This window comes from Bradyrhizobium sp. JYMT SZCCT0180 (assembly GCF_018130165.1).
In the GTDB taxonomy this organism is placed as follows: domain Bacteria; phylum Pseudomonadota; class Alphaproteobacteria; order Rhizobiales; family Xanthobacteraceae; genus Bradyrhizobium.
This window is the reverse complement of sequence record NZ_JAFCLZ010000008.1, coordinates 57,063-170,878: the sequence shown is the minus strand read 5'-3', so window position 1 is coordinate 170,878 and position 113,816 is coordinate 57,063. Positions and strand designations below refer to the sequence as shown.

107 protein-coding genes (2 of these 107 cut by a window edge) are annotated in these 113,816 nt (G+C 62.2%); 48 read left to right on the top strand and 59 right to left on the bottom strand.

The genetic code is table 11. The annotated features are described in order from the left end of the window. Both JQ641_RS14120 and JQ641_RS14115 read left to right on the top strand, forming a co-directional pair. Positions 1 to 458, top strand: partial view of a GNAT family N-acetyltransferase gene (locus JQ641_RS14120; RefSeq protein WP_211996561.1) — the 3' portion only. It extends 421 nt beyond the left edge of the window; the window shows 458 of its 879 coding nt (coding positions 422-879); the start codon falls outside the window, past its left edge; the stop codon is at positions 456 to 458. A 177-nt stretch (positions 459 to 635) separates the two neighbouring features. Continuing rightward, a complete protein-coding gene (locus tag JQ641_RS14115; RefSeq protein ID WP_283815192.1) occupies positions 636 to 1,349 on the top strand; it encodes an MOSC domain-containing protein in 714 nt (237 codons plus the stop codon). Between the two features lie 812 nt (positions 1,350 to 2,161). On the opposite strand, the gene JQ641_RS14110 is transcribed toward JQ641_RS14115, so the two are convergent. The 4 genes from JQ641_RS14110 to JQ641_RS14095 form a co-directional block, all read right to left on the bottom strand. Next, positions 2,162 to 3,136 (bottom strand): NADPH:quinone oxidoreductase family protein, encoded by a 975-nt coding sequence (locus JQ641_RS14110; RefSeq protein WP_211996679.1) that lies wholly within the window; start codon positions 3,134 to 3,136, stop codon positions 2,162 to 2,164. A 242-nt stretch (positions 3,137 to 3,378) separates the two neighbouring features. Next, positions 3,379 to 4,923, bottom strand: coding sequence for an acyl-CoA synthetase (locus tag JQ641_RS14105; protein WP_211996560.1), 1,545 nt, complete (start codon positions 4,921 to 4,923; stop codon positions 3,379 to 3,381). Between the two features lie 74 nt (positions 4,924 to 4,997). Then, entirely contained in the window at positions 4,998 to 6,203 is a 1,206-nt protein-coding gene (locus tag JQ641_RS14100; protein WP_211996559.1) for an ABC transporter substrate-binding protein, read from the bottom strand. A gap of 378 nt (positions 6,204 to 6,581) precedes the next feature. Then, positions 6,582 to 7,799, bottom strand: coding sequence for an acyl-CoA dehydrogenase family protein (locus JQ641_RS14095; protein WP_211996558.1), 1,218 nt, complete (start codon positions 7,797 to 7,799; stop codon positions 6,582 to 6,584). Between the two features lie 141 nt (positions 7,800 to 7,940). Here JQ641_RS14095 and JQ641_RS14090 point away from each other — a divergent pair, with 141 nt between their 5' ends. Further along, on the top strand, positions 7,941 to 8,903 hold the full coding sequence (locus tag JQ641_RS14090) for a LysR family transcriptional regulator (protein WP_211996557.1): 963 nt from the start codon (positions 7,941 to 7,943) through the stop codon (positions 8,901 to 8,903). Positions 8,904 to 8,988: 85 nt separating this feature from the next. Here JQ641_RS14090 and JQ641_RS14085 read toward each other — a convergent pair whose 3' ends face one another. From JQ641_RS14085 to JQ641_RS14030, 12 genes are all read right to left on the bottom strand, one after another. Next, positions 8,989 to 9,768: an SDR family NAD(P)-dependent oxidoreductase gene (locus JQ641_RS14085; RefSeq protein WP_211996556.1), complete on the bottom strand. Its 780-nt coding sequence runs from the start codon at positions 9,766 to 9,768 to the stop codon at positions 8,989 to 8,991. A 144-nt stretch (positions 9,769 to 9,912) separates the two neighbouring features. Next, entirely contained in the window at positions 9,913 to 10,962 is a 1,050-nt protein-coding gene (locus JQ641_RS14080) for a phosphotransferase family protein (RefSeq protein ID WP_211996555.1), read from the bottom strand. Between the two features lie 124 nt (positions 10,963 to 11,086). Continuing rightward, on the bottom strand, positions 11,087 to 11,818 hold the full coding sequence (locus JQ641_RS14075; RefSeq protein WP_211996554.1) for an SDR family NAD(P)-dependent oxidoreductase: 732 nt from the start codon (positions 11,816 to 11,818) through the stop codon (positions 11,087 to 11,089). Between the two features lie 1,273 nt (positions 11,819 to 13,091). Further along, the gene (locus tag JQ641_RS14070) at positions 13,092 to 14,495 is read right to left on the bottom strand and encodes an amidase (RefSeq protein ID WP_211996553.1); all 1,404 of its coding nucleotides are present in this window, start codon (positions 14,493 to 14,495) and stop codon (positions 13,092 to 13,094) included. Positions 14,496 to 14,512: 17 nt separating this feature from the next. Beyond that, positions 14,513 to 15,274, bottom strand: coding sequence for an SDR family NAD(P)-dependent oxidoreductase (locus JQ641_RS14065; protein ID WP_211996552.1), 762 nt, complete (start codon positions 15,272 to 15,274; stop codon positions 14,513 to 14,515). Between the two features lie 76 nt (positions 15,275 to 15,350). Further along, a complete protein-coding gene (locus tag JQ641_RS14060; protein ID WP_211996551.1) occupies positions 15,351 to 16,061 on the bottom strand; it encodes an ABC transporter ATP-binding protein in 711 nt (236 codons plus the stop codon). After that, positions 16,051 to 16,770: an ABC transporter ATP-binding protein gene (locus JQ641_RS14055; RefSeq protein ID WP_211996550.1), complete on the bottom strand. Its 720-nt coding sequence runs from the start codon at positions 16,768 to 16,770 to the stop codon at positions 16,051 to 16,053. The genes JQ641_RS14060 and JQ641_RS14055 overlap by 11 nt, the downstream gene beginning before the upstream one ends. A 2-nt stretch (positions 16,771 to 16,772) precedes the next feature. Further along, complete coding sequence (locus JQ641_RS14050; protein ID WP_211996549.1) at positions 16,773 to 17,846, bottom strand: branched-chain amino acid ABC transporter permease; 1,074 nt, start codon at positions 17,844 to 17,846, stop codon at positions 16,773 to 16,775. A 12-nt stretch (positions 17,847 to 17,858) separates the two neighbouring features. After that, positions 17,859 to 18,725, bottom strand: coding sequence for an ABC transporter permease subunit (locus JQ641_RS14045; protein WP_192734659.1), 867 nt, complete (start codon positions 18,723 to 18,725; stop codon positions 17,859 to 17,861). A 110-nt stretch (positions 18,726 to 18,835) separates the two neighbouring features. Next, positions 18,836 to 20,074, bottom strand: a complete 1,239-nt coding sequence (locus JQ641_RS14040; RefSeq protein ID WP_211996548.1) for an urea ABC transporter substrate-binding protein — start codon at positions 20,072 to 20,074, stop codon at positions 18,836 to 18,838. 33 nt (positions 20,075 to 20,107) lie between these two features. After that, entirely contained in the window at positions 20,108 to 21,106 is a 999-nt protein-coding gene (locus JQ641_RS14035; protein ID WP_211996547.1) for an acetamidase/formamidase family protein, read from the bottom strand. A 17-nt stretch (positions 21,107 to 21,123) separates the two neighbouring features. Then, complete coding sequence (locus JQ641_RS14030; protein ID WP_211996546.1) at positions 21,124 to 22,524, bottom strand: amidase; 1,401 nt, start codon at positions 22,522 to 22,524, stop codon at positions 21,124 to 21,126. Positions 22,525 to 22,790: 266 nt separating this feature from the next. Between JQ641_RS14030 and JQ641_RS14025 the strand changes: the two genes are divergently transcribed. Continuing rightward, positions 22,791 to 24,119, top strand: coding sequence for a transporter substrate-binding domain-containing protein (locus JQ641_RS14025; RefSeq protein WP_349628559.1), 1,329 nt, complete (start codon positions 22,791 to 22,793; stop codon positions 24,117 to 24,119). Further along, positions 24,116 to 24,703: an ANTAR domain-containing response regulator gene (locus tag JQ641_RS14020; protein WP_211996545.1), complete on the top strand. Its 588-nt coding sequence runs from the start codon at positions 24,116 to 24,118 to the stop codon at positions 24,701 to 24,703. The genes JQ641_RS14025 and JQ641_RS14020 overlap by 4 nt, the downstream gene beginning before the upstream one ends. Positions 24,704 to 24,708: 5 nt before the next feature. Here the strand turns inward: JQ641_RS14020 and JQ641_RS14015 are convergent, their stop codons facing one another. Further along, the gene (locus JQ641_RS14015; protein ID WP_211996544.1) at positions 24,709 to 25,014 is read right to left on the bottom strand and encodes a putative quinol monooxygenase; all 306 of its coding nucleotides are present in this window, start codon (positions 25,012 to 25,014) and stop codon (positions 24,709 to 24,711) included. A 164-nt stretch (positions 25,015 to 25,178) separates the two neighbouring features. Beyond that, on the bottom strand, positions 25,179 to 25,814 hold the full coding sequence (locus JQ641_RS14010; RefSeq protein WP_211996543.1) for a TetR/AcrR family transcriptional regulator: 636 nt from the start codon (positions 25,812 to 25,814) through the stop codon (positions 25,179 to 25,181). Between the two features lie 244 nt (positions 25,815 to 26,058). On the opposite strand from JQ641_RS14010, the gene JQ641_RS14005 reads away from it, so the two are divergent. Genes JQ641_RS14005 through JQ641_RS13975 form a run of 7 tightly spaced genes read left to right on the top strand, consistent with a single transcriptional unit; the run spans position 26,059 to position 34,067 of the window. Then, positions 26,059 to 27,372 carry a phytoene desaturase family protein gene (locus JQ641_RS14005; RefSeq protein ID WP_211996542.1) on the top strand — a complete coding sequence of 438 codons (1,314 nt, stop codon included), beginning with the start codon at positions 26,059 to 26,061 and terminating at the stop codon, positions 27,370 to 27,372. 2 nt (positions 27,373 to 27,374) lie between these two features. Next, positions 27,375 to 28,229: an ABC transporter ATP-binding protein gene (locus JQ641_RS14000; RefSeq protein ID WP_211996541.1), complete on the top strand. Its 855-nt coding sequence runs from the start codon at positions 27,375 to 27,377 to the stop codon at positions 28,227 to 28,229. Beyond that, positions 28,226 to 29,020, top strand: coding sequence for an ABC transporter ATP-binding protein (locus tag JQ641_RS13995; protein WP_211996540.1), 795 nt, complete (start codon positions 28,226 to 28,228; stop codon positions 29,018 to 29,020). The genes JQ641_RS14000 and JQ641_RS13995 overlap by 4 nt, the downstream gene beginning before the upstream one ends. Beyond that, positions 29,020 to 30,954, top strand: a complete 1,935-nt coding sequence (locus JQ641_RS13990) for an AMP-dependent synthetase/ligase (RefSeq protein WP_211996539.1) — start codon at positions 29,020 to 29,022, stop codon at positions 30,952 to 30,954. The genes JQ641_RS13995 and JQ641_RS13990 overlap by 1 nt, the downstream gene beginning before the upstream one ends. Further along, complete coding sequence (locus tag JQ641_RS13985; RefSeq protein ID WP_211996538.1) at positions 30,954 to 31,826, top strand: branched-chain amino acid ABC transporter permease; 873 nt, start codon at positions 30,954 to 30,956, stop codon at positions 31,824 to 31,826. Before JQ641_RS13990 ends, JQ641_RS13985 begins: the two co-directional genes overlap by 1 nt. A gap of 1 nt (position 31,827) precedes the next feature. Further along, the gene (locus tag JQ641_RS13980) at positions 31,828 to 32,874 is read left to right on the top strand and encodes a branched-chain amino acid ABC transporter permease (protein WP_211996537.1); all 1,047 of its coding nucleotides are present in this window, start codon (positions 31,828 to 31,830) and stop codon (positions 32,872 to 32,874) included. Between the two features lie 32 nt (positions 32,875 to 32,906). Beyond that, positions 32,907 to 34,067 (top strand): ABC transporter substrate-binding protein, encoded by a 1,161-nt coding sequence (locus JQ641_RS13975; RefSeq protein ID WP_211996536.1) that lies wholly within the window; start codon positions 32,907 to 32,909, stop codon positions 34,065 to 34,067. Between the two features lie 155 nt (positions 34,068 to 34,222). Here the strand turns inward: JQ641_RS13975 and JQ641_RS13970 are convergent, their stop codons facing one another. From JQ641_RS13970 to JQ641_RS13945, 6 genes are read right to left on the bottom strand one after another with little or no spacing between them, the layout of a single operon-like run. Further along, entirely contained in the window at positions 34,223 to 35,416 is a 1,194-nt protein-coding gene (locus tag JQ641_RS13970) for an acyl-CoA dehydrogenase family protein (RefSeq protein WP_211996535.1), read from the bottom strand. After that, on the bottom strand, positions 35,413 to 36,351 hold the full coding sequence (locus JQ641_RS13965) for an alpha/beta hydrolase (RefSeq protein ID WP_211996534.1): 939 nt from the start codon (positions 36,349 to 36,351) through the stop codon (positions 35,413 to 35,415). Before JQ641_RS13965 ends, JQ641_RS13970 begins: the two co-directional genes overlap by 4 nt. A gap of 1 nt (position 36,352) precedes the next feature. Beyond that, complete coding sequence (locus tag JQ641_RS13960) at positions 36,353 to 37,111, bottom strand: SDR family NAD(P)-dependent oxidoreductase (RefSeq protein ID WP_211996533.1); 759 nt, start codon at positions 37,109 to 37,111, stop codon at positions 36,353 to 36,355. A gap of 3 nt (positions 37,112 to 37,114) precedes the next feature. Further along, positions 37,115 to 37,909, bottom strand: coding sequence for an enoyl-CoA hydratase/isomerase family protein (locus JQ641_RS13955; protein WP_211996532.1), 795 nt, complete (start codon positions 37,907 to 37,909; stop codon positions 37,115 to 37,117). A gap of 21 nt (positions 37,910 to 37,930) precedes the next feature. After that, positions 37,931 to 38,425, bottom strand: a complete 495-nt coding sequence (locus tag JQ641_RS13950) for an aromatic-ring-hydroxylating dioxygenase subunit beta (RefSeq protein WP_211996531.1) — start codon at positions 38,423 to 38,425, stop codon at positions 37,931 to 37,933. Further along, the gene (locus tag JQ641_RS13945) at positions 38,425 to 39,684 is read right to left on the bottom strand and encodes an aromatic ring-hydroxylating oxygenase subunit alpha (RefSeq protein WP_211996530.1); all 1,260 of its coding nucleotides are present in this window, start codon (positions 39,682 to 39,684) and stop codon (positions 38,425 to 38,427) included. The genes JQ641_RS13950 and JQ641_RS13945 overlap by 1 nt, the downstream gene beginning before the upstream one ends. 720 nt (positions 39,685 to 40,404) lie before the next feature. Here JQ641_RS13945 and JQ641_RS13940 point away from each other — a divergent pair. Further along, the gene (locus tag JQ641_RS13940; RefSeq protein ID WP_211996529.1) at positions 40,405 to 41,607 is read left to right on the top strand and encodes an enoyl-CoA hydratase-related protein; all 1,203 of its coding nucleotides are present in this window, start codon (positions 40,405 to 40,407) and stop codon (positions 41,605 to 41,607) included. Between the two features lie 290 nt (positions 41,608 to 41,897). Here JQ641_RS13940 and JQ641_RS13935 read toward each other — a convergent pair whose 3' ends face one another. Then, positions 41,898 to 42,971: an amidohydrolase family protein gene (locus JQ641_RS13935; RefSeq protein ID WP_211996528.1), complete on the bottom strand. Its 1,074-nt coding sequence runs from the start codon at positions 42,969 to 42,971 to the stop codon at positions 41,898 to 41,900. A gap of 39 nt (positions 42,972 to 43,010) precedes the next feature. Then, complete coding sequence (locus tag JQ641_RS13930; protein WP_249150423.1) at positions 43,011 to 43,715, bottom strand: GntR family transcriptional regulator; 705 nt, start codon at positions 43,713 to 43,715, stop codon at positions 43,011 to 43,013. 153 nt (positions 43,716 to 43,868) lie between these two features. On the opposite strand from JQ641_RS13930, the gene JQ641_RS13925 reads away from it, so the two are divergent. The 9 genes from JQ641_RS13925 to JQ641_RS13885 are packed head-to-tail and all read left to right on the top strand — an operon-like array spanning position 43,869 to position 52,880. Continuing rightward, the gene (locus JQ641_RS13925; protein ID WP_211996527.1) at positions 43,869 to 45,089 is read left to right on the top strand and encodes an ABC transporter substrate-binding protein; all 1,221 of its coding nucleotides are present in this window, start codon (positions 43,869 to 43,871) and stop codon (positions 45,087 to 45,089) included. Between the two features lie 24 nt (positions 45,090 to 45,113). After that, a complete protein-coding gene (locus tag JQ641_RS13920; protein WP_211996526.1) occupies positions 45,114 to 45,974 on the top strand; it encodes a branched-chain amino acid ABC transporter permease in 861 nt (286 codons plus the stop codon). Next, a complete protein-coding gene (locus tag JQ641_RS13915; protein WP_211996525.1) occupies positions 45,974 to 46,972 on the top strand; it encodes a branched-chain amino acid ABC transporter permease in 999 nt (332 codons plus the stop codon). Before JQ641_RS13920 ends, JQ641_RS13915 begins: the two co-directional genes overlap by 1 nt. Next, positions 46,969 to 47,712, top strand: a complete 744-nt coding sequence (locus JQ641_RS13910; RefSeq protein ID WP_192734632.1) for an ABC transporter ATP-binding protein — start codon at positions 46,969 to 46,971, stop codon at positions 47,710 to 47,712. Before JQ641_RS13915 ends, JQ641_RS13910 begins: the two co-directional genes overlap by 4 nt. After that, complete coding sequence (locus JQ641_RS13905) at positions 47,702 to 48,421, top strand: ABC transporter ATP-binding protein (RefSeq protein ID WP_249150422.1); 720 nt, start codon at positions 47,702 to 47,704, stop codon at positions 48,419 to 48,421. The genes JQ641_RS13910 and JQ641_RS13905 overlap by 11 nt, the downstream gene beginning before the upstream one ends. A gap of 10 nt (positions 48,422 to 48,431) precedes the next feature. Continuing rightward, entirely contained in the window at positions 48,432 to 49,211 is a 780-nt protein-coding gene (locus JQ641_RS13900; protein WP_211996523.1) for an alpha/beta fold hydrolase, read from the top strand. Next, entirely contained in the window at positions 49,136 to 50,086 is a 951-nt protein-coding gene (locus JQ641_RS13895; protein ID WP_211996522.1) for an FAD binding domain-containing protein, read from the top strand. Before JQ641_RS13900 ends, JQ641_RS13895 begins: the two co-directional genes overlap by 76 nt. Then, positions 50,083 to 50,562, top strand: a complete 480-nt coding sequence (locus JQ641_RS13890) for a (2Fe-2S)-binding protein (protein ID WP_211996521.1) — start codon at positions 50,083 to 50,085, stop codon at positions 50,560 to 50,562. Before JQ641_RS13895 ends, JQ641_RS13890 begins: the two co-directional genes overlap by 4 nt. Next, positions 50,559 to 52,880 carry a xanthine dehydrogenase family protein molybdopterin-binding subunit gene (locus JQ641_RS13885; RefSeq protein ID WP_211996520.1) on the top strand — a complete coding sequence of 774 codons (2,322 nt, stop codon included), beginning with the start codon at positions 50,559 to 50,561 and terminating at the stop codon, positions 52,878 to 52,880. Before JQ641_RS13890 ends, JQ641_RS13885 begins: the two co-directional genes overlap by 4 nt. A 127-nt stretch (positions 52,881 to 53,007) precedes the next feature. On the opposite strand, the gene JQ641_RS13880 is transcribed toward JQ641_RS13885, so the two are convergent. The 3 genes from JQ641_RS13880 to JQ641_RS13870 form a co-directional block, all read right to left on the bottom strand. Next, entirely contained in the window at positions 53,008 to 54,225 is a 1,218-nt protein-coding gene (locus tag JQ641_RS13880) for an ABC transporter substrate-binding protein (RefSeq protein WP_211996519.1), read from the bottom strand. Between the two features lie 148 nt (positions 54,226 to 54,373). Further along, a complete protein-coding gene (locus JQ641_RS13875) occupies positions 54,374 to 54,772 on the bottom strand; it encodes a hypothetical protein (protein ID WP_211996518.1) in 399 nt (132 codons plus the stop codon). Between the two features lie 104 nt (positions 54,773 to 54,876). Then, positions 54,877 to 55,896: an amidohydrolase family protein gene (locus JQ641_RS13870; protein ID WP_211996517.1), complete on the bottom strand. Its 1,020-nt coding sequence runs from the start codon at positions 55,894 to 55,896 to the stop codon at positions 54,877 to 54,879. Positions 55,897 to 56,103: 207 nt separating this feature from the next. Between JQ641_RS13870 and JQ641_RS13865 the strand changes: the two genes are divergently transcribed. Genes JQ641_RS13865 through JQ641_RS13825 form a run of 9 tightly spaced genes read left to right on the top strand, consistent with a single transcriptional unit; the run spans position 56,104 to position 63,426 of the window. Then, positions 56,104 to 57,291: an NAD(P)/FAD-dependent oxidoreductase gene (locus JQ641_RS13865; RefSeq protein ID WP_211996516.1), complete on the top strand. Its 1,188-nt coding sequence runs from the start codon at positions 56,104 to 56,106 to the stop codon at positions 57,289 to 57,291. Between the two features lie 31 nt (positions 57,292 to 57,322). Next, on the top strand, positions 57,323 to 58,594 hold the full coding sequence (locus JQ641_RS13860; protein ID WP_211996515.1) for an aromatic ring-hydroxylating oxygenase subunit alpha: 1,272 nt from the start codon (positions 57,323 to 57,325) through the stop codon (positions 58,592 to 58,594). Further along, the gene (locus JQ641_RS13855; protein WP_211996514.1) at positions 58,591 to 59,097 is read left to right on the top strand and encodes an aromatic-ring-hydroxylating dioxygenase subunit beta; all 507 of its coding nucleotides are present in this window, start codon (positions 58,591 to 58,593) and stop codon (positions 59,095 to 59,097) included. The genes JQ641_RS13860 and JQ641_RS13855 overlap by 4 nt, the downstream gene beginning before the upstream one ends. Positions 59,098 to 59,111: 14 nt before the next feature. Next, positions 59,112 to 59,873 carry an SDR family oxidoreductase gene (locus tag JQ641_RS13850; RefSeq protein WP_211996513.1) on the top strand — a complete coding sequence of 254 codons (762 nt, stop codon included), beginning with the start codon at positions 59,112 to 59,114 and terminating at the stop codon, positions 59,871 to 59,873. 8 nt (positions 59,874 to 59,881) lie between these two features. Continuing rightward, the gene (locus JQ641_RS13845; protein WP_211996512.1) at positions 59,882 to 60,196 is read left to right on the top strand and encodes a non-heme iron oxygenase ferredoxin subunit; all 315 of its coding nucleotides are present in this window, start codon (positions 59,882 to 59,884) and stop codon (positions 60,194 to 60,196) included. 2 nt (positions 60,197 to 60,198) lie between these two features. Further along, positions 60,199 to 60,882, top strand: coding sequence for a TetR/AcrR family transcriptional regulator (locus JQ641_RS13840; protein ID WP_211996511.1), 684 nt, complete (start codon positions 60,199 to 60,201; stop codon positions 60,880 to 60,882). After that, positions 60,879 to 61,775, top strand: a complete 897-nt coding sequence (locus JQ641_RS13835; RefSeq protein ID WP_211996510.1) for a VOC family protein — start codon at positions 60,879 to 60,881, stop codon at positions 61,773 to 61,775. The genes JQ641_RS13840 and JQ641_RS13835 overlap by 4 nt, the downstream gene beginning before the upstream one ends. Further along, entirely contained in the window at positions 61,772 to 62,632 is an 861-nt protein-coding gene (locus JQ641_RS13830; protein WP_211996509.1) for a VOC family protein, read from the top strand. Before JQ641_RS13835 ends, JQ641_RS13830 begins: the two co-directional genes overlap by 4 nt. A gap of 14 nt (positions 62,633 to 62,646) precedes the next feature. Continuing rightward, the gene (locus JQ641_RS13825) at positions 62,647 to 63,426 is read left to right on the top strand and encodes an SDR family oxidoreductase (RefSeq protein WP_211996508.1); all 780 of its coding nucleotides are present in this window, start codon (positions 62,647 to 62,649) and stop codon (positions 63,424 to 63,426) included. Positions 63,427 to 63,455: 29 nt separating this feature from the next. Here JQ641_RS13825 and JQ641_RS13820 read toward each other — a convergent pair whose 3' ends face one another. The 5 genes from JQ641_RS13820 to JQ641_RS13800 form a co-directional block, all read right to left on the bottom strand. Further along, positions 63,456 to 64,424 carry a Bug family tripartite tricarboxylate transporter substrate binding protein gene (locus tag JQ641_RS13820; protein ID WP_211996507.1) on the bottom strand — a complete coding sequence of 323 codons (969 nt, stop codon included), beginning with the start codon at positions 64,422 to 64,424 and terminating at the stop codon, positions 63,456 to 63,458. A gap of 62 nt (positions 64,425 to 64,486) precedes the next feature. Beyond that, a complete protein-coding gene (locus JQ641_RS13815) occupies positions 64,487 to 65,692 on the bottom strand; it encodes a CaiB/BaiF CoA transferase family protein (protein WP_211996506.1) in 1,206 nt (401 codons plus the stop codon). 12 nt (positions 65,693 to 65,704) lie between these two features. Continuing rightward, entirely contained in the window at positions 65,705 to 67,903 is a 2,199-nt protein-coding gene (locus JQ641_RS13810) for an acyl-CoA dehydrogenase family protein (protein ID WP_249150421.1), read from the bottom strand. Between the two features lie 45 nt (positions 67,904 to 67,948). Next, positions 67,949 to 68,758 carry an enoyl-CoA hydratase/isomerase family protein gene (locus JQ641_RS13805; protein WP_349628558.1) on the bottom strand — a complete coding sequence of 270 codons (810 nt, stop codon included), beginning with the start codon at positions 68,756 to 68,758 and terminating at the stop codon, positions 67,949 to 67,951. A gap of 59 nt (positions 68,759 to 68,817) precedes the next feature. Continuing rightward, the gene (locus JQ641_RS13800; RefSeq protein WP_211996504.1) at positions 68,818 to 69,684 is read right to left on the bottom strand and encodes a FadR/GntR family transcriptional regulator; all 867 of its coding nucleotides are present in this window, start codon (positions 69,682 to 69,684) and stop codon (positions 68,818 to 68,820) included. Between the two features lie 84 nt (positions 69,685 to 69,768). On the opposite strand from JQ641_RS13800, the gene JQ641_RS13795 reads away from it, so the two are divergent. Then, the gene (locus tag JQ641_RS13795) at positions 69,769 to 70,908 is read left to right on the top strand and encodes an acyl-CoA dehydrogenase family protein (protein ID WP_211996503.1); all 1,140 of its coding nucleotides are present in this window, start codon (positions 69,769 to 69,771) and stop codon (positions 70,906 to 70,908) included. On the opposite strand, the gene JQ641_RS13790 is transcribed toward JQ641_RS13795, so the two are convergent. Genes JQ641_RS13790 through JQ641_RS13760 form a run of 7 tightly spaced genes read right to left on the bottom strand, consistent with a single transcriptional unit; the run spans position 70,909 to position 78,301 of the window. Beyond that, complete coding sequence (locus JQ641_RS13790; RefSeq protein ID WP_211996675.1) at positions 70,909 to 72,063, bottom strand: CaiB/BaiF CoA transferase family protein; 1,155 nt, start codon at positions 72,061 to 72,063, stop codon at positions 70,909 to 70,911. Positions 72,064 to 72,078: 15 nt separating this feature from the next. After that, on the bottom strand, positions 72,079 to 72,765 hold the full coding sequence (locus JQ641_RS13785; protein ID WP_211996502.1) for a nitroreductase: 687 nt from the start codon (positions 72,763 to 72,765) through the stop codon (positions 72,079 to 72,081). Continuing rightward, a complete protein-coding gene (locus tag JQ641_RS13780; protein WP_211996501.1) occupies positions 72,762 to 73,802 on the bottom strand; it encodes a phosphotransferase family protein in 1,041 nt (346 codons plus the stop codon). Before JQ641_RS13780 ends, JQ641_RS13785 begins: the two co-directional genes overlap by 4 nt. Beyond that, positions 73,799 to 75,049 carry an acyl-CoA dehydrogenase family protein gene (locus JQ641_RS13775; protein WP_211996500.1) on the bottom strand — a complete coding sequence of 417 codons (1,251 nt, stop codon included), beginning with the start codon at positions 75,047 to 75,049 and terminating at the stop codon, positions 73,799 to 73,801. Before JQ641_RS13775 ends, JQ641_RS13780 begins: the two co-directional genes overlap by 4 nt. Before the next feature lie 38 nt (positions 75,050 to 75,087). Then, on the bottom strand, positions 75,088 to 75,873 hold the full coding sequence (locus JQ641_RS13770; RefSeq protein WP_211996499.1) for an SDR family NAD(P)-dependent oxidoreductase: 786 nt from the start codon (positions 75,871 to 75,873) through the stop codon (positions 75,088 to 75,090). Between the two features lie 11 nt (positions 75,874 to 75,884). Beyond that, a complete protein-coding gene (locus tag JQ641_RS13765; protein WP_211996498.1) occupies positions 75,885 to 76,646 on the bottom strand; it encodes an SDR family NAD(P)-dependent oxidoreductase in 762 nt (253 codons plus the stop codon). Then, the gene (locus tag JQ641_RS13760; protein ID WP_211996497.1) at positions 76,643 to 78,301 is read right to left on the bottom strand and encodes an AMP-binding protein; all 1,659 of its coding nucleotides are present in this window, start codon (positions 78,299 to 78,301) and stop codon (positions 76,643 to 76,645) included. Before JQ641_RS13760 ends, JQ641_RS13765 begins: the two co-directional genes overlap by 4 nt. 233 nt (positions 78,302 to 78,534) lie before the next feature. Here JQ641_RS13760 and JQ641_RS13755 point away from each other — a divergent pair, with 233 nt between their 5' ends. Then, on the top strand, positions 78,535 to 79,554 hold the full coding sequence (locus JQ641_RS13755) for a zinc-binding dehydrogenase (protein ID WP_211996496.1): 1,020 nt from the start codon (positions 78,535 to 78,537) through the stop codon (positions 79,552 to 79,554). Between the two features lie 83 nt (positions 79,555 to 79,637). Here the strand turns inward: JQ641_RS13755 and JQ641_RS13750 are convergent, their stop codons facing one another. From JQ641_RS13750 to JQ641_RS13715, 8 genes are all read right to left on the bottom strand, one after another. Next, positions 79,638 to 80,855: an ABC transporter substrate-binding protein gene (locus tag JQ641_RS13750; RefSeq protein WP_211996495.1), complete on the bottom strand. Its 1,218-nt coding sequence runs from the start codon at positions 80,853 to 80,855 to the stop codon at positions 79,638 to 79,640. 36 nt (positions 80,856 to 80,891) lie between these two features. Then, positions 80,892 to 81,587: an ABC transporter ATP-binding protein gene (locus tag JQ641_RS13745; protein ID WP_211996494.1), complete on the bottom strand. Its 696-nt coding sequence runs from the start codon at positions 81,585 to 81,587 to the stop codon at positions 80,892 to 80,894. Beyond that, positions 81,584 to 82,282, bottom strand: a complete 699-nt coding sequence (locus tag JQ641_RS13740; RefSeq protein WP_211996674.1) for an ABC transporter ATP-binding protein — start codon at positions 82,280 to 82,282, stop codon at positions 81,584 to 81,586. Before JQ641_RS13740 ends, JQ641_RS13745 begins: the two co-directional genes overlap by 4 nt. A gap of 1 nt (position 82,283) precedes the next feature. Beyond that, positions 82,284 to 83,327: a branched-chain amino acid ABC transporter permease gene (locus JQ641_RS13735; protein WP_211996493.1), complete on the bottom strand. Its 1,044-nt coding sequence runs from the start codon at positions 83,325 to 83,327 to the stop codon at positions 82,284 to 82,286. Further along, positions 83,324 to 84,181: a branched-chain amino acid ABC transporter permease gene (locus tag JQ641_RS13730; protein ID WP_211996492.1), complete on the bottom strand. Its 858-nt coding sequence runs from the start codon at positions 84,179 to 84,181 to the stop codon at positions 83,324 to 83,326. Before JQ641_RS13730 ends, JQ641_RS13735 begins: the two co-directional genes overlap by 4 nt. A gap of 356 nt (positions 84,182 to 84,537) precedes the next feature. Continuing rightward, on the bottom strand, positions 84,538 to 85,710 hold the full coding sequence (locus tag JQ641_RS13725) for a phosphotransferase family protein (RefSeq protein ID WP_211996491.1): 1,173 nt from the start codon (positions 85,708 to 85,710) through the stop codon (positions 84,538 to 84,540). A gap of 31 nt (positions 85,711 to 85,741) precedes the next feature. Beyond that, complete coding sequence (locus JQ641_RS13720) at positions 85,742 to 86,932, bottom strand: CaiB/BaiF CoA transferase family protein (protein ID WP_211996490.1); 1,191 nt, start codon at positions 86,930 to 86,932, stop codon at positions 85,742 to 85,744. 63 nt (positions 86,933 to 86,995) lie between these two features. After that, the gene (locus JQ641_RS13715; RefSeq protein WP_211996489.1) at positions 86,996 to 88,294 is read right to left on the bottom strand and encodes an enoyl-CoA hydratase-related protein; all 1,299 of its coding nucleotides are present in this window, start codon (positions 88,292 to 88,294) and stop codon (positions 86,996 to 86,998) included. A 247-nt stretch (positions 88,295 to 88,541) separates the two neighbouring features. On the opposite strand from JQ641_RS13715, the gene JQ641_RS13710 reads away from it, so the two are divergent. From JQ641_RS13710 to JQ641_RS13690, 5 genes are all read left to right on the top strand, one after another. Beyond that, positions 88,542 to 89,714, top strand: a complete 1,173-nt coding sequence (locus JQ641_RS13710; RefSeq protein ID WP_192734595.1) for an acyl-CoA dehydrogenase family protein — start codon at positions 88,542 to 88,544, stop codon at positions 89,712 to 89,714. A 91-nt stretch (positions 89,715 to 89,805) separates the two neighbouring features. After that, on the top strand, positions 89,806 to 90,564 hold the full coding sequence (locus tag JQ641_RS13705; protein ID WP_211996487.1) for a glucose 1-dehydrogenase: 759 nt from the start codon (positions 89,806 to 89,808) through the stop codon (positions 90,562 to 90,564). A 19-nt stretch (positions 90,565 to 90,583) separates the two neighbouring features. Beyond that, positions 90,584 to 91,375: an enoyl-CoA hydratase-related protein gene (locus JQ641_RS13700; protein WP_211996486.1), complete on the top strand. Its 792-nt coding sequence runs from the start codon at positions 90,584 to 90,586 to the stop codon at positions 91,373 to 91,375. Positions 91,376 to 91,465: 90 nt separating this feature from the next. After that, on the top strand, positions 91,466 to 92,395 hold the full coding sequence (gene kce, locus JQ641_RS13695) for a 3,5-dioxohexanoate:acetyl-CoA acetone transferase (RefSeq protein WP_211996485.1): 930 nt from the start codon (positions 91,466 to 91,468) through the stop codon (positions 92,393 to 92,395). A 60-nt stretch (positions 92,396 to 92,455) separates the two neighbouring features. Continuing rightward, entirely contained in the window at positions 92,456 to 93,601 is a 1,146-nt protein-coding gene (locus JQ641_RS13690; RefSeq protein WP_211996484.1) for an acyl-CoA dehydrogenase family protein, read from the top strand. A 144-nt stretch (positions 93,602 to 93,745) separates the two neighbouring features. Here the strand turns inward: JQ641_RS13690 and JQ641_RS13685 are convergent, their stop codons facing one another. The 4 genes from JQ641_RS13685 to JQ641_RS13670 form a co-directional block, all read right to left on the bottom strand. Next, complete coding sequence (locus tag JQ641_RS13685; protein WP_211996483.1) at positions 93,746 to 94,927, bottom strand: acyl-CoA dehydrogenase family protein; 1,182 nt, start codon at positions 94,925 to 94,927, stop codon at positions 93,746 to 93,748. Then, positions 94,924 to 95,799, bottom strand: coding sequence for an HpcH/HpaI aldolase/citrate lyase family protein (locus tag JQ641_RS13680; protein WP_211996482.1), 876 nt, complete (start codon positions 95,797 to 95,799; stop codon positions 94,924 to 94,926). The genes JQ641_RS13685 and JQ641_RS13680 overlap by 4 nt, the downstream gene beginning before the upstream one ends. Beyond that, positions 95,796 to 96,248, bottom strand: a complete 453-nt coding sequence (locus JQ641_RS13675; RefSeq protein WP_211996481.1) for a MaoC family dehydratase — start codon at positions 96,246 to 96,248, stop codon at positions 95,796 to 95,798. The genes JQ641_RS13680 and JQ641_RS13675 overlap by 4 nt, the downstream gene beginning before the upstream one ends. A gap of 68 nt (positions 96,249 to 96,316) precedes the next feature. Beyond that, positions 96,317 to 97,186: an SDR family oxidoreductase gene (locus tag JQ641_RS13670; RefSeq protein WP_211996480.1), complete on the bottom strand. Its 870-nt coding sequence runs from the start codon at positions 97,184 to 97,186 to the stop codon at positions 96,317 to 96,319. 214 nt (positions 97,187 to 97,400) lie between these two features. Between JQ641_RS13670 and JQ641_RS13665 the strand changes: the two genes are divergently transcribed. Further along, entirely contained in the window at positions 97,401 to 98,204 is an 804-nt protein-coding gene (locus JQ641_RS13665; protein WP_211996479.1) for an enoyl-CoA hydratase/isomerase family protein, read from the top strand. Between the two features lie 2 nt (positions 98,205 to 98,206). Here JQ641_RS13665 and JQ641_RS13660 read toward each other — a convergent pair whose 3' ends face one another. Both JQ641_RS13660 and JQ641_RS13655 read right to left on the bottom strand, forming a co-directional pair. Then, positions 98,207 to 99,007, bottom strand: a complete 801-nt coding sequence (locus JQ641_RS13660) for an enoyl-CoA hydratase/isomerase family protein (protein ID WP_211996478.1) — start codon at positions 99,005 to 99,007, stop codon at positions 98,207 to 98,209. An 83-nt stretch (positions 99,008 to 99,090) separates the two neighbouring features. Then, complete coding sequence (locus JQ641_RS13655; RefSeq protein WP_211996477.1) at positions 99,091 to 99,972, bottom strand: SDR family oxidoreductase; 882 nt, start codon at positions 99,970 to 99,972, stop codon at positions 99,091 to 99,093. Positions 99,973 to 100,276: 304 nt separating this feature from the next. Between JQ641_RS13655 and JQ641_RS13650 the strand changes: the two genes are divergently transcribed. Beyond that, complete coding sequence (locus JQ641_RS13650; protein WP_211996476.1) at positions 100,277 to 100,795, top strand: MarR family winged helix-turn-helix transcriptional regulator; 519 nt, start codon at positions 100,277 to 100,279, stop codon at positions 100,793 to 100,795. Between the two features lie 50 nt (positions 100,796 to 100,845). On the opposite strand, the gene JQ641_RS13645 is transcribed toward JQ641_RS13650, so the two are convergent. Both JQ641_RS13645 and JQ641_RS13640 read right to left on the bottom strand, forming a co-directional pair. Further along, a complete protein-coding gene (locus JQ641_RS13645) occupies positions 100,846 to 101,748 on the bottom strand; it encodes an SDR family oxidoreductase (protein ID WP_211996475.1) in 903 nt (300 codons plus the stop codon). 104 nt (positions 101,749 to 101,852) lie between these two features. Then, entirely contained in the window at positions 101,853 to 102,824 is a 972-nt protein-coding gene (locus JQ641_RS13640; RefSeq protein ID WP_211996474.1) for a Bug family tripartite tricarboxylate transporter substrate binding protein, read from the bottom strand. 181 nt (positions 102,825 to 103,005) lie between these two features. On the opposite strand from JQ641_RS13640, the gene JQ641_RS13635 reads away from it, so the two are divergent. Continuing rightward, positions 103,006 to 104,016, top strand: a complete 1,011-nt coding sequence (locus JQ641_RS13635) for an NADP-dependent oxidoreductase (RefSeq protein ID WP_211996473.1) — start codon at positions 103,006 to 103,008, stop codon at positions 104,014 to 104,016. Positions 104,017 to 104,169: 153 nt separating this feature from the next. Here the strand turns inward: JQ641_RS13635 and JQ641_RS13630 are convergent, their stop codons facing one another. Both JQ641_RS13630 and JQ641_RS38685 read right to left on the bottom strand, forming a co-directional pair. Then, complete coding sequence (locus JQ641_RS13630; RefSeq protein WP_211996472.1) at positions 104,170 to 104,559, bottom strand: carboxymuconolactone decarboxylase family protein; 390 nt, start codon at positions 104,557 to 104,559, stop codon at positions 104,170 to 104,172. A 50-nt stretch (positions 104,560 to 104,609) separates the two neighbouring features. Further along, entirely contained in the window at positions 104,610 to 105,953 is a 1,344-nt protein-coding gene (locus tag JQ641_RS38685; protein WP_211996471.1) for an MmgE/PrpD family protein, read from the bottom strand. Positions 105,954 to 106,100: 147 nt separating this feature from the next. On the opposite strand from JQ641_RS38685, the gene JQ641_RS13620 reads away from it, so the two are divergent. The 7 genes from JQ641_RS13620 to JQ641_RS13590 form a co-directional block, all read left to right on the top strand. Beyond that, the gene (locus tag JQ641_RS13620) at positions 106,101 to 107,030 is read left to right on the top strand and encodes an NAD(P)-dependent oxidoreductase (RefSeq protein WP_211996470.1); all 930 of its coding nucleotides are present in this window, start codon (positions 106,101 to 106,103) and stop codon (positions 107,028 to 107,030) included. A gap of 27 nt (positions 107,031 to 107,057) precedes the next feature. Further along, complete coding sequence (locus tag JQ641_RS13615) at positions 107,058 to 108,455, top strand: MmgE/PrpD family protein (protein ID WP_211996469.1); 1,398 nt, start codon at positions 107,058 to 107,060, stop codon at positions 108,453 to 108,455. A gap of 115 nt (positions 108,456 to 108,570) precedes the next feature. Beyond that, positions 108,571 to 109,521, top strand: a complete 951-nt coding sequence (locus JQ641_RS13610; RefSeq protein ID WP_312014854.1) for a branched-chain amino acid ABC transporter permease — start codon at positions 108,571 to 108,573, stop codon at positions 109,519 to 109,521. Continuing rightward, the gene (locus JQ641_RS13605) at positions 109,518 to 111,308 is read left to right on the top strand and encodes a branched-chain amino acid ABC transporter ATP-binding protein/permease (RefSeq protein WP_211996468.1); all 1,791 of its coding nucleotides are present in this window, start codon (positions 109,518 to 109,520) and stop codon (positions 111,306 to 111,308) included. The genes JQ641_RS13610 and JQ641_RS13605 overlap by 4 nt, the downstream gene beginning before the upstream one ends. After that, entirely contained in the window at positions 111,295 to 112,002 is a 708-nt protein-coding gene (locus JQ641_RS13600) for an ABC transporter ATP-binding protein (RefSeq protein WP_192734575.1), read from the top strand. The genes JQ641_RS13605 and JQ641_RS13600 overlap by 14 nt, the downstream gene beginning before the upstream one ends. A gap of 29 nt (positions 112,003 to 112,031) precedes the next feature. Continuing rightward, entirely contained in the window at positions 112,032 to 113,300 is a 1,269-nt protein-coding gene (locus JQ641_RS13595; protein ID WP_211996467.1) for an ABC transporter substrate-binding protein, read from the top strand. Positions 113,301 to 113,339: 39 nt separating this feature from the next. Beyond that, positions 113,340 to 113,816, top strand: partial view of an ABC transporter substrate-binding protein gene (locus tag JQ641_RS13590; protein ID WP_211996466.1) — the beginning only. 759 nt of this gene lie beyond the right edge of the window; only the first 477 of its 1,236 coding nucleotides appear in the window; the start codon lies at positions 113,340 to 113,342; its stop codon lies beyond the right edge, outside the window.

The window sequence follows — 113,816 nt, the reverse complement described above, 5'->3', positions numbered from 1 at the left end:
TCCCTGCGGTGCCAGTTCTGGACGGTGAACTGAGGTCGTTGTCAGCCGACAATCTTCGGGAGATCGCAGCGCTCGATGAGCGCGCGTTCGGAACAAGCCGCCAGAAGCTGCTTGCATTGCTTTCGGAAGGTGCGTCAATCTGCGTTCTGAGCCGCGGCAGCGAGATCGTCGGCTACTCCATGAAGCGCGAGTTCGGGCGTGGTCACGTGATCGGTCCCATCGTCGCCAGCAATGATTGTGACGCGATCCATCTCACGGCCGTGCATCTTAAAGAGCTCACGGGACGGTTCGCCCGCGTCGATACGCGCGAGCAGACGGGTCTCTTTGCTGACTATCTTCAGCAGAGCCGCCTCGGGATAAGCGAGACGGTCATAACCATGTCCAAGGGCCGGCGATTCCTGAACCGAAAGGAAAACGAGCCGTGGGTTTACGGATTGGCCGGTCACGCGTTGAGCTGAAGCTGTATGGACTAGTCCAAGACGTGCATCGGTCGGAGATCCAGTCACTCCATCGGTTCGTCAATTCGACGGTCATCGCTATGTCTTTCAGGAAAGCGCTCGTCGCCATGGCCTTGATGGCCGGGATGACGTCTTCCCAGTCCCAGGTCGTCTACAAGGTGTGAGGCTCAAGCGCCTATGAAGGGTAAGGTCGCAGAACTCTGGCGCTATCCGGTGAGCTCCATGGCAGGCGAACAGCTCGCCGTGGCGCGCGTCGAGGCAGGCGGCATCGCCGGCGACCGGATCTGGGGAGTGCTCGATGAAGCAACCGGCCGTATCGCCTCCCCTGGGCGGGAAAAGCACTTCATCGGCGTGCCGCGCGCGCATGCCAAGATCGCTGATGGCGGCGTCGCCGTTTCGGTCGATGGCAAGAGTTGGGCTGGACCGGAGGACGCCTCGATGCGGGAAGCCTTGTCGAGGACCTTCGGCTTCAAGCCGATGCTGAAGCCGTTCGACCCCATCGGATCGGGCGGTTTCCGTCCTCGCTACGAGCACGCTCCGATCCATCTCTTGACCACGGCTGCACTGCGCAGCCTTAGCCGAGAATTGCCCGACAGCGTCATCGACACGCGCCGCTTCCGTCCGAACATTCTTGTCGACTGGCAGGATGAGGACGAGGCGATGCCTGAAAAAGACTGGATCGGCCGGGAGATCAGGATCGGAGGGGTCATGTTGCGGGGCAAGAGGCCTTGCGGACGCTGCGGCTTTATCACGATCGAGCAGGATCGCTTGCCGGTAGACGTCGAAATCTTGCGCAAAGTGGTCAAGCGTCACGGTCGTGATTTCGGGATTTATTGCGACGTCGTGAATCCGGGGCACGTGACAGCCGGTGCGATGGTCGCCGTTGCGTAAGCTTTAGTCTAGCTAGTAGTAGCGCAATGCGTTCTCCTCGGGCGGCCAGAAGGGCCGACTCGGGTGATGAGCGCGGATTGCCAAACGAGATCGCACCGCTCCGGAAACATCGGCTCGCCGCCGACGCCGCAGCGCGTTCAGTTCAGCCTGTGTACATTGGTTGTCGCTGGATTTTCTTTGAGCTCCCGGTGCACACATCGTGCACACGGCGCCTTCTAACCAATTGAAAAAATTGAACTCTCGCTCCAATCCATCAACATCTCTTCTCATCCGCTTCCGTTATACTATTTCCGCGAAAATAGTATAGCCGCCGGGCGGATCGTGATCTCCAAGCCGTTCCTGGCCGCTGCAATAAGCGATATAGGGCACCGCCTTCTCCCCCAATCCACTTACTATGGGGGACCGGCAACCAGAAGTGCAGTGTCGATTGGTACTGAGTCGGATTTCGACACTCCTGCCCGATCGTCTCTCAATCTGACCTAGTCTCGCCGTCCTGCATTGGACCAACCCGCCGTTGAAGCTACGGCCGCAAGGTGGGATTTCCATTGCCGACGAACGTTGCCGCCAATGGCCCATTATCGACAAAAATGCAGTCAAGCGAATGGTGATGATCCTACCCCGTCTGTAGTCAAATTGGCAGCCGGTCACCGCGTTCGACGGCAAGCGCCGATCGGTCAGCTGGCGATAGTCGCAAGGCTGACGGCAAGGATCGTCGCTCAACGCCGCGATGGTTCGGACGATGTCGTCTTCGTTGGAAAGATGCCAACAACGTCGAGTACCTGGTATAGCGGCGATTCCCGAGAGCACCTGCGTCAGGGATGCAGGATCACCTTGCCCATCGCCTCACGGCCCGCGAGCACTTTCAGAGCGTCGGCGGTTTGCGTCAGCGGGAAGGCGCGGTCGACGTGCGAGGAGATCTTTTCGTCGGCGGCCCAATTTACGAGCTTTTCCAGATTGGCGCGATACTTCGGTGGATTGAGATGCGCCCAAGCCCCACAGAAAACGCCGCGGATATCGCAGCCCTTGAGCAGCGCCAGGTTAAGCGGCATCTTCGGAATGTCGCCGGCGGCAAAGCCGATTACCAGGAAGCGCCCCTCCCACGCGATCGCGCGCAGCGCGGCTTCGGCATAGGTGCCGCCGACGGGATCAAAAATAATGTCGACGCCCTTGCCGCCGGTCAGCCGCTTCAGGCCGTCCTTCAGGTCTTCCTTGGCGTAGTTCAGCGTTAGCTCCGCGCCGTGGCCTTTGGCAAAGGCGAGCTTTTCATCTGACGACGCGCAGGCGATTACCTTCAGGCCCAACAGCTTGCCGAGTTCGCAGGCGGCGAGACCCGTGCCGCCGGCGGCGCCCAGCACGGCGAGCGTCTCGCCCGGCTTCGGGCTCGCGCGATCTTCCAGCGCGTGCAGCGCGGTGCCGTAGATGACGGTTATCCCCGCGGCGCGGTCGAAATCCAGATGGTCGGGAATTTTCACGATCGAGTTGGCCGGCAGCGCGATCTTTTCGCGCGCGCCGTTGTAGCCGCACGATGCCACCACGCGATCGCCGACCGTGAGGTCGGTGACGCCGGAGCCGACGCTTTCGATCACGCCCGCAACTTCGGCGGCCGGCGAGAACGGGAACGGCGGCTTGATCTGATACTTGCCCTGGATCATCAGGATGTCGAAGAAATTCAACGCCGCGGATCTAATCGCAATCACGGCCTGGCCCGGTTCGGCGACGGGATCGGGCACGTCGGCCAGCACGAGATCGTCAGGTTGGCAAAATTGCGAGCAGAGAATGGCTTTCATGGACACACCTGGTTTCCGGAGGCACAGTTGGGGTTGGAATATTTGCGCCCGACTGGAGTATTTCACGCACGATTTGACTTCCGAGGGCAATCTGTTTCGGATACAGGGTTGCCCGCCTATCCTTTCATCGCCGCGGAGCGAAACAATCCAGAGCAACGCCTTTTCGATGCTCGCCTATGTTTGGCGGCGGACGCGCGAGGCAGAACGAAGGCCTGGATTGCATCGTCGCTGCGTCGGCTAGGTCAGATCGCGCGTCCCGTGTTTTCCCAGAACGGCTCGCGAAGTTTGCGTTTGAAGATCTTGCCTGAATCCTCGCGCGGCAGTTCGAACTTGAATTCCACACGCCGCGGCATCTTGTAGCCGGCGATTTTTCCGGCAAGGAATTGCAAGACGCCGGCTTCGGTCAATTCGGCCCCGGGTTGTGGTTGCACCACCGCGCAGATAGACTCACCGTATTCGGCGTTCGGAATGCCGAATACGGCACAATCGGCAAGCCCCGGCATGCCTTGCAACTGCGCCTCGATCTCTGCCGGATAGATATTAACGCCGCCCGAGATGATCATGTCGTTGGCGCGATCGCACAAGAACAGAAATCCCTCCTCATCGAGATAGCCAATATCGCCCGGCGTGATCAGTCCGCCAATCTCGGCGGAACGACGCTTTGAATCGTCGCCGTGATAGGTGAACTCGGCAACGCCCCAAAGCTTCGTCGAGACGATGCCGGCCGTCCCGCGCGGCACCTCATTGCCCGAAGCATCGACGATGCGAATTTCGGCACGCGGGATGACCCGGCCGACGGTGCCCGGATGGGCGAGCCATTCGGCGGACGTGCAGAAGGTCACGTTGCCGGTTTCAGTGGTGCCGTAGTATTCGTTGATGATCGGCCCCCACCAGTCGATCATGGCCCGCTTGACGTCCGGCGCGCACGGTGCCGCAGCATGAGCAACGAAGCGCAGCGACGAGAGATCATATCTGGTACGCACGTCGTTCGGCAGCTTGAGCAACCGGTTGAACATGATCGGCACCATGTTCAGATGGGTGATGCGGTGCTTTTCGATAAGGCGAAGCAACTCTTCGGGATCGAAGCGTGGGGTGACTACGATGTTCGCGCCGGACTTGAATGAAAAATTGGCGTGCGCGTTCGGCGCCGCGTGATAAATCGGACCGACGATGGCGGTGACGATTTCGGACGGGCGATCAAGAAGGTCGGTAAACCCGTAGGAGAGCGCCAGCATGGCGGCCTGGACGGCGGTCTGCTCGGGAGTTGGTATCGTCCGCTTCACACCCTTTGGACGTCCCGTCGTTCCCGACGTATAGATGATCGTGCTGGGACTCTCGGCCGGCGGCGACACGTCAACTGCGAAACTCTCCCGCCAGGTTTCCCAATTCAAAGTACCTTCCGGCATCTTCGTCATGTCGTCGTCGAGCCCATAGGCGCTTCGAATTTCATCCGGCACCGGGACAACGATCACCGTGACGCCATCCGGCACCCCCGCTCTCAACGGCTTCAGCAAATCCGCATGAATGACAAGGACCTTCGCCCCGGAGTCGATCATAAGGTATTGAAATTCATCCAGCGTGTAGTGCCAGTTGACGGCGACGCGAAAGGCGCCGATCTGGGCTGCGCCGATGCCGGCTTCGAAAAATGGAATGTCGTTGCGCAGGCATAGCGCGACGCAATCGCCCGGAACGACGCCGAGGCTTCGAAAACCCGTCGCCGCTTGAGCACTCCGCCGGCTGATTTCGGCGCCATCCATGTTTCGATCGCCGATCCAGACTACGCCCATCGATGTCTCCCCTTCAGATCCTGCTTGCAGGCGTCTTCATCCCTCGCTCGCCAACGGACGGCGAACACCGCGATCTATTGAGTGATGATGTCGCCGAACAGCTCCCAGTGCTTGCCATCGAAGCGATGAAGCTGCATCGACGTCACTGGCGCGGATTGGGTCGGAGTTGTCTTCACCCGGATCCCTGGCAGCAACATCGTTGGTTGGAAATCCAGATTCAGTGCCTGCTTCATGACGTTTTCGCGCGTGAGATTGTCGCCGGCCTGCTTCAGCACCTGCACGATCACTTCACTGGCGGTGTAGGCTCCGGAATTGAGGCCGTCCGACATGTCACCTTGGGGATAGTATTTTTTCATCCAGGCGGCCCAGGCAAGATAGCCGGGATCGTTATGCCATTTCGGGTCTGTGACATCCTTCGACGCCGTTGCGCTGATCACCCCAATGCAATTTTCAAGGCCTGCGGGCTTCAATACCGCGCCCACCGAACTGACACCTCCGGTCAGAATGTGCAGTGGCTTCCAGCCCAGTTCCGCAGCTTTACGAAGAGCTTGCGCGGCGAATTTCGGCGTCGACGCACTGAAGAAAACATTCGCACCCGTCGCCTTCAACGTGACCATTTGCGAGTCGATCGTCGGATCGGTGATTTGATAGGGGACTTCGCCGACAATCATCGTGCGCGCCTTCTCGCCGAGACCCTCCTTGAGCCCCGACAGATAGTCCTTGCCGAGATCGTCGCCCTGATACAGCACGGCGATTTTTGCGTCCGGATGTTCACTGAGAATGAATTTGGCGTAGATCTTCGCTTCGATGTTGAAGTTCGGCTGAAGGGCCATCGTCCAGGGAAAATTCGCAATGTCCGTGAACTTGCGGCCCCCTGCGGCGATGAAAAGCTGCGGCACCTTCGCGTTGTTCAGATATTTCTGCACCGCACTGTTCGGCGCCGTTCCAAGCGAATTGAACATGAGCAGCACGCCATCCTCCTCAACGAGACGGCGCGTCTGCTCGACGGTCTTCGGTGGACTAAACGCGTCGTCACGCGAAATGAATTCGATTTTTCGACCGTTGATACCGCCGTTTGCATTGACCATGTCGAAATAGGCTGCATCGGCCTTGCCGAGTGTACCGTAGGCAGACGCCGGCCCGCTATACGCCACCGTATTTCCGATCTTGATTACGGTGTCCGAGGCGCCGGGATCGTAGGCTTTCTGCGCAACTGCGGGCCCAGCAGCGACGCTGAAAGCCACGAGCGTGCACGCCAGCAACAAAGCATTCACCTTCATGACGCTTCCCCTTATCGTTTTGTTGATGCGCCCCGTCGATGCGTGGCGCTCTATTTCTCGAATGGAAGCCGTCGAACTCACAACGTGTGAGACACGGCCTCCCGCATGCGATCGAAGCGGCGATCGAAACACGACTCAGCATCCTGTCCGCAGACACCGCCCGATTGTCCGGCCAGACGGAGCCATCGGTCCAATCGAAAATTCATCGCGATTCCATCCAAATCGGTTATAGATCGCTTGCGCGTTTACACCGTACAGATTGCTACGCTTAAAGCTGGATCTGGACCGGCTGATTAATTTGGACAGGCGTATAGACATAAGGGTGGATGATCGGGCCCGATCATCGTTTTGATGCCGTCGCTAAAGGACCTGGGCTGCCTACGCCTCGTTGAATTCTTTGATCTTCAATTTTCCGAGTTGCGACATGTGCACCTCGTCCGGACCGTCGGCGAGGCGCAACATACGGTTCAGGGTGAAGAAGCCGGCGATTGGCGTATCGGCGCTGACGCCCATGCCGCCATGCGCCTGGATCGCGCGGTCGGTGACGGTCTGGGCCATTTGCGGCGCGATCACCTTGATGGCGGCGATCAGATCGCGCGCGACCTTGTTGCCATACTTGTCCATGGCGTCGGCGGCTTTCAGCGTGAGCAAGCGCGCCTGCTCGATCTCGCACCAGGAACGGGCGACGTCCTGACGAATGCTGCTTTGGTCCGAGAGTTTCTTGCCGAAGGCAACGCGGCTTTCGACCCGCTTCGCCATGATCTCCAGTGCGCGCTGCGCCTGGCCGATCGAGCGCATGCAGTGATGGATGCGGCCCGGACCAAGACGCCCCTGCGCGATTTCAAAACCGCGGCCCGGGCCGAGGATCATGTTGGATTTCGGGACGCGCACGTTCTCCAGACGCAGTTCCGCCTCGCCGCCGGGCGAATTCATGCTGCCGAATACGGTTTGGTTGCGGACGATGTGAATGCCGGGCGTTTCACGCGGAATGATGATCGTGGAGTGCTGAGTGTGGCGGCTGTTCTCCGGATTCGACTTGCCCATCAGCAACAGCACCTTGCAGCGCGGGTCCATGATGCCGGAAATCCACCACTTACGGCCATTGATGACGTAATCGTCGCCGTCGGCCTTGATCGACGTTTCGAGATTGGTGGCGTCGGAAGAGGCGACCTGCGGCTCGGTCATGAGGTAAGCCGAGCGGATGTCGCCGGCGAGCAGCGGCGCGAGCCATTGCTTCTTCTGCGCCTCCGAACCGAACTTTGCTAACACTTCGATGTTGCCGGTGTCAGGCGCGGCGCAGTTGAAGATTTCCGATGACCAGGAAACGCGACCCATGATCTCGGCGAGCGGGGCGTATTCGAGATTGGTGAGGCCCGGGCTGTAGTCGCCGTACTCATGCGGCAGAAACAGGTTCCAAAGGCCCTCAGCCCTTGCCTTCGCCTTGAGGTCGTCAACGCCCGGCCAGTATTTCCAGAGGTTCTCATGATCGGCGGTCCAGTCGTAGCGGGCCTGTTCGGCCGGATAGATGTGGGCGTCCATGAAGCGATTGAGGTGCGCGATCAGCTTCTTAACTTTTTCAGAATGATCGAAATCCAATTTTTTCTCTCCCTTTATCGACGCCTACGCCTGATCAGCTATAACAAAGGCGATCCAGCGCTATTTGCTCGACGATACCGGGCGCGGTCCAATAGATTAGTTTTGACAGATTGATCCAATCTTCCTATCAATAAGGAGCTCATGGATCTCGACGCCAAACCCTATCGCTGCTTTTTGGCGGTCGCCGAACACGGATCGTTCGGACGGGCGGCGGCCGTCATGAACATGTCGCAGCCCGCCTTGTCGGCGCTGATCAAGGAATTCGAGCGGCGGCTCGGCTTCGACTTATTCGCTCGCACAAGTCGGCGGGTCGAATTGACGGCGCAAGGTCAGCTATTTCTGGGCAATGCGCAGCGGATCGTCACCGAAACCAACTTCGCGCGCCGTATGGCGGGCGACATCAGCGCCAACCAGCTTCTGATCGGCGCAACTTATTACACCGCGATCATCGCCGAACGCATCGCGCTGACCGACGGGCATCTACGCGACAACCCGGATATCCCTACCCGCATTTCTGTGCGCACGCAGCGCGCGGTCTACGACGACCTGCAGCAAAAACGGCTAGAGCTCGCGATCGTGCTCGAACACGAGGCGACCCCTAGCCAGCAATCGATGTTCGTCAACGAGATACCGTCGGAAGGCATCGAGCGTCTCGTACTGCGCCGCCGGCCTGTGCGCCTGCTGACGCCGCAGGAGGACGCGCTTGCAGGGCTTACATCGATCCCGCTCGCAAGGCTCGCCGGCGAAAGAATCGCGATCATCAATCGTTCGCACGGCGTTTCGCTATCTGAAGCAGTGATACAAAAACTCACGCAGGCGCAGGCCGTTCTGGTCCGGCCGCCCGAAGGCAATGCTTTGGCAGTGGAGAGATATGGCGCGCTGATGCGCATGTCGGCTGTGACGCTCGGCTGGTTCGACGATCAGCCCGTACGCGCCAATGACCGCATGGTCGCGCGGGATATCGAGGGCATGGATATCGCGACCATGCTCGTGCTCGCACGCGGCGTGCAACCGCCAAGGCCGGCGGCCGAAGCGTTCTGGCGCGCAGCGAAAGCTGCGACTGTCGAATCCGCCACCATGCCGAGCACGGGTCGACATACCTGATGTGAGAGCTTGGTTGATGAGCCGCGCAGACGGTCACCTTTCCATAGTCGTGGACCGTGTGCCGCCCGCGGGACGCAGTGAACTATCAGCCGTTGCGGGCCATCAATCCGCCATCGACAGGAATGATTGCCCCCGTCAAAAACGAGGCCGCCGGCAAGCAAAGACAGAGGGTCATATGGGCAACCTCCTCCGGGTCGCCGTAGCGACCAAGTGCAGTTCTCCGTCTCGCGTAGGTCGCTTTGTGTTCGTCGCTGATCCGCTGCGTCATGCCGGTTGTGATTGGACCGGGGCAGATGCAGTTGACCGTAATTCCTTCGCGGCCAAGCTCGACCGCGAGGGAGCGCGTAAGGCCGACGACACCGCCTTTGGCGGCGGAATATGCGCTTTGAAGCGCGGTGGCGCCGAGCGCCTCGGTCGAAGCTATGTTTACGATTCGCGGAGATTTGGACTTGCGCAGATAGGGAAGCGACGCTCTCACGATCCGCTGATGCGCGGTGAGCAGGATTGCCAGATGCCTGTCCCACTGATCTTCGTAACCCGGCGCATCGATCGACATTGCGCCCGAAACGCCTGCATTGTTGATGACGATATCAATACCGCCAAAATAATTGGCCGCTTCATCTACTACGGTTCGAATTTCACCACCGTCCGCGACGTCGAGTTTCCACGCCTTGGCATTGTATCCCTTGCTTGCGAGTTCACCCGCGACTTCGTCCGCGCCGGCTGCCAAGTAATCGGTAACAGCGACATTTGCGCCTTCAACCGCGAACAGACGCGCAGTTGCCCGCCCCATGCCGCTTGCTGCCCCCGTCACCAGGACCGTCGAACCTATAATTGACCGGCTGAGTTCTCTGTAGTCACGCATGATTTTGTCCGTTTTCACATGTTCTGAAACAGATGGCTACGCGATCTAACAAAGGATGCGGCTCATCTGACGCTTGATTTCGGCTTCGTGGAGCTTATGAAATCGCATTTGGCCACGAAAATGGGCTAGCCGAGCTATCATGCTTCAACAACCGTCGATCATCCTGGTAGCGCGCTCCAGCAGTGCAACGCAGGAATTGTGCAAGCGCTCGCCCGTCTCGACCGGCGCCTTGCCGGCGCAGGCGCGCGCGAATGTGCCCTCTAGAATGAGGCCGAGCTTGTAGCACCCCAGGACGCCGTACCAGGCGATGTTCGAAACATCGCGTGTGGTGTGTATTCCATAGTACTCGATCAATTCTCCTATCACAGGAAATCCATCCCACGGCTTCACGCGGGTGTCGGAGGTTCCCCGGCCTTCCGGATCGGGCCATGTCGCCATGATCCAACCGAGATCGACCAGTGGGTCGCCGATCGTCGCCAACTCCCAATCGACGATCGCGGCGATTTGCGGCGCGTCGAAACGGTAGAGAACGTTCGACAGGTGATAGTCGCCATGCAAGACGCCCGGCTGAAATGATTTTGGTCGATTCTCGCTTAACCATTTGCCGATTTCGTCCACATGCTTCAGCGATTGTGGCCCAGGCCAGCCGTCATATTCGCGATAGCTTTCAAGCTGGGCACGCCAGCGCGGGGTTTGACGCTCCAGAAATCCGTCGAGCTTGCCGAAATCGCCGAGCCCGACAGCGATGTGGTCGACGCGGCCAAGCGAGAGCAGCGCGTCGATGATCGAAAAGCCCATCTGCCGCCGCAGGCCCGCAGACTCCGAGAAAGGCTGGGGCAAAGCCATGACGGCGTTGAATCCGTCGATCGACTCCATCAGGTAGAAGGCGCCGCCGAGCACGTCTGGCGTGTCGCAGGCCGCGATCAGCCGCGGATGCGGGACGTCCGTGTTGGCAAGCGCTCCGAGCACGCGCGCCTCGCGCCTGTTGGTGAAATTACCGTCCAGGCGCGGATGACTCGGCGGCCGCCGCAGCACGAACGTACGCCCACCGCGCTTGAACCGCAGCAGTATGTTCTGCGTCCCGCCAGCAAGCGGCACGGCGTCCACAATTGGACCGGATTCCAAGCCCAACCCGTCCATCCATGCGGCAAGTTTGTCGAAATCGACCAGTTCGCGCCAGTTCGGCTGAATCATCTATCCCTCCACGCTCGCCATCCGTTTTGAAATTCCCGATTGGTCCTGAAAACCAAGATCATCCTGGCATATTCATGTTCGGCGTTGCGTCGCCGCCATCCGCATCTCAAAACCGCTGTTAGCCTCAGAGAATGAGCCCACCATCGACGATGATTGTCTGGCCGAGCACGTAGGCGGACAGGTCCGAGGCGAGAAATAGCGCAACGCCAGCCATGTCCGCGGGCGTACCGAGGCGGCCCAGCGGAATCTTCTTCAAGCTGGCGGAGAGCCGTTTCGGATTATCCGTTGTCGCCTTCGTCAATTTGGTATCGACGAGCCCCGGCGCAATGCCATTGACCCTTATGCCGTCGCGCGCCCAGGCTTCGGCAAGCGTGCGCGTCAATCCATACGCGCCCGTCTTCGACGCGTTGTAGGCGGGGTTACCCATGGTAGAATGGAACGCCGCGATCGAACTAACGATGATCAACGCCCCCTTGGCCGCCGTCAGCGCATCGTGAAACTTGTCAGCGCAGGCCATCAAGCTCATCAGATTCACTTCAAGAACCTTGCGAAACCCAGGCATCTTGAATTCCGCGCGCTCGTAGAGAACAACGCCCTGGCACAGCACGAGGACGTCGAGTTCGGAGAAGCCGGCGGCGGCCTCGATCGAGCGCTCATCGGACACGTCGACCTGCTCATAGGCTAGCCCCGTCAGGTCGGATCCCTCGGACGTGGCATAGTCCTGGACGGATTTCCGTGTCCCCCAGACAGTGACACTGGCGCCGCGCGCCCGGAACGCCTGGGCGATCCCGTTGCCGATCCCGCTCGAGCCGCCCACGACCAGGACGTTTCGGCCGGTAAAGTTCAGCGTCTCCATGGCTAGCCTTCCATTCGCCACTGCCAAGCGGCTTGTTTAGGTCATCTGTTTAAATCGGTGGAGCGATTCATTCGCTAATGATCCCTCAAATGACTCCAAGTTCTTCCCGTCAAAGCGCTGGAGCTTATGAAATCACATTCGGCCACGAAAATGGGCTAACCACGCACCCCGGTCCAATCGAAAATTCATGCAGATTCAATTCGAATTGGTTATGGACTGCGGCTTGACGCGTTAGCCGAGATGCCCATGCTGACGCTGCGAAATTCTTTCAGCTCAGACAGTGGGAGCCGCTGCATCGCTTCAACCTCTCGGCCGTGGTCCGTAACCGCCAGCGCGAGGCAACCCGACGGTCTGCGCGTGCCTGGCCGACGCGCACCACAGCCAGGAAAGGTGTTACATTGTGAGCCCGACTTCACCGAACTCGTTGATGATCGCTACGAGAACGGCATGGGAATTGCGCTCAACTAAAGTGTGGTACTTCAACAACCCAATAGTTTCGCTCAGCCCTGGGTCGAATGCTTGTGGCGGTAGATGCCTGGTCCTGGCACTTAGCGACTGTTGCATCCGATCGAATGTCCACTTTGTGCCGCCAGAAGCAGCCATTCCATGCCGTTCATTCTGCGATTTGCCCCCTCGCCGGCTTCGCCATCGATGGCTTGCCGAGCGCCATCACATTTCCCCAATTATCGACCACCCGACGAGACCACAGCCCGTTCAGTTCAGCTTGCTCAGCTTGGTTGTTGCTAGATTATCTTTGATCTCTCGGTGCACACATCGTGCACACGCCGCCTTCTAAATACTTGAAAGGACTAGACTCTCGTTCCAGTCCATCATGGGGGCCACGGAGAAGCGGTAATCTTGATATTTCACCAGCTTATCTTACTCTCTTAATGGGACGAAGAGTGCACCTATGCACTCCAAACTAGACGAAATTGCACACGCTTGTACCTGTTTTTGCCCCCTCGGTGCACACATCGTGCACACGAAAGTCGGAGTGCACACGCGTAGCGACCTTCGTACAATTGGCATCCGGAAACTGGCGCGTCCAGGTCCGCCGGACGAGAACCAACATATAGTGGAAGCGTTCAGGCACGGGCTGAGCCCCGCGGAAACCTTTCATGACGGCGTCGGCGTGATGGAAATGCCGATGGGGCTCTATCGCTCCGCGGAGCTCGGCCAGACGGGTCCGCTGACGGCAGGCTTGTCTAGCGATGCTTAGAGCGGCACGTCATTCCATATTTTTCTCCGGTTCTATTGATGCGCAGCCAACACATCATCCGATGGGAGGCCGCCGCGTATGCCAGTCCGTCGTTGACTGGAAGGCGTGTGCGGCGCGTGCAAGCACCTCTTCGGAAAGATGAGGGCCGACCAGTTGCATGCTCAGCGGCATCTGATCCGAAGCCATTCCCGCCGGCAGCGTAATCGTGGGGCTGCCGCTGAAGTCGAACACGGCTGTGAACCGCAAGATGCTCAGCAACACGCCTGGATCGGCGCCATATTCACCCATCTTTGCAAGCGTCGGGATCGGCATCGGCATCGTGGGGACGAGCAACAGGTCGATTTCCTCGAACAGCGCCGCCAGGCTGCCGGAGAATTTCAGTCGCTCGTGATGAATGGCCGCGATCTCGACACCGCTTACCGATCTGCCTTGTTCGATCAACTGCGCCAGGTCCGGACCGTACTCCGACTTGCGCGACGGATACGTCTCCAAATGGGCTTCGGCTGTCTCCACCGAGCACATCGGTATCCATAGACTGACAAGTTTCTCGTAGGATGGAAACCGAACCTCACGGATTTCTGCGCCGAGATCCGTGAGCGTGCGCTCGGCTTCGAGCAGGGCCGCCACGACCTGCGGATCTATTCCTTCCTGGGTGTAGTTTCGGTCCACGCCAATCCTGAGACCGCGCACGCCATCCCCGATCCGAGCCAGATAATTCGGCACAGGAGCCGGCAGAGCCGTTGGGTCGTTTGCATCCGCGCCCGCAATGACGCCCAGCATTGCGGCGGCATCCGCAGCACTTCGGCACATCGGTCCGACATGATCGAGCGAGTCCGCCAATGGGAAAACGCCATGCCGACTCACCCGGCCCCATGTCGGCTTGATTCCGGTCAGCCCGCAGGTCGCCGACGGAAACCTGATCGAACCGCCGGTGTCGCTTCCGATCGAACCATAGCAAAGCCCGGCAGAGGTCGCGACACCAGATCCGCTCGATGACGAGCCGACCCAGTAATTGGCGTTCCAGGGATTGAGCGGGGCCTGCTCGTCCGGATGATGGCTGGTGTAGGCACCTTCCGTCATCTTGAGCTTTCCGAGTGTGACCGCGCCGGCGCGCTCGAGCCGATCAACGATCGTCGCATTGAACGGCGGTACGAACTTCGAATGGATCTTCGTTCCGCCTGCGGTCGGTGCAAATGTCGTGTAGCACAAGTCCTTCAGTCCGATCGGAACGCCATGAAGAGGGCCGCGCCAGATGCCCTTGGCGATCTCACTGTCGTGCTTCTTTGCCTGCGCCATTGCCCGCTCCGCCAGGACAACGGCATATCCGTGCAGACTTCCATCGAGTTTGCCGATACGGTTCAACGCCGCTTCGGTAACCTCTGACGGCAACAACTCTCCGCGACGAAATAGCGTGGAGAGTTCGGAAATGGATTTGTAGTGCAACTCATCCGCAGACATATCGACACCCAACGCGGCTAGAACTGGACGCCGCGCGTCAAGGCACCGTCCACGACAAGGTTCGTTCCCGTAATGAAACTCGCGGCACGGCTCGCAAGAAACACGACGCCGTTCGCCATCTCCTGCGGCGTGCCCATCCGGCCGGTCGGATTGAGCGCCAGCGCGGTCCTGTACAGTTCCGGGTTGTTGTCCTTGATCATGTTCCAGACCCCACCTTCGAAATAGGTGTTGCCCGGAGACACGGAATTGGCCCGTATGCCCTTGCTGGCCAGCTGGTTGGCCAGACCCTGCGTATAATGGATGATCGCGGCCTTGAAAGTGCCGTACGGGCCGCTCGCGAAATCCACCTCCCGGCCCGAGACGCTGGAGATCGTCACGATCGCCCCCGCGGCACTTTTCTCAAGAAACGGCATCGCGGCATTCACCAGGCGCACCGTTCCCATCATATCCGTCGAGAATTCCTTCTCCCAGCTCTCCTCGTCCTGCCCGATGGAAAGCGCGCTGACATTCGCGACGACGACATCGACGCCGCCGAGCTTCGATGCCATGTCGTTCACCCAGGCCTTGAGAGTGGCACCATCGGACACATCGAGTGCGCCGCCAAAGGCCGCAGCGCCCTTTGCCTTGAGCGCCGCAACGGCGCTATCCACGTCCGCCTGATTGCGCGAGCATATGCCTACACTGGCACCCTCTGCCACGAAGGTTTCGGCGATCGCCCTGCCGATCCCCCTGGTGCTGCCCGTGACGAGAACCTTGGCTCCCTTGAGTCCCAGATCCATGTTCGATTTCCTCCCTGTTTATCGGATTTCGAGCCGCTCTTGCTTTCGAGCAAGTTGCCGCCAAACGCCACTTGCATCACAACAACAGTTGCGCACGGACATTGTCGGCGGTCACGTCCTCCCCGGTCAGCGACCGCGTGATCTTGCCTTTTTCCATGATGTAGCATCGCTCGGCGATCGCCATGATGGTATCGAGATTCTGCTCGACAAAAACGATCGTCGTCCCAAGTTCGGTGCGGAACGATTTCAGCGCTTCACAGATGTGCTGCACGATCGACGGCTGCACGCCCTCCGACGGTTCGTCGAGAATCATCAGGCTCGGGTTTCCGATCAGCGCGCGCCCGATGGCGAGTTGCTGTTGCTCGCCCCCCGACATGGTGCCCGCGATCTGCCGCCGGCGCTCCTTCAACCGCGGAAAGTATTCGTAGACCAATTCCGGCAGCTTCTTGCCCTTCGGCCCGCCGATCAATTCGCCAACCTGCAGGTTCTCCTCGACGCTCATCTGCGAAAACACGTCCCGTCCCTGCGGGATATAGCCGAAGCCGGCGCGGGCCCGGGCGTCGGCCGGCAGCTGCGTGACATCCTGGTCCATGAACGTGATCGTGCCCCGCCACGTTTCAAGGAGCCCGATCAGGCACCGCATCAACGTCGACTTGCCCACGCCGTTGCGGCCGATCACGCCAACGATTTCGCCGCGCGAGATCGTCATGCTTACGCCCTGGAGGATCGGTGTCGCGCCGTAACCCGCCCACAGCTCCGACAGTTCGAGAATCCGATCAGTGGACATGTGTCTTACCCAGGTAGATTTCGGCCACCTTCTCGTCCTGAATGATCGCCTCCAGACTTCCGCGCGCAAAGATCTTGCCGAGGTGCAACACCGTTACGCGTTGGGCAATCTGGCGGACAAACGCCATATCGTGCTCGACGACCAGAACCGTCATGCCTTCGGCATTGAGCGATTTGATCAGTTCACCGGTCCTGAACGTTTCCTCCGGCGACATGCCGGCGGTCGGCTCGTCCAAAAGCAGAAGCTGCGGCTGCAACGCCAGCGCCATCCCGATCTCAAGCCATTGCTGCTGGCCGTGCGAAAGGGCTCCGGCGAGCTTGCTGCTGTCCGGCGCCAGATTGAGCAGCGCGAGCAGCCGGTCTTCCTCAACGACCCGCTTGGCGCCAGAAAATCGCTTCTGAAGCGCGATCTGGATATTCTGCCGGACCGGCAACTCCTTGAAGACGCTCGGCGCCTGCATCTTGATGCTCATGCCCCGTTGCACCCGCGCAAAGGGGCGCTCTTCGGTGATATCGATGGAGTCGAACAGGATCGTGCCCCTGGTTGGCGGATAAAGACCAACAATCAGCTTGAACAATGTGCTCTTCCCGGCCCCGTTGGGACCGATCAGACAGTGCACCTCGCCGACATTCACGGTCAGATCGACCTCGGAAACGGCGGTCAATCCACCGAAGCGCTTTGTCACCCCTTTCACATCGATCAGCGCCATGATCAGGTCTCTTCCGGTTGCAGGCGGCTGGTGTCCGCCAGGGCGCGTTTTGAGCCGTGCCGCCGGCGCGCGCTCCATCGATCCGCGACAAACTTGCCGATACCGAGCACAAAGCCCTGCGGCGCCAGCATCACGGTGGCGAGCAGAAGACCTCCCATCAGCACCAGCGCCGCCTGCTGGCTATAAACCGTGATGGTCTGGAAGCCGAACAGCAGCAGGAACGAGCCCACCAGCGTCGCGGTCAGATCGCTTCGTCCGGAAAATGCGACCCACACGATCGGCATGGCCGCCGCCGGCAATCCGATGCTCGATGGGGTAATGAACTGGCCCCAGGATGTATAGAGGGCACCGCTCAGGCCCGCGAGCCCGCTTCCAATAATGAATGTGAGCAATTGATATTTGCGGACATCGTAGCCGAGCATTTCGGCGCGCTGCGGGTTCTCGCGCGTGGCAACGATCACGTTGCCAATGCGCGAATTGACCAGCATACGCAGCGCGAGGTAAACGATGACGATCAGCGCCACCATGAGGTAGTAAAGCGAGGAACCCTCGATATAGAAATCGCCGATAGCAAGCGGGTCCATGCCCTTCATGCCGTTGTAGCCGTTCAGCCGCGCCGGGCCGATGTGCCATTCCGGCCCGGCCGTCTGTCCCAGAAAGAACGCCAGCACCAACGTCGCCGACAGCGTTACGATTCCGAAGAAGATGCCGTTGATGCCGCCCCAGATCATGAAATAGCCGAGGATGCCCGCCGCGATCATCGCTATGATGATCGACAGGATGAGTGCGGCGATCGTCGCCGACCCGCCTCCCATGTTGATGGCCAGCACGCCATAAGCATAACCGGAGATGCCGAAAAACAGCGTCTGGCCGAACGATAGCATGCCGCCATATCCCCACATCAGGCAGAGACCGAGCGCCATGAAAATCCAGATCAGGAAATAGGAGAAGTTGCCGACATCATAAGAGTCCGCAAAGACCGGATAGATCAGCGCGGCTGCCAGTACGACGAGGAAACAGGACCAAAACGTCGGTCCTCTCCCCAGGGTCTGCGAACCATCTAGCAACTTGAACATCAAATCTCCCGATTAGCGGCCACGACGGACCAACACACTGGAAATGCCTTCGGGCAGGACGCGAATGATCAGGATGACGGCAAACAGCATGCCGATCTGGCCGATAATCTGCCCATAGCTCGCATTCAAGGCCATTCGAATGATTGCCAGGAACACGGCAGCCGGCGCCGTTCCGAGCAGGACATTTGCCCCGCCGACGACGACGGTGACGAAGCTCTCCACCACAAACGTAGCACCCATCGTCGGGATCAGCGTCATGGTCGGTGCGTAAAGCGCGCCACAAAGACCCGCGAGCCCCGCGCCGATGCCGAAACTGATCGCATAGATGCGCCCCGTGCGAGCTCCCAGCGCCCTGGCCATCGCGGCATTCTGCATCGTCGCGCGCGCCATCACGCCGAATCGCGTCTTCATGAAGGTCACATAGAGACCGACCAGCACGGCGACCGCGCAGGCAAACAGCACCAGGCGATACGTCGAGAACGTATAGCCGCCGATCGCAAAGCTGCCCTCAGGCGTGCCGATGCCCGTGATCGACGATCCGACGATCAGCAGCATCGATTGCGTGACGATCAGGCTGAGTCCCCAGGTCGCGAGCAGCGAATCCAGCGGCCTCTTGTAGAAGCGCCGGACCACGAGGTATTCGACGGCAACGCCGATCAGTCCCGCCGTCAACGCAGCAAGCGCTTGCGCGATCGGGAGCGGCACGCCGAGCTTCACCAGTCCGACCGTCACATAGGCGCCGCACATGATGAATTCACCGTGCGCCATATTGATGACGCCCATCATGCCGAACACGATGGCAAGACCGGCCGCAGACAGGATCAGAAACGCGAAGACGTCGGCGAACTGATAGAATACCGAGAATAGTTCAGCCGACATCCTGTCCTCCTGCCCCTTCATGGCGCCGCATCGTTGCGGCGCCCATGTCGTTCCACTTCATGACGCGAATGGGCACTCTTGCGGGAGCAAGATTTGTGCCCATCAACGTGTCACGACTTCTTGGGAAGATGACTGGGCGTGTACTGATCCTTGTCGTTCTTCTTGGTGAGGTCGCAGCCGATCTCACCGAGCCAATACGGCTTGATCGTTCCGTAGTCCTTCTCGACCTTGACCTCATGCTGGGGCCCAACAGAGATCAAACGCATGCGGTGGGACGTGTGTTGGCTCTTCGGGTCGATGCAAACCTGGCCTTCGGGCGCTTCGATGCAGGCTTCGCCCGTCGCGATCACCTTGCGCATATCCTCCAGCTTGATCGACTTCCCCTTCTCGACCAGCATCTTGTACATATAGAGGGTGTTGTACGCGTTGTAGCCCATGTCGTTGATGTAGAGCTCATCGGCGAACTTCGCGCGCCAGCGCTTTTTGAAATCGTTGGCTTCAGGCGTATCGATCTCCTCGAACCAGTTCGCGGTCGCGTGCATGTTGTTGAGCGCCGGCGGCTTGAACCGCTTGTGCTCGAACCCGAGCATGACCTTGATCGACGACCCCATCGGCAGGTTGAGCTTGGCTGCGGCGGCCTGCTCGAAGAACGAGTCCTGGGCTGCGCCGACATTGATCGTCAAGATCCAGTCCGGCTTTGCCTTCTGGATGTTCTGGATCGTCTGCGCGAACTGAGAGACGCCGAGCGGAATGAACTCTTCTCCGACAACCTCGCCGCCGAGATCCTTCATGATCTTCCGGTTCCACTCCGCCGAGATCTGACCGAAATTATAGTCGGCGGCGATGACGTAAACCTTCTTGCCGAACTTCTCGACCATCCAGGGTATCAGCGTCGAGAACTGCTGCTCGGGCACTGCCCCCATGCTGATCATGCTGGCATCGCAGACACCGCCTTCATACTGGTTGGTATAGAAATACGGCGTGGTCGTTCGGTCGATGATCGGCCGGATGGCCTCGCGCGAAGCAGACGTGATGCCTCCAATCAGAACGTCGACCTTGTCGCGGCTGAGAAGACGCCGCGCAAATTCCTGATAGCGGGCGTTGTCGCCTTGCGGATCGAGATGGATGAGCTCGATCTGCCGTCCGAGAATGCCGCCCTTCTTGTTGATTTCCTCGACGGCAAGCTGTGAACCGCGGAGTTTCGGCATGCCCATGAACGCAAGATCGCCGGAGACGTCTTCGAGCAGGCCGATCTTCAAGGGAGGTTCGGCCGCCTGGGCGGCACCGCATGCCGCCACCCCGAGTACGGCACCGAGAAGCGCAGATCTGAGCAGATGTCCTGACTTCATAAAAGTATCCCCTTCGTTGAAAGCTGGTGGAGTTCACGCCTTGAGATAATTTTTCAGGATCGACGCACCCATCGTGTATTTCGGGTCGACCATGTTGCCGAGCCGCATTCGCCCTGCCTGGCTGAGCAGCATGTACGCGTCGATCTCGTCGAAGCCGTAGTCCGCGCTCATCCATCGCGTGAGTTCGCGATAGGCGATGCGCGCCGCATCCTCGAGCGGGCGGGCGCTGCCAATCGTCATGATGAAGTCGCGGGTCTCCAGACGCGGCCAGGCGAAAGTCCAATTCTTGATCAGATCGACCTGGAGCGTAACCGTCGCACGCTGCTCAAGCGCCACACCGGACAGTTCGCCGTCACCCTGCGTCGCATGGCAGTCACCGACATAAAGAAATCCGCCTTCGGTGTGCACGGGCAGATAAAGAACGGCCCCGGGCCCGACATCGGGCAGGTCCATGTTGCCGCCGTGATAGTCCGGTTGCAGGGAGGAGATCGCTTCGATCTCGGGCGACACCCCAATTGTGCCGATGAACGGCTCGTAGGGCAGCGTGATCTTGTCGCTCCATCGCACGCCGTTCCTGTCGACATGCAGCTTGCGGACACGTTCGGGCAGCGGCGGATTCAGCATCGCCGTGGAACTGGTCCCGACCAGCCCGCCGAACTCGGGGATGATGCAGGTCGTTCCGGCCGGTTGTTCGCCGCGCGTCTCGACGTCGCGGATATAAACCGCGAGGCAATCGCCCTTTTTGGCGCCCTTGACCGCAATCGGACCGCATTGCGGATTGAGGTACGGAAAGTTCAACTTCGCGGTGGGACTGTCACTCTCGCTCGTGAGCGCACCGCCGAACGCATCCTCGGTTTCGACCACGACGACGCCGCCGGGATCGATCGACAAGGTCGGCTTCGCGTACGGCCCGTAGACGTAGTGAAAGTTTCCCTGCTCCTCGATCGTCAGGCTATGCCGTGCGCCAGCCACACCCTTGGCGACGGCTCGCTTCGCCATGATGGAACTCGTCAACCAATCTTCTGCTGTCATGCGAACGGCTCCTTTGATCAGAGCGCGGGGTGGCGTGTGTGCCAATCGGTGACGCGCTGGAACGCGTCGCCGGTACGGACGAGGCCCGCTTCATCGAAGTGGCGGCCAACGAACTGGAACGCGACAGGACCACCACCTGGCGCGAAGCCGCCCGGAAGCGTGATGGTCGGGCTTCCGGTCATGTCGAACGGACAGGTAAAGCGGAGCAATCCGGCAATCAGCGACGCGTCTTCGCCAAGCGCAGCCATCTTGGCGAGCGTCGGGGCGGCGAAGGCCTGGGCTGGCACGGCGATGAAATCGACCGTCTCGAACAGTATCCGCACTGCGCCGCGAAACGCTTCGCGCCGCAGCACGATCTTCTGATAATCGGTGCCGGATTGCGCAAGGCCAAGGTCGAGCAGTCCCGCAAGTCCGGGGCCATATTCGTCCTTGCGCGACGGATAGGTCGCCTCGTGCGCCACCGCCGCCTCGATGCCGCAAAGCGGGAACCAGTCATCGATGACGGCCTTGGAGTCCGGGAAAGTGACCTCAGTGATCTTCGCACCAAGCTCTGCCGCAGCCCGCAAGCCTTCGCTCAAGACCTTAGCTGCGGCCTCGTCGGTGCCTTCGCTGGTCCAGCGCCGATCGACGCCGATCGTAACTCCCCGCAGATTGCCCGGCAGGCCTGCGAGATAGTCCGGCACGGGCAACGGCACCGCCGTGGTATCCTTGGCATCCTGGCCTGCGATTACCCCAAGCATTGCACCGCAATCGACCGCATTGCGCGCCATCGGCCCGATATGATCCAGCGTTGCCGCGAGTTCGAACGCTCCGTAGCGGCTGACCCGTCCCCAGGTCGGCTTCAGCCCCGTGATGCCGTTGGCCGCCGAAGGAAACCTGATCGATCCACCGGTATCAGTTCCAAGAGATCCGAAACAAAGGCCGGCCGCTGTCGCGGAACCTGAGCCGCTCGAGGATGCGCCCGTCCACAATTCCGCGTTCCACGGATTCTTGGGCGGATCGATTTTCGGGTGGTGATCGGCGTAGGCGCCTTCGGTCTGCTGCAACTTGCCGAGGATGACCGCACCCGCATCCTTCAGACGCGCGACGACCGTGGCATCCTCGTCGGGGCGGAAGCCGCGATGGATGGTCATGCCATGCGCGGCCGGCGCACCCTTCACCCAGCACAGATCCTTGATCGCTACCGGCACGCCGTGCAGTGGCCCCTTGATCTTCCCGGCCGCGATTTCCTTTTCAGCAATAGCCGCCTGCGCAAGCGCGGAATCAGCCATGACATGGGCGTAGCTTTTGAGTTTGCCATCGAGCCGCTCGATCCGGCCGAGCATCGCCTTCGTCACCTCAACCGGCGACAGCTTCCTCGCGTGTATCTGCTGCCCGACCTCGACCAACCCGAGGTAACAAAGATCTGTCGCTGGCATGGCCTGTCGTCCCCCACCCGTCGTGTCCCGCGCATCCACGGCCCGATTACCGCGCAAGCGTCACCGGCTTGACGACACGCATGCATCGCCAACTTCCCTTGCGGCAAAAGAAAAAAAGCCACCCGCCCCTCAGAATGAGGTGACGAATGGCTCTGATGCCGCGGCTATGATCTATCGCATGGACCCTGGATCGAACGGAGCACCGAAAGCAGGGATCGGGACGTCATCGGCCCGATCGAAGCAAGCAAGGTTCGACAGGAAGCCCTGTGGAAGAAAGTCTAAGTTCCTGCCCTGTACATTGTCAACGAGCGAGGATGCACAAATTTCGCAGGCCTCATGCGCAGCAAATAAGCAAGACTTCCCGCACTGACATCGGCGATGATAACTTCCTCAAGGCGTCGCTCCGTCGAAAGTCATCAATGACCAAGCCATCGGTTCCAGTTGGCATCATATGTTCGCAGTCCGGGCCCTACCACGCCATGGGGCGCGAGATCCTCAAGAGCGCCCTGATGGCGGTCGACGAGATCAACAATCACCCCGATTTCGATTTCTCGCTCACGGCACATGTCCGCGATCCCCGCGGCGTCATTTCTGAGTATCACACAGTTTGTGACGACTTGATACGCAACACCGGCGTCGAGCACATCATCGGCTGCTATACGTCGGCGTCGCGCAAGCAGGTGCTGCCGATCGTCGAACGCACAGATCGCCTGCTCTGGTATCCCGCGCGTTATGAAGGGTTCGAGTGTTCCGACAATGTCATCTATGTCGGGGCGTCCCCCAACCACAACGTCCTGCCGCTTGTGCGGTACATGCTCGACAACATATCGCGGCAGGTTTTCTGCGTCGGATCCAACTATGTCTGGACATGGGAGACCAATCGCGTCACGCGCGAACTAGTGACGGCAGCACAGGGAAGTATTCTTGCGGAACGGTTGCTCGAACTGGGCGAAGGCGCGGTCGAGCACATCGTCGATGAAATTGTGCGCCGCAAGCCGCCCGTCGTCTTCAATACGTTAGTCGGCAGTTCGAGCTATGATTTCATACGCGCGTTTCACGCCGCCACCACGGCTGCCCGCCTCGAAATTCCGATGCTGAGCTGCAGCCTTTGCGAACCGGAACTCAAGATCGTTGGACCGGCATCTGCCGGGTGCATCACCTCATCAGCCTATTTCGAGAGCATCCAACTGCCCGAGAACCGGGCTTTCGTCCAGCGCTGGAAAGCGCGCTACGGTGAAACAAGCAGCCCCTCCGTCGACGGGCAATCCGCCTATGTCGCGGTCTACCTGCTGGCGCGCGCGCTCAGTCGGGCTGGCACCTCCAGCATCGGTGAAGTCCGGCGTGCGGCCGCAGGCTATCGTTATAACTCACCGCAAGGGCCGGTCTGGATCGACGGTGACAACAACCATTGCGTCCTTACGCCGCGGTTGGCCGTCTCCAACGCGCAAGGACAGTTTGATCTCTTCTGGGAAGCAGATGCGCCGGTCAAGCCGGATCCCTATTTGACGCAGCTCGATGTCGCCGCCGGACCTGCTCGCGAAACATCAAGGGCCGAAGCTTCGCCGATTGCGCCTCACTTGCGGGTGGTCAAATGAGCAAGCCTTCTTCATTCTCCCTCCGCGGGCGCAGAGCGCTGGTCGCCGTCAAGGACGAACGTGACCTGTCGATCGTCAGGCGACAGTTCGAACGCCTGGGTATCGACATCTTCACATGGGAAACGGGTGACGCCCTCGAATGCCGCCCGGACGTGGCGCTGATCGACGATGAATTCCTGCCGCTCGCCTCGCCCGCGCAACGGGCCTTGCCCGGACGATGCCCCGTCATCGCCCTGCTGGGCACGGAGACGCCAAGCCGGCTGAAACTGGTGCTGGAACTCGACCCGGCGTCGTTTCTCGTCAAACCGCTGCGGTCCGCGGGCATCTACGCCGCGCTGGTCTTGGCGTTCGAACGGGCCGAACGCACCAACGAGCTGAAGCAGCAAGTCGTCAAGCTGGAAGAGCGCCTTCGCTCGCGTCGAGTCGTACTCGCTGCCGTGCTTCAGGTGATGCATTCGCACGCCGTCGCCGAACCCGCCGCTTTTGCGCTGATCCGGCGGGCCGCCATGGAGCAGCGCAAGACAATCGAGCAGATGTCCGCCGAGATCGCGGCAAACGGCAGCTTACCCCGCGCGACCGGATAGGTTCATCAGTCGCTGGATTTGGCGGAACGTTCCGTACCGGTCACGAGCGTCACGTCGCCGTCGATCATGGGCTTGGCGATGCCGAAGAAGCGCACGACGGCATCGGAATTGTTGTGCCGGTCCATCGCCGGTCGATCCAGGTAGCGCTCATAGGTCGTGAACACACACGGATCCGTTGCATCTTGCGACACATGGTACCCGATCGTCGCCGGCTCATTTGCTCGCACACTACTGACAACGTCGAGCAGCGCCTCAAGCATGGCGGCCTCGCAGCCCTGCTTGACCCGGATAATCGCGGTGATGGTCAACATCTCGCCTCTCCGTGCATGATGGCGGTGCCTGATCAACTTCTAGCTTGCACCCCATCGAATGCCAACTGTCGCGAAGCAGATGGTCCACCCCAAGCGGCTTCGATGATTGATCAGGGCGTCTTCACTTCCTGTCCCGGATCTCCGATGCCCAGATTTCAAGAAAGCTAAGCTTTCTCTTGCCGGTTCGTCGTGACGGCCTTCCCAGCCCCTCCCGGCGCGAACCCATGCAAGAACAACTCGACGGCCATATCCGCAAATTCCTGCGGACCGATCGCGCCCTTGGGGTCGTACCAGGTGTAGGTGAAGTTGATGATGCCGAACAGGATCATCGTGTAGATCTTCTTGGTGCGCTTGACGACCCGCCCCTCGGCATCGAGCCTGAGCAGAAGATCGGTGACGATATCGACCAGCTGCCGCTCGAGATCCTTGATGATCTTCTGCTCATCCACGCTCAGAAACGACAGGTCATGAATCAGTACGCGCTGCTCGTATGGCGATTTGGCATTGACCTCGACGACGGCGCGAATGACGTTTTGAAACTGCGTCAGGGTCGGGCCGCCGGCCGCAACGGCCGTTTCGACGTGCTCGATCATTTCCCGTATATGGGCGTCCAGGATTGCGAACAGGATCGCTTCCTTGGAGTCGAAATAATGATAGAGCGCGCCGCGCGACAGTTTGCAGGCGTCCGCAAGGTCGGCGATCGAGGCGCGCATATAGCCCTGCGCCGAAAACAGCCGGGCGGCATTGGTCAATATGCCGAGATGGATGCCGTCGTAATTTTCAGAGCGTGTTCGCGCCATCGGATATTGCCCGCTTCCATTCAGCTTTAGCTCGTATTCCCAAGGGCATGCTTAGCTGATTCAGCAGCCCTTTTTTTACTTTCTCGAAGCTTCGGCCGGCCCGCCGGTCCTGTACGGGCCTGCGGCCGATCGACCACATCCCTCTTATTGCAAAAAATTATTTGAACGGCCAGTCGGATTATAATAGAATGACCCAAATCCAGGACAGCCCGGATCAACCGGGCATCGCGCTTTGGGAGGTGGAATGACGGTCGTTCGTGCGGATGCTGTCGTGATCGGGGCCGGAGCCGGCGGGCTTTGCGCCGCGGCTCGCCTGTCCCATGCCGGGCTCCATACCCTCGTCGTTGACGACAAGGAGCGGATCGGCGGGCGCGCCTCGACCGAACAGATCGACGGTTTTACGGTCAATATCGGCGCCATCGCGATCGAACTCGGCGGGGTCTTCGAAGAGACTTTCAATACCGTCGGCGCGCCGCTCGATATCCGCACGCCCGAGCCCGCCAGCTCCTTTTTCATCGACGGCAAGCTGATCGATGTCGGCCGCGGCGGCTGGTCGCTGCTGCTGGGGCAACTGACCAAGCAGGCTTCGCGCATCCTGGAGAAATTCGCCGACGCCCGCTCCGGCAACCTCCCCGATGGGCGGCAATCGACCGAGGACTGGCTCAAAAGCTACACCAGCAATGCCTCGGTGCACGCGATCTTCCGCAATCTCTGCGCCGCGATCTTCGCCTGCAACGCCAATGAACTGCCGGCTCGCGCCTTCCTGACCTATTTCACCAGCAAGGGCGCCTTCAAGCGTTTCGGATTTTGCCCGCAAGGTACGATCGGCGTCTGGAACGCGCTCGCAACCGCGATTAAACGCAATGGCGACATCTGGTCGTCGACCCCGGCGGTGCAGATTCACACCACCGATGGTCGCGTCGACGGCGTCACCGTCGTTCGCGACGGCCAGAGGGTGCGGATCGACACTGATCTCGTCATCAGCAATGCCGGCCCCAAGACCACCGTCGTACTCGCGGGCGAAGCCGCCTTCCCGCCCGGCTACGTCGAGCAAGTGCGCACCGGCCTCAAGCCCGCCGCCAACATCGTCATCAATATCGCCAGCCGCGAGCCACTGATTTCCCATCCCGGCATCGTGACCTTCGGCAAGACGCGGCGGCTCTGCAACATGGCCAACCTCACCGCGACCTGCCCCGAACTGGCGCCATCAGGCTGGCATCTCTATGTCGCCTACGCCGTGCCGATCCCGGCGCTCGGCGATTTCGACTCCGACACCGAGGTCGAACTGGCGCTGACGGATCTGCGCGAACAATTCCCGAACTTTGCACAAGCCAGAATCCTGTCGACCCGGGTGATGCGCGACGACTGGCCGGCCCAGCGCAGTTGCGCCGGTTACGATTTGCCGCGTGAGACGGGTATCAAGGGCCTGTGGTGCGTCGGCGACGCGGTCAAGCAATACGGCAATGGCGGCACCCAGGCTTGCGCCGAAACCGCAAAGATCGTCACCGACGCCATCCTGGCGCAGCGGCCGCGCATGCCGCAGCCGAGCCGGGCCTGAAGATGCCGACAACGATCCCAACGCAGGCCAATATCGGCGGCGCTCACACCGCACCGGATCCGGCATGCCTGCTCGAATTCCGCAACATCCGCATCGTCTATGACAACGCGATAGAGGCGATCCGCGACGTCAGCATTGCCGTGCCTGAAGGCGGCATCGTCGCCCTGCTCGGCTCCAACGGCGCCGGCAAGTCGACGCTATTGAAGGCGATGTCCGGCATTCTCTACACCGAGGAAGGCGTGATCGAGAACGGCTCGATCCGCTTCCGCCACGAGGAAATCCATCGCCTCGCCCCTGATGAACTGGTCCGGCGCGGCATCGTTCAGGTTCCGGAAGGCCGCCGCGTGTTTCCGGCACTGACCATCGACGAAAATCTGCAGATGGGCGGCTACACCAAGACCGCAGCCGAAGCCCGCGAGCGCCGCGAAAAAGTATTCGCGCTGTTTCCGCGCCTGTTCGAGCGGCGCGACCAGATCGCCGGCTACATGTCCGGCGGCGAGCAGCAGATGCTCGCCATCGGCCGCGCCCTGATGACCGATCCGGTGCTGCTGGCGCTCGACGAACCGTCGCTGGGTCTCGCGCCCCTCATCATCGACCGCATCTACGAGGTGATCGCAAAACTGCGTGACGAGATGAAGATGACGGTGTTGCTGGTCGAACAGAACGCGCAGCGTGCGCTCGATATCGCCGACTACGCCTACATCCTGGAAACCGGGCGCGTCGTGCTCGACGGCACCGCGCAGAAGCTGGCCTCGAACGAGGACGTGCAGGAATTCTATCTCGGTGTCTCCAATTCGGGGCGCAAGAGCCTGCGCGACGTCAAGCACTACAAGCGGCGCAAGAGGTGGCTGTCGTGACCACCCTGCTCAGCGTTCAGAACCTCAGCAAGAGTTTGGGCGGCCTCAAGGCCGTCGCCGATGTCAGCCTTACCGTGACGTCGGGTGAAATCTGCAGCGTGATCGGCCCGAACGGCGCCGGCAAGACCACGCTGTTCAACATGATCTCCGGCGTGCTGCGGCCAAGCGGCGGCCGCATCCTGTTTGGCGGCGTCGACCTTGCGACCGTCTCGCCCTCGCGCTTCGCCGCGATCGGCATCGGGCGGACCTTTCAGAACCTGGCGCTGTTCAAGCACGGCACCGTGGTCGAGAATATCCTGACCGGCCGGCACACCCATCTGCGCTCCAACGTGCTCGATGCCGTGATCTTCTTCGGCCGCACCCGCCGCGAGGAGATCGAGGCCCGCCAGCGCGTCGAGCACATTGTCGAATTCCTCGAGATCGAACACATCCGCGACGCCGTCGTCGGCACGCTGTCCTACGGCCAGCAGAAGCGGGTCGAACTGGCGCGGGCGCTCGCTTGCGAGCCGAAACTGCTGCTGCTCGATGAAATGGTCTCGGGCATGAACCAGGAAGAGACCGAGGATATCGCCCGCTTCGTGCTCGATATCCGCGACCAGCTTGGCATCACCGTGTTGATGATCGAACACGAGATGCGGATCGTGATGGACATCTCCGACCGCGTTCATGTCCTGAATTTCGGCCGCAAGATCGCGGAAGGCACGCCCGCCGAAGTGCGGCGCGATCCGGCCGTCACGGAAGCCTATCTCGGCGGCCACCGCGCGGAAGCCGCAGCCGGGGTACACGCGTGATGTCGGTGATCGAACGCCTGCGAACCGAACATGCCGCAACGCCATCAAATCCGGCGCGCGCGTTGTCCGCACACGATGCCGGATCGCTGCGGACTGCCCTGAAAACCGCCGCGATCACCATTCCGCAATTGCTGCGCCAGCGCGCCGCGATGCACGGCGACGCGCTCGCGCTGCGCGAGAAGGAATATGGCATCTGGAATCCCTATTCCTGGAGCCATTATTACGAGACGGCGCGTTCGGTGGCCCTCGGACTCCTTGCCCTTGGCCTCAAGCCTGGCGACCGCGTCGCCATCGCCGGCGAGAACACGCCGGAATGGTTTTACGCCGATCTCGGCGTCCAGATGATCGGTGCGGTCGCGGTCGGCATCTACCCGACCAATCCCTGGGTCGAGCTGCAATATATCGTGCGCCACTCCGGCGCGCGGGTGGTCATCTCAGGCGACCAGGAGCAGACCGACAAGGTGCTGGACGCGCTGGCCAACAATGGTGGCCTGCCGGCGCTCGAGGCCGTCGTTTGCATCGACATGAAGGGCCTTCGGCAGTACCGGCAATCGCAGCTGATGTCGTTCGACACGCTGTGTCAGCGCGGCCGGGCCTATGCGCTGGAAAACCCCGAAGCCAACGCGACGCTCGACCGGCTGATTTCGCAGGCCTCCCCCGACGACGTCTCGATCCTGGTCTATACGTCGGGCACCACAGGCCCACCCAAGGGGGCGATGCTGACGCATCGCAATCTGGTCTATGCCGCCTACATCTACGCCGAGGCGGTCGGGATAGCAGACAAGCCGTTCGAGGCGGTGAGCTATTTGCCGCTGTGTCATGTCGCCGAGCGTTGCTATGGCGAGGTGACGCATCTGGTGCTCGGCGGCGCCGTCAGCTTTGCCGAATCGATCGATACCGTCGCGCTCAACATCCGCGAGATCGCGCCGACCTTCTTCGTCGGTGTTCCCCGCATCTACGAAAAGCTGCAGCAGGGCTTCCTGTTCCGGCTCGGCGAGAGCGGCCAGTTACGCCAGCGCTTCGTCAAAGCCTGTATGGTCTGGGGCCGCAAGCTGTCGGATCGCCGGCAGGCCGGGACCTCAAATTGGTTCGACCACCTCGGCTACGCGCTGCTCTACGTCCTGCTGTTCCGCAACATCCAGCGTCATCTCGGCTTTTCCCGCAGCCGTCATCGCCTCTGCGCCGGCGCGTCGATTTCGCCGGAGACGCTGCGCTTCTTCGACATCGTCGGCCGCCCGGTGTCGCAAGGGTACGGCCTGACCGAAAGCGGCGGCGTTGCGTTCATCCAGACCGGCAGCCATCACCGGCTCGGCGGTTGCGGTCTCCCCTTACTTCATACCGAATGGAAGCTCGACGTCGACGGCGAGATCCTGCTGCGCAATCCCGGCGTGTTCAAAGGCTATTTCCTCGACGAAAAGGCGTCCGCCGCGACGCTCGATGCCACGGGCTGGCTGCGCACCGGCGACATCGTCGAAATCATGGACAATGGCGAGATCACCGTGGTCGACCGCAAGAAGGCGATCATCATCACCGCCGGCGGCAAGAACATCGCGCCCTCCGAAATCGAGAATGCGCTGAAGGACTCCGAGTTCATCAAGGAAGCGATCGTGGTCGGCGAGGCCAGGAAATATCTCGGCGCCATCATCCAGGTCGATTTCGACAATGTCGGCCGCTGGGCCCGCGACAAGGCGCTGCCCTACACCAACTACAAATCGCTGTCGCAATTGACCGAGGTCCACGATCTGGTCGAGCGCATCGTGGGCGAGACCAACAAGCGTTTTGCCCGCGTCGAGAACATCCGCCGCTTTGCGATCCTCGAAAAGGAACTCGACCACGACGACGGCGAACTGACCGCCACGCAAAAGGTCCGCCGCGCCATGATCGAGAAGAAGTTCGCGCGCGAACTCGCCATCATCTACCAGGCGGAGGTCTGATGCAGTATTTCATGCAGCTGCTGATTTCAGGGCTTGCCATCGGCGCTATCTATGGGCTGATCGCGATGGGTTTTGCGGTGATCTACAAGTCCACCGGCCTGGTCAATTTCGCGCAAGGCGAAATGACCATGATCACGGCCTATATAGCCTGGACCATCTCGACCACGGTCAGCGGCAATGTGTTCGTGGTCGCGCTCGGCGCCATCCTTGCCGCCGTCGTGCTTGGCCTGATCATCGAGCGCGTCGTGATGCGGCCGATGCTCGGCGAGCCGGTGTTCGCCACCGTGATGGTCACTATTGGCCTTGCGGTGATCCTGCGCTCGTCGATCAATTTCATCTGGGACGCCTACCCGCACGGCCTCGATGTCGGCTTCGGCCGCAGCATCGTGCGGATCGGCCCGATCGGCGTGCGGACCGGCCAGATTGCCGTCATCGTCACGCTTCTTGCGCTGCTGGCAGCGATCTGGGCGTTCTTCCGCTACAGCAAGATCGGCGTCGCGATGCGCGCGGTCGCCGCCGACGATCGTACCGCGCTGCTGATGGGCATCAGCGCCACCAGGGTCCATGCTCTCGCCTGGGCCGCCTCGTCCGTGATCGCGGGAATCGGCGGCGTGTTCTTCGCGCTGTCCTATGACCTGTCGCCGGCGATGTTCCAGCTCGGGCTGAAGGCGTTTCCGGCCACCATCCTCGGCGGCCTCGACGCCGTGCTCGGATCCGGCCTTGGCGGCCTCCTGATCGGCATCACCGAGAATCTCGCTGGCGGCTATCTCGGCTCCGGCATGAAGGAGGTCGCGGGGTTTGCCATGATCATCGTGGTGCTGATGGTCCGCCCGTTCGGCATCTTCGGCGAACGCGACATCGAGAGGGTCTAGGATGCGCACCGGCGATTTCAAACAGACCTACGGCGAACTCGTTACCCTCGTCGATTCCCCGCCGGTGTGGCTGTGGTCGGCGCTGCTGGTCGCCAGCCTGATCGTCGCGCCCTTTGTGCTGAACTCCTACGTGCTGTCGTTTCTGATGATCATCCTGATCACGGTCGTCGGCGCGCTCGGCCTGAACATCCTGACCGGCTACACCGGCTTGATTTCACTCGGCCATGTCGGATTCCTCGTCACCGGCGCCTACGCCTATGCGATCCTGGTTTCCAAATATCAGATGCATCCGCTGGTCGGCTTCCTTGGCGCCGGCGTGGTGCCGGCGCTCGCCAGCCTCATCGTCGGCGCGCCGTCGCTGCGGCTGAAGGGGCTTTATCTCGCGATCACCACCCTCGCCTTTTCCTTCATCATCAACACCGTGATCCTGGAAGCGCGGTGGCTGACCAACGGTGCCCGCGGCATTTCGGTGCAGCGGCCGGAGATTTTTGGCATCAGCTTCGACAGCGACGCCGCTTTCACCTACCTCTGCCTCGGCTTTGCCGTCCTCACCTTGTTTGCCACCCTCAACATCCGTCGCAGCCGCGTCGGCCGCGCCTTTGTCGCGATCCGCGACAACGATACCGCCGCCCGCGTCATGGGCATCAATCTGCACGCCTACAAGCTGTTCGCCTTCGTCACCTCCGCCTTCATCACTGGTCTGTCCGGCGCGCTGTACGGCATTTATCTGTCCTTCGTCAGCGTCGAGGGCTTTCCGTTCCTGCTCTCGATCGAGGCGCTGGCGATCCTGATCGTCGGCGGGCTCGGCTCGGCGCTCGGCGCCGTGCTCGGCACCGTCCTGATCGTGCTGCTGCCGGAAGCGACCCGGTTGGTCTTCAGCCTGTTCAGCGCGCAGATGGACGCGCTGTTCTCGATCGGTGCGCAAGAGCTCAAAAGCATGCTCTACGGCCTCGTCATCATCCTGTTCCTGCGCTTCCAGCCGCGCGGCCTGGTCGGCGCCTGGCACGACCTCAGGCGAATGTGGGTGAACTGGCCGCTTCGTTACTAATCAAAAAAGCAATCGAACAGGAGGAGGAAACAATGATCAAATATCTGGCGACCGCGTCGCTGTTGCTCGCGGGCGCGTATCTCTCGACCACCCCGGCACTGGCCGCAGACCCCGGCATCACCGACACCGAAATCGTGATCGGCGACGTCGAACCCCTGACCGGCCCGCCGGCGCTGCTCGGGGTTGCCGCATCGATCGGCCACAAGATCGCGATCGCGGAAGCCAATGCCGCCGGCGGCATCAATGGCCGCAAGATCAAATATGTGCTGGAAGACGACGGCTACGTCACCGCCCGCACCATCCAGGGCGTCAAGAAGGTGACCGACGTCGACAAGGCGTTTGCCCTGCTCGGCATCTCCGGCTCCGGCCAGTCCATCGCCGTGATGCCGCTGCTGGAGAAAGCCGGCATTCCCACCGTGATCGACGTCGCGCCCGTCAAATTCCTCTGGGAACCGCCGCGCAAGAACGTGTTCGTGGTCGGGCAATCCTACGAGGAAGGCATCATCCACCTCGTCAACTATCTCGCCGAGAAGAACCCCGGCAAGAAATGGGGCCTGATCACGCAGGACGACGACTACGGCATCACTGTGCGCGACGGCTTCGACACCGTGGTCAAGGCGAGGAAACTCAACGTGGTCTACAGCGGCAATTACAAGAAGGGCCAGCAGGACTTTTCGTCCGACATGCTGCAACTGAAGGAATCCGGCGCCGAGGTGTTTCTCGCCGGCGGCATCATCGGCGAGAACATCGCCATGATGAAGGAGCTGGAAAAACTCAACATCAAGCCGGTGGTCGGCATCTTCTGGCCCGGGCGGGTCGAGCCGGTGCTGAAACTGATGGGACCGGCCGGTGATGGCATCTACGCCGTCGACTATGTAGAGCCGTTCGCAGGCGCCGCCGGCAAGGCTTTCCTCGAAAAAGCCAAGGGGCTGCTGCCGGAAGCCGAAATGAAGGGCATCAATCGCTACTCCATGACCGGCTATGCCGCCGCCAAGGTCTTGATTGCCGCGATCGAGCGCTGCGGCAAGCAGCCGACCTGGGCCTGCACCATCACCGAACTGGAAAAGACCAAGAACGTCGAGACCGGCATCATGGCGCCGATCAGTTTTGGGCCCGGCGTGCGCTTCTCGAACCAGAAGCTGCAGATCATGCAGTCCGAGTTCTCGACGCTGAGCTTCAAGCCGGTGAATTGAGGGGCGCCACAACGGCGGTCTGCTCCCTCTCCCGCTTGCGGGGGAGGGCTGGGGTGGGGGTCTATCCCCACGACGAACTCTCCAAGTGGAGACACCCCCACCCGCCGCGCTTCGCGCGTCGACCTCCCCCGCAAGCGGGAGAGGTTAAGCCCCCCTCACATCCTTTTCGCGACTTCCTCCAACATGACCTCGGTGGCGCCGCCACCAATCGTCAGCACCCTGGCATCCCGCACCATCCGTTCGATCGGCGTGCCTCGCATAAAACCGCTGCCGCCATGCAGTTGCAGGCAGCCATGCACGACCTCATGCAGCACCTCCGGCGACAGCGCCTTCACCATCGACACCTCGCGCGGACAGGGCTTGCCGGCCTCCACGAGTTCCGCGGCATGATACGCCAACGCCCGGGCCGCAGCGGCCTTGGTCGCAAGCGAGGCGAGCTTGAGCCGCACCGCCTGCTGGTTCCATAAGGGACCGCCGAACGCCTGACGGGTCTTTACATAATTGGTGGTGAGCTCGATCGCTTTGGCGGACTCGCCGGCGCAGATGCCGCCGATGCAGATCCGCTCGTTCTCGAAGGTCTCCATGATGCCGTAGAAACCGCGGTTCTCCTCTCCCAGCAGGTTTCCGGCGGGGATTCGGACATCCTGAAAACTGATCTCTGCGGTGTCCGAGCAAAGCCAGCCGTGCTTGTCGAGTTTTGTGACCGAGATACCCGGCGTCGTGCGCTCGACGATGAACAGCGAAATGCCGCGGCTGCCCTTGGCGGCGGGATCGGTACGCGCGGCGACGATCAGGATGTCGCCATAGACGGCATTGGTGATGAACATCTTCGATCCGTTGATGACCCAGGCATCGCCGTCGCGGCGGGCCCGCGTCTTCAGCCCGGCGACGTCGGAACCCGCATCGGGCTCGGTCACCGCGATCGAGCAGATGGTCTCGCCGCGGATGATCGCGGGCAGATACTTCTGCTTTTGCTCCGGCGTACCGCGCAGGGTGATATGGACGGCCGACATGTCGGTATGAACCAGCACCGACGAGGTGAAACCGCCGAAGGTAGATCGCCCGAGCTCCTCCGCCCACACCATCGACGCCAGTGGCCCCATGTCGGTGCCACCATATTCAGCTGCGTGGCGCATGCCGAGAAAACCGAGCGCGCCCATGCGGCGGTAGATCTCGCGCGGGATCTTGCCGTCGCGCTCCCACTGCTCGCCATACGGCACGACCTCTTTCTCGACGAAGCGGCGGACCTGCTCGCGCAACATCCGCAACTCCTCTGACAGTTGCGGCTGATCCGAGAAATGGAATTCGCTGTCGGCGTGCCTGCGCGGATCGGCGGGCCTGACGTTCATGATGATGCCCTCTCGTCCCTGATGTGAAGGTGTCGGTTGAGAAATTGCGCAATCGATGCGATGGCCCGACGCGCCTCGGAAAGCTCCGCCCCGAACATCTGGAAGACATGGATCATGCCATCCCAAACCTCCAGATGAACATCGACACCGGCGGCGCGCGCCAGGTCGGCGAACATGATTGAATCATCCAGCACGGTTTCGCGGTCGCCGACCTGGATCAACAGCGGTGGCAGACGCGCAAGGTCGGCATAGAGCGGCGAGACCAGGGGGTCGCAGGGATCGCCCTGCCCGCCCAGATAATTCTTGGCCAGCGCCAGGATCATCGGGCGCTGATGGATCGGGTCCGCCTCGGCCCGGCTGACAAAACTCGCGCCGGTCGCCGCCAGATCGGTCCATGGCGACATCAGCACCGCCGCTACAGGCAGCGGAAGTTTGCGTTCGCGCAAGGCCAGCATGGCGGCGAGCACGAGATTGCCACCTGCGGAATCTCCGGCAAAGGCGATACTGCCGTGCGCCGGCCCTTGCCCCAGCATCCAGCCATAGGCCGCCAGCGCATCGTCCAGCGCCGCCGGAAAACGATGTTCCGGGGCAAGGCGGTAGTTGATGGCGAGCACGCGACAGCCGCTGGCGAGCGCGATCTGCGCGATCAGGTCGCGGTGCGATTCCACCGAGCCGATACGAAAGCCGCCGCCATGAAAATACAGAATGGCCTTATCGAGGGGCGCATTGGCCGGCGATATCCATTCGCCATCGACGCCCCCAGCGCAGACGCGTTCGCAAGTCACCGGGGCGGTGATGCCTCCAAAGGCCGCATCCCAATCGCTGCGCATCTGGGCCACTGACGTGTCGCGGTTCCAGCTGCGGTAGACCGCGCGGATCCGCGCGATCGCAAGGTCGATCGGCGCCGTTGCGATATCTTCGCTTGCGCGCGTCATATCAGCCGCCCATTCCCATGCCGCCGGATACGCCAAGTGTTTCGCCGGTGATGTAAGCCGCCTGATCGGAAGCCAAGAACAACACGGCGGCAGCGACTTCTTCGGGCTCGCCGAGCCGCCGCAACAGCGTGGCGTCGGTCATGGCGCGCAATATCTTGTCGCCGCCTTGGGCTACCGCCGCTTCCAGCATCGGCGTGCGGATCGGCCCCGGCGCAATGGCATTGGCGGTGATTCTAAAGCGCGCATTTTCGCGCGCAATGCTTTTGGTGAAGGCGACCACGCCGCCCTTGGCGGCGGAATAGACCGCGCCGCCTTTGGAACCCAGCCGGCCTGCTTCCGAGGTGATGTTGATGATGCGCCCAAAGCTCGCGGCCTGCATCGCCGGCAACGCGGCGTGGGTGCAGGCAAAGGCCGAGACCAGATTAACCGCGAGCAGTTTGGTCCAATCCTCCGGCGTCGTATCGGTGAAGAACGCATGCTGGTCGACGCCGGCATTGTTGACGACGATATCGAACGGCCCGTGCTGCGCCATGACCGCCTGCACCATTTTGGCGTCGCCGGCATCGAGATGAACAGCCGTCGCACCGACCTGCCCCGCAAGCCCGGATGCCGTTTCAAGATCGAGATCAGCGATCACGACGTGAGCGCCGGCATCGGCAAAGCTCCGGACGATGGCGGCACCGATCCCCTTCGCGCCGCCCGAGACGAAAGCGCGACGGCCGTCGAGCCGCCCGAAAGCGCGCGTGCCTGCGGCCGGCACCGACTAGCGTCCCGTAAAGATGGGCTTGCGCCGCTCGATCACGGCAGCGAGCCCTTCCCGCGCGTCGGCCATGCCAGACAGCTCGGACACCGTGCGCGCTTCTTCCGACAGGCACTGCTCGATGCTGAGCGCGGTTCCGGCCCAGACCAGCCGCTTGGTCGCGGCCAGCGCCTTCGGCGCACCGGCCGCCAGCTCCCGCGCCATCGCGAGCGACGCTTCGGCGAGATCAGCATCCGGCACCACCCTGGTGACGATGCCCATGTCCAGAGCTTCCGCGGCCGAGATCACTGGATTCGTGAGAAGGATCGACATCGCCCGACGCAGACCGACCAGCCGCGACAGCGTGACGGAAACACCGGCGTCGGGCGCCATCGCAACCCGCGTCGCGCCCGCCAGGAATTTCGCGGATTCGCCAGCGATGACGATATCGGAAGCGCAGACGAGTCCAAAACCGCCGCCGCCGGCGGCAAAGCCCTGCACCGAAGTGATCACCGGCGCTTCCAGCCGCAGCAGCCCCGTCACCGCGTTCTGCAAATAGGCCGTCGCCTGCCTGATGTAGTCAGGCAGCTTCTCGCCCTTCGACGCAAAGGCTCTGACGTCGCCGCCCGCGCAAAAATTCGTGCCCTCGCCGCTCAGTAGCAGCACGCGCAGATCCGGCTGACCGTGACAGACCATGATGGCATCGCAGAGCGCGCTAAGGAGTTCGGCGCTCATGCCGTTGGCGGCGTCGGGGCGGTTGAGCCGCAGCCGGGCAATGCCGCCTGAGATGTCGAGCAATACGGGACCTTTATCGATCATGGCTGGTTCGCCCCTTGACGGCTAGATGAGGAACGAGAGCGTGAACAGCGCTTTCTCGTTGTTGACCAGGATCACCTTTTTGTACGCCATGCGCAGCTCGCCATCGACATAGCGCAGCCGGTATTCGTTACGCGCAGCCCAGACCGTGTCGTCGCGCAGGCTTGATTCGAACACCATGCTGTTGCTGGCGACACAGATATCGCCGCCGGGCTGCTGGTCCAGCAGCTCGATGTTGGACACCAGCCGCCGCAGTCGCGATTGCGGCGTCTGGGTGTGGCGTTTTCCCGTCAGCAATTGCTTGATGCGCAGCGAGATGCGCGACCGGTTGTCGTAGATGATCGACATTTCCTTTTCTGGATCGATGTCGTCGCCATTGGCCGGCACCCAATAGACGCCGTCGTCGGTCCACAGCGCTTCCCACGCTTCGTACTGGTGCTCGTCCTGCAGCCGCGCCTCCTTGTAGATGAAGGCGGTTACGGCTGACATCAGCGTGGCGCTGCTTTCGCGCGACAGCATCAGCGCGCCTCCATCAGGCTGCGGTAGTGCCGCCAAATGCCGCGCGACGGGATCTCGTCGGTGACGTGGCCGACCTTGAAGCCGAGTTCGTCCTGGCGCTCGCGCTTCTCGCCGCGGCCGAGGAAAATCCATTCGGGATTGCGCGCCAGCACGCCGCGATGGCAACGCTCGTACATCTCGGAATCATCCGCCAGTAACAACCCGGCCGGGCCGACCGATCCCATGGTCTGCTGGCGTAGACGCCGGTTCATGTCGGGAGCACCCTTGAACTGCAGCGCGGTAACGTGCTGCACGCTGTCGTCGACCGCGAGCGGCTGAATCACGAACATCTGGATTTCGGCGATGAACAAATTCGGAAAGATCATCACGTGCGGCGTGCCGTCGATCATGATCTCGCGCGCCTTCTCGTCGCCATAGGCGGCCTTCATTCGCGCCGTGTAATCCGGCAACCGCGCTTCCGAGGTGCCGAACCAGCTCATTGGCGCGTCGCGCTTGCGGAACTCGGGCCGCAGGTCGATCTCGGTATGGCCGTTGCCGTAGTCACGCGTCACCGCCGTCGAGGCGCCGCCATAGAGCTTGCCGATCGCGCTGTCAGCGACGCCGAAGATCGAGGAGTGCACGAAGGCCGGGTGATAGCCGTCGCATTCATTTTCCAGGATGAATTTCCAGTTGGCCTTGACGCGGTGCTTGAGGAAGCCCGCGGTGACCTCGACCTCGCCTTCCGGCGAGAAGCGAACCAAGCGGTCGATGGTCTCGGCCGCACCGCCGAGATGCTCTTCCAGAGAAGGGCCTTCGGCGGCGAACGAGCCAAACACAAAACCGCGATAGGATTGCACCCGCGTCACACGGCCGAGCGCAAGCTTTGATTTGTCCTGGCCCTCATAGCCGTCAGGAAAGGCGTAGCCGACCAGCCGGCCGTCATTGGCGAAGGTCCAGGAATGGAACGGGCATGTGAAGGAGCGCGCGTTGCCTTTGTCGTAGGAACAGACCTGGTTGCCACGATGCGAACAGCGATTGAGCAGCAGATTGATGTTGCCCTGCTCGTCGCGGGTCATGATGACCGATTGCGGGCCGATCGACTTGACGACGTAGTCGTTCGCGTTGGGCACCTCGCTCTCGTGTCCAACATAGACCCAGGTGCGATACCAGATGTTCTGTAGTTCGGCTTCGAAGATGGCGGGATCGCTGTAGAGCGAGCCGTGCACCCTGTCGGAGCGGATCAGTTCGCCCCATTGCGAAGCGCGCGGCACCACGTTCATCGCTGCATCTCCCCTTTTATCTTTCGCGGCTGGCCCGAACTCTTCTTGCGGAGCCCCGCGGCCTAGTCTAAAATAATCCGACTGACCGTTCAAATAATAGCACCGGCCGATTTGGGCTTCAAGGACATTTTCAGGGGGAAATGGTGGAGAACGTGAATCCGCGATCTCGCGACGCACCGCGCCCGAGCTTTGCCAGAAATCTCCTTGCCCTCGAAATGAGAGGGCACAGGGAAGACCGGGTGCGCGCTGCACCCGCGGTCCCGTGTGCGGTTTGCACTAAAAGTGTTGCACACGAGCATACAGGGCAGCGGTGAACACCCGGCCTTCCCTGCGCAATGGCTTTACGGCTTATGCCGCGCTCTCCCCGGAGACGAGTTCTGGGTTGACTCCGTCGCTGTCGTTTCCGCTCACGCTTCTCCGACAGCTTGACGCCGGCAACGGGCGCCAGGACCACACGGTTTTGCCGTACGCTCGATCCACGCCGTCGTCTGACGTGAACCAAGCGTCCACCGCAACCCGCCCAACGTCCGTGACGACGGCCGACGCCCTTCTGATCAGGACGGGATGGGCATACAGAAGCACTGATTTGGGGTTACGTAAAAGCGAAATCTTTTTCATTTCGGGACTTGACATGATTTCCGTAAATCGGAAGTAATTTGCCCGTCGGGTTGATTTGCCGCACTCCGCTGTCATTGCGTTTCGAAAAGGAGGACCTACGGGATGGAACGCCAAAGCCTGGAATGCCAAAGCCCCGCCGAACTCGCCCGTGCGCTCTATGCAGCACTTGCCGCCGGCGACCGCGTGCAACTCGACGCCTTGCTGCACCCCGAATTCACCGGCCGCACCGCCGAGGGCATGCCGTTCGGCATCGGCGGCAATCATGATGGCCCCGCGGCAATGCGGAAGAATGGCTGGGGTGCGATCGCCCGGCACTTCGAGGCACGCGCCGAGCCGGAACGGTTTCTCGATCTCGCCGATGGCCGCCTGCTGGTGACCGGCCGTTACCGCGGCCGCGGCAAACAGGGCGGCGCTGCTCTCGACGCCGCCTTTGCCCATCTGATCGCATTCGACGAGGGGCGCATCAAGTCGCTCGAGCAATTCACCGACACCGCACGCTGGCATGACGCCGCTGCACCGATACGAACGGTGCTGCTCGATTTCGAAGCGGGTATCGCAACCTTGCGCCTGAACCGCCCAGACAAGGGCAATGCGATTGACGAGCGTATGGCGGCCGACCTTGCCGAGGCCGCGACACAGACTGCCGAACGGCCCGACGTTCGCGCGGTCCTCATCACCGGCAACGGGCCGAACTTCACCGTCGGTGGCGACCTCGGCCTATTTGCCGGCACCGCGCGCGAGCAATTGCCGAACCGGTTGCGACGCATGATCGATAGCTTTCATCTGGCGATCGAACGGCTGACCAGCATCGATGCGCCCGTCGTCGCTGCAGTGCGCGGCGGGGCCGGTGGCGGTGGACTGGGATTGCTGTACGCCGCCGACATTGTCGTAGCCGCCGACAACGCGCGATTTGCGCTGGGCTATGGGGCGCTCGGCCTGACTGCCGACGGCGGCAACACCTGGTTCCTGCCCCGCATGGTCGGAATGCGGCGCGCGCAGGAGCTGTTCCTGCTCAACCGGCGACTAACCGCGCAGGAGGCGCTCGACTTCGGATTGGTGTCGCGCCTGGCGCCTGATGATGCCGTGGAGAGTGAGGCAGCCGCCCTCGCCGCCAAACTGGCCGCAGGTCCGACACGCGCCTTCGGTGCCGTCCGCCGCATGCTGCGGCAGTCATTCGAGACGGGGTTGTCAGATCAGCTCGATGCCGAGAAGGAATCGATCGTAGAAGCCAGCCGCACCGGTGACGCACAGGAGGGAATCGCCGCCTTCGCCGCCAAGCGCCGCCCGCAATTCCGCGGTGAATGAGCAGACCGAACTGAACGACAATCCGACATCAGCTCCCACCGACACCGCAGCGCGCTCAGTTCGGACTGCCCATATTGGTCGTCGCCAGATTTCCTTTGATTTCCCGGTGCACACATCGTGCACACGCCGCCAACTATCTCATTGAAATAGCGAAACTCTCGCTCCAATCCATCATGGGCCAGTTTGAGCAAACTACAGCAAAGCAGAACGAAGCCCAGCAAGCGCGGTCCGCCTGGCGCACCAGAAGCGGTCGTTCATGTATCCACGACCGCCAGACGGCGAAGACCGATTTAAGAATCGAGTTGCAGCAGTCGCTTCGCATTGCCGCCGGTCAATTGCGCCAATGTCGTCTCATCCATGCCGGCGACACCGGCGATGTGGCCGATCGGATTGTATTCGGCCATGTCATAGGGATAGTCGGTGCCCATCAGGATCCGATCGGGACCGAACAGGTCGAGCAAATAGGCCAATTGGTGATAGCTGAAGACCACCGTGTCGAGATAGACCTGACGCAAATACGTTGTTGGCGCTAGCGGCAGGTCACCACGGGAATCCTGCCGCGCGCCCCATGCATGGTCGATGCGCCCAGAATACGCCGGCAGATAGCCTCCACCATGCACAGCCATCAGTTTCAGATCGGGAAAACGCGCCAGCGTCCCGCTAAAGATCAGGTTGTGCAGCGCTAGTGTGGTCTCAAGCGGGTTGCCCACTATGTTGTTGAAGTAGAAGTGCCTCAGACGCTCTCCGTGCGTGAAACCGTTCGGATGCATCATGATGAAAGCGCCGAGTTCTTCAGCCTTGGCGAAGAATGGACGGAAAGCCGGATCAGACAGTTCCCTGCCATCGACGTTGGTTAGAATCTGTACACCCTTCAGCTTCAGATGGGTCATGACATAGTCGAGTTCGCGCACCGCCAGTTCGGGCTCTTGCAGCGTAATCCCGCCCAGACCCACAAATCGATCCGGCCGGTGAGAGCAGAATTCAGCCACGCCATCATTGGCGATGCGATGGGCCTGTTCGGCGATTCTCGTATCGAGATGATAGTAGCATTGCCCGGGAGCAGGAGCGACGACCTGGATATCGATGCCCATCTTGTCGAGATCACGCAATCGCCGGTCGATCGTGGTCATCACCTCCATAATGTCTTGTTCTTGACCGGCATTGATTGCCTTGGTCGCGTCGTCGGCGAAGTGGGCCAGCGAAATACGGCTGATGTCGTTGTGGGGTTGCGCCACCCTGGCTGCTTCGCGGACAAAGACGTGCGAATGAATATCGATCGTTGTGGAAGTTGGACGGCGGGCGCGGCCGTCGGCGTCATGAATGCGGGCTGCAGTCAAGCCATAGCGATTTTTGCGGTCGATCATTAACAGGCCCCGTTCTTGAAAGTCGTCGAAAAGCTGAGCTCAGGCCTGCATGGCCGTCCATTCCAGGGCGGTGCTGAACCGTTTGACGGCCGCCGAAACGTGAGCTTTCAGCAGGCTGACCGAACGGCGCGAGTCGCGCGCCTGAAGCGCTGAAATAATGTCATTGTGCTCTTCGACGAACTTGTGTGCTTTGGGCCGAACCGCGGCGACGCTCATCCTGACAAGGCGCTCGGTTTCCTCGATCAGCTCGCAGGTTGTTCGCGCCATCCGGCCGTTGTTGGAGCATCGCGCGAGAACGCAGTGAAATTCCTGGTTGTAACTGATGAACTCGTTTTCATAGTCGCCGTCGAATTCGCGAAACCGATCGAGCGCCTTCAGCTCCTCGTCCGGTGCATTCTTCACAGCTTCCGCGATGCACGCGAGTTCGAGTGCCTGGCGAAACGCAAAGATCTCGTTGGCATCCCGCAACGACACCGGCGACACGCGATACCCCTGACGAGGAATGACGATGACCAGTCCTTCGCTGACAAGGTGCTGGAGCGCCTCGCGCACCGGCGACTTGCTGACATCAAACTGCTGGGCGAGCTCCTGCTCGCGCAATTCGCGGCCGGGCGGCAGATCACATGTCAGAATACCCCGCCTGAGGAAATCGTAGATTCGCTGTCCTTGCATCGTCGAACCGTCGCCTCTTTCTATCTTGTAAGATATCACGATTCCAAGTTTGGTACCTACCCAGCGGATCATATTGCTATTTTCGAGCCAATTACACCAAAAAATTGGCACTTGAAGCAACTTTTCTATCCAACGGTTGACTCTTTGGATGGCTTAGTGACATCTTAAGAAGAAGCAAAAATATAAATCGTGATGTATCAAGTCTCGGCTCCAGGGAGATTAAGCATGGTGCGTACCCGCATCTTTTTATCGACGACAGTCCTCGCCGCGTGGACGGCTCTGACGCCGCTGCAGGCTGCCGAGCCGCTCAAGGTCGGCTTTATGACGGTCAGGTCGGGGGCCTTGGCCGCCGGCGGCCGGCAAATGGAAGAAGGCCTGAAGCTGTGTATGGATGAGCACCGCGGCGAAATGGCCGGGCGCAAGATCGAGATCATCACCGCCGATACAGCCGGCCAACCTGCCGTGACCAAGACCAAGGCGCAGGAACTGGTCGAACGCGACGGCGCGCAGGTGTTGATCGGTCCACTGGCGGCCTTCGAGGCACTCGCCATCGACGATTACATCCGGCAAACCAAGACGCCAATCATCTCGCCTTCCGCTGCCGCCGAGGACTTGACCCAGCGCAAGCCCAATCCATGGTTCGTGCGCGCTGTCGGCACGTCGGCGCAGGCGCATCATGCACTTGGCGAGTATGCTGCGAAGGATTTGCACTACAAGAAGATCGCGATCATCGCCGACGATTTCGCATTTGGCCATGAACTTTCGGCCGGCTTCCAGCGAACGTTCGAACAGAACGGCGGCAAAGTCGTCCAGAAGCTGTGGTCGCCGCTCAACGCCGCGGAATACGGCACCTACATTACGCAGATCGACCCGAGCGTCGACGCAGTCTTCGCGGGGTTTGCCGGCGGCAACGGCATCAAGTTTCTCGGTGAATACAAGAACTATGGCATGCAAAAGCCGGTTCTCGGCGCCATGACGACGGTCGACGAGGGCATTCTCAAGCGCATGGGCGATGAAGCGGTGGGCGTGATCTCGTCCGGTTGGTATAGCGCCGCAACCGATACTCCCGCCAACAAGAAATTCGTGGAAGCCGTGCGCAAGGCCTACAACGCCGATCCGGGCTACTACACCGTCGGCGCCTACATGGCCTGCCAGTTCCTCAACAATGCTCTGGAGCAGGTCAAGGGCGACATCTCCGACAAGGCCGCCTTCATGAAGGCCTTGCGTAGCGTCAACATCTCGCAAAGCCCCTATGGTCCGGTGAAGCTCGACGCGTACGGCCAGCCCATCCTCGATGTGTCGATCCGCAAGGTCGAGAAAAAGGACGGAAGGCTGCAGAACAGCGTCATCAAGACCTATCCAGCGGTTAGCCAGTTCTGGACCTACGGGGCTGACGAATTCCTCAAGAGCCCTGTCTATTCGCGCGACTGGACAGCGGCGAAGTAATTTGCTCCGCCGGGAGGGATCCGCATGAATTTCTGGATCATTCAGGGTTTGAACGGTCTTGCGTTCGGATCCCTCCTGTTCATTTTGGCGTCAGGCTTTTCGTTGATCTTCGGCCTCATGCGCATCGTCAATCTCTCGCACGGCGCATACTTCATGCTCGGCGCCTATGTTGGCGTGTCGGCGATCGAGGCCGGCGTGAATTTCTGGATCGCGATCCTGATCGGTGGCGGCGCAATCTGCATCCTCGGTACCTTGATCGAGCGCTTTATCCTGCGCCGGCTGAACGGGCAGCCGCTGGCCCAGGTGCTCGTGACGCTCGGCATCGCATTCATCATCGCCGACACCTGCGTGTGGATCTGGACCGGCGATCCGCGTCCGGTGCCGATGCCCCGGGAACTGGCGGGCGCCCTCCGCGTCTCGAACTTGGCGTTTCCGATCTATCGCCTGTTCGTGATCGGCGTCGCGTTCGCGCTGGCCGCCGCTCTCTGGTTGCTACTTGAGCGCAGCCGTCTCGGCGCCATGATCCGTGCCGGCGTCGACGATCTGCCCATGGCCCGCGCAATGGGCATCCGCACTTCACTGCTGTTCTCCGCGGTATTCTGCCTCGGCTCCGCGCTGGCCGGCGCCGGAGGCGTGCTGGCAGGACCGATCCTGTCGGTATACCCGGGCCTCGATTCCGACATGCTGCCGCTTGCGCTGGTCGTCGTTATTCTGGGCGGCGTCGGCAGCCTGGTCGGCGCGTTCGTCGGCAGCCTCCTCATCGGCTTCATCTACAGCTACGGGCAAGCGCTGTTTCCCGATCTCGCCTACGTGATCCTTTTCCTGCCGATGGTCCTCGTCCTCACGCTGCGGCCGACCGGCCTGTTCGGAAGGCAGGCGATCTGATGCGTGTCCCATCCAGCATGATCTCGTGGCTTGTTGCAGTCGCCGCGCTGTTGGCATTGCCGTGGCTGGTCACGTCGGATTACTACGTCAACATCGCAAGCCAGATCGTGATCGCGGCAATTCTCGCCCTCAGCCTCAATCTGCTGATCGGGTTCGGCGGCATGACCTCGCTGGGTCACGCGGCCTATCTCGGTGTAGCCGCCTATCTGTCGATATACCTCACCGCGCATGCGGGCTTCGGGCATCTTGCGGGAGCACTGATCGCCATCGGAGCGACGACAGTGCTGGCGATGCTGTTCGGCTTTCTGGCCCTGCGCGCGTCAGGTCTTGGGTTTCTGATGATTACGCTGGCGCTTGGCCAGATCCTGTGGGGCGTTGCCTATCGATGGGCCAGCCTGACCGGCGGTGACAACGGGTTGGGCGGACTCAAGCGGCCGCACCCGTTTGGCCTCAATTTGATGGACCCCGCCATCTTCTACTATTTTGTTCTCGCCTTCCTCGGCATAGCGCTGTGGTGCATCGCACGCTTCGTTCAGTCCGGACTCGGGCAGAGCCTGCAAGGTACCCGTGATCAGCCGCGGCGCATGCGGGCGCTCGGTTACGAAGTATGGCTGATTCAGTGGCTGAGCTTCGTGTTCGCAGGTTTCTGGGGCGCAGTCGCCGGCCTGCTCTATGCCTATTACCACCAGTTCGTCAGCCCCCAGACACTGCATCTTACGACGTCGGCCGAAGCCCTTCTGATGGTGATCGCCGGCGGCACCGGCACGCTGCTCGGGCCGGTCGTCGGCGCGGCACTCGTCGTCATTCTCAAAAATATCGTCAGCGCCTACATCACGCGCTGGCTGATCCTGCTTGGCGTCATTTTTGTCGCGATTGTCCTGTTCATGCCCGAAGGCCTGGTGCCCGGTCTTACACGTTGGGTCCGCGCTTTGAGGAACCGGCCGCCCGCCGACAAGCCTGCCGACGCGCCCTCTGTTGCCAAGGGGCCCGCTCGATGACGACACCTGTTCTGGAGGTCGCCGGACTCTTTCGCTACTTTGGCGGACTGCCAGCCGTGCGCGATGTCTCGATGCGCATTCCGGTTGGAGAACGGCGGTTGCTGCTCGGCCCCAATGGCGCCGGCAAGACGACATTCTTCAATCTCATCGCGGGTGATTTTCCGCCGTCGCAGGGCGAGATCCGGATATTCGGTCAGAACGTCACCAGGAAGTCTGCGAGCCAGCGAACCCATCTCGGTATGGCGAGGACCTACCAGATCATCACGTTGTTCTCCAAGAACACGTTGCTGCACAACGTCGTCATCTCTCTCGTCGGCCTCCGCAAAATTCGCTTCAATCCATGGTCCGACCTGCGCCGTCAGACGTCGCTCTGGGAGGAAGCACGCGCGACACTTGCCCTGGTCGGCCTCGAACATGTTGCGGACCGAACCGTGGCGGAGACGAGTTATGGCGAACGGCGACGGCTCGAGATCGCGATGGCGCTCGCGCAAAAGCCAAAACTCCTGCTGCTTGACGAACCATTGGCCGGACTTTCTGCCGACGAACGCCAGGACGTTCAGCGTCTCCTTCAATCCATTCCGCGCGACGTTACCATTGTAATGATCGAACACGACATGGACGTCGCCCTCGCCTTCGCCGACGTGATCACCGTGATGCAGCATGGACAGGTGGTCGTGGAAGGAAGCCGCGCGGACGTGGTCGCGGATCCCCGAACGCGGGAGGTGTATCTTGGACACTGACGCGCTCGCAATCAGCGGGCTCAACGCGTTCTATGGCGAGAGCCACGTCCTGCACAACCTGTCCTTCAACCTGAAGAAGGGCCAAGTCCTGGGACTGCTCGGTCGCAACGGTGCCGGCAAGACCACCTGCATCAGCGCGATAATGGGGCTGGTCAAGGTCAAGGCCGCTCGCGTTGAGCTGTTCGGTCAGTCTATCGCGGGCATGTCACCTGAAAGCATCTCGCTCAACGGCGTCGGCCTGGTGCCGCAGGGCCGGCGTATTTTCCCCTCGCTCACGGTCTACGAAAACCTGACGGTCGCGGCTCGCCGCGGGCTCTCCCAACAAGGGCCCGGGTGGGGGCTGGAGCAGGTCTATGCGACCTTTCCCCGGTTATCCGAACGACGGCGGCAACTCGCCGGCTCACTTTCCGGCGGCGAACAACAGATGCTCGCCATCTGTCGCGCCCTGATGACCAATCCGCGCCTCATCCTGTTCGACGAGCCTTCCGAGGGACTCGCCCCCCAGATCGTCGCCGAAGTGGCGACCGTACTCAAGCAACTGCGCGACAGCGGTTTGTCGATCATCCTGGTCGAACAGAATATCAAGCTGGCGCTCGAAATCGCCGACGAGGTCGTGGTGCTCAACACCGGCTACGTCGCACACGCGGGCGATGCGAACTCGCTCCGCTCCAACGATCGTTTGGTCGAGCAATTGCTCGGCGTCTATTGAGAGGTTACCCATGACATCCCTTCGCTTGCGTGACGGCACGCTCGACATCGCCGAAACCGGCACCGGCAAGCCGCTGATCCTGCTACACTCGCTGCTCGCCGATCGCGCAATTTTCGACAAGATCGTCCCGGCGCTTGCCAAGCAGCGACGCGTCATCGTCCCGGACCTGCCGGGATTTGGCGGCTCGTCGTCAGCGGGTTCCACCATTGAGGGAATTGCGGATCGCATTGCCGACCTGTTTGACGCACTCGATCTCAAGGCGACCGACGTGCTTGGTAACGGCTTCGGCGGCTTCATCGCCAGCACGCTCGCTATCCGCCATGGCACGAAGTTCGACCGGCTGGTCCTGGCCGACACCGGCGTCAGCTTCTCGCCGGAAGGCAAGCAGTCGTTCTATGCCATGGCTGAACGGGTGCGCCAAAGCGGCATGGAAGCGATCGTCGACGTGGCCCTGAAGCGGCTGTTTCCGGAAGACTTCATCGCACTCAATCCTGACATCATGACCGAGCGCCGTAACGCACTGGTCAAGACCAATCCGGAATTTTTCGCCGAAGCGTGCCACGCGCTGGCGGCGCTCGATCTTACCGCCGAGATCGGGAAGATACGAAACCCGACACTGGTGGTGGTGGGCGAGTTGGACGCCGCAACACCGCCTGAAATGGCGCGCACGCTGGCAAAGGCACTGCCAAGGGCCGAACTCATCGAAATGCCGGGATGCGGCCATGCGCCGATGGCACAGGCCCCCGAAGCATTCATCAAAGCTGTCGCGCAGTTCCTCGACCTGAAGTAAACCCGATGAAAGCATCGCCCTTTCAATATCACCGTCCGCAAACGCGCGAAGAGCTCGGCGCGCTGCTGACCCGTCTGGACAACGCCAAGATTCTTGCAGGCGGACAATCATTGATGCCGATGATGAATTTGCGGGTCATCGCCCCCGATCACCTGATCGACATCAACCGCATTCCCGAGCTCGCAGGAATTAGAGAAACGGCTGCTGGTATCGAGATCGGCGCAATGACCCGCCAGACCGACGTGCTGTCGTCGGAGACCGTTCGATCCCGGCTACCGCTGCTGGCGCGCGCCCTCGAGCATGTCGGCCATATCCAGACGCGCGCGCGCGGCACGATAGGCGGAAGCTGCTGCCATCTCGATCCCTCAGCCGAGCAGCCCGCCGTCAGCGCCGCCTTTGACGCCGAATTCATCGTCTCGGGGCCGAACGGCCGCCATGTCATTCCCGCAAGCGCCTGGTTTGAAGGCTTGTTGCAGTCCGCTCTTGGCGAGCAGGAATATCTCGAAGCGCTCCGCTTCAAGCCATGGGCCAATGGCCATGGTTACGGCTTCGCGGAATATGCGCGGCGGCATGGCGACTTCGCCGTTGCTGGAGGTATTGCCCTCCTCGAGGGCGACCGGGACGGCCGGATTACGCGGGCGGCGCTTCTGTCATTCGGTGTCGAGTCGTCGCCGCGGCGATTGACCGAGGCCGAAGGCGCGCTACTCGGCCAGCACGTCGACAATCTCGACATCGAGCCCGTCATAGAAGCAGCCCGCTCACTTGAAGCAATGGAAGATGCCCACGTGACGGCAGGTTACCGGCGCCATCTCGCCGGCGTGCTCATCGGTCGAGCTTTGAAAGAGGCATGCGCCACGTTGGAGCGGCAATCATGACAGAACGATCTGTCTCATTCACACTCAATGGTGAGCAGCGTGAGGCCAAAGTCGACCCTCGCACGCATCTTGGCGATTTCCTCCGGCACTCACTCGGGCTGACCGGCACACATCTTGGCTGTGAGCACGGCGTCTGCGGCGCATGCACCGTGATCGTGGATGGCGCGCCGGTGCGCTCCTGCCTCATGCTGGCGGTTCAGATCGAAGGCAGCGTTGTGGAAACGGTCGAGGGCCTTGGCAATCCTGATTCGTTATCGACACTCCAGCAGGCCTTCGTAACCAATCATGGCCTGCAGTGCGGCTTCTGTACGCCGGGGATGCTGATGACACTCGAAGCCTACTTGCGCTCCACGCCCATGCCGACAGAGAGGGACGTCAGGATCGCGATCTCGGGCAACATCTGCCGCTGTACCGGCTATGAGGGCATCGTGCAGGCGGCGCTGGACGTCGCGGCAACCAGGGCGGACCGGACATGAGCGCACGCTACTTTGGAGCCGCTGTTACGCGCCTGGAAGATGCACGCCTGCTGGCCGGCAAGGGCCAATATGTGGACGATATCGAACTGCCCGGGATGCTGCATGCCGCCTTTGTGCGGGCGAGTTTTGCCCATGGCAGGATCCGCAGCATCGATACCAGCGACGCTCTCGCGATGCCGGGCGTGGCCGCGATCTACACCATGGCCGATTTCGAAGACATTGCACACGGCCCGATGCCGCCAATGGCGCCACATCCGCTGCTGAAGACGCCGATCACCTATCATCCCCTGGCCAATACGGAAGTTCGCCATGTCGGCGAAGCCATCGCCATCGTTCTTGCCGATAGCCGCGCCAAGGCCGAGGACGCTGCTGCCGCAGTAGTGCTCGATATCGAGTACCTGCCGGCGGTCTCGGATGCCACCCTCGCCTGCGACGCCAACTCGCCCAGGGCGCACTCGCAGCACACGAGCAATATCGCGGCTACGATGAAGGCCGGCTTCGGCGACACCGCTGCGGTGTTCGCCAAAGCAGATCATGTGCTGACCGAGCATTTCGACATTCATCGCGGCGGCTGTCATTCGATGGAATGCCGCGGAGTGGTCGCGCATATCGACCTGCTGACCGGTGCGTTGACCATCTCGACCTCCTCGCAATCGCCCTACATGGTCCGGCGGCATCTCGCTGGCTATTTGAAGCGCGACGAGAATGACATTCGTGTCATGACGCCCGATGTTGGCGGCGGATTCGGGCCGAAGGCCAACGTCTATGCCGAGGAGTTCGCTGTCGCCCTCGCCGTCATCAAGTGCCGCCGCCCCGTGAAATGGATCGAGGATCGCCAGGAGCATTTTGTCGCCACGACCCAACAACGCGGTCAGACCTGGACACTCGACGTCGCGTTCGACAATGACGGACGTATGCACGCAATCCGCGGGCGATGTATCCACGACAATGGCGCCTACGCGCCCTATGGACTGATTTTGCCGGCCACCGCCCTCGCCAGCTTTCCCGGCCCCTATGCCCTCGAGGCCCTCGATCTGTCGCTCGACGTCGTCCTCACCAACCTGGTGCCGACCTCGCCGGTACGTGGGGCTTGCCGGCCCAACGTCGCATTCCTGCTTGAGCGCCTCGCCGACCGGATCGCGCGGCACCTCGGCATCGACCGGCAGGAGGTTCGGCGCCGCAGTTTCGTTCGTGCCGACCAGATGCCCTACAGCACCGGCATGAAGGCACGCGACGGGTCGCCGATCTCCTATGATAGCGGCGATTATGTCGGCGCACTGAATCTCGTTCTCGACGAGATCGACGCGGCGAATTTCCCGGCGCGACGCAACGAAGCCAAACAGCGGGGCAAGCTGCGCGGGCTGGGTATCGCATCCTGCGTCGAAGACACCGGGCTAGGGCCGTTCGAAGGGGCATCCGTTCGCGTCACGCCGGCCGGCAAGGTTGTCATCGCCTCCGGTGCATCCAGCCAGGGCCAGGGCCATCGCACGGCTTTTGCGCAGATTGCCGCGGACGTGCTCGGCGTTGAGCTCGAAGACGTAACGATTGAAACCGCCGATACCGCGAAGTTCCCACTCGGCATCTCGACCATCGCCAGCCGCATTGCTGTCACCGCGGGCTCTTCGGTGCAACTTGCCGCGCACAAGGTGCGCGCCAAGGCCATCGCCTTCGCATCCCATCAGCTTGAAGTGGACGAACACGACCTGGAGCTAGCCGGCGGCGCAGTGCATGTGAAGGGCATCCCGGACATGAAAATCAAACTGTCCGAGATTGCTCGCACGCTGTCCGGAAATACAGGAATGCCGATGCCAGGCGACATGGAGCCGGACCTCGCTGCGACGGCCTATTTCAATTCCAATGCCCTGACATTTGCCTACGGCGCAAACGCCTGCGAGGTCGAAGTCGACCCTGACACCGGAGATATCAGGGTCGTTCGCTACGTGGTGGTCCACGATTGCGGCAGGATGATCAATCCAATGATTGTCGACGGCCAGATCCGCGGCGGCGTGGTGCACGGCATTGGCAACGCGCTGTTCGAGCGCATGATCCATGACGAGGAAGGACAGCCGCTGACGACCACCTACGGCGACTACTTACTGCCGATGGCGTCGGAAATGCCGAGGATCGAAATCCACCACATGGAAACGCCTTCTCCGCGAAACCCGATCGGCGTCAAGGGCGCGGGCGAAGGCGGCACCATTCCGGCCGCCGCCTGCGTGATATCAGCCGTGGAGGATGCTCTCGGACCGAACGGGCCATTTATTGCGCTTCATCCGATCTCACCCCAGCAGGTCGTGACATGGTTAGACCGGAACTGACGATGTGCGCGCATTCGGCAATTCACAATCTTTGAAGCTGAGGACTTATGGTCATCATCTTCACAGACCGAACTGGTCACCTTCAGATCTTGAAGTGCGATCTAACCGACTGATCCACCGGACGTAATCATTTCGCCGACGCCGACGTTCCGACCTCATCGATCAATTTCCAGGACGAACCTTCGAATTTCGCCATGCGCAGCGACTCATAGGGTGCGTAGTCCTGCGGCGTGGTGTTGAGCTGAATTCCGGGCAGCATCATCTTGAGGCGCGTGCCCTTCATGCTGGTCGCCTGTTTCAGGAGATTTTCCCGCGTCAGGTCGTCTCCGCACTTCGTAATCGCCAGGACGATGCCCTGCACGTTGACATAGCCCGACAGGGCGACGAAATCGCCGGGATTGTCGTTCGGCACCCACTTCTTCATGAACTCCACATACTCCTTCACCTCGGCATCATCGGCCCAGGCCGGATCGCCAGCCTGCTTGGTGAATTGCGTCGTGATGATGCCTTGTGCGTTGTCGAATCCGGCCGGCTCCAGCACGGTCTTGACCGAATTGGTTGGGCTCGCAAGGAACTGCAGCGGCGTCCAGCCGGTCTCCTTTACCTTGCGCAGGCCCTGCGCGGTGAATTTCGGCGTCGAGAAGTACAGCAACGTGTCGGCGCCGGAATCCTTCAGGCGAACGATCTGGGAGTCGATGGTCGGCTCGGTTATTTCATAGGTCACTTCGGCAACGATCTTGACCTTGTCGCCGAGCGCAGCCTTCAGGCCGACCAGAAAGTCCTTGCCGTAATCATCGTTCTGATACAGCACGCCGATCTTGGCGGCCGGCTTGTGCTTGAGGATGTACTGCCCGAACGTTTTCCCCTCCATCTCGAAGCCGGGATACATCGGCACGGTCCAGGGGAAGTTCTGCGGGTCGGCGAAACGCCGGCCGCCGGCAGACACGAAGATATGCGGCACCTTGGCACCGTTCAGATACTTCTGGATCGCGACATTCGGCGTCGTGCCGACGGTTCCGACATCGGCCAGCACCTCGTCATTCTCGACCAGTTTTCGGGTCTGTTCGATCGCCTTCGGCGGACTGAAGGCGTTGTCGAGCGAGATCATGTTGATCTTGCGGCCGTTGATGCCGCCGGCCTCGTTGACCATCTTGAAATAGCCGGTCATCACCCGGCCGTAGCTGGAGAACGCCGACGCCGGCCCGCTATAGGGTACGGTCTGGCCGAGCTTGATCTCGGTATCGGTGACGCCGGGCCCGTATTTCTTCTCGGCGGCCGACAGATCACCGATCGTTGCCACGGCCATCACGGCAACCGCGGCCGTCCATCCAAATTTCCGGATCATGCTTCCCTCCCCGTTTAGCCCGCTTGAACGGATCTCAATCTATTGGTACACTAGCATACTAATTTCCGGCTTACAAGCAAGTCAGCCGGTTTCTTGATCGCGGGCCCGTAGGTAGCGGCGTCGACGCGCATCAGCACGGCCTACCCTGCTACTCGCACGCTCTGGATTCGCCTTTGGTCTCCTGCAGTTCAATCCGGTCGATCTGTGCGAACAATTCATCCGCGATATCAAGATCGGTTGCGAAGTTCATGGGATCGGCGTGGCCGCATATCACGTCGGCGAAATACCAGGCCGCCACAGCCACCACCCGGTCCTTTGCCATCACCGCGATCTTGAGCGGATGCCTGGCGCCGACACCGCGTGCGGTCTGGTAGCCGTCGGCGATGCAATAGAGTTCGAGCCGCACCTTCCCGGTCGCTACCGCCTGGATCGAAACCTCGATGTCGCAAAAGCCGAAGGCGGGATCGTCGCGCGATCCCTCTGCATAGAAATAGAACGCTCCGATTTTACCATGCGCGCACGGTCCCAATGCGCGGTCGCGCGGCACCTGCGGGTCCGGCCTTGCCGGGGTGCGCGGTGGAAGAAGCCCAAGCGAACAGAATTGACGATAGGAATAGCAGGTAGCCAGAACAGCCTCCCTTCAGGTTTGCTTCAAGCCGGGGCCCCGATGTCGAGACCCAACAGGCCCTTTGCATTGCTCATAAACATTTCGCGCGAGAGGCCCAGCGCCCGCTCGGCAAACTCGACCGGCCGATCCTGTTTGATCGTGAACGGATAGTCTGACCCGGCCACAATGCGGTCCTTGCCGACCTTGGTCACCAGATAGTCCAGCGCGACATCGTCATAGAGGATGGTGTCGTAAAAGAACGACTTCACCATCTCGGCAGGATCGCGCGGAAACAGGCTGTCCAAGGGCGGTCCGATGCTCCGGGCGTGCCGCAGCCGCGGCAGGATCCAGGGCAGCGCGCCGCCGCCATGGCTCAGCAGTATCCGCAGTTTTGGGAAACGCTCGGTCACACCATTGGTCATCAGCGACACGGCGGCAAAAGCGGTTTCGAGCGGAAATGCCGCAACTGCCGCCAGCTCCGGCCGGCCGCCCATACGGTCGAGACCGAGCGGGTGCAGCGGATGGACCATCACCATCAAATCAGCCTGCTCGGCCGCGGCATAGACATCGTGCAGCCTGATATCACCTAGCGGAATACCGTTGATGTGGCTACCAATCTCGATGCCACGCAGGCCGAGCGATTTGATCTCGTACAATCGCTTTATGGCAAGAGACGCATCCTGCATCGGCGCCATGCCGATGCCGATGAATTGCCTGGGGTTCGCATTGCAGAGTTCGGCGATGCCCTCATTGATATGCCGGCACAGCGCGTCGGCATCCGCGGCCGGAAACCAATGCGACAGCAGTTCCGGCATTGGCGAGACCACTTGCACGTCGACATCGTCGGCCGACATGTCGTCGATGCGGCGCCTGGCGTCCCAGCTTCGGGAATCGATGGCGCGGAACACCTTGCCGCCGACCATGACCACCGCGCCATCCGCCCCCTTGCGTTCGATCGACGGCCAGAGCGGATTGCGCACCGCTTGCTGCGGAATGTGGCCGGGAACGAAATGGGTATGGGTATCGATGGCCTCGGCCACAACGCGCTTCCTCGATATTGTCATGCACCGCACTAGTTCCCCACATTCTCCGGGCGGAACCTGCGATGCCACTTTACAAGCAGGTTGGACTGTTTTTAATATGGATGCAATCGAAAGAATGGACGGCATGGTTCTGCGAACCTCGCTCGACCGGCTTCACGAGAACGGCGCGACGATCAAGATCGCGCCAGGGAGCGAAAGCGGAAATTGTCGGCGCCAAACGAAAACATCGTGATTGCAGGAGCGGGCCAGGCCGGCGGCCGTGCGGCGGAAGCGTTGCGCGCCCGCGGCTTTCAGGGCGCCATCACCATGCTCGGCGAAGAGCCCCACCCGCCCTACGAGCGGCCGCAATTGTCCAAGGCGATGCTGCACAGCCCGGGGGTGGCGGTCGCCTATATCAAACAGACCCAGGATTGGAGCGACGTCCTGAACGTTCGGCTCGAAACCGGTGCGGCCGTGACTGATTGCGACGCCGACCGCCGCACGGTTACCACAGCCGATGGCCGTTCGTTCGCCTACGATCGCCTGCTGATCGCAACGGGAACGCGGCCTCGCCGGCTTGCTGCGCTGGAAAGCCCAGGCCTTGAAGTTCAGTACCTGCGCAACGTCGAGGATGCGTTGCGCTTTCGCAAATCCGTTCAACATCAATCCCGGATCGTGATCGTCGGCGGCGGCGTGATCGGGCTCGAGGCGGCCTGCGCAGCCGCAAAGAACGGATGCCGCGTTACGGTGATCGAGAGCGAGCCGCGCTTGCTGGCCCGGGCATTCCCGCCGCTCGTCAGCGACCTCGTCGCAGCCAAGCATCGCAGCCACGGCGTCAACTTCATCCTTGGTGCGACCGTCACCGGAAGTACGCCTGCTGGCGTTAAGCTCAGCAATGGCGAAGAGGTCGAGGCGGATCTGGTGCTGATCGGCATCGGCGTCGAACCGGTGCCGACGGTCGCCGAACGGCTTGGCCTGCCAACAGCGGGCGGGATCGCCGTCGATGCCTGCGGCCGCACCGCGGCGTCAGGCGTATTCTGCGCCGGCGATGCCGCTCTGCAATGGAGCCGCTGTCACGGCCGCGCGATCCGCGTCGAAACCTGGGCCAATGCGCAGAACCAGGCGATTTCGGTGGCTGCCAACATGATCAGCGAGGCAAAGGAATACACCGATCCGCCCTGGTTCTGGACCGACCAATACGACCTGAACATCCAGGTCGCGGGCGACATGCTCGATAGCGATCACATCGTCCGCGGCGATGAACGTTCGGGAAGATATTCGGTCATCGCCATGCGCGGCTCGGAAGTGGTCGGTGCGCTGTCGGTCAATGCCGCCAAGGAGATGGCAATGCTCAAGCGCGTGATCGCAGCGAACGCGAGGCCGTCACGTGCCGATCTTGAATCGCCCGCCTACGATCTGCGGGCCGCCTTGAAATGAAAAGCAAAGAAATTTCCAGGGAGAAACAGCAATGAACGCGTTCCAACGGATGAATACCGCGCTCATGATCGATGAAGGCAAGAAGATATTCAAGGTTTCTCGCCGGGCCTTTGTCGATCCCGATATTCTGGAGGCCGAGCGGGCGCAGATCTTCGACAAATGCTGGCTCTACCTTGGCCATAGTTCCGAACTCGCCAAGCCCGGGGATTTTGTCACACGTTCGGTCGGGGGACGGAACATTTTGTTCGCGCGCGATGGCAAGGGCAATCTCAAGGCGATGCTCAACACCTGCCCGCACCGCGGCGCGCAGGTCTGCCGCGAAAAGCACGGCAGCGCCAAATCCTTCCAATGCTTCTATCACGGTTGGGTATTTGGGCTCGATGGAACGCTGCGCAGCCAGCCTGGCGAGGCCTCCTACGCCGAGGACTTCAAGGAGCGTTCGACCTCCAACATGCAGCAGGTGGCGCGCTTCGAGAGTTACCGCGATCTCAATTTCATCTGCTTCGACAAGGACGTCGAAAGTCTCTCGGACTATCTCGGTCCGGTGAAGGAGTATCTCGATGTGATCTGCGATCAGGCCGAGATGGGAATGACCATCGTCGGCGGCACGCAGGAATACTCGATGCGGGCGAACTGGAAACTGCTGACCGAGAACAGCATCGACGGCTACCACGCGTTGACGACGCATGCGACCTATCTGGACTATCTGAAGTCGGCGACCGGCGCGCTGGCTCAGGTCGCCTTTGAGGGCTCTGCGCGCGATCTCGGCAAGGGCCATGCCGTGCTCGAATACAAGGCGCCCTGGGGCCGCCCCGTCGCGCAGTGGATCCCCTCATGGGGCGAAGAAGGAAAACACGAGCTTACCCGCCTTTATGACGGCCTGGTCAAACGGTTCGGCAAGGAACGCGCCGATCGCATCGCCACCTTCAACCGCAACCTGTTTATCTTTCCGAACCTCGTGATCAACGACATCATGGCCGTGACGGTGCGAACCTATTATCCCGCCGCGCCCGATTTCATGAATATCAGCGCTTGGGCCCTCGCCCCCAAGGAAGAGACCGAATGGGCACGGAAGTACCGGCTGTTCAACTTCCTCGAATTTCTCGGGCCCGGCGGCTTTGCAACGCCTGACGACGTCGAAGCGCTCGAACAGTGCCAGCGCGGTTTTCGCAACTCCGCCGAGGCGCAGTGGAACGACATCTCGAAAGGCATGGGCAAGGAAAACCCGTCCTACGACGACGAATTGCAGATGCGCGCGTTCTGGTCGAACTGGAACGAGCATATTTTCAGGGTGCCGGCATGAGCGACGGAGTAACCGCGATGCACGCCATAGCCCGCACCGACGTCGAGGATTTCCTGTTCGCCGAAGCCGAACTGCTGGATGAATGGCGGCTCCCGGAATGGCTGGAGCTGTTCACCGACGACGCGATTTATTACGTCCCGGCGACGGACCTCGCCGTCGACGCTTCGCCCGACAACAATTTGTTCTATGTCGCCGACGACCGCTTCCGTCTCAGCGAGCGGGTCAAGCGCTTGATGAAACGCACGGCCCATGCCGAGTTCCCGCATTCGAGGACGCGACATCTGGTGAGCAACGTCCGGATCAGGAAGCAGATCGGCGACGATATCGAGGTGAGTTCGGCCTTTATCACCTACCGCACCAAGGACGGCGTGACCGACACCTATTTCGGCAGCAACCGGTATCGTCTGGTGCCCGGCAGCGGCTCGTTCCGGATCAAGGAGAAGCGCTGCCTGCTGGACAGCGAAGGCCTCCGCGCCCAGGGCCGGGTCAGCATCATTCTTTGAAAGCAAAGCAGGTAATGGACAAGAAGCTCAGGGATAATGTTGCCATCGTCACGGGCGCGGCCAAGGGCATCGGCCTTGCAATCGCCGAGCGGTTGGCGCGGGACGGCGCCAAGCTCGTGCTTGCCGACCTTGACGAGGCCGGGTTGCAACAGGCTGCCGCCCATCTCGGCAAGGAATTCGGCGCCGAGGTCACCAGCCATGCCGGCGATCTCTCCGATCAGGGCACGGCGGAGAAGACTATTAATCTCGCGAGCGAGCGCTTCGGTCGCCTCGACATCCTCGTCAACAACGCCGGCGGCGGCATCATCAGGGCCTTCGCCGAGCAAACGCCGGAAACCCTGAAGACCACGATCGATCGCAATCTGTGGACCGTGCTGTGGTGTTCCTGGTACGCGGTCCCCAGGATGCGCGCGCAGGCTTATGGCCGCATTATCAACCTCGGCGCCGACTCAGTCCGCAACGGACTGTGGGACCACGCCGCCTATAACGCCGCCAAGGGCGGGGTTCATGGCCTTACGACAGGCATGGCACGTGAATTCGCCAAGGACGGCATCACGGTCAATACGGTGGCCCCCTGCGCGGTCAACACGCCGCAGATGGTGGCGATCACCAAGAGCAACCCCGCGCTTGCCGCCAAGTTCGTCAGCGTCATTCCCATGGGCCGTCCGGCCGAAATGGTGGAAGTCGCCTCGATGGTTTCCTATCTCGCTTCCGCCGAAGCATCGTTCGTGACTGGACAGGTCATCAGCGTCAACGGCGGCAGCACCATGCTCTAGGTCTTGATATGGGTGAAACAGTCGTTCTCTGCGCGGCCAATGAAGTGGTCGAAGGTGAAATCAAGCAGGCGCCCCTGCCCGATGGCTCCAACGTGGCGCTGTATCGGGTCGACGGCGCGATCTACGCCACCGCCGACATGTGTACTCACGGAGAGGCATCGCTTGCGGAAGAAGGCATCATCACCGGGAAAACCGTGGAGTGCACGTTCCACTTCGGCACCTTCAACGTGACCACGGGTGAACCGACCGGCATGCCCTGCGAGATCGCGTTGAAAACCTACCCCGTCACTATCGTTGACGGAAACGTTCAGATCGAGGTCTAAAAATGGCGAACCGTCCTGACCGAGTCCCCGCCCCGCTGAAATCCGCGCGCCGCCCGCTCGGCACCGCCCGGCGGCGCACCCAGGCGGAACGGACCGAGGAAACGCGCACGCGCATCCTCAAGGCTGCATCGGAACTCATTCGCCGGCGCGGCTACGCCCGCTTTCGAACCGCCGACGTCGCCGCCGAGGCGGGACTTTCCCGTGGGGCGCAGCTTCATCATTTCCCGACCAAGGATTCACTTGTCGTCGCCACCCTCGAATACGTCTTCGAGCAAGCGCAGATCCAAAGCCGTCGCCGCGCGGCGGCCGTCAATCGGCCGCGTGACCTGATCGAAGCCGTGATCGAGGACGCGCGCGAGTTCTTCTTTAGCGAGCATTTCATGGTAGCGATCGACATCGTGCTGTCGACGTCGACCGATCAGGCCGTCCGCAAGCAGATCCTGGACATCTCCAGGAAGGCACGACGGCCGGTCGAGACGGCCTGGACCGAAGCGCTGGCCGCGAGCGGTGTGCCGCCTTCCCTGTCGGCCGACATCGTCGCCCTGACGCTCAGTCTGGTGCGCGGCATGGCGCTGCGCACACTGTGGGACAACGATCCCAAATGGTTCGACGAGCTGTTCGCGGTGTGGCGGCGGATGATCAAGATTTTCCTGGAATCCCAACATCCGAAGGCACGGGCGCGATGAACAACGGTCGCGCCACCCCTCTGATCACCTCGGTCTGCTACGTGCGCCTCGCGGTCAGCGAGCCCGGCGCCAGCGCACGCTTTGTGTCCGATATTTTCGGGCTGCAGCGCGTCGCCGATCAGGATGGCGAGATCGCCTTTCGTTCCGATGACCGGTTTCGCACGGTGAGCCTCGGCCAGAATTTTGCCGATGGCGCCAGCGTCGGGATCGAGGTCTGGGATGATACGGCGCTGGCAGAAATCGGCGGGCGATTGCGCGCACTCGGCTTCACGGTCCAAGAGGCGTCTGCCAGCGACTGCCGGCGCCGCTATGTACAGTCTGCGCTGCTGACGGAAGACGCATCCGGCAACCGGATCGACCTGGTGGTGCGCCCGACGCGAAGCGGACGGCGGTATTTTCCGCGGCGCGATGCCGGCATCGTCGCGTTTCATGGCGTCGGCCTTCGTAGCACCGAGCACGCACGCGACCTCGCATTCTGGCGCGCGCTCGGCGCCGAGGTCAGCGACTGGGTCGGCGACATCGCCTATTTACGGATCGACGGGTTGCACCACCGCATCGCGCTGTTTCCCTCGAACCGCAATGGGCTGCTCTATGTGGCGTTCGAGGTCGAGGCGCTCGATCAGATCATGCAGAACAGCTACTTCATGCAGGAAAGCCAGATCAGGATCGTGCAGGGCCCGGGCCGCGAGGCCGCCTCACGCCAGATGTTCCTGCACGTCGAAGGCCCGGACGGCCTGATCTTCTCTTATGTGAACGGCATGGCGGAACTCGACGGCAAGCCGCGGCTGGCGCGGCAATTCCCACTTGCTGCCTCCTCGCTCTGCAACTGGGGCAGCGAAAGCAAGGACGTACCGGAACTGAGCGCCGGGCCGATGAACAGGAGAACAACATGATCCAGCTGAAGGATGTGAGCTACGTCCGCCTCGGCTCGCCCGATCTCGAATCGGCCGAGCATTTCGCGACCGCCTGTCTCGGTCTGCAGATTGCCGAGCGCGGCAAGAAAGACCTGTACCTTCGCTCCGACGAGCGTGCGCACACGCTGTGCTACATGGAAGGCGACCCTGATGACCAGACCGTCGGCTTTGAGGTAGAGGACGAGGCGAGCCTGCAGGAGGCGGCCTCAACGCTGGAAGCGCTCGGGCATGCCGTCCATGCAGGGGCTGCGCAGGAAGCCGAGCGGCGCAAGGTAAGAGCCTTCATCGGCTTTCGCGATCCGACCGGCAATCGCATCGAACTGGTGGTGCGGCCGGAGCGCAGCGGCCGGCGCTATTTCGCCAGCCGCGATGCCGGGATCACCGGCTTCAGCCATATCGGCCTCAACTCCACCGATCCGGCGCGCGATGAGCGGTTCTGGACGCAGGTGTGCAACGCCCGCGTCAGCGACTGGATCGGCGATATTCCGCTGATGCGCGTCAATGCGATCCATCACACCATTGCGCTGGTGCGTGCGCCCAAGGCCGGCATCCAGCACATTAACCACCAGGTCGAGACCAGCGACGACGTGCTGCGCTCCTACTACTTCCTCAATGAGCGGCGCGTGCCGATCGTGTTCGGCCCCGGCCGGCATCCGACCTCGGGCGCGCGCTTCCTCTACTTCAAAGGCCCGGACGGTATGATCTTCGAATACTCGGTCGGCGTCGACGAAATCGAGGACGAGGCGACGCACCGGCCGCGGCAATTCGGCTTTGAGCCGACCAGCTTCTGCATGTGGGGCTCGAAACCCGCGGGCATGGCTTTGCCAAACTCCTGATTGGAACAGAGCAAATGGATCTGGGATTGAAGGGACGCACCGCGATCGTGTGCGCGGCAAGCCAGGGCCTTGGCAAGGCGAGCGCGATGGCGCTCGCCCGCGAAGGAGCCAACCTCATCATCGCGGCCCGCCGCGGGGACGTGCTGGAGAGTGCCGCCGACGAGATCTCATCTGCAACCGGCAACCGGCCCAAAACCGTCATTGCCGACGTCACGACCAAGGAAGGTCGCGATGCCATTCTCGCCGCCTGCCCGGCTCCCGACATTCTCATCAACAATGCCGGCGGCCCGCCACCCGGGGATTTCCGAAAGTTCGAGCGCGAGGACTGGATCAAGGCGCTCGATGGCAACATGCTGGCGCCGATCGCCCTGATCAAGGCGACGCTGGACGGTATGATCGCACGGAAATTCGGACGCATCGTCAATGTCACCTCGCATGCCGTGAAAGCGCCGGTCGCGATGCTTGCGCTTTCAAACGGCGCGCGCACCGGCTTGACGGGTTTTGTCGCGGGACTGGCACGGTCGGTCGCCGAGCACAACGTGACGGTCAACAACCTGCTGCCCGGCACGTTCGATACCGATCGCCTCAAATCCAATCTGGCGGCGCTGGCCCGGAATTCGTCGCGGGAGGTCAGCGCCGTGACCGAAGAGATCAGAACAGCCAACCCGACCAGGCGGTTCGGCCGCCCCGATGAGTTCGGCGCGACCTGCGCGTTCCTGTGCTCGGCGCAGGCCGGTTACATCACCGGGCAAAACATTCTGATCGACGGCGGCGCCTATCCCGGCACGTTCTGACTAGAGCAGGCCCGACCAGCTTCCGGCCATTACTCGGTCTTGACGTTGCGCTCCTCGATGACCTTGCGCCACGCGGGAATTTCGGCCGCTATGATGGCGGACAGTTCGGCGGGCGTACTGGTCGCGGCCTCGACGCCGTAGGCCAGAAAGCGGTCGCGCAATTGCGGCGTCGCCAGCGTCGTGTTGATGGCGGCGTTGAGTTTACCGACGATCTCCGGCGGCGTGCCCGCGGGAGCCAACAACCCGAACCAGGTTTCGACTGAATACCCCTTCAAGACGTTGCCGATGGGCGTGGCCCCGGGAGCGACGGCGGAGCGCTCGGGCGACGAGACGCCGAGCAGCTTCACCTTGCCGGAGCGGATATGCTCGTTCAGCGTGTCGGATGTTGTTGTGAGCAGGATGTCGACCTCGCCGGCAAAGATCGCGAGCGTTGTCGGAGCCTGGCCACGATACGGGACGTGGACCATCTGCAGCCCGGCCTGGTTGAGAAAACGCTCGGTGCTCAGATGTCCGAGCGAGCCCGGTCCGGCCGTCGCATACAGCATCGGCTTGCCCTGCGCCTTGGCGTAGGCAATCAGGCCGGCGGCATCGTTCACCGGCACCTTTTCACTCGCAACCAGAACCAGCGGCGCCTTGGAGACCAGCGAGACCGGCGCAAAGCTCTTCAACGGATCGAAATCGACACCCTTCTGAAGCAAAGGGGCGATCGAGATCGGGCCGTTGTTTGCAAACAAAAGCGTGTAGCCATCGGGATCCGCCCGGGCGGCTTCGTTGGCGCCGGTCGTGCCCGCCGCGCCCCCGCGGTTGTCGATGACGAGCGGCTGGCCTAGGATCTTCGCCATCGGCTCCTGCAGCGCGCGCGCCATGATGTCGGTCGAACCGCCGGCGGGATACGGCACGATGAGCCGGATCGGCCGCGACGGATAATTGTCCGCGGCGGCAGGTCCAGCAAGAACCACAAGCCCGAGCGCAAGAGCGAAGAAATGAAGTCGTTTCACGTCGATCCTCCCATCAGGTCGTCTTTTCTTGTTTGATGCAGCCTTTGGTTTTCCGGGCGGCGTTATTCCGCCGCAGCTATGGCACCCTTTCCGAACGCGCCGGAGGCGGCCAGTTTTGCGATTTCGTTCGCGGACAGTCCGAGCACGCGTTCGAGCACGTCGTCGCGGTGCGACCCGATGGACGGAATTTCCCGCCCGATCGCACTACGCGCCCCCGACATTCGCCACGGCGCGTTGACGCCCTTGAATTCGCCGGCAGCGTCCGCGATCGGCGCAAATGTGCCGCGACCGGCAAGATCTGAATCGTCCAGGGCCTCGGCCGGGTCACGAAAGCGCGCGCAGGGAATGCCGGCCTGATCGAGCAAGGCTAAGCATTCGTCCATCGTGTACTGCATGGTCCATTTTTCAATGACCTGCATCATTGCGGTCCAGTTCGCGCCGCGCGCCGGCACCGATGCGAACCGTGGGTCGGATGAAAGCTCCGGCAGGCCGGTCAGGTCGCGAAGGGCCGCGAAGTTGCGCGCCGACACCGGCGCGATCAGGATGTCGCCATCCCCAGTGCGCACGGGCCCGTAAGTCGGCCGTGGCACCGGTTTGGAGAACTGCGCTTCCTGCAGCTCATACACCAAGAGGTTCAGCATGCAGTCCATCAGGGCGACATCGATGCGCTGTCCTTCGCCGGTGCGCGAGCGCTGCACCATTGCCGTCTGAATCGCCGAGAAGCCGAAAATGCCGCCGAGAACATCGGCGACGAACACCGCACCCGCCGCCGGCCGGTCGCGGTCGCCGGCATAGCGCATCAGCGTGCGATCGAAGCCGCTCTCGGCATGAACGATCATCGCATAGGCGGCGCGCTCGGCCTGCGGACCGGTCTGGCCGTAGCCGGAGATCGAGCAGTAAATTAGTCTCGGATTGATCTTTCGCAGCGTCTCATATCCGAGACCCAGGCGCTCCATCACACCGGGTCGAAAATTCTCGACCAGGATGTCGGAGTTCTCGACCATGAGATGCACGAGCTTGATCGCGTCAGGTGATTTCAGGTCGAGCGCGATACTCCGCTTGCCGGCATTGAGCTGGCCGAAATAGGCACTGTGGCCGTCACGCACCGGCGCACGCAGGCGCATCTCGTCGCCTTCCGGCGGTTCGATCTTGATCACTTCCGCGCCGACATCCGCCAGAAGCCGCGCGCAATAGGGCCCGGCCAGCATGATGGAGAAATCCAGCACCCGCACGCCCTCGAGGGGCGATGTCGATGGTTCATCCTGCATGCTGCCTGTCTCCTATCTCGGCAGCCCGAGCCCGCGCTGGGCGATCAGGCTACGCTGTATCTCGTTGGTCCCGATGCTGATCACCCACATCAGTGAATGCCGCAGGTTCTGTTCGAACCGGCCATTGTCGATCGCCCCCGGCATCTGCTCGGAAAGGGCGGCGCGCATCCCGAGAATTTCGAGCGCCGCCTCGCCGAAGCGTTCCATCAGTTCGCCGGAATAGACCTTGCTGATCGCGCCATATTCCGGCGGCGTCACGCCATCGGCCGCGAGTTCGGCGCAACGCATCATCAGTTGCCGGCCAATTTCGATTTCGCAGGCAAGCGTCGCCATCTTGTCGCGCACGATCGCATCCTGAGCGGGCGGCGGCCGATCGCCCTCAGCCGCCATCACATGCCGACGCAGTTGCTCGAAGGCGTGGGCCACCTTCAGCACGATGCCGCCGCCGACCAGACCGCGCTCAAAGGCGAGCGCGCCCGTCAGGACTTTCCAGCCGCCATTGACCTCGCCGACGATGTTTTCCAGGGAAATGCGAACGTCGTCGTAGAAGATGTTGGCAAACGTACCGTCATACATCGTGCTCGCCGGCTGGATCGTAATGCCCGCCGCGTTCATCGGGACGATGAACATGCTGATGCCAGCGTGCGGCGGCTTGGCATTCCCATCGGTCCGGGCGGCAAGAAACATGTATTTTCCCCACCAGGTCGTGGTCCAGATCTTCTGGCCGTTGATGACCCAGTGCTCGCCGTCCCGCACCGCGCTGGTGCGCAGCGCGGCAAGATCGGAGCCGGCCTGGGGCTCGCTGTAGCCCATGCCGTGCATGGCCTCGCCCCGCAGGATTTCCGGCAGATATTTTTGCTGCTGCGTCGGCGTGCCGAACATCATCAGGGCGTTGGCCTGAATCGACGCGCCGATCCGCGGTGCCTCGCCCTGCTCCATCGTCTCCATGAATGCGATCTGCTCCAGCGGAGAACGGCCTTGCCCGCCGAATTCCTTTGGCCATCCGAGGCCGATCCATCCGGTCCTGCCGATATCGCGCGCGAAGCCGCTGTCGAACTCACGCTTTTCAAATGGCAGTTCGTCGAACCTGGCCTTCCGCTCTCCCGACCAGTTCTGATCGAGCCATCGCCGCACCTGTTCGCGCAGCTCGTTGCCGGCCGAACCGAGATCGTATTGCGGCAGCGGCGCGCCGTCGCGATCCAGCAAATACGAAGCCAGCCGCCGCCGCGCCTCGGGCGCCCCTCCGAGTGCGACCGTGTCCAGGTGCACGCGCTTGAAATGGTGCGCGGCCTCGTGCTCTTCGGCATAGCCGATGGCGCCGAAAACATGCTGGGTCTCGAGCGACACACGCCGCAGCGCGTCACCACCGAAGGCAGCCGCGCAATCGGCGAAATAGCGCCAGTTGCGGTCTCCAGTGTCATGCAGCCCGGCCGCATGATCCAGGATGAGGCTGACGCCTTCGAGCGCAATGAGGCAGTTCGCGAGCTTGTGCTGGATCGCCTGGAACTTTGCGATTGGTTGCCCGAACTGGTGATGCTCCTTGGCATAGTCCACGGCCAGCTCGAACGCCCGCCGGGCCGCGCCGTATGCCCGCCCCAGCAATACTACCTGGGCCTTTAGACGGAGATCGTCGAGATTGGCGCCTTCAAGGGGAAGCGGCGTCAGCGGCGCCGAATTCAGCCGCACCTCGCAGAGCCCCCAGGCGCCCATGGCGCGCGTCGGCGTGAGGACAATGCCTGATGCACCCAGTTGGACGAGGGCAAGACGGGACGCGTCAACGGCCACGAGGAGATGTGTGGCACCGGCGGCCTCGACGAAACGAAGCACGCCTGTCGCGCGCGAGCCGTCAATCCGGATCGATCCCGCACCCACATCAGGATTGCGGACGCCGAAGGAGAAGGCGGCCACCGCCGTGCCGGCGTGCAGCTTTTCCAGCAGTTCCACCGCCGCGTCGGTCCGCGAGCCCGAGAGCGAAAGATTCGCCAACGCAGCGGACCACATCGGCGCCAGACAGGCGGCACGGCCAAGCTCTTCCATCACCACCAGGATTTCGCGAAGGCCACCTTCGTCACGGCCGGAGCCGAGCGCCGCCATCCCCTGCCCAATGAGCTTGCGCCAGATCGCCGAGGTATCATCCGGGGACGGCTGCTCCTTGCCGCCGCCTGCGGCCCAATGCGCTTCGAGAAACCCGCGCAGGGAATCCCGAAGCATTTTGGCGATGTCGTCGTTCGGAGGCGCGGCCGCATCCATGAGAGACTATGCCTTGCCGTACTTCGGCTTGCGCTTCTCCTTGAAAGACATGGTCGCCTCTTTGTGGTCAGCAGTCTCGAATGTCACCTGTTCGAGCGCCATCGAGGCCTCCAGCATCATGTTCACGCGGTCCTTAACGATCTGGTTGATCGACAGCTTGGTCCAGCGAATGGCCCAGGTCGGGCCGTTGGCGAGCTCAATCGCGATCTCGCGGGCCTTGGCGAGCACCTCCCCACGCGGCGCAACGTGGTTGACCAGCCCGATCCGCTCGGCCTCCGCGCCTTTCAGGAGCGTGCCGCGGATCAGATACTCCTTGGCCTTGTTGATGCCGATCAGCAGAGGCCAGATCACGGTGCCGCCGTCGCCGGCGACCAGCCCGACGCGCGAGACGTGGGTATCACCGATGCGCGCGTCCTCCGCCATCACCGTGATGTCGCAAAGCAGCGCGTGGGTCGCGGCGAGGCCGATGGCGTCGCCGTTAATCGCCGCAATGATCGGCTTATCGAGTTCGAGCTGGCGGGTCACACCACGCCGGCTGATCATGGGATCGTGGACTTCGCCCTCTTCGAGGACGTCGCCGCCCGGCCGCTCCGACATCGCTTTTACGTCGCCGCCGACGCTGAAGAAGTCGCCCGCGCCGGTCAGCACCACGACGTTGACGGCGTGATCGTCAGCCAGGTCGTCCCAGATGGTCCGGAGTTCGCGGATCAGCTTCTGATTGATGGCGTTGCGCGCTTGCGGCCGGTTCAGGGTCACGGTCGCGACCTTGTCGGCGACCTCCACCGACAGGCATTCGTATCTGGCGTACTGGGACACATTTTCCTCCGTTGTTATAATTGTTCGAGCGTGGATCGAGCCACCCTCTGCTGTCTGCGCTATCTGCGCATTCCGGGCTGCACCTCCGCCAACGCGACGTGAAGCGACATCGCGCCGGGGTCCTGCTCCAGCATCCGCTGCACGGATTCCAGGTGGGTACGCATCAGGCGCGTTGCCGACGCAACGTTTCGTTCACCCAGCGCCGCCAGGAATTGCCGCCGCTTTTCCGCCAGCCGCGCCATCGCGACGCCGCTCGACGAGACCTTGGCGTAGACGAAGCGCATGTGAATCTCGGTGACCGAATCCATGATCATGGCGATCACCTTGTTTCCGGTCGACGCCGCGAGCAGCTTGTAGAACTCGCGCGAGCATTCGACGCGGTCCAGCAGCCGCCCCTCCCGCGTCGCATCCTCGGTGCGCCGGATATTGGCCTCTAGCGCGTCAAGATCGGCTTTCCGCGCGTTGGCACAGGCCAGCCGCACCACGAGATCGAGTACGTGAACGCGTGCTTCGGACAATTCCCGGACCGAAATCGTGCCGAGCGACAGCATATCGCGCATCACGCCGTTCATGCGGCTGGTATCGCCCTCCTGAATAAAGGCCCCGCCCTTGACGCCCTTCAGCAGCCGAAGCACGCCGGCCATTTCGAGGCTGCGCAAGGCCTCGCGCAGGACGTTGCGGCTGACGCCGAGCTGCTGGGCCAGATCGCGCTCGGGCGGCAGCTTGTCGCCCGGCTTGAGGACGCCGAGCGCGAGCTGCTCGCGGATGCGCTCGCAGATTTCCTCGAACGCACGCCGTGTGTGGATCGGGCGGAATGCCGGCGCCGCCGGCGCTCCAGCCGCGCGGTGATCGGGGACCCGTTCGCGCCGATTGGGCGATGGGGATCTGGGGCGGGCGGGCGTGCGAGGGCTTGACTTGGTGCTCATGGGGTGAATTATTAAATGGATCACCCATTCAATGGAAGTCCCTTTTTCAAACTTCCGGCAAGAAACGATGACCCAGGGATCAACATGAGCTTCACCGAGGAGCAGATCGCATTCCGCGACACCGTGCGGAAAATGGTTGCAAAGCACGTCGCGCCGATCGCGGCCGAGATCGACGAGACCGACCGTTTCCCGCTCGAACTCGTAAAACTGTTCGGCGAGATGGGGCTGATGCAGCTCTGGGTGCCGGAACGTTACGGCGGTCCGAACGGCAACCTGACCATGGCGTGCCTCGCCCGAGAGGAGATTTCCAGGGTCTCGCCGGCCTGCGCCTCGATCGCGGCGCTGAACACCATGTTCATCATGCCGCTGCTTCACTTCGGCTCCGAGGAGCAGCGCGCCAAATACCTGCCGATCATCGCCAAGGGCGGCATCGTCACGGCGATCGCGATATCCGAGCCTCAAGCCGGCTCCGACGTGACCGCAATCAACACGCGTGCCCGGAAGGACGGCGACAGCTACGTCATCAACGGCCGCAAGCAATGGTGCAGCTATGGCGTCGTCGCCGACTACATTGTGGTGATGGCCCGGACCAGCGACGCCCCGGGCGCCGACGGGATCAGCGCCTTCATCGTCGAGCCGAAGAAGATGTCAGGTATTTCGTTTGGACGCCACGAGCGCAAGATGGGCTTCCGCGGCGCGCCGAACACGCCGATCTTCTTCGACAATGTCCGCGTGCCCACGGAGAATTTGGTCGGGGAAGAAGGCAAGGGTTTCCGGGCGTCGATGCGCGCGCTCGACCTCAACCGGCCGACCATCGGTGCTCAGTCCGTCGGGTTGGCGCAAGGCGCGCTCGACGCGTGCGTTGCCTACGCCAAGGAGCGCAAGCAGTTCAAGAAGGCGATCTCGGAGTTCCAGGGCGTGCAGTTCATGCTGGCCGACATGGCCATGCAGATCGAGGCGGCGCGCGCCCTCGTCTATGAATGCGCCCGGGCCGGCGACGCCGGCGACTGGAAACGCCTCAATTTGCTCGCCAGCATGGCCAAATGCGTCGGCAGCGACATGGCCATGAAGGTGACAACGGACGCCGTCCAGATATTCGGTGGCTACGGCTACACCATGGATTATCCGGTCGAACGCATGATGCGCGACGCCAAGCTGACCCAGATCTTCGAAGGCACCAACCAGATCCAGCGCGTGGTCATCGCGCGCGAACTGCTTCGATAGTCACCCCTGTGCCATCGCGCCGGTTGCTTCCAGCGCTGTGACCTGGTCAGGTGAAATGCCCCAGTCCGCGAGCGCCTGCCGGCTGTCGCGGCCGGGCGCGGGCGTTGGCGTGCGAAGCTCGGAAGGCGTGCGGGAAAACCGTGGCGCCGGGCTTGGATGCCGCACTCCGTCAAACCTTGCATAGACCTCACGGGTTTGCATCTGCGGATGGCTGGGCGCTTCGTCGATCGTCAATACCGGTGCAAGACAGGCGTCGCGCCCCGCCGCCATCGCGACCCATTCGTCGCGCGGACGGGTGGCGAAGACTTTCGCGAAGCGCTTGCGCATCTCCGGCCACGCCGTGCGATCGTTCTGGTCCGGCAGGGGTTCTCCATCGATGCCCATCACCTTCAGGAGACTGGCGTAGAACTGCGGCTCGATGGCGCCAACGGCTATAAACTTGCCGTCGCTTGTAGCATAGCTGCCATAGAACGGTGCGCCGCCATCGACGATGTTGTCGGCACGCCGCCCGGTCCAGCTGCCCTGCTGGCGGAACGCCTGGAACGCCGACATCAAATGCGTGACGCCGTCGATCATGGCGACGTCGATCGTCTGTCCCCGGCCCGATTGCCGCGCTTCCATCGACGCCGCGAGCAGGCCCACCATGAGGTACATTGCGCCGCCGCCGAGATCGGCGACCAGGTTGAGCGGCGGCGGCGGCGGCCGATCGGCGTCGCCAAGGCAATGCAACGCGCCGGTCAGCGCAAGGTAGTTGATGTCGTGGCCCGCCTCCTGCGCCATCGGCCCCTCCTGCCCCCAGCCCGTCATGCGCGCGTAGACCAGCCCCGGATTGATCCCGTGGCAGACATCGGGACCGAGCCCGAGCCGCTCCATCACGGAGGGACGAAAACCTTCGATCAGAGCGTCCGCTCCGGCTACGAGGTCCAGCACGGTCGCCACGGCCTGAGGCTGCTTGAGGTCCAGCGCCACGGAGCGCTTGTTGCGATTGTAGAAGTCGAAGCGCGGCGGCAGGTCCGGCTCGATACCCGGCTTGGCGATGCGATCGATCCGCAGGACGTCGGCGCCGAGATCGCCGAGCAGCGCTCCGGCGAACGGCGCAGGGCCGATCCCGCCCATCTCGACGACACGAAAGCCGTTCAGCGGTCCGGTCACGATAAAGTCTCCTCTGTCTCAGCGATGGAACCGGACGGCAGCGTCGATATCAGCGCGGCCGACGCGTGCGGCGTTGGCCTTGATACTGCGGTCCTCGTAGCCAAACGAAACGCCGAACAGCAGTTTGTAATTCTGGGGAATGCCGAGCTGTTCGCGGATGATTTCAGGAAACAGCCCGAGAGCGCCCTGCGCGCAGGACGCGATGCCGCGCGCGGTCAGCGCCAGCATCAGGGTTTGCGCATACATGCCGATATCGGCCGCTTCGCGCGTATCGAAAGGCGCCGGCATGAAAATCAAAACGGCATGCGGCGCGTCGAAGAAGGCGTGATTGCGGATATAGGCCATCTTGCGGCCGATCACGTCGCTCCGCTCGACCCCCATCGCGCCGTATAATTTCTGCGCCGCGTCCACCTGCCGCTCGCGATAGATGCCGGTGAACTTGCCGTCAGCGGGCCAGTCGGGTTTGATCGGTTCGTCCCGCATCCCGGCCGCGACCAGCGCCGCGCGAAGACGTTTCAACGCTTCACCCGAAACGACATGCGGCGTCCACGGCTGCACGTTGCAGTTCGACGGCGACCATTGCGCAAGCTCGAACACCTCGCGGAGCATCGCCTCGGGAACCTCGTCGGGCAGAAAGCCACGCACCGAGCGGCGGCGCCGGATCGCCTCGTCGATGGTCATGGCGGGCCGTTCGCGCATGCTCATCGTTCGTCCTCGATCAACGCAACACCGCGCTTCGCATAGGCCCGCGCCAGATGCCGTCCGACACGCGCCGCGTCCGGCAACACCCCGGTGCCGAGATCCCCGCGCGCGGCGACGCCGGCGCTGCCGACCGCGCCGCGAAACATCGCGAACACCTGGTGAAACCGCGAAAGACACTCGGTCGCGCCGGACAGCTTGTAATAGAGTTCGAGGTAATCGCGCTCGGACGGAATCCCCAGCTCCTCCAGCGGCAGGCCAAGCAATCCGCCGTTTTCGTCCGGCGCCATCAGCCAGGCCTGGCTGTTGAAAGCGAGATCGACGAGCGGATGACCGAGCGTCGAAAGCTCCCAGTCGAGCACGCCGATCACGCGCGGCTCTGTTGCATGAAACATCACGTTGGCGATACGGAAGTCGCCATGACAAAGGGCTGTGGTCTCGCTTTCGGGCAAGCGCTCGGCAAGCCAGCGCACCATCCTGTCGAGCGCGGGGTTATCGTCATCGCCGCTCCGGAATTTTGTCCATTGCTCCGACCAGCGCTTGAGCTGGCGGGCAAAATAGTTTCCGGGCCGGCCGAAATCGCCTAGCCCCAACGCCCGGTAGTCCAGCCGGTGGATGGCGGCCAGCGCGGCGCACATCGAGCCGAACAGCTCGGCGCGCTCGGCGCGGGCGAGTCCCGGAGTGCCGAACTCGTTAAAGACGCGACCGCCCAACCATTCCATGAGATAGAACGGCGTCCCGACGATCTCGCGATCCTCGCAGTACCGATAGGGTTTTGGTGTCGGAACGGAGCTGCCTTGCAGCGCCGTCAGCACACGAAATTCGCGGTCGATCGCATGTGCCGACGGCAGCACGTCCTTCGGCTGCTTGCGCAGCACCGCGCGCCACTCGCCGCGGCTGACAAAATATGTCGGGTTCGACATCCCGCCATGCGTGCGTTCCACCCGCGTCGGACCTGTGCCGCCGAGCCAGCCCTTCAGATATTCATCGAGCCGCGCCACGTCGAAGTCGATGCCGCGGTCGGAGGCATCAGCCCCGGTCATCCGCTGCTCGCACGCTTGCCGCTGAAGTTGAACAGGTATTGCGCGACGCGCCTTATCTGCACTTCCTCGGTGCCCTCGGTAATCCGATAACGGCGATGGTGGCGGTAGATGTGCTCGAACGGCATTGCACGGCTGTACCCAATGCCGCCATGCACCTGCATCGCCCGGTCGGCCGCCTCGCAGCACAGCCGGTTGGCGCGGAAGTTACAGATCGAGACCATGTCGCTGATATCAAGCGGATTCTGGCGGTCCATCTGCCACGCCGTACGGAAGATGAAGTTGCGCACCAATTCGTATTCGGCCCACAGCTCGACCAGCGGAAACTGCACCGCCTGCTTCCGCGCGAGCGGCTCGCCAAAGGCGACGCGGTCCTTGGCGTATTCGACGGCCTTCAGGATACAGTACCGAGCGGCGCCCGCGCTCGCCGCCGCCTGGCGCACGCGGTTTTCGTGCACAAAGCGCTGCGCGACGACGAGGCCCTCGCCCTCCCTGTGCAGGATCGCGCTGTCGGGCACGCGCACGTTGACCAGTTCCGTCTCCGCGTGATCGCTGGGCATGTTGAAAGTCCAGTGATTGTAGAGCACGTGATGGCCGGGCGTATCCGTCGGAACGATGAAGGCGGTAATGCCTTTGGCCTCGCCCGGCTTGCCGGAGGTGCGGGCAAAGACCAGATTGGCGTGGGCGCGGGCCACCTGGCTGTTCCAGCGCTTGCGGCCGTTGATGACCCAATGATCGCCGTCACGTACGCCTTCCGTCTCCAGCCACGTCGCGTCGCTGCCATGTCCGGGTTCGGTCAGGGCGAAGGAAAGGTGTTTGTTTCCGGTAATGATGCCCTCGATATAGCTCTTCTGTTCCTCGGTGCCGTAGTCGGCGAGCGCCGGAATGATCGGGAAATTGCCGACGATCGAAGATTCGTCCTGCAGATCGTTGTGCAGGCCGAGTCCCTTGGCGGCGAGGTGCTCGCGGATGGCGGCGATCGCCAGATTGGAGGCGGCCTGGCCGCCGCATGATTTCGGCAGGCCGTAGCGCAGATGCCCTGCCTTGTCGGCGCGACGCTCCATTTCGCTGATCAGCGCACGCCATTCGGTGCGCGGGCGTCCGTCATCGTCCCAGTCGGTTCGGGCATTCTCGCGGCGATGATCGAAGAACCTGATATTGTCGCGCTCGAGCGGTTTGATCTCGGCCTCGATGAAGGCGTCCAGCTCAGCAAGCTTGTCGGTGATTTCCTTGGGCAGTTCGAAATCCATGGCGCCTCTCCCGGTGCTCTCTTTGTTTTGGGCCGCTGCTAGAGCGCGATCCGCCCATAAGGGTGGGTACTGCTGACGCCGCCGTCGACCGAGAGCAATTGTCCGTCCACATAGGAAGAATCATCGCTGGCAAGGAAAGCCGCGGCGGCGGCGATTTCCTCGGAACGCCCGGGGCGTTTCATCGGCGTCACATGGCCGAGCTTGGCTTCAACGCCCCGCGCGCGGGCATCCTCGAACACTTTTCGGGTCAGCTGCGTTTCGACCAGCCCGGGCAGCACGGCATTGACGCGCACTCCGGTGCCGGCAAAGGCATTGGCCGCCGTCTGCGCCAGATTGTTCACCGCCGCCTTGCTCGCGCTGTAGGAGATGGCGCCGGCATTGGCGCGCAGCGATGCGGCCGACGAGGTAAGGATGATAGAGCCGTAGCCCTGCGCCGTCATGTGCCGGCCGGCATATTTGATGGCAAGGAAGCAACTGATGGTGTTGATGCGGTAGACTTCCGACCACTCCTCGACCGTCTGCTCCAGCAGCGGCGTGTTGGTTCCGGTCACGCCGATATTGGCGAAGAAGATTTCCAGACCGCCGAATTCCGCCACGCAGCGCCGGACGATCTCGGCGACGTTTTCCTCGACCGCCGCGTCCGTGATCAACGCCGATGCGATGCCGCCTTCGTCCCGGATCGCTGCTGCCGTTTCCTCGGTATTGCCGGCGCGGCCGACCACCAGCACGGAAGCGCCTTCGCGCGCGAAACGAATCGCGCTGGCGCGGCCGATGCCGCTGCCACCGCCGGTAACGACCGCGCGCTTGCCCTCCAGTCGCTTCATTGCGCTTCTCCTTATCTGGCAGGGATGGTCCAACCGCCGTCGGCGGTGACGACGGCGCCCTGGATGTAGCTCGCGTCGTCGCTGGCGAGGAATGCGGCAAGGGCGGCGATCTCTTCCGGTTCGCCAAAGCGTCCGGCCGGCATCTCGGCTTGACGCGTGGCGATGGTAGCTTCATCGAATTGCGCGATCGAAGCCGGCGTGCCGATCATGCCCGGCGCGATCACGTTGACGCGGATCTTCCTGGCACTGAGCTCGATCGCCGATGCACGGGAGAGACCGACGACACCGGCCTTCAGCGCGGAATAGGCAATGGAATCCTTGGCGGGGTTGAACGCCGACACCGAACTCAAATTCACGATCGAGCCGCCGCCGCGACGCTCCATCTGCGGCGCCGCCGCTTGCGTGGTCCAGATCAGGCCGTGCACGCCGACCGCGAACATGCGGTCGACGGTCTCGACCTCGATCTGCGCCAGCGGCTCGAACCGCGCAAAGACGGCATTGTTGACGAGTACCGCGACCGGCGCCGCAAACTCGCTCTCGATCCGCGCAAACAGGGCATGGACATCGTCCCGCTTGCCGACATCGACCTCATAGGGCCTGGCGTCGAACCCCTTGCTCTTCAACCCCTCGACCGCAGGCTTCAGACGGCGCGCGCTGACGTCGACACAGGCGATGCGACCGCCCTCCTGGCCGAAGCGCTCGGCGATCGCAAGGCCGATCCCCCGCGCGGCGCCGGTGACGACGCACACGCGATCCTGCAGGCGGGAATTCATGCGCTGGCCTTGTGCGGCGGTTCGGCGAAGGCTTTTGCGATCTCACGCAGCTGGAATTTTTGCACCTTGCCCGCCGGGGTTTTTGGCAGGTCGGCGACGATCTCGATGCGTTCCGGCCAATATTGCTTCGCGACCTTGTGCTCCGCCATCAGGGCCTGCACGGCGGCCAGATCGAGCGTCTGGCCGGGACGCAGCACCACGAATGCGCAGGCACGCTCGCCGAGGCGCGGATCCGGATAACCCACGATCGCGGTCGAAAGCACGGCGGGATGCTTGAACAGCAGGTTCTCGATATCGAAGACCGGCACGTTCTCGCCGCCGCGGATGATGATGTCCTTGATGCGGCCGTCGATGCGGATGTAGCCCTCGTCGTCCATGTAGGCCATGTCGCCGGTGTCGAACCACCCCTCGGCGTCGAACGGCTCCATGTCGGCGCGTTTGTAGTAGCCGAGGCACATCTGCGCGCCGCGCACCTTGAGCAATCCCTTCTCGCCGACCGGCGCCGGCGATCCGTCCATGCGCAGCACCTTTACGGCGACGCCCTCCAGCGGCCGACCGTCGGTCTTCGACGATTTCTCGAGCGCGCGCTCGGGCTCGGTCAAGGTACTCGACAGCGATTCCGTCATGCCCCACAGCGAACAGACCTTGAGATCGAGCTCGCGGTAGACGCGATCGATCAATGCCGGCGGAATTGGCGCGCCGGCGCACAGGAATTTGCGCAGCCGCGCAGGCTTCGCTGCGCCACCGGCGACCGCTTCGCACATGTCGGCAAGGAACGTCGCAGCGCCAGCCGAGTAGGTTACGCCTTCATTGGCCATGATCGCGATGCCGCGCTTCGGCTCCCACACGTCCTGGAACACGACGGTGGCGCCGATCTTGAGGCCGAGCAGCATGCCGGCCGCAAAGCCGGTCATATGGCCGAGCGGCGAACAGACCAGCATCGTGTCGTTGGTGTCGAGGCCGAAGCGGCCGGCCAGTGCGATATTGCAGGCCAGCAGCGTATTGAGGCAATGCATGACGCCCTTGGGCGACCCTGTGGTGCCCGAGGTGAACATCAGCACGGCCATCTGATCGGCGGGAAGCGCGCCGATCTCCCCGATCGGGGGCGGCGCGAGACGATCGCTGCCGGAGAGCAGCGCCTGGTCGAAGCTGTTCGCCCCCTCGCCGTCGACAACGATGATGTGCTGCAGTTTTGACAGTTTGGGCCGCAGCGACTGCGCCATCGCCTCGTGATCGAAGCCACGGAACAGTTTTGGCACGATCAAAAGCTTGGTTTCCGCAAAATCGAGCATGTAGCTCAGCTCATGTTCGCGGAAGATCGGCATCAGGGGATTGACGACGGCGCCGACCCGGAAGGCGGCGAGCGCGATCACGGCAAACTCCCACCAATTGGGAAGCTGAACCGAGACGACGTCGCGAGGGCCGATCCCGAGGCCCTTCAAGGCGGCCGCCGCGCGCGAAATCAGATCGCCGAGCTCGGCATAGGTGAAGCGCTTGGCCTCGGGGCGATCGGCGCGGTCGGCCAGAAGGGCGAGCTTTCCCGGGGTGGCCGCGATGGTCGCTTGCAGAAACTCGTCGAAGCTCTTGTCGATCCAGAAGCCGCCTTCGCGCATCGACGTTGCGTGGGCGACGGGATCAAATCGATTTCCGCTCATGCGTTCTCTCCCTGAAATCTTATCGCGGCGCTTGACGGCCTATTCGTTAGCTAGTGTACTAGTTTTAGAACGAACCGCAACTCCAAAATCGACCGGTCCGTTCACCTATCGACACCGGACCGCGTACCGACCGCGGCGAGGCGCGACGGCGACTTGAGGGAACAAGCACAAGGCACATATGATAAACGTGTGTCCGAATACCGGAACGCGCGGCGGGCGAAGGAGAAGGCACCATGAAAGCGGCGGTCCTGGAACGGCGCGGAGCCGGCGGCGTCAGCTGGCGGGATTTTCCCGATCCGGCCCCTGCCCCCGGCGAGTCCGTGCTCAAGGTCGCGGCCTCGTCGCTCAATCGCGTCGATCTCTACATGCGCGACAACGGCGCCGGGATCACGCACACCCTGCCGCAGGTGATGGGCGTGGAGGCCGCGGGCGAGATCGTCGAGGCCGAGCCCGGCAGCGGGTTGAAGCCCGGCATGAAGGCCGTTCTGTTTTCCGAGGCGTTTTGCAACCAATGCCGCTATTGCCTCGCCGGCGACCAGCCGCTGTGCGAGAACGTGAAGATCATGGGCGAGCACCGCCATGGCGGCTTTGCCGAATATATCGCGATGCCGAGCCGATGTTTCCTGCCCCTGCCCGACGACGCCGATCTGGTCGCGGCCGGCGCGCTGATGACGGGTCACCTCACCGCCTGGCGCATGCTGTTCGGCAAGAAAACCTTGCAGCCCGGCGAGAGCATCCTGATCGTCGGCATCGGCGGGGGCGTCGCCGTCGCCTGCCTGCAGCTGGCAAAACTGGCCGGCGCGCGGGTCTTCGTCACTTCGTCCAGCGACGCCAAGATCGAGCGCGCGATCGCGCTCGGCGCCAGCGGCGGCGTCAACTATCAAAAAGACCGGGTGTCGAACGCAATCCTGCAGATGAGCAATGGCGGCGTCGATATGGTGATCGACAGCGTCGGCGAAGCGAGCTGGGGTGAATCGCTGCGGTCGCTGCGGCGCGGCGGCCGGCTTGTCACCTGCGGCGCGACGACGGGTTCCAACCCGCCGGCCGATCTGCAGCGCGTGTTCATCCGCCAGCTGGAGATTTACGGATCGACCGGCGGCAGCCTTGCCGAATTCCGCCAGCTGCTCGATGTGTTCAATCGCGGTCTGGTGAAACCGGTCATCGATGCGACATTTCACATGGCGGACATACGCGCCGCATTCGATCATCTCGCGTCCGGGGCGCAATTCGGCAAGGTGTCGCTGGTGGCGTGACAGGCAGGCTGCGAAAGGGCGCGGCCTGGCGCAGATAATTCGGCGCCGGCGTCGAAATCTGATCGACATCGGCGCCGGCTCGCTCACTTCTTGCAGGCGGGATCGACCGGGGGAATGATGTCCGGACCCGGCTCGATCTTCTTGATATGGTAGGTCGGCTTGCCATCCTTGCCCGGCAGGATCTGGCTGATGGCCATCCGCCGCACGGCCTGATGGTCGCCCGCGCGCATTTCCACGTCGCCAAGCACCGTGTCGGCCTTGAGGCCCGACAGCGCCGCCCGGACGGCGTTGATGTCGGTCGATTTCGCCTTGTTGAGTGCGGCAGCAATCAGCTCAATGGCGGCGTACTGGTCGGCACCGGTGTAAGGCGGCAGTTCGCCGTTGTACTTTTCACTATAAGCCTTCACGAAGGCCTCGGCCTGCGCGCCCGGGAAGCCGGCAACGAAGCCGATGTTCTGATAGACGCCCAGCACCGTGTCGCCCTGCGCGGGTAGCGTCTGCGGGATCACGAAGGAATTTCCCAGCACCATCTTGTACTTCTTGAACAGGCCGAACTGCTGCTGCTGCTTGGCGAGGTTGATGGCGTCGCTGCCGAAGATCGTCACGAACAGGCCGTCGGCCGGCTCTGCGCCGAGCTCGGATATCTTGGCGCCGAAGTCCGGCGTTCCGAACGGGGTGAACAACGTTTTCGCGATCGTTCCACCCTGCGAGGTAATCAAGCCCTTGAACTTGTCGGCGGAGTCGCGCCCTGCCGCATAATCGACCGCGATGATGTCCCATTTCTTGACGCCCTGGTCCTTCAGGAATTCCCTGTAGGAGCCCATGATCATCGAATCGTTGGCGTTGACCCGGAAGTAGTTCGGCGAGCAGCCCTTGCCGGTCAGGCCGTCGGCATTGGCCATCACTTCGACCATCAAGGCTTTCAATGCGGGAAGTTTCGCCTGCAGCGCCGGCGAGACGGACGAGGTGTCCATTCCGGTAATGAACAACGCGCCATCCTTCTGGACCGCGCGGGTGGCACCGTCCACGGCGGTATCAGGCGTACCGGGATAGGTGATGAAGACGGCTTCAAGCTTCTTGCCGGCGCCGCCGCCGGCGGCATTGATCCGCTCGATCGCAAGATTGACTGCCTTTGTCTGGGTCTCCTTCAGGCCGGCCAAGGGCCCGCTGTCAATCAGCAGCACGCCGATCTTGACGGTATCGTTGGCGGAAGCTGCTGATGGCACCGTGGTTGCCATCGCGATGGCGAGGGCCGCCGAAAGCAGCGCGCCGAAGCCCGTACTGGTAAGTGCCTTCCTCATATGTCCTCTCCCTACGCCTGGTTTTAAATTTTCTGATTACAACGCCATCAGTGCCTGGTTTTCAGGCGCACCGATCGCCGGTGTCGGTCCTGAGCCGACGACTTCTCCCTTGGCCAGAATGATGAAACGATCGGTCGCACGCTTGACCAGATTCAAATGCTGCTCGACCACCAGCACGCCGGTTCCTGCCTGGCGGATCGTATTGAGCGCGCCGACCAGCCCGTCGATCAGCACCGGCGAAAGGCCTTCCGACGGCTCGTCGAGAAAGACCAGGCTCGGATTGGCCATCAGTGCCCGGCCGATCGCCAGCATCTGCTGCTGGCCGCCGCTCAACATCGTGCCGGGCCGGTTCGCGCGCTCCTCGAGTACCGGAAACAGTTCGTAGACGGCTTTGAGATCCCAATACCCCGCCCTGCCCGCCGCCTTGCTGAGAAGCAGGTTCTCCTTGACGGTCAGATTGGGCAGGATACGACGGCCCTGCGGCGCAATCGAAATCCCGAGCTTCGCCGCCATATAGCCGGGCAGATGATCGACCCTGCTGTCATGCACCCAGATCGCGCCGGAGATGATGTTGGTCTCGCGAAAAACCGAGAGCAGCAGGGTCGACTTGCCCGCCCCGTTGCGGCCCACCACGGCGACCGATTCCCCTTCATTGACCGTGAGGTCGATGCCGTGCAGCACCGTCGAGGCGCCGTAGCCGGCAACCAGCTTCTCGATGCGGAGCGCGCTCATGCCGCGGTTCCAAGATAAGCGGCGACGACGCGATGGTCGGCGCGAATTTCCTGGGGCGTGCCGGTGGCGAGGTGGCGGCCGAGGTCGAGCACGGTGACCTTGCCGCAGCAGGCGAATACCGCGTCGACATCATGCTCAACCACGACAGCCGCGATTTTTCGCTCGCGCACGAGATCGCGCAGATGCTCGAACAGGTGCAGCGTCTCCGCCGCCGAAAGCCCTGCGCCCGGCTCGTCCAGCAACAGCAGATGCGGGCGGCCGATCAGGGCCAGGGCGACGTCCACCCTGCGCTGCACGCCGTAGGCGATGCGTCCGGCTTTCTGGTGCAGATAACCGGCAAGATCCATCACCTCGATCACGTCGTCGAGCCTGTTGTCGCCAAGATGCTGCGCGACAAGGTAAAGCTGCTCGTGAACGGTGAGATCCTGGAACACGCTGGTGCGCTGAAACGAGCGCGCCATGCCCTGCCGGCGCCGCCAGGCCACCGAGCGCCGCGTGATATCCTCGTTGCGATAATGAACGGTTCCCGCAACCGGACGGCGGCGACCGCAAACCGCGTCGAGCAGCGTGGATTTGCCGGCGCCGTTGGGACCAATGACGCCGTGAAGAATGCCGTCGCCAAGGACTTCCAGATCGACATCAGACAAAGCGCGGACCGATCCATAGCTCACGGAAAGATTCTCGATCTTGAGCATGTCAGGAAGCCTCCCGCCTGCCGCCGAGCTTCCGCAGCCATGCCATGCTCGACAATCCGCCGACGACACCGCGCGGGAAAACCACGATGAACACGACAATGGCGATGCCGGTCAAAAGCTGCGTCAGCCCGCGCGCGCCGAATTCATCCTGCGCAAAGGAGAAGATCACGCCGCCCAGCAGCGGTCCCACGGAGCCGGCGATGCCGCCCATCAGGGCCGCAACCAGCGAATTGGTGCTGACCGAAATCCCAAGGCTCTCCGGCGAGACGAAGCCGGCGTTGAGGACGTGCAGCAGGCCGGCGACGGCGGCGACGATGTTGACGAGGACGTAGGCGATCAGGCGCGGCAGATAGGTGTCGAATCCCGAGAACCGCATGCGTTCCTCGTTCTCGCGCACCGCCCGCAGGATGGCGCCGAGGCGGGAGCGGCCGACCGCCCACAGCGCCAATCCCGAAAGCCATGCCGCGACCCACATCACCACCCAGAACCGCGCCGGGCTGGCAAAGTCCGCCGCCTCCATGCCGAATACCGTGCCCTTGAAGCTGACGACGAGGCCGTCGGCGCCTCCAGTATAGTCGCGCAATGCTTCCAGCATGACCGCGTGGCTGATCATCTCGCCGGCGGCAAGCGTCAGCATCATGAAGGCGAGCGGGTTGGTGCGCACGATGAGCGCGCCTAGAACGGTGGCGTAGACGACAATGATGAGAAAGGCGACGCAGAGCGCCACCATCGGGGTCAGGTTCCAATCGTTCATGGCGATCGCGAACAGCAGGCCGGAGCCGCCATAGATACTCGCCGCGCCCAGCGCCACCAGTCCGGCCTGGTTCATCAGGAACGCGACGCTGAGCGCGAGCATGCCGAGCAGCAAGCCTTCATTTCCAAGCCGGAGCGCGAAGTCGCCGGCGAAGCGGGTTGGCGCCACCGCACCCACCACGAACACGATCGCAACCGCGACAAGGGTCAGCGGCACGCGCAAGGACGATCCGCCGATCGCGCCAAGTGGGGCAACGCGCTCGCTTGCCGCGGTCGTTGTCCGGTTACTCAATTGAGCACCCTGCCGCGCCCGATGCCGCGGGGGGCGACCAACAACACGATCATCAGCAAGATGTAGGGAACCAGTGCAGCGATATTCGGCAGGAAAACCGATCCGGCGACCTGCATGAATCCGAACAGCAATGCCGCGACGATCGCGCCGCCGATACTTCCGGTGCCGCCGATCACCACGATGATGAGGCAGTTGACAATCATCGTGACGTCCATTCCCGGGTCAATCGACAGATAGGGACCTGCCAGCACACCTGCGACTCCGGCAAACGCGGTGCTGAGACTGGTCACCAGCAGGCTGAGCCGGTCGGCATTGATGCCCATCATGCGCGCCACCGACGGATCCTGACTCACGGCGCGGACATAGAGTCCCGAGGATGTGTATCCGAGCCACAGCGCAAGCAGCGCGCACGACCCCAGCCCCATGATGATCAGGAAGATGCGGTAGACCGGATAGGACAGGTTCAGGACCGTGACCGAACCGGACAGGATCTGCGGCGCATCGACGCTGCGCGCAACGCCGCCATAGAAGAAAATGATGATCTGTCCGAGGATGATGCCGAGGCCAAGCGTGACCAGCGCGACCTCGATATGCGACCTGCCTTGCAGGGGCCGCAGCGCCAGATACTCGAAGGCTATCCCGAGCAGCGCAAGCAGGATCGGCACCACGATCAATGCCAGCCAGAATCCACCGACCAGCGAAACCGTGTAGCCGAGATAGGCGCCGAGCATGTAGATCGCGCCGTGACCGAAATTGATGACGTCGCGCAGCCCGTAGATCAGCGCGAGGCCGCTGGCGAGCATGATCAGCAGCGAGGCAAGCGCCAGCGAATTGGCGATCAACAGCGCGATCACGCCGGCGCCCTCTCGTCATGCGTCGTCGGACGAAAAGCGTCCGTCCGATACGCTGTCACTTTGCGCACCCGCTTCCGCAAAACACCCTCCCCGCCACGTTAAGCGTGTGCCAACGATCCGATCGCGGGCGATGCCAACTGCTTCTTTTCCCGCCGTACCGGCGGAGCCGGGTCTACGCCCACTATTTAGTACACGTGTTTATCATATACTTATATGTCCCGCAAACGCAAAACGCCGACCGACCTGCGCTGCTCTGCCACACGTATGCCGTCACGAAGGGAGTTCTGCTGAATAATTCGTACACAAGCGCAACGATGCGACGGACTTCGGCGCGCGAAGCTGCAAGCCAACGAAGATCAACTATCGAGCGCATCCAGATCGGCCATCGCCGTCGTCATCCGCTCGATCATCGTGAGCGTGGTGGCCTCGGGCTGCATGTTCGGCAACAGCGGCGAGTGGCACAGCGTGATCGTCCACATCGCGAGCGCGTGCACGATCTGCTGCCGGTAGCGCTGGAAGCTGAGATCGAAGTCCGGCTTGACGCCGGTCTTCTCCGCGAATTGCTCGATATAGCGGGCCAGCAGTTCGCGCTCCCAGCTCCGCCGATCGTCCGGCGTCAGCGACGCCGTCACGGCGTAGGCGAAGTCGCGTGACCAATGGCCGCGTGACAGACATTGCCAGTCACACAAACCCATCTGGCCTGCGCCTGTCCGGTACCAGTTGCCGATGTGCACGTCGGAGTGAATGAGGCCCTGCGGCTCGCTGTCATGCAGCGCAAGTGCGCGCATCGTTGCCGGCCAGACATCGTCGCGGCGCGCCATGACCGCAGTTGGAATGACGTGAGCAGCGGCGTCAAACGCTTTCCTTGTGTAATACTCGGTGCCCATTTTTGCAGCCCCAATGGTGAACCATCGGGGATAGCTGGCGAGCCAGCGGTAGCGTTCGGCCAGCGTCGGATCGCCGTAAAAGCGGCCGTGCAACGATGCCAACAGATCGATCATGTCGTCTGCCATCGCGCGGGTGACGTATGTCTTGTGATTGCAGAACGTCGCCTTTTTGGTTGCGACCATATCTTCCAGCAGATGGATCGCCGCAAACGTCCGCCGATCATAGGCGGAATGATAGCACAGCGGGGCTTCGATCTCGAGCTGCGGGCGGATCTGCGTGAAGAAGCTGCCCTCCACGCGCGCCGTCCCGTTGAAGCCGCCGATCATACGGGTGACGATGCTCGGCAGCGACTTGGTGAAGATCGAGACCGGCAAGCCGGCGCGGCGACCTTCCTCGTTGTAGGACACTCTCAACTGATGCCGCTCGTGGGTGCCCGCACTCGCGGGCTTGACTTCAACGTCTGTGACAATGGCTCCCGGGACCTTGCCGCAGAGCACGGCCGTCAGCCACTCCGGCGTGACGGCGTAAGGTGTGCAGGGCACATCGTCGAATCGGCGCGCCATTGGCCGCGCAAGGCGCTCGTAAGCGACACGTCCACTGATTTTCAGCGCGGCCAGGGCCGTATCCGTTGATTGTCCCATCTTCTCAATTTCCCCTTAAGCGGCGCAAACCTCAACCGATTACTCGTTCCCGACGCAATTCGCCGATTACGTCGGATGACAGACCTATTTCACCCAGCACGTCGTCGGTGTGCTGTCCCAGCACCGGCGGCGGCCTGCCTGCGCGACGTTCCGCGCCGTTGATTAGAACCGGGTGACCGACGCCCTTCAGCCGGCCCGCGGTCTGGTGCTCATAGTCGACAATGATGCCGCTCGCCTTGGTGTGCGGGTGGTCGAGCAACTGCGCGATCGAATTGATCGGCGCGCAGGGCACGCCGACGCCGGTCAGCACCTCGTTCCAGTGCGCGACGGAATTTTGCCGCAGCGCGGCCTCGACATGACCGAGGGTTTCCTTGCGGTGCGCAACGCGATCCGCATTGGTCTTGAACCTGATATCATCGACGATCGCGCTCAATCCGGTGACCGCGCAGAACTTGCGCCAGAGATTGTCGTTCGCGACCCCGATCATGATCGGCCCGTCGGCCGCCTCGAAGGCCTGATAGGGACACAGCGATTCATGACTCGAGCCGCATTTCGGCGGTTGAACGCCGCGTTCCCAGAAGGTCTGGAGATTGTAACCGAGCAGGCCCAGCGCAGTTTCGAACAGCGAGACCTGGATCTCGCCGCCCTTCCCGGTTTTTTCCCGCGCATACAGCAGCGCCAGAATGCCGCTGAAGGCGTGCACGCCGGTCATCTGGTCGATCGGCGAGATCGGACTGCGGATATAGCCGCCGTCCTCGTCGCCGGTCATCGACATGACCCCGCAAAACGCCTGCAGGATCACGTCATAGCCGGGCGAGTTCTTCAGCGGCCCCGCGCGGCCAAACCCGGAGATGCTGCAATGGATCAGGCGGTCGTTCAGGGTGCGAAGCGTTGCGGCGTCGATGCCCAGCCGTTCGGCAACCCCGGTTCCAAAGCTTTCGATGGCCACGTCGGCGGATTTGGCCAGCGCATGGACGATCTCGCGACCTTTTTCCGTCTTCATGTCGACGGCGATGCTGCGCTTGTTACGGTTGGCGCTGAGAAAGACCGTGCCGAGACCCGGCGCCGGAAACGGCGGCCAGCCGCGCGTCTCGTCGCCCTGGCCGACGGTCTCCACCTTGATGATGTCGGCACCGAGATCGCCGAGATATTGCGCGCATAACGGACCTGCCAAAACCTTCGACAAGTCGAGGACGCGGATGCCGGTCAGAGGTTTTGACACTGTCGTTCTCTCAATTGAGTTGCGCGAGCCGCGGTACAGGAAGCTTTCGACACCGGCGTCACCCTAAGCGCCCGGCTGAGCGGAAGAGAAGGCACCTGCCATGTAGGCGGGAAAGCCGTATTTCGTGACCAGCAGATAATCCGCCGCGCGGCGCTGATCCTCTGAAAAACTGGCCCGCCATTGGTCTGCCACGGCATACGCCCGGGTCAACCGCTCGCGCAGCGCGCGTTTGCCGTCGCTGACAGGCTCCGCCTCCAGCCAGAACGTTGACTGCGCAATGACGCCATCGAATGCCGGCGCCTTGCTCGGGCCGTGAAAACCGGCGCGGGCGAACGCGTTTGCAAGCGTTGCATCTGCTCCGGCCTGCAGCGCCTCCGATACCGCCGCCGCGGCCTGTTCCACCGGCGCCGGGATGCCTCCCGCCTTGCGAAAACGGTCGTGATCGAGCCGGCCGAGAAACAGCGTCCTGATCATGTTGCGCGGCTCGCGCCGCTGGATGAGCTTTGCGAATATCTGCATCTCGCTGCGGATCGCCGCATCAAAGGGCTGCGGCAATCCCTCCGCGACGCAATCCAGGATGGCGAGCGGTGCCGGATAGTGTCCGAGGGTTTCGGCCAGGACGCTTTCCCGCTTTCGCGCAATGATCGAGGCGGCATCATCCGCATCCGCCGGCTGCCATCCGAGGCGATCCCATGGCTGCGACGCCGATGGATGCGACAGCACCCATCGTTCCGCCGCCGCCACCTCTTCACCGGCAGGAACCAGTTGATCGACCACGCCGGCGGCGACAGCGCCCTGCCCGGACAGCCGCGCGCCTTCCAGCAGGATCGGAAATGCCTTTTCGATTCCGGTCAGACGCGGCAGCCGTTGGGTTCCCCCGCCTCCCGGCAACAGCCCGACCAGTGACTCCGGCAAGCCAAACGCGACCTTGGGATCGTCGACCATGACCCGATGATGGGTCGCAAGCGCCAGTTCGCCGCCGCCGCCGAGCGCCAGGCCCGCGATTGCCGCCGCGACCGGCTTGCCCGCGGTCTCGATTCCACGCAGCGCCTGACTGAGACGGAAGAAATGGTCGAACGCCACGCGATCCCGCGTCTCGGCCGGCGCTGCCATGATCATGTCGTAGGCCAATCCCAGTTCGGCGAGATCAGCGCCGGCACAGAATGCCGATGGCTTACCTGAGCGGATCACCACGCCCTTGACGTCACTGTCGCGGAGCCACCGGCTGAAAATGGCGAGTTCAGCGATCGCGGCGTTGGAGAACACATTCATCGGACGGCCGGGCATGTCGAAAACAAGATGCAGGACTTTGTTTTCGCTGCGTTCGGCCCGGAATTGCTGCAACTTTCCCAGTTCGTCCATGGGCTTCCTCTCCGCCGCCGTTTTTCGCCCTATAGCATATCGTATATCTGTGTACTAGTTTAAACGAATGGTCCTGCCGCCGCGAAAACTCTACAGCGTTTGCAACGCTGATCTGCCGGGAACGCACGCGAAAGTCCTGACGCTGACGTCGTCGACCCCTGATGCAAAAAGCCCGCGGCGCCAGCTTGCCTTTTACCATCCTCGAACATATAGTACACTACCTAACTAAATTGATGTGGACATGTCGATGATCGAGCGCACCATTTTCCGCGAGGAACATCATATTTTCCGGGAATCGGTCCGGCGCTTCGTCGATCGCGAGATCGTGCCGTTTCACGCGCAGTGGGAAAAGGACGGCATCGTGCCACGGGAACTGTGGCTCAAGGCCGGCGCCGAAGGGCTGCTCTGCTGTACCGTTCCGGAAGAATATGGCGGCATGGGCCTCGACTATCTGTTCGACGTAGTCGTGTTCGAGGAATTATGGCGCTCCGGCGCGAGCGGCCCGGGATTTCTAATCCACACCGATCTCGTGGCGACCTATCTGCTTTCATTCGGCACCGAAGCGCAAAAGCGGCAATGGCTGCCGAAGATGGTGTCGGGCGAAGCGATCGGCTCGCTCGGCATGACGGAACCGCATGCAGGCAGCGACCTCAAGGCGATCCGGACCCGCGCGGTGCGCGATGGCGATGATTTCGTCATCAACGGCCAGAAGGTCTTCATCTCGAATGGCCAGCTCTGCGATTTCGTCGTGCTGGCGACCAAGACCGACGGCAGCGCGGGCGCCAAGGGCGTGACGCTGTTCATCGTCGAGAGCAACCGGCCCGGCTTTCAGCGCGGAAGAAACCTCGAAAAAATCGGCATGAAGGCCCAGGATACCTCCGAACTGTTCTTCGAGAACATCCGCATTCCCGCCACCAACATGCTGGGACAGGAAGGCAAGGGTTTTGCCCTGATGATGACGAAGCTGTCGCAGGAGCGGCTCGCCCAGGCGATCCGCTCCGCCACCGTCACCGAAACCGTGCTGGACTGGACCGTTGAATATACGTCGGACCGAAGCGTGTTCGGGCAAAAGCTCGCCAACTTCCAGAATACCCAGTTCAAGCTTGCCGATCTCAAGACCAAGGCGACGGTCGCCCGCGTCTTTACCGATCGGTGCATTTCGCTGTTCATGGAAGGAAAGCTCGATCCGGTGGACGCCGCGATGGCCAAGATGTTCACCTCCGAACTTCACTGCGAAGCGGTCGATGAATGCCTGCAATTATTCGGCGGCTGGGGTTATATGACGGAGTACCCGATCGCGCGCGCCTATGTCGACGCAAGGATCGTCAAGATTGCGGGCGGATCGATCGAGATCATGAAAACCATCATTGCCCGCCAGATGTTCGCGCAATGTGGTTTTGCGCTCGCCAAGAGCGGTTGATCGCCATTGATGGCACACGGCCGGCGGGCGCCCGAGGGGTCCGCCGAGACAGAACAGACGACCAAAGCGTCGCAAACCAAGGGAGTGAGATTTGAAAGGCTTATCAGGCAAGGTAGCGATCGTTACCGGCGGCGGCCAGGGCATCGGCCGCGCCATCACCCTTCGGCTCGCGGAAGAAGGCTGCAAGGTCGCGATTTTCGACATCAATCCCGACGCCGGACATGAGACGGCGAAACTGGCGCCGAAGTCGGCGATCACGACCTACACGGTCGATGTCGGCGACCGCGCCTCGGTCGATCGCGCAGTCGCGCAGGTCGAAGCCGAACTTGGCCCGATCTGGGTTCTCGTCAACAACGCCGGCTGGGACCGGCCGATGCCGTTCCTGAAGACCGACAAGGAACTCTGGGACAAGATCATCCGGATCAATCTGTATGGTCCGCTCAACACCCACCACGCCATCGCGCCGCTGATGGTCGAGCATGGCGGCGGCCGCATCATCAATATCGCGTCCGACGCCGCCCGCGTCGGCACCAGCGACGAGGCGGTCTACTCGGCCTGCAAGGGCGGGCTGATCTCCTTCACCAAATCGATCGCCCGCGAACTCGCGCGCAAGAACGTGCTGCTGAACGCGGTGTGTCCGGGGCCCACCAACACACCGATGATGGCGGCCGTGCTGGGCGAAGGCGAACAGGCGGTCAAGTGGAAGGACGCGATGGTTCGCGGCATTCCCTTGAAGCGCATGGGCGAGCCCGAGGACTATGCCGGCATCATTGCCCTGCTGGCGTCGGACGACGGCAAATTCATCACCGGACAGGCCATCTCGGTCTCCGGCGGCATGAACATGATCTAGCAGATGTGAGGACAATACGATGTTCGACCCCAGCAAGTTCACCGATGTAATCTATGAAGTTCGCGATCGTGCCGCCTGGATCATCATCAACCGGCCCAAGGTCTATAACGCCTTTCGCGGCCAGACCCTCGAAGAACTGATTCAGGCGTTCCAGATCGCCGCCAACGACCGTAACGTTTCGAGCATCGTGCTGACCGGCGCCGGCGACAAGGCCTTCTGCACCGGCGGCGATCAGTCCGCCCATGAGGGACAATATGACGGCCGCGGCGTCGTCGGACTGCCGATCGACGAGCTGCAGGGCCTGATCCGCGATGTTCCCAAACCCGTCATCGCGCGCGTCAACGGATTTGCGATCGGCGGCGGCAACGTGCTGGCGACGCTGTGCGACCTGACGATTGCCGCTGATACTGCGCAATTCGGACAAGTTGGACCCAAGGTCGGCTCCGTCGACGCCGGCTGGGGCACCGCCCTGCTCGCGCGCCACGTCGGCGACAAGAAGGCGCGCGAAATCTGGTTCATCAACGACCGTTACACCGCCGAACAGGCGCGTGAAATGGGGCTGGTCAACAAGGTGGTTCCAGCCGCCGAACTCGATGCCGCGGTCAAGGACTGGACCGACAAGCTCGCGCAGCGGTCACCGACCGCGATCGCGCTCGCAAAACGCTCCTTCAACGCCGACAGCGACAACATTCGCGGTATCAGCAACCTCGCCCTTCATGCCGTGAAGCTGTTCTACGATACCGCGGAATCGAAGGAAGGCGTCGCCGCCTTCAACGAGAAGCGGACGCCGGACTTCCACAAGTTCACTTAGCCATTTTGGCAATGAACACGTCGCTTCCCTCACCTTGGCTGATGCCCTCCTCCGGCATTAGTTGAACGCGTATTGCAAGAGGAAAACACCGTGCCGGCACGTAAGGTCATCATTTCCTGCGCGATCACGGGCTCGATCCATACGCCCTCGATGTCGCCTCACCTCCCGGTGACGGCGGCGGAGATCGCGGAATCCGCTCTCGGGGCGGCCGAGGCCGGCGCCGCGATCGTGCACCTTCACGCCCGCAATCCGATCGACGGCCGGCCGGATCAGTCGCCGGAGGCCTTCGAGCCGTTTCTTCGCGTGATCAAGCAGCGATCCGACGTGGTGGTGAATCTCACGACCGGCGGCTCGCCCTATATGACCGTCGAGGAACGGATCAAGCCGGCGGCAGTCTGGAAGCCGGAGGTCGCCAGCCTGAACATGGGTTCGATGAACTTTGGCCTATTCCCGATGCTCAAGCGATACAAGCAGTTCAAGCACGACTGGGAGCCCGCGATGCTGGAAGGCTCCCATGACCTCGTGTTCCGCAATTCCTTCAAGGATATCCGTTACGCGCTGGAAACGCTCAACTCGACCGGCGCGCGCTATGAGTTCGAGTGCTACGACACCAGTCACCTCTACAATCTGCATTACTTCTGGACCGAGGGTTTGGTGAAAGCGCCGCTGTTCATCCAGACCGTGTTCGGTCTGCTTGGCGGCATCGGCGCGCATCAGGAAGACGTCATGCACATGAAGCGCACCGCCGATCGCCTGTTCGGCGACAATTACCGCTGGTCGGTGCTGGGCGCCGGACGCGCGCAAATGCCGGTCGCGGCGATTGCGGCGGCCATCGGCGGCAATGTGCGGGTCGGCCTCGAAGACAGCCTGTGGATCGGCGCCGGCCAGCTCGCGGCGTCCAACGCCGACCATGTGACGCAGGTTCGAAAGATCATCGAAGGGCTGGGACTGGACGTCGCGACGGCCGACGAGGCGCGCGAGATCCTTGAGCTCAAGGGCGGCGACAAGGTCGCTTTCTGATCCCGAACGATCAAGGCTGTGCGACGGCCTGGTCGTGATACCAAAAGCCGGGAGGCCACGATGCTACCCCACCGCAGGGTTTACGACGAAGAACATCAACAGTTCAGGGAAACGGTACGGCGCTTCGCGGCGTCAAAGATCGCGCCCGATTTCGCACGATGGGAAGAAGCCGGGATCATCGACAGGTCGCTCTGGGGCGCCGGCGGCGCGGCCGGTCTGCTCTGCCCGCAGGTCCCGGAAGAGTTCGGCGGCGCCGGCGGCGACTTCCGGCACAACGCGGTCGTGATCGAGGAACTGAGCTATTCCGGCTTCGCAGGGCCGGCCACCGACTTCTCCGTGCACAATGATGTCTGCTGCGGTTACCTGCTCAGTTACGGCAGCCCCGAACAGAAGAAGAAATGGCTGCCGCGCATGGTGACGGGCGAAACCGTTTGCGCCATCGCGATGACCGAACCCGGCACCGGCAGCGATTTGCAGGGCATCCGCACCCGCGCGTTACGCGAGGGCGATGAGTTCGTGATCTCGGGCCAGAAGACTTTTATTTCCAACGGGCAGATGTGCGACCTCGTCATCGTCGTTGTCAGGACCAACCCGGAAGGCGGGTCACGGGGAATGAGTCTGATTCTCGTCGAGACCGACCGTCCCGGCTTCCGCCACGGCCGTAACCTCGAAAAGCTCGGGCACCTCTCCTCCGACACCTCAGAGCTGTTCTTCGACAATGTCCGCGTCCCCGTCGGCAATCTGCTGGGAGCCGAAGGCGGCGCGATGGGCGCGCTGATGAGCGAGCTGCCGCAGGAGCGCCTGACCATCGCGCTGCATTCGATCGCCGCCGCCCAGAAGGCTTTTGATCTCGCCAAGGACTATGTCCAGCAGCGCAATGCCTTTGGATCGCCGATCGGCAGCTTCCAGAACACAAGGTTCAAGCTGGCCGACCTGAAATCCGATCTTGCCGTGGGCTGGGCCTTTGCCGACCAGTGCCTCCATGACCACATCAATCACGAACTGACGACCTACGCGGCGTCAACGGCAAAACTCTGGATCACCGAAATGCATGGCCGACTGGTCGACCAATGCCTGCAGTTCTTCGGCGGCTACGGCTTTATGCGCGAGTATGAGATTTGCCGCCTCTACGCGGATGCGCGGGTGCTCCGGATTTACGGCGGCACCTCGGAGATAATGCGTGAGCTGATTTCGCGGAATCTTTAGGCTGGTTCGGTGGCTGCATCCTTCGAGACGCTTGCTGCGCAAGCTCCTCAGGATGAGGTCTGATAGCGGCAGGATGAGGCGATGAACCCTCATGGTGAGGAGCGCGGCAACGCCGCGCGTCTCGAACCATGAGGCCAATGACCCTCAATAACTCTTCGGCAGCTCCAGCACTTTTTCGGCAATAAAGCTGAGGATTAGTTGCTCCGTGATCGGCGCCAGCCGCGTGATCGAGACTTCACGGAACAGCCGCTCGACATGATATTCCTTGGCGTAGCCAAAGCCGCCATGGGTCATGATCGCCTGCCACGCCGCGTCGTGGCCGGCGCGGGCGCCGAGGAATTTGGCGGCGTTGGCTTCGGCGCCACAGGGTCTGTCGTGATCGTAGAGCCAGGCGGCGCGCATCGCCATCTGCCAGGCTGATTCCAGATACATCCAGTTTTCCGCGAGCGGATGCTGGATGCCCTGGTTCTGGCCGATCGGCCGGTCGAACACCACCCGCTCGCGCGCATATTTCGCCGCTCGGCGCAGCGCGTCCTGGCCGATCCCGATCGCTTCGACCGCAATCAGGATGCGCTCGGGGTTGAGGCTGTGCAGGATGTAGGAAAAGCCCTTGCCCTCCTCGCCGATCCGGTCGGCTTCCGGAATGAACAGGCCGTCGATGAAGATGGCGTTGGAATCGACCGACTTGCGGCCCATCTTGGGAATGCGATGAACGTCGATCTTGGACCGGTCGAGATCGGTGTAGAAGATCGTGATGCCGTCGGTCGGGCGTTTGCAATCCTCGTATTTGGTGGTCCGGGTCAGCAGCATGATCTTGTTGGCGACCTGCGCGGTCGAGGTCCAGACCTTCTGACCATGCACGAGATAGCCGCCGGCGACCTTCTGCGCAAAAGTCTTGATACGCGTCGTGTTCAGCCCGGCATCCGGCTCGGTAAAGCCGAAGCAGCATTGATCCTCGCCGGCGACCAGCCGCGGGACCCAGCGCGCCTTCTGCTCCGGCGTGCCCTTCACGACGATCGGATGCGGTCCGAACAGATTGATATGCACCGCCGAGGTTGCGGACATTCCGCCGCCGTGGCTGGCGACTTCATGCATCATGATCGCGGCTTCGGTCACGCCGAGGCCGGATCCGCCATATTCTTCCGGCATGGTGATGCCGAGCCAGCCCGCGTCGGCCATCGCGCGATGAAATTCGAACGGGAACTTGCCGTCGTCATCGCGCGCCAGCCAGTAGTCGTCGCCGAAGCGGGTGACGACTGAGCGCACGCCTTCGCGAATGGCCGCCTGATCGTCTCCCGGCTCGAACTCGTTGGCCAATGCACTCATGTGACGTCCTCCCCGGCCGAGGCGAGCGCGCGCTTGGCTGCGATCAGATGCGGCATGTCATACATCTTGCCGTCGATGCCGAGCGTTCCCGCATCAGGCTGCGCGGCAAAGGCCGCCACCACGCGGCGCGCATGCGCCAGGTCGGACTCCGACGGCGTGAAGCATTGATTGATCGTCGCGACCTGAGCGGGGTGAATGGCGATCTTTCCGACAAAGCCGTCGCGGCGCGCGATACGACAGCTTTCCGCCAATCCCTTCTCGTCCCTGAAATCCCCGTACAGCGTGTCCAGCGCCATGGCACCCGCAGCACCCGCAGCAAACAGGCACTGCGCCCGCGCCACCTGATAGGGAAACGTCCAGCTTCCGTCGGCTTCCTTGTTGGAGAGCGCGCCGAGTGCCGCGCCGAGATCCTCGGCGCCCCACGTCATGGCGACCAGGCGCCGGTTTGGCGTTGCATAACCCGCAAAGCCGATCATGGCGGCCGGCGTCTCGGTCGCCACCACCAGCAGTTTGACGTCTCCCGGTGTAACGCCGGTAGCGACTTCCAGCACGTCGACATAGTTCGAAATGAGTTCGATATCCTGCATGCCGTTGACCTTGGGGATCAGGATGCCGTCGAGCCCGGGACGGACAACCGCCGCGAGGTCGCCAAGCGTCAGGCCGCTGCCGAGCGGGTTGATGCGCACCAAGAACGCCCATTCCCGCGCCGGACCACCCAGCAGATTTTTCACCATCTCGCGCGCCAGCGCCTTGCGCGGTGGCGCGACGGCATCCTCAAGATCGAGAATCAGCGCGTCGGCGCCGATGCCCGATGCCTTTGCGAATTTGTGCTCGCTGTCGCCAGGCACAAACAGAAGGGAGCGCAATCTCATTTGGGACGCCTCATCATCAGGCCTATACGACGGCAATAGGCGACTTCCTCATTGTGCTGATTGAAGCCGCGATGCTCGAAGGTCACAATTCCCTGCGTCGGACGGGACTTACTCTCACGCACCGCCAGGATCTTCGTTTCCGCCCTGATCGTATCACCGGCAAAGACCGGGCGCGGAAACTTCGTGTCTTCCATCCCGAGATTTCCGACGGTCGTTCCGAGTGTGGTGTCCTGCACCGACAGGCCGATGACCAGGCCGAGCGTGAAGATCGAATTCATCAGCGGTTTGCCGAATTCGGTCGATTTGGCATATTCGTGATCGATGTGCACCGCCGCCGGATTATAGGTGAGCGACGAGAACAGGATGTTGTCCATGTCGGTGACCGTTCGCCGGATTTCATGAACGAAAGTTTGCCCGACCGAAAACTGCTCAAAGTAAAGTCCCGCCATCTCGTTCCCTCGCCTTATTGTATTCGTACATACGCGTACGATATCTTATCGACACCGCCCGACAGGCTTCATGGCGCCTTCTTCAATGCCTCCGGAAGTTTGGAGCGATGAAACCCTTCGAAGGCCGTGCTGCGATGATGCGGTTCGAGCTTCCACGTGGTCCGCGCATTGGGCGTGCCCCCGTCAACCCGGATGCAGGAACCGGTGACGTAGGCTGCAGCCGGCGACAAAAGATACACGATCGCCGCCGAGATTTCGGCCTCGGTGCCGAACCGCTGGAGCGGCACGCCGGCTGTGAAATCATGCAGCTTCTTCTGCATTTCCGGCGTGTAGGTATCGAACCCGCTGGACACGATACCACCGGGGGCGACCGCATTGACGCGCACGCCCGAGGAAGACCATTCGCACGCCGCGGTTTCGGTGAGCGTCAGCATCCCCCCGCGTGCCGCACCGGAATGGGCGAATTCGGGCCAGCCATGCCAGATGTCGGCGATGATGTTGACAATGGCCCCGCCGTTCGCCTCCATCCAGCGGTTGTAGACCTCGCGCATGAAGATAAAGCCGCCGGTCAGATTGCTGCGAACCACCGCCTCAAAGCCCTTGGTCGAGATGGTTTTCATCGGCGCGCGATATTGCCCCCCGGCATTGTTCACGAGCCCGTCGATACGGCCATAGGCGCCAAGCACGGCGTCGATCGCTGCGATCACCATCGTCTCGTCGCGGATATCGCAGACCTGGGTCAGCACCCGCCCGCCGTCCTCTTCAATCTCCGCCCTCACCTCATCAAGCTTTTCGGCGGTGCGGCCGAGGATCGCGACATTGGCGCCGAGAGCTACCAGCTCGTGTGCGGTGCAACGACCGATCCCGCTGCCGCCGCCGGTGATGATGATGGTCTGACCCTTGAAGAGATCCGGCCTGAAGACCGATTGATACGGCATCGTGTTCTCCGAACGGATGGGGCGCGACCGGCATCTGGCCGCTCCGCGCAGCAAAAATTAGTACACTATATTATGATATGGTGTATTCTGTTTCGCAAGCGCTTTGCTGAGCGCCTGGACAAGGCCGAAGACTAATTGGAACAATCGGCCGTTTCTGGCCATCCACACCGCACCGTGACATCCTGCTGTCCCGGCGCGAATGGGAACGCACGACATGGACAAATTCACGACCATCACCGTCGAAGCGCGCGACGCCATTGAAATCCTCTCCCTCAATCGGCCGGATGCCCTCAACGCGGTGACACCCGCGATGGCCGACGAGCTGATCGCGTATTTTTCGGGCCTGCACGATCGCCTGAGCACGCGCATCGTGATCTTCCGAGGCAATGGACGGGCGTTTTGCGCCGGGGCCGAGCTCGGCTCGGATGCCTTCGCTGCGCCCGGCGCGGGGCGTCCGCAACGACAGCTCGACATGCAGCAGCGCTACTCGCGGATCATCCGCCTGATGCGAAGCTGCCCGCAGCCGATCGTCGCGCTCGTTCAAGGTGCGGCATGCGGCGCCGGGTTTTCCTTGGTACTGGCTTCAGATGTTCGCTTTGCGACGCCGGCAGCGCGGATGAACGCCGCCTACATACGCGTCGGCGTCGGCGGCTGTGACATGGGATCCGGCTATCTGTTGCCGCGGCTGATCGGCCTCTCCGTGGCGTCGGAACTGTTGCTGACCGGACGGTTTCTTGGCGCCGATCGGGCCAAGGCTGTGGGACTCGTCAGCGACGTCGTTGACGACGACAAACTGCTCGAGACTGGCCTTGCCTTTGCCGCGGAAATGGCCCGCGCCTCGCCGATGGGTTTGCGCCTGACCAAGCAGACGCTGAACGCGCTGATCGACGCGCCAGGCATCGATGCCGCGCTGATGATCGAAGACCGTCAGCAGGTGATGCTGCTCGAAACCAGCGACCACCAGGAGGCTGTCGCGGCATTTCGAGAGAAGCGCGACCCGAACTACAGGGATCAATAGAGCTATCGTCCCGCAAATGTCGGTTTGCGCTTCTCCCTGAAGGCTTTTACGCCCTCCTGGGCGTCCGCCGTTCGCGAGATCGCCGCAAGCGTTTGTGCCTCGTCTTCGAGCTGACTTTCGATCGAATGGTTCAACGTCTGCAGGAACAAGCGCTTGATCCCGCCATAGGCTTCGGTGGGACCTGCCGCCAGCTCACGCGCGATCTTCTCGGCCTCGGCAACAACCGCATCGTCATTCACGACATAGTCGACCAGGCCAGCCGCCAGCGCGGCATCGGCATCCATCGTCTCCGCCAGCAGGAAGAACCGCCGGGCGCGGGCGACCCCGATGCGGCGCGTCACCGTTGTCGTCGAGCCGCTGTCCGGTGTGAAGCCGATCTTGGCGAATGCGGATGAAATGCGCGCCGATCTGCCGATCACCACCAGATCGCCCGCGGCCATCAGCGAGACGCTGCCGCCCGCCACATTGCCTTGCACGGCAATGACGACCGGCGCACGCATACGGACCATCCGCACAATGGCGGCATGCAGATCCGCCGTCCACGATTTGATGGTCACGGGCAGCGCGTCGCCCCGCGACGCTAGTGCGGCAAGATCGCCGCCGACACTGAACAACCTTCCGCGCGCGGAAATCAGCACCGACCGCACATCGTCGCGCTCGCTGAGTTCCGCCATGCAAAGGTTGAATTCGCGGCAGAACTCGCCGTCGATCGGATTGCCGCGGTCGGGCTGATTAAGAACGATATGCGCAAGGCCACCGTCGATCGTGCATTCGAAGCTGGTGGTAGCGATTGCCAGACCCATTGCGTCTCTCCCGGTCGTTCGGACCTTGTTGGAAATGCATTCGAGGCGGCCGGCATGGCCGACTTTTCGCCGCCGGCCTGGCGTCAGGCCGACCGGCCTTCCTTTTCCTTGCGCGTGGAAGCCTGAATGGCTTCGCGCGCACGCTGCCAATCGTCAGGCGAAAGTTTTGAGAGCCCGGCAAACGTGCTTGGCGCCGCCAGATGATGCCCGCCGTCGATGCTGATCGTATCGCCGGTGATGTAGCTGCAGCCATCCGACATCAGGAAGATCATGAGATTGCGCAGCTCATCCATCTTGCCGAAGCGGCGCAGCGGAACTTCGTCCGCCTGGGTCGCGCCGACGCCGGTCTCCGCCAGCGGATTGAGCTTGTCCCAGGCATTCTCGGTTGGAAACGGACCGGGCGCGACCGCGTTGACGCGGATTCCCTTCGGTCCCCATTCGACCGCAAGCGACATCGTCATCGCATGGACCGCGGCTTTGGCCATCGCGGCCGGCACCACATAGGCCGATCCGGTCCAGACCCACGTCACCAGATTGCTGATGATCACGCCGGGAAGGCCCGCCGCGATCCAGCGTCTTCCGCAGCCCTGCGCCGCGTAAAACGAGCCGTCCATGATGGTCGACCTGATCGCCTCGTAGCCGCGAGGCGACAACGTCTCGGTCGGCGCCAGGAAATTGGCGCCGGCGTTGTTCACGAGGCCCGTGAGAGGTCCGGTGGCCCAGATTTCCGCCATCATCTTTTCAATGCTGTCGGGATCGCGCACGTTGGCGACCAGCGCTTCGGCCTGCCCGCCCGATCGGCTGCGAATTTCGCCCGCCGCCTGTTCGAGAATTTCCGGCCGGCGGCCGCAGATGAAGACATGGGCGCCGTGCGCGGCAAAGCCCAAGGAAATCTCCTTGCCGAGCCCCGTGCCGCCGCCGGTCACGAGGATACGCTTTCCCTTGAGGACGTCACGGCTGAACATGAACGGCAAATCCCGCTATTCCAAGCTTACATCACAGCCGAGCCAGGCCGCCAAGCCAAATTAATACACTAATGTACTTCATATGTAAATCGCGATCGTCCCGACTGAAGGATGTCCCCGGGAGCTCAATCCGGCTCAATTCCCCGCAAATAGAGCCGATTCCTGGGGATACGCACGGCCAGGAATCGCCGCGGACGGGTTCGCCGCGGCGCGTTCCTTTTAAAATACGCTTGTGTATGATATCAGTTGAATCGCCGGTGATGGACACGCAATCGGTATCAGCTTCTGACGAGGAAAAAATCGAATGGTCGACCGGCCCGACTGGGATCTCCGACTAGGCTACCTCATCCACGACGTTTCCCGGCTACGCCGGATGATGTTCGATCGCGCCCTCGCGCCGCTCGGCATCACGCGGTCGCAATGGTGGGTGCTTGCCTTCATCTCGCGCAAAGACGGGCTGCCGCAGACTCAGCTCGCCAATGAGCTCGACGTTGGCAAGGTCGGCGTGGGAGCGCTGATCGATCGTCTGGAGTCTTCCGGCTTCGTGCTTCGGCAGGCCGACCCGGTCGACCGCCGCGTCAAGCGCGTCTTCGTCACCAAGCAGGCGCGCGGCTTCCTGGAAAAACTTCGCAAGGAGACCGACAAGTTCAATGCCCAGCTGACCAACGGGATTGACAGGCAGGCATTGGAGGCGGCTTCGGACGCATTGCTGGCGATGAAGCACAATCTGCTGGCGATGTCCGACGGAAGCGCCCTGCCGGATGAGAGCGAGGAAGACGTCCGCAAGAAGAGCAAGCCGCGAAAGAGCAGGAAGGCGGCCTAGCCGCTGATCCCTCGCTGAGCACACCGCATCGATCGTTAGCGATGCGTGCTCTATGACACGACGTTTCGCCCCCAAATGTCGGCATTGGGCCGGGCCTGCTTCATCAACTCGGCAATCTTTGGACCCAGCTCGTTCGGATCCTCGACCGGCTCTATTCCAGGACCTGCGTGCCAGCCCTCGGCAACCTTGAGAATGCCGTCACCGGCTTCGAACACGCGGCCTGTGACGTCGCGGGATTCCTCGCTGGCCAGCCAGACGACGATCGGCGCGACCCAGCGCGGATTGCGCCGCTTGATCTCTTCTTCGGTACGCTCCCTCAGCCCTTCCGTCATCCGGGTCTGCGCGCGCGGCGCAATGGCGTTGACGGTTATACCATACTGCCGGAGTTCGGTCGCGCTGATGATGGTGAAGGCGGCAATGCCGGCCTTGGCCGCCCCGTAATTGCTTTGGCCGACATTGCCGAACAGTCCGGAGGCCGAAGACGTATTGATCAGGCGCGCGCTCACCGGGGATCCGACGCGCTTGGCCTCCTGCCGCCAATATTGCGCCGCATGATGCGAAGGCGCGAACGTCCCCTTTAAATGCACCTTGATGACGCTGTCCCATTCCTGCTCGGTCATGTTGACCATCATGCGGTCCCGCAGAATGCCGGCATTGTTGATCAGGACATCCAGCCGTCCGAATGTCCCAACCGCTTCGTCGATCAGCGCCTTCGCGCCGCCCCAGTCGCTGACGTCGTTGCCGTTCACGATCGCCTCGCCACCGGCGTTCCTGATCGCTTCGACAACCGACTGAGCCGGCGTCAGGTCGGCGCCCTCACCGGCCGCGGTGGCGCCGAGATCGTTGACGACGACCTTCGCCCCCTGCTCGGCCAGCATCAGCGCATATTCGCGCCCGAGGCCGCGGCCCGCACCCGTCACGATCGCAACACGTCCCGCACACAGATTTCCCATTTTCTTTGTTCCCAGACCACATCGTTTCACTGACACATACACTCAGCGGAACTCGCCATCGCCGCAGCGCTATTTGCGCACGTCGACGAACAGCAGAGTGCCGTTCACTTCTTCTCGATCTTCGCGGTCGCGACGATCTCGGCCCAGCGCCTGGTATCCGCTTCCTGAAAGGCTCCGAGCTCCTGCGGCGTCGAGGGAAATGGCGTCGCGCCGATCGTGGTCAGGTACTTTTTCGCCTCGGCGCTGTTGACGAAGCCGGTGACCAGAGTGTTGAGCCTTGCGATGATTTCGGTTGGCGTCTTTGCCCGGACGAAGACGCCAACCCAGGCCGTCAATTCGTAACCCGGCAATCCGCTTTCCGCGATGGTGGGTAGCTCCGGCATCGTCTCGAGCCGCTTCGCACTGGTCACGGCCAGCGCCCGCAGTTTGCCGTCCTGTACCAGCCCTTGCGCGCTCGCGGGATCAGCGAAGACACAATCGATCTGCCCGCCCATCACGTCCGTCAAGGCTTGCGGCATGCCGCGATACGGCACGTGCTGCATTTCGATGGCCTGACGATATCTGAATAGCTCGGCCGCGCCCCTGCTCGATGTATTGCCGCTGCCAAAGGACAAGGGTTTCTCGCGCTTCTTCGCCAGCGCGACGAATTCGGTAACGGTCCTGGCCGGAAAATCAGCCTTTACCGTCAGCATCATCGGTATCGTCATGATGCCAGCGACCGGCGCGAAGTCGGCTTTGGGATCGTAAGGCAATGAATGGAACAGGCTGATGTTCGCCGCCTGCGTCGAATTCGTCGTCACAAATGCCGTATAGCCGTCGGGCTCCGCTTTCAGGACCGCGAGCGCGGCAAGATTGCCGTCCGCGCCGGGCTTGTTCTCGACGACAACAGTCGCGTTTGTCGTTGCACGAATACTTTCGGCCAGATGCCGCGTTACGCTGTCGGTCGCGCTGCCGGGCGGGAACGGAACGATCAGGGTGATACGCTGCGAGGGATAAGGTTCCGCAGCAACCGCCGGGAAACAGGCGGCCAAGAGAAGTACGACGGCAGCGATAGCCCGCGCTAAATTGGCCCTCAAGCTGATCTCTCCCCTGTTGGCGTTTGGGCGGCATCGTCTTCCGGATCGACCTCGACATATGGGCCTTGTCCGATATAGTACACATACGTACTATCTTTGCGGGCTAATGCAAGCGGATCGGCGGACCAATCAGCTCGTCGCGTTCGCGCACCGCACACCCTCCCAACAGGAACCGTTGGCCATGAAGAACAATCGCAATCGTCAGGTCATCCTGAAATCCCGGCCGGCCGATATTCCCCAGGCCGATCATTTCGAAATCATCGAGTCCGACGTTCCCGATCTGCGGGACGGACAAATCCTGGTGCAGAATCTTTATCTGTCGGTCGAACCCGCCATGCGCGGCTGGGTCAGCAATGTCGCCAATTACTCGGAGCCGGTACGCATCGGCGAAGTGATGCGCTCATTCGCCGCCGGCGAGGTGCTGCAATCGGCGCATCCCGACTTCAAGCCGGGCGACAAGGTGATGGGCATGTTCGGATGGCAGGAGTTCGCCGTCGTCGGACCTGCCGCCGTCACACGAAAAATCGGGGAAGACGGACTGCCGCTTTCGCTCTCGCTCGGCGTTACCGGTCTCAACGGCATCACTGCGTATTTCGGACTGCTTGACGTCGGCCAGCCGCGCCCTGGCGATACCGTTGTGGTGTCGACCGCGGCCGGCGCGGTGGGGTCGGCGGTCGGCCAGATCGCAAAACTGTCGGGTTCCCGGACGGTCGGGATTGCCGGTGGGCCGGCCAAGGTCGCGCAGTGTCGTGAACTGTTCGGCTACGACGTGGCGATCGATTACAAGAGCGACAGTCTGGAGACCGCGCTTGCCACGGCCTGCCCAAGAGGGGTCGACCTCTATTTCGACAACACCGGTGGCGCGATCAGCGACATCGTGCTTCGCCATCTCGCCGTCGGCGCGCGCGTGGTGATTTGCGGAACCGCTTCGGTCTCGAGCTGGAACCCCTGGCCCAACGGTCCACGCGCCGAGCGTCATTTGCTGGTCAAACGCGCCCGCATGCAGGGTTTCGTCATCTTCGACTACGCGCCCCGGTTCGAAGAGGCCGTCACCCGTCTGGCCCAGTGGATCCGCGATGGACGACTGCGCTATTCCGAAGACGTGCTCGAAGGCATCGAACACGCGCCGGGAGCGATCGCCGGTCTTTATCGCGGCGAGAATACCGGCAAGCGGCTGATCAGGATTCGCTGAGTCCATCAGGGCAAGGTTGGGCTATGTCCAGCATCCCGGGCCCGACGAAATCATACTCGCTGGGAGCTGAGAATGTCGCGGCACCTGAACGACAAACCGCGACATGATCTCTTGCCCGTTATGATTGGAGATGAAGCCGCCCCGACGACCGCCTCATTGCTCTTGCTCTTGCTCTTCCACTTCCTTGAAGGCCTCCCGCGCGTTTCGGAAGGCATCGATTCCCGAAGGGATGCCGCAATAGACGGCGACCTGAAGCAGGATCTCCTTGATCTCGTCCTTGGTCAACCCATTCACGAGAGCCCCTTTTACGTGCAGCTTCAGTTCGTGGGGACGGCCTAGCGCACCGAGCATGGCCAGGTTGACGATGCTGCGGGTGCGGCGGTCCAGACCCGGTCGCGTCCACAATGCACCCCAGCAAAATTCGGTCGACCATTCCGCCATCGTCCGGGTGAATTCGTCGGCGCCTGCGATGGATTTATTGACGTAATCCTCGCCCAGTACTTCCTTGCGAACCTTCAGGCCCTTGTCGAACAACTCAGTCATTACTGGTTCCTTCCATCTTGTTTGAGAGCTATTTTTCAGGGCGGCGCGGCTCAGCCGTGTGCCCTCATCAGGCTTGAGACGTCCGCAAGCTCGTCGAGACGCCAGACACCATCGATGACGCGATCTATATCCCAATCAGTCCTGCCCAGCCGTGCACAATCGCGCAGTTTCGCTTCGATATCGCGATCCGATAACGGGTCGGCTAGACTGCCTTTCGCTTCCATCACGATCTCGCTGAGCGTCTCTCCCGACATCAGCCGGACAATGACACGCCCAGCACCATCCGGAAGCGAGGCGTCGAGCTCAGCCTTCACCTTCTGACGCAGCGACACGATATCAGGGCGAAATACGGTCGCGTCCGTGAACTCGGTGACGCCGGCCATCCCCAGCAGCAGCGCACAGGCGGCACAATGATGAATGCTGACCCGTGCATCGCGTTCGTTGCGAACCGGCCGGTCGCCGCGCGCGAGCAGGAGCGCCGAGCCCTGCACCGTAATGGAGGCGATATCATCGATTCGTCCGCCCAGCTTCGTCCGCAAGGTGAAGCAGGCGTCGATCACGGCATGAAACACGATGCCCGCCGGATAGGGCTTGTAGGTGTTCTTCGCGATTTCCCAGCTCTTGCCGAGGCCGCCCGTCAATCGCCCAATGTCCGGTTCGTTGCCCATCGCGCGGGCCCAACCGAGCGGTCCCTCAATGGCGCGCGGCGAAGCAGAATAGCCTTCGGCCGCAAGCAGTGCTGCGAACAGGCCGTTGCGCGCCGCGTTGCCGACGCTGACATTCTTGGCGGCGCTCGGGAGATTCTCGATGATCCCGGCCGATTGGCTGGCGGCAATTCCGATCGCATTTGAAATCTGGTCCGCCGGAAGCCCCAGCAGCTTCGCGCAGGCCGCGGCCGCGCCGAACACCCCGCAAGTCGAGGTGATGTGCCAGCCGCGCGCATAATGGCCGGGAGACACCGCGTTGCCGATGCGGCATTCGACCTCCACGCCGAGGATGAATGCCGTGAGAACGGCCCGCCCCGAATATCCCCGCGCCTGCGCCGATGCCAGCACCGGCGCTGCCACGGGTGCCGCCGGATGAATGATGGTGTCCAGATGGGTATCGTCAAAATCGAGCAGATTGGCCGAAATCGCGTTGACGAACGAGGCAGCCAGCGCATCGAGCCGTTCCGGACGACCGATGACCGCGGATGTCGCAGCGCCGCTGAACGGCGACAACGTGCGCAACGCGGCGGTGACGGCCGGGTCATTCGCCGACCCCAGCGCGGTCGCGAAGAAGTTCAGGATCGAGCGTTTCGCTTCGTGACTTTGCGCGGCGACATCCGCCCACACCGTGCCGGCAACGAAATCGGCGAATGTCGTGCCGGCGCCTTGCGCTTCATCTTGCCGCACTGAGCAAATTCCTCGGTCCTTGTTTTTCCGACCCTATTCCGGCGCGACATCGCCTGTCGACAAGAATCTTATGCTTGACAGATTGACTGACAATCTGGAAATTCGACGAAACGCGACCGGGGAACCCTGGCGCGGCAAGAATCAAGGATGCGCCCGAGCTTGCGGCGCGACAGGGAGCGAACCATGGCAGCGGAAACAATCGGGTTTGTCGGAACGGGCCGCATGGGCGGACCGATGGCCGGGCGCCTGCTCGACGCCGGCTACTCGCTGTGCATTTACGATTCGCAGAGCGAGGCGACCAAGGCGTTGGTTGCGCGCGGCGCGCGGCTTGCGAAATCGCCTGCCGAAGTCGCATCGAGCGCCGATATCGTGCTGTGCAGTCTGCCGACCCCCGACATCGTCAAAGCGGTTGCGCTGGGGCCCGATGGAATCGTTGCCGGAAACCGCGCCACGGTGCTGATCGACCTGTCCACCACCGGGCCCGGCGCAGCCAAGTTGATCGCGAAGGGATTAGAGCCGCGGAACCTGACCCTGGTCGATGCGCCTGTCAGCGGCGGCATCAAGGGCGCGGTGAACGGCACGCTCGCGGTGATGGTGTCCTGCCCGAAGGCGACCTATGACCGGGTTGAGCCGATCCTGAAACATTTCGGAAAGCTGTTTTACACCGGCGACAAGCCGGGCACCGCGCAGACCGCGAAACTCGCCAACAATCTGATGGCGGCCGCGGCTCTGGTGATCACCTCCGAAGCAGTGGCGATGGGCGTCAAGGGCGGCGTCAATGCCAAGGTGCTGATCGACATCATCAACGCCAGCAGCGGGCGCAACAGCGCCTCCGAGGACAAGTTTCCCCGCGCCGTACTTCCCGGCACCTTCGATTTCGGATTCACCACCGGCCTCTCCTACAAGGACGTGCGGCTGTGCGTCGATGAAGCCGAAGCCATGGGTGTTCCGATGGTCTGCGGTTCGGTGGTCAGGCAGATGCTCGCGATTACCAATGCCAAGTACGGCGCATCATCTGACTTCACCTCGATCGCGAAAGTGCTTGAGGAATGGGCCGGCGTCGAAATGCGCGGCTAGACGGCCGGCGCGCGAGGGGCGATTGCCATGACGATCGGATCGACCGGACCAGGCGAGGTTTCGTTGGCGCGAGCGCTGACGCGCGCCGCGCTTGCCGTCGACCCCGTCCGTTTCGACGCCGAAGTCATAGCCAAGGCCAAAATCTGCCTCCTCGATTTTCTCTCCTGCGCCTTCGAGGCACGCAATCACCCGTGGAGCCGCCAGGCGACCGGCATCGCGCGCGAGGTCAAGGACGGCGCAACCGTCATCGGCACCCACACTCGCGCCTCGCCGGGCGACGCGGCCTTCGCCAACGCCACCATGGGCCACGGCCTGGTGCGCGAAGACATGCACGCCGCCAGCATCTGCCACCATGGCGTGGTGATCTGGCCGATCCTGCTCGCCTTGTCGGAACGAACGCCGATATCCGGCGCGACCTTCCTTGGCGCCGCGATCATCGGTTATGAGGCCGGCGCTCAGATCGGCCGCGCGCTCTTTACCGCCGATCTGGCCCGCCTCTACCGGCCGACCGGTCTTGTGACGCCACTCGGCGCGGCGCTAGCGGGAAGCTATGCCCTTGGCCTTGCCGAAGATACCGCAACCAGCGCCATTGCCATTGCCGCCAACACGTCGTCCGGCCTGAACGAATGGCCGCGCGCGGGCGGCTCGGAGATGTACTTCCATCCCGGTTTTGCGGCGCGTAACGCAATTGCGGCGATCGAATTGGCCGAAGCCGGTGCCCTCGCTTCGGAAACGATCCTTGAGGGCGAAGCCGGATTGTTCGCCGCCTTCGGCCGCCGGCCCGCCCCCGACGATATCCGTTTGTTCACCGGCGCCGAGCCGGAAATCATGGCCGTCTACAACAAGCCGGCTCCCGCCTGCAATTTCGCGCAAACCGCAGCGCAGGCGGCCCTGCGCGCCGCGCGCCAACTCCGATCATCGGACGACATCGCGACCGTTGCCATTCGCGTCCCGGAAGCCGCGGCCCGTTACCCCGGCTGCGATTCGAAAGGGCCCTTTCACAACGCGCTGCAGGCCAAGATGAGCATTCCCTTCAGCGTCGCCGCCGTGCTGGCGCGCGGTGCGCTCGAAGAAGAAAACTACGCTGATATCGACGATCCCAGGATACTGCGCCTGATCGAGCGGACCGAACTGCAAAGCGCGCCTGATCTCACCGCCGCATTCCCCGCCAACCAGGGCGCCGAGGTCCTTGTTGGCCTGCGCAATGCAAAGACTATCCAACACCGCCTCGACAACGTGATCGCGGCCACACCGGACGAAATCCGCAGCCGCTTTCGGCGTGCTGCTTCCGACGTCATCGGCGACAAGCCCGCCCTGCATCTCGAAGAGCTGGTGGACAATTGCACATCGCTTCCGGACAGCCGCCTCATCGCCGCCCGGTGCAGGCTTGAACCGATAGAGCAACGGCTGCGGCCAGCATCATGATCGATAACGAAATACGGAAAATGGGGGACACAATGTTCAAACCGGGAATGGCGAAAACAGCCACAGCGATGGCCGGCACCAAACACGAATCCTCCCTCCCCGCGCGAGGTTCGCAGTGACCCAGGCACTGGAAGGCTTCCTGCAAGCGTTGTCCGCCGGGCTCTTGATCGGTGCGGTGTACGGCTTGATGTGCGTCGGGCTCGGGCTGATCTTCGGCGTCATGCGCGTGATCAACTTCGCCCAGGGCGATTTCATGATGCTCGGCATGTATGCCGCGTTCTATTTCTTCACCGCGTTCGGCGTGCAGGCGACATTCGGCAACACCTTCGGGCCGTTTGTCGCGATCCTGCTGGCCGGCCCGGTGCTCGCCGTGTTCGGTTACTTCGTCCACCTTACCCTGATCTCGCGCGTATCAGGCATGCGCACCTCCTCGCTCGAAGGAGAGGGTCACTATGCGCAGCTCATCCTGACGCTTGGCATCGCGCTGATCCTGCAGAATGGCGGCCTGCTCGTGTTCGGCTCGGTATTGGCCTCGATCCGGACACCGCTGTCGAGTTCGGCGTGGGAGCTTGGACCGATGGTTTACGACGTCAGCGTCTTCATCAACAAGGCGCGCGGGATAGACGCGGTCGTTTCGCTGGTGACGATGCTGCTGCTGACGCTCATGATCACGCGATCGCGGATCGGAAAATCGCTGCGCGCCGCCGCCGATAACCCCACCGCGGCAACCTATATGGGCATCGATGTCGACCGCGCGCACCGCATCGCCTTCGCGCTCGGTACCGGAATCACCGCGATTGCCGGCGGCCTGCTCGCCACCAATTATCCATTCCATCCCTTTGTCGGCGTCGAGTACGTCATCGTCATGTATGCCGGCGTCGTGCTTGGCGGGATGGGTAGCCTCATCGGCGCCTTCTGGGGCGGCATGACGATCGGCCTCGTGCAGCAGATGTCGACACTGATCCTGCCGACGCAATTGCAGAATGCTGCGATCTTCGTCGTGTTCCTGTTGATCATTTTCTTTCGTCCGCAAGGCTTCTTCGGGCGCATGGTCGAGAGGACATGACCATGCGCGGATGGCGATCGCTGCTGCCTATCCTTGTCTTCACCGCGCTCTATGCGGTGGTGTCGCTGAGCGTGACCAATTCCTACTACCAGCTGGTGATGACGCTGGTTCCTGTCTGGGCGATCTTCGGCCTGTCGTGGAACCTGCTGAGCGGATACACCGGGCTGATCTCGTTCGGCCATGCCGCCTTCTTCGGCGTCGGCGCCTATACCGTCGTGCTCTGCCAGATCCATTTCGACCTGTCGCCGTGGGTGACGATCCCCATCGCGGCCGTTCTCGGCGGTATCGCCGGATTGCTGATCGGCTTTCCGACCTTCCGCCTGCAGGGACACTACTTCGCATTGGCAATGCTGGCCTACCCGCTCGCCATCCTCTACGTGTTCGAGTGGCTCGGCCTGCAGGAAGTCACGCTGCCCATCAAGCGCGACAATCCGATCGCCTATATGCAGTTCGCCGATCACCGGCTCTACACGTTACTGGCGCTGGCGATGATGCTCGGCACCATCCTGCTGACACGTGCGGTCGAACGGTCGCGCTTCGGCATGGCGCTGCTGGCGATCAAGCAGAATGAGGCCGCCGCGGAAGCCGCGGGGATCAACACGCTGGCCTGGAAGCTCCGTGCCGTTACGCTCAGCGGCGCCATCGCCGGAGCGGTCGGCGGGTTCTACGCCGTCGTGTTGCTGGTGGTGACCCCGCAATCCGTGTTCGGCATGCTGGTGTCGGCACAGGCGCTGACGGTCGCCATGTTCGGCGGCGTTGGAACGGTCTGGGGTCCGGTGATCGGATCGGTGATCCTGATCCCGCTCGCCGAAACGCTCAATGCCGAAGCGGGCTCGCGCTTTCCCGGCATTCAGGGGGTGATTTACGGCCTCGCTATCATATGCGTCATCCTGCTCGCGCCTGAGGGCCTGTTCTGGAAAGTGCGTGACTTCCTGCGCAAGCGGTCGGCGCCACCGGCTGCGGCGAAGCCGGGCGCGCCGGAGGCCCCGGTTGCGGCTGCCGCCCCCGCCGCACCGGCGCCAGCGCGGGCCAAACGCCCCACTGGGACGGGCGACGTCGTCCTCGAAGTCCGTAACCTGTCGCGTTCCTTCGGCGGGTTGAAGGCCGTGCAGGATGTCAGTTTCAAGCTGCGGCAAAACGAGATCCTCGGAATTATCGGCCCCAACGGGGCCGGCAAGACCACGCTGTTCAACCTGCTGAACGGATTCCTGCGGCCGGGTACCGGCGAGATTTTGCTCGACGGACGCGAGATGTCCGGCCGCAAGCCGCACGAACTCTGCGAGGCCGGCATCGGCCGCACCTTCCAGATCATGCGTCCGTTCCTGCGCATGTCGATCTCGGACAATGTCGTGGTCGGAGCCTATGTGCGCGCCAAGACCGATGCCGAGGCCAGGAAACTGGCGGCCGATGCGATTGCCCGTGTCGGACTGTCCGATATCGCCGAGCGCATCGCGGGCGAACTCACGACCAAGGAATTGCGATTGATGGAACTCGCCCGCGCCCTGGCCGGACAGCCACGTATCCTGCTGCTCGACGAGACGCTCGCGGGCCTCGGACATGACGAAGCCAACGAGGTCGTGGCTGTCATCCAGCGGCTCGCCCGCGACGGCATGACGATCGCGATCATCGAACACACGATGCAGGCGATGGTCCGCCTGGTCGACAGTTTCCTGGTGCTCGACCACGGCGCCGTGATCGTCGAGGGCGAACCGGAAGCGGTCACGCGCGACAGCCGCGTCATCGAGGCTTATCTCGGCAAAAAATGGGGGGCCCATGCTCCGAATTGATGGGCTGACCGCAGGCTATTCCGCGATCCCCGTATTGAACGGCGTCTCGATCAAGGTTGACGAAGGCCAGTTCGTCGCAATCGTCGGACCGAACGGCGCCGGCAAGACCACGCTGTTCAAGACGATTTCCGGTATCGTGCAGCCGAGCGCGGGAACGATCACATTCGAAGATCACGACCTGCTGGCGATCCGGCCGTCGCAACGCGCGCATCTCGGCATCGCCCACGTTCCGGAAGGCCGTCAGGTCTTCCCTTCGCTCACCGTGATGGAAAACCTCGAAATGGGCGCGATGACCGAAGCCGGGCAGCGCGACTGGAAACACAACATCGAACGCATCTTCGAATGGCTGCCCATCCTGGCGGAGCGCCGCGGCCAGTTCGCGGGCACGCTCTCGGGCGGACAGCAGCAGATGCTGGCGATCGGCCGCGGGCTCGCAGGCTCGCCCAAGCTCCTGATGCTGGACGAGCCCTCGATGGGCCTTGCGCCCACCATCGCCGATTTCATCTTCGAACGGCTGATCGAAATCCGCCGGCAATCCAACCTGACCATCCTGCTGGTCGAACAGCGCGTGGCGGAGGCGCTCGAATCCGCCGACCACGGCTACGTGCTCGAAGCCGGCCGCGTCGCGCTCGAAGGCAACAACGAAACCTTGCGGGCGGACGACCGCATCCGCAAGGCCTATCTCGGCATGTAACCAACAACAACACCATTGGAAGGACGAAAATGGGCCAGGACAAGATTGAGGACAACGTAGCCGACAAGGTCTCGAAGACGTCGCTGACACGGCGAACCGTGCTGTCAGGCGCGGCGGCGATCGGCCTGTCGACGATGGCGCGCGCGCAGGCGCCGGCCGAGGTCAAGGTTGGCCTGATCGTGCCGCTGTCCGGCATCTATACCCGCCCGGGCCAGGTGATGCGCATGGGCGCCGAGATGGGCATCGAGCACATCAACGCGCAAGGCGGCATCAAATCGCTCGGCGGCGCGAAGATGAAGCTCGTCGTGATCGATTGCGGCGACACCACCGAAAAGGCCAAGAACGCGGCGCAGCGCATGGTGGCGCAGGAGCCCGATCTGGTTGCCGCAACCGGCTCCTATCTCAGCTCCTTCACGCTGGCGGTGACTGAAGTCACCGAGCGCGCCGAACTGCCTGTCCTGACACTGTCCTATTCGGACCTGCTGACCGATCGCGGGTTCAAGTTCATTTTCCAGACCGCAGCACCCGCGAGCGTGCAATCGCAACTGGGCCTGCCCGAACTGATGAAGCTGGCAGAAAAGGCCGCCGGCAAGCGGCCGAAGACGGTCGCGATGCTGATGGACAATACCGCAACCTCGGTCGCAACTGCCAAAGCGCTGAAAGAGAAGCTCTTCGCGCAGGAAGGCCTTCAGCTCGTGGTCGAGGAAGTCTGGACACCGCCGCTTTCCGACGCCACGCCGCTGATCCAGAAGGTCAGGTCGGCGAGGCCAGACCTGCTGCTGTTCATGCCGAACGCGATCTCCGACGCGAAGCTCGGCCTGGAGAAGATCAACGAGTTCGGCCTCGGACAAGGCAAGATTCCGACCGTCTCCTTCAGCATCACCATTGCCGAGCCGGACATGCTGCAAAGCGTCACCCCGGAAGTCGTCCAGGGCATCATGACGATCGTCGCCAATTGGGGCTGCAAGGGACACGAGGACATCATCGCCGAGCTCAAGGCCAAGTACAAAGAACCATGGGCGACGCAGAACGTCATCTCGACCTACGGCGACATGTGGCTGATGAAGGCCGCGCTCGAAAAAGCCGGCAAGGCCAACCGCCTCGCCGTCGCCGATGCTTTCCGCACCCTGGATGACGGACCCGCGAAATACTATCCCGGCGGCCAGTTGAAGTTCGACGAAAAGGGCCGTCGTGTCGGTGCCGGTGTCGTCATCGTGCAGTGGCAGAACGGCGTACCCGTCACCGTGTTCCCCTCCGACCTCGCTCAAGCGTCCCCGTTCTGGCCGAAGAAGTCCTGACCATCATGTCGTCAACAAAGATTTCAGGGAGGAATTGTCATGACAAGGAATACCCGATCTGCACTGACACGGCGTAGTTTACTCGCCGGCGCATCCGCCGGCCTGATCTCGACCCGCGTGTGGGCGCAGCAACCGACCGAGGTGAAGGTCGGCTTGCTGGTGCCAATCTCGGGCCTCTATGCGCGCCCGGGGGCCGTGATGCGCCACGGCGCCGAGATGGGGGTGGAGCACATCAATGCACAGGGTGGCATCAAGTCGCTCGGCGGCGCCAAACTCAAGCTGGTGGTGCTCGATTCAGGCGATACCACTGAGAAGGCCAAGAACGCCGCGCAGCGGATGGTCGCCCAGGAAACCGACATGGTGGCTGCGAGCGGCGCTTACTTGAGTTCGTTCACACTGGCCGTCACGGAAGTCACCGAGCGGGCCAATCTGCCGGTCCTCACACTCTCCTACTCCGATCTCATCACGGACCGCGGCTTCAAATATGTGTTCCAAACCTCGGCAACGGCGGGATCG

Excerpts from the sequence above, each read along its gene's own strand:
- JQ641_RS14115 (WP_283815192.1), top strand. The coding sequence starts at position 636 with ATGAAGGGTAAGGTCGCAGAACTCTGGCGCTATCCGGTGAGCTCCATG.
- JQ641_RS14110 (WP_211996679.1), bottom strand. The coding sequence starts at position 3,136 with ATGAAAGCCATTCTCTGCTCGCAATTTTGCCAACCTGACGATCTCGTG.
- JQ641_RS14105 (WP_211996560.1), bottom strand. The coding sequence starts at position 4,923 with ATGGGCGTAGTCTGGATCGGCGATCGAAACATGGATGGCGCCGAAATC.
- JQ641_RS14100 (WP_211996559.1), bottom strand. The coding sequence starts at position 6,203 with ATGAAGGTGAATGCTTTGTTGCTGGCGTGCACGCTCGTGGCTTTCAGC.
- JQ641_RS14090 (WP_211996557.1), top strand. The coding sequence starts at position 7,941 with ATGGATCTCGACGCCAAACCCTATCGCTGCTTTTTGGCGGTCGCCGAA.
- JQ641_RS14085 (WP_211996556.1), bottom strand. The coding sequence starts at position 9,768 with ATGCGTGACTACAGAGAACTCAGCCGGTCAATTATAGGTTCGACGGTC.
- JQ641_RS14080 (WP_211996555.1), bottom strand. The coding sequence starts at position 10,962 with ATGATTCAGCCGAACTGGCGCGAACTGGTCGATTTCGACAAACTTGCC.
- JQ641_RS14075 (WP_211996554.1), bottom strand. The coding sequence starts at position 11,818 with ATGGAGACGCTGAACTTTACCGGCCGAAACGTCCTGGTCGTGGGCGGC.
- JQ641_RS14070 (WP_211996553.1), bottom strand. The coding sequence starts at position 14,495 with ATGTCTGCGGATGAGTTGCACTACAAATCCATTTCCGAACTCTCCACG.
- JQ641_RS14065 (WP_211996552.1), bottom strand. The coding sequence starts at position 15,274 with ATGGATCTGGGACTCAAGGGAGCCAAGGTTCTCGTCACGGGCAGCACC.
- JQ641_RS14060 (WP_211996551.1), bottom strand. The coding sequence starts at position 16,061 with ATGTCCACTGATCGGATTCTCGAACTGTCGGAGCTGTGGGCGGGTTAC.
- JQ641_RS14055 (WP_211996550.1), bottom strand. The coding sequence starts at position 16,770 with ATGGCGCTGATCGATGTGAAAGGGGTGACAAAGCGCTTCGGTGGATTG.
- JQ641_RS14050 (WP_211996549.1), bottom strand. The coding sequence starts at position 17,846 with ATGTTCAAGTTGCTAGATGGTTCGCAGACCCTGGGGAGAGGACCGACG.
- JQ641_RS14045 (WP_192734659.1), bottom strand. The coding sequence starts at position 18,725 with ATGTCGGCTGAACTATTCTCGGTATTCTATCAGTTCGCCGACGTCTTC.
- JQ641_RS14040 (WP_211996548.1), bottom strand. The coding sequence starts at position 20,074 with ATGAAGTCAGGACATCTGCTCAGATCTGCGCTTCTCGGTGCCGTACTC.
- JQ641_RS14035 (WP_211996547.1), bottom strand. The coding sequence starts at position 21,106 with ATGACAGCAGAAGATTGGTTGACGAGTTCCATCATGGCGAAGCGAGCC.
- JQ641_RS14030 (WP_211996546.1), bottom strand. The coding sequence starts at position 22,524 with ATGCCAGCGACAGATCTTTGTTACCTCGGGTTGGTCGAGGTCGGGCAG.
- JQ641_RS14020 (WP_211996545.1), top strand. The coding sequence starts at position 24,116 with ATGAGCAAGCCTTCTTCATTCTCCCTCCGCGGGCGCAGAGCGCTGGTC.
- JQ641_RS14015 (WP_211996544.1), bottom strand. The coding sequence starts at position 25,014 with ATGTTGACCATCACCGCGATTATCCGGGTCAAGCAGGGCTGCGAGGCC.
- JQ641_RS14010 (WP_211996543.1), bottom strand. The coding sequence starts at position 25,814 with ATGGCGCGAACACGCTCTGAAAATTACGACGGCATCCATCTCGGCATA.
- JQ641_RS14005 (WP_211996542.1), top strand. The coding sequence starts at position 26,059 with ATGACGGTCGTTCGTGCGGATGCTGTCGTGATCGGGGCCGGAGCCGGC.
- JQ641_RS14000 (WP_211996541.1), top strand. The coding sequence starts at position 27,375 with ATGCCGACAACGATCCCAACGCAGGCCAATATCGGCGGCGCTCACACC.
- JQ641_RS13990 (WP_211996539.1), top strand. The coding sequence starts at position 29,020 with ATGTCGGTGATCGAACGCCTGCGAACCGAACATGCCGCAACGCCATCA.
- JQ641_RS13985 (WP_211996538.1), top strand. The coding sequence starts at position 30,954 with ATGCAGTATTTCATGCAGCTGCTGATTTCAGGGCTTGCCATCGGCGCT.
- JQ641_RS13980 (WP_211996537.1), top strand. The coding sequence starts at position 31,828 with ATGCGCACCGGCGATTTCAAACAGACCTACGGCGAACTCGTTACCCTC.
- JQ641_RS13975 (WP_211996536.1), top strand. The coding sequence starts at position 32,907 with ATGATCAAATATCTGGCGACCGCGTCGCTGTTGCTCGCGGGCGCGTAT.
- JQ641_RS13970 (WP_211996535.1), bottom strand. The coding sequence starts at position 35,416 with ATGAACGTCAGGCCCGCCGATCCGCGCAGGCACGCCGACAGCGAATTC.
- JQ641_RS13965 (WP_211996534.1), bottom strand. The coding sequence starts at position 36,351 with ATGACGCGCGCAAGCGAAGATATCGCAACGGCGCCGATCGACCTTGCG.
- JQ641_RS13955 (WP_211996532.1), bottom strand. The coding sequence starts at position 37,909 with ATGATCGATAAAGGTCCCGTATTGCTCGACATCTCAGGCGGCATTGCC.
- JQ641_RS13950 (WP_211996531.1), bottom strand. The coding sequence starts at position 38,425 with ATGCTGTCGCGCGAAAGCAGCGCCACGCTGATGTCAGCCGTAACCGCC.
- JQ641_RS13945 (WP_211996530.1), bottom strand. The coding sequence starts at position 39,684 with ATGAACGTGGTGCCGCGCGCTTCGCAATGGGGCGAACTGATCCGCTCC.
- JQ641_RS13940 (WP_211996529.1), top strand. The coding sequence starts at position 40,405 with ATGGAACGCCAAAGCCTGGAATGCCAAAGCCCCGCCGAACTCGCCCGT.
- JQ641_RS13935 (WP_211996528.1), bottom strand. The coding sequence starts at position 42,971 with ATGATCGACCGCAAAAATCGCTATGGCTTGACTGCAGCCCGCATTCAT.
- JQ641_RS13930 (WP_249150423.1), bottom strand. The coding sequence starts at position 43,715 with ATGATCCGCTGGGTAGGTACCAAACTTGGAATCGTGATATCTTACAAG.
- JQ641_RS13925 (WP_211996527.1), top strand. The coding sequence starts at position 43,869 with ATGGTGCGTACCCGCATCTTTTTATCGACGACAGTCCTCGCCGCGTGG.
- JQ641_RS13920 (WP_211996526.1), top strand. The coding sequence starts at position 45,114 with ATGAATTTCTGGATCATTCAGGGTTTGAACGGTCTTGCGTTCGGATCC.
- JQ641_RS13915 (WP_211996525.1), top strand. The coding sequence starts at position 45,974 with ATGCGTGTCCCATCCAGCATGATCTCGTGGCTTGTTGCAGTCGCCGCG.
- JQ641_RS13910 (WP_192734632.1), top strand. The coding sequence starts at position 46,969 with ATGACGACACCTGTTCTGGAGGTCGCCGGACTCTTTCGCTACTTTGGC.
- JQ641_RS13900 (WP_211996523.1), top strand. The coding sequence starts at position 48,432 with ATGACATCCCTTCGCTTGCGTGACGGCACGCTCGACATCGCCGAAACC.
- JQ641_RS13895 (WP_211996522.1), top strand. The coding sequence starts at position 49,136 with ATGCGGCCATGCGCCGATGGCACAGGCCCCCGAAGCATTCATCAAAGC.
- JQ641_RS13890 (WP_211996521.1), top strand. The coding sequence starts at position 50,083 with ATGACAGAACGATCTGTCTCATTCACACTCAATGGTGAGCAGCGTGAG.
- JQ641_RS13885 (WP_211996520.1), top strand. The coding sequence starts at position 50,559 with ATGAGCGCACGCTACTTTGGAGCCGCTGTTACGCGCCTGGAAGATGCA.
- JQ641_RS13880 (WP_211996519.1), bottom strand. The coding sequence starts at position 54,225 with ATGATCCGGAAATTTGGATGGACGGCCGCGGTTGCCGTGATGGCCGTG.
- JQ641_RS13870 (WP_211996517.1), bottom strand. The coding sequence starts at position 55,896 with ATGACAATATCGAGGAAGCGCGTTGTGGCCGAGGCCATCGATACCCAT.
- JQ641_RS13860 (WP_211996515.1), top strand. The coding sequence starts at position 57,323 with ATGAACGCGTTCCAACGGATGAATACCGCGCTCATGATCGATGAAGGC.
- JQ641_RS13855 (WP_211996514.1), top strand. The coding sequence starts at position 58,591 with ATGAGCGACGGAGTAACCGCGATGCACGCCATAGCCCGCACCGACGTC.
- JQ641_RS13850 (WP_211996513.1), top strand. The coding sequence starts at position 59,112 with ATGGACAAGAAGCTCAGGGATAATGTTGCCATCGTCACGGGCGCGGCC.
- JQ641_RS13845 (WP_211996512.1), top strand. The coding sequence starts at position 59,882 with ATGGGTGAAACAGTCGTTCTCTGCGCGGCCAATGAAGTGGTCGAAGGT.
- JQ641_RS13840 (WP_211996511.1), top strand. The coding sequence starts at position 60,199 with ATGGCGAACCGTCCTGACCGAGTCCCCGCCCCGCTGAAATCCGCGCGC.
- JQ641_RS13835 (WP_211996510.1), top strand. The coding sequence starts at position 60,879 with ATGAACAACGGTCGCGCCACCCCTCTGATCACCTCGGTCTGCTACGTG.
- JQ641_RS13830 (WP_211996509.1), top strand. The coding sequence starts at position 61,772 with ATGATCCAGCTGAAGGATGTGAGCTACGTCCGCCTCGGCTCGCCCGAT.
- JQ641_RS13825 (WP_211996508.1), top strand. The coding sequence starts at position 62,647 with ATGGATCTGGGATTGAAGGGACGCACCGCGATCGTGTGCGCGGCAAGC.
- JQ641_RS13815 (WP_211996506.1), bottom strand. The coding sequence starts at position 65,692 with ATGCAGGATGAACCATCGACATCGCCCCTCGAGGGCGTGCGGGTGCTG.
- JQ641_RS13810 (WP_249150421.1), bottom strand. The coding sequence starts at position 67,903 with ATGCTTCGGGATTCCCTGCGCGGGTTTCTCGAAGCGCATTGGGCCGCA.
- JQ641_RS13800 (WP_211996504.1), bottom strand. The coding sequence starts at position 69,684 with ATGAGCACCAAGTCAAGCCCTCGCACGCCCGCCCGCCCCAGATCCCCA.
- JQ641_RS13795 (WP_211996503.1), top strand. The coding sequence starts at position 69,769 with ATGAGCTTCACCGAGGAGCAGATCGCATTCCGCGACACCGTGCGGAAA.
- JQ641_RS13785 (WP_211996502.1), bottom strand. The coding sequence starts at position 72,765 with ATGAGCATGCGCGAACGGCCCGCCATGACCATCGACGAGGCGATCCGG.
- JQ641_RS13780 (WP_211996501.1), bottom strand. The coding sequence starts at position 73,802 with ATGACCGGGGCTGATGCCTCCGACCGCGGCATCGACTTCGACGTGGCG.
- JQ641_RS13775 (WP_211996500.1), bottom strand. The coding sequence starts at position 75,049 with ATGGATTTCGAACTGCCCAAGGAAATCACCGACAAGCTTGCTGAGCTG.
- JQ641_RS13770 (WP_211996499.1), bottom strand. The coding sequence starts at position 75,873 with ATGAAGCGACTGGAGGGCAAGCGCGCGGTCGTTACCGGCGGTGGCAGC.
- JQ641_RS13765 (WP_211996498.1), bottom strand. The coding sequence starts at position 76,646 with ATGAATTCCCGCCTGCAGGATCGCGTGTGCGTCGTCACCGGCGCCGCG.
- JQ641_RS13760 (WP_211996497.1), bottom strand. The coding sequence starts at position 78,301 with ATGAGCGGAAATCGATTTGATCCCGTCGCCCACGCAACGTCGATGCGC.
- JQ641_RS13755 (WP_211996496.1), top strand. The coding sequence starts at position 78,535 with ATGAAAGCGGCGGTCCTGGAACGGCGCGGAGCCGGCGGCGTCAGCTGG.
- JQ641_RS13750 (WP_211996495.1), bottom strand. The coding sequence starts at position 80,855 with ATGAGGAAGGCACTTACCAGTACGGGCTTCGGCGCGCTGCTTTCGGCG.
- JQ641_RS13745 (WP_211996494.1), bottom strand. The coding sequence starts at position 81,587 with ATGAGCGCGCTCCGCATCGAGAAGCTGGTTGCCGGCTACGGCGCCTCG.
- JQ641_RS13740 (WP_211996674.1), bottom strand. The coding sequence starts at position 82,282 with ATGCTCAAGATCGAGAATCTTTCCGTGAGCTATGGATCGGTCCGCGCT.
- JQ641_RS13725 (WP_211996491.1), bottom strand. The coding sequence starts at position 85,710 with ATGGGACAATCAACGGATACGGCCCTGGCCGCGCTGAAAATCAGTGGA.
- JQ641_RS13715 (WP_211996489.1), bottom strand. The coding sequence starts at position 88,294 with ATGGACGAACTGGGAAAGTTGCAGCAATTCCGGGCCGAACGCAGCGAA.
- JQ641_RS13710 (WP_192734595.1), top strand. The coding sequence starts at position 88,542 with ATGATCGAGCGCACCATTTTCCGCGAGGAACATCATATTTTCCGGGAA.
- JQ641_RS13700 (WP_211996486.1), top strand. The coding sequence starts at position 90,584 with ATGTTCGACCCCAGCAAGTTCACCGATGTAATCTATGAAGTTCGCGAT.
- JQ641_RS13690 (WP_211996484.1), top strand. The coding sequence starts at position 92,456 with ATGCTACCCCACCGCAGGGTTTACGACGAAGAACATCAACAGTTCAGG.
- JQ641_RS13685 (WP_211996483.1), bottom strand. The coding sequence starts at position 94,927 with ATGAGTGCATTGGCCAACGAGTTCGAGCCGGGAGACGATCAGGCGGCC.
- JQ641_RS13680 (WP_211996482.1), bottom strand. The coding sequence starts at position 95,799 with ATGAGATTGCGCTCCCTTCTGTTTGTGCCTGGCGACAGCGAGCACAAA.
- JQ641_RS13675 (WP_211996481.1), bottom strand. The coding sequence starts at position 96,248 with ATGGCGGGACTTTACTTTGAGCAGTTTTCGGTCGGGCAAACTTTCGTT.
- JQ641_RS13670 (WP_211996480.1), bottom strand. The coding sequence starts at position 97,186 with ATGCCGTATCAATCGGTCTTCAGGCCGGATCTCTTCAAGGGTCAGACC.
- JQ641_RS13665 (WP_211996479.1), top strand. The coding sequence starts at position 97,401 with ATGGACAAATTCACGACCATCACCGTCGAAGCGCGCGACGCCATTGAA.
- JQ641_RS13660 (WP_211996478.1), bottom strand. The coding sequence starts at position 99,007 with ATGGGTCTGGCAATCGCTACCACCAGCTTCGAATGCACGATCGACGGT.
- JQ641_RS13655 (WP_211996477.1), bottom strand. The coding sequence starts at position 99,972 with ATGTTCAGCCGTGACGTCCTCAAGGGAAAGCGTATCCTCGTGACCGGC.
- JQ641_RS13650 (WP_211996476.1), top strand. The coding sequence starts at position 100,277 with ATGGTCGACCGGCCCGACTGGGATCTCCGACTAGGCTACCTCATCCAC.
- JQ641_RS13645 (WP_211996475.1), bottom strand. The coding sequence starts at position 101,748 with ATGGGAAATCTGTGTGCGGGACGTGTTGCGATCGTGACGGGTGCGGGC.
- JQ641_RS13635 (WP_211996473.1), top strand. The coding sequence starts at position 103,006 with ATGAAGAACAATCGCAATCGTCAGGTCATCCTGAAATCCCGGCCGGCC.
- JQ641_RS13630 (WP_211996472.1), bottom strand. The coding sequence starts at position 104,559 with ATGACTGAGTTGTTCGACAAGGGCCTGAAGGTTCGCAAGGAAGTACTG.
- JQ641_RS13620 (WP_211996470.1), top strand. The coding sequence starts at position 106,101 with ATGCGCCCGAGCTTGCGGCGCGACAGGGAGCGAACCATGGCAGCGGAA.
- JQ641_RS13615 (WP_211996469.1), top strand. The coding sequence starts at position 107,058 with ATGACGATCGGATCGACCGGACCAGGCGAGGTTTCGTTGGCGCGAGCG.
- JQ641_RS13605 (WP_211996468.1), top strand. The coding sequence starts at position 109,518 with ATGACCATGCGCGGATGGCGATCGCTGCTGCCTATCCTTGTCTTCACC.
- JQ641_RS13600 (WP_192734575.1), top strand. The coding sequence starts at position 111,295 with ATGCTCCGAATTGATGGGCTGACCGCAGGCTATTCCGCGATCCCCGTA.
- JQ641_RS13595 (WP_211996467.1), top strand. The coding sequence starts at position 112,032 with ATGGGCCAGGACAAGATTGAGGACAACGTAGCCGACAAGGTCTCGAAG.